General features: G+C 69.4%; 107 protein-coding genes, 2 tRNA genes and 2 pseudogenes (1 of these 111 running past the window's edge). 65 read left to right on the top strand and 46 right to left on the bottom strand.

Going from position 1 to position 111,715, the window contains the following annotated elements; translation table 11 throughout:
• The 3 genes from Q8W67_RS01595 to Q8W67_RS01585 all read left to right on the top strand — a co-directional run.
• Positions 1-1,063, top strand: a 1,063-nt coding sequence (locus Q8W67_RS01595) for a mannose-1-phosphate guanylyltransferase/mannose-6-phosphate isomerase (RefSeq protein ID WP_305539620.1), incomplete at its 5' end; no start/stop codon positions are given.
• Between the two features lie 140 nt (positions 1,064-1,203).
• Complete coding sequence (locus tag Q8W67_RS01590; RefSeq protein ID WP_305539617.1) at positions 1,204-2,217, top strand: SDR family oxidoreductase; 1,014 nt, start codon at positions 1,204-1,206, stop codon at positions 2,215-2,217.
• Positions 2,218-3,129, top strand: a complete 912-nt coding sequence (locus Q8W67_RS01585) for an alpha/beta fold hydrolase (protein WP_305539614.1) — start codon at positions 2,218-2,220, stop codon at positions 3,127-3,129.
• 18 nt (positions 3,130-3,147) lie between these two features.
• Here the strand turns inward: Q8W67_RS01585 and Q8W67_RS01580 are convergent, their stop codons facing one another.
• Positions 3,148-3,411: a hypothetical protein gene (locus tag Q8W67_RS01580; protein WP_305539610.1), complete on the bottom strand. Its 264-nt coding sequence runs from the start codon at positions 3,409-3,411 to the stop codon at positions 3,148-3,150.
• Positions 3,412-3,946: 535 nt separating this feature from the next.
• On the opposite strand from Q8W67_RS01580, the gene Q8W67_RS01575 reads away from it, so the two are divergent.
• From Q8W67_RS01575 to Q8W67_RS01555, 5 genes and pseudogenes are all read left to right on the top strand, one after another.
• Complete coding sequence (locus Q8W67_RS01575; protein ID WP_305539607.1) at positions 3,947-4,390, top strand: hypothetical protein; 444 nt, start codon at positions 3,947-3,949, stop codon at positions 4,388-4,390.
• Between the two features lie 1,507 nt (positions 4,391-5,897).
• Entirely contained in the window at positions 5,898-6,173 is a 276-nt protein-coding gene (locus tag Q8W67_RS01570; RefSeq protein ID WP_305539605.1) for a hypothetical protein, read from the top strand.
• A gap of 338 nt (positions 6,174-6,511) precedes the next feature.
• On the top strand, positions 6,512-6,724 hold the full coding sequence (locus Q8W67_RS01565; RefSeq protein ID WP_305539602.1) for a hypothetical protein: 213 nt from the start codon (positions 6,512-6,514) through the stop codon (positions 6,722-6,724).
• Positions 6,725-6,996: 272 nt separating this feature from the next.
• Positions 6,997-7,263 carry a hypothetical protein gene (locus tag Q8W67_RS01560; RefSeq protein ID WP_305539599.1) on the top strand — a complete coding sequence of 89 codons (267 nt, stop codon included), beginning with the start codon at positions 6,997-6,999 and terminating at the stop codon, positions 7,261-7,263.
• Between the two features lie 103 nt (positions 7,264-7,366).
• A pseudogene (locus Q8W67_RS01555) lies at positions 7,367-8,186 on the top strand (transposase); the annotation flags it as partial.
• A gap of 221 nt (positions 8,187-8,407) precedes the next feature.
• Here Q8W67_RS01555 and Q8W67_RS01550 read toward each other — a convergent pair.
• From Q8W67_RS01550 to Q8W67_RS01525, 6 genes are all read right to left on the bottom strand, one after another.
• A tRNA-Val gene (locus tag Q8W67_RS01550) sits at positions 8,408-8,483 on the bottom strand.
• Between the two features lie 350 nt (positions 8,484-8,833).
• The gene (lon, locus tag Q8W67_RS01545) at positions 8,834-11,260 is read right to left on the bottom strand and encodes an endopeptidase La (RefSeq protein WP_305539596.1); all 2,427 of its coding nucleotides are present in this window, start codon (positions 11,258-11,260) and stop codon (positions 8,834-8,836) included.
• 249 nt (positions 11,261-11,509) lie between these two features.
• Entirely contained in the window at positions 11,510-12,781 is a 1,272-nt protein-coding gene (gene clpX, locus Q8W67_RS01540; protein ID WP_010684321.1) for an ATP-dependent Clp protease ATP-binding subunit ClpX, read from the bottom strand.
• Positions 12,782-12,965: 184 nt separating this feature from the next.
• Positions 12,966-13,592: an ATP-dependent Clp protease proteolytic subunit gene (locus tag Q8W67_RS01535; protein ID WP_007567155.1), complete on the bottom strand. Its 627-nt coding sequence runs from the start codon at positions 13,590-13,592 to the stop codon at positions 12,966-12,968.
• A 126-nt stretch (positions 13,593-13,718) separates the two neighbouring features.
• A complete protein-coding gene (gene tig, locus Q8W67_RS01530; RefSeq protein ID WP_305539589.1) occupies positions 13,719-15,116 on the bottom strand; it encodes a trigger factor in 1,398 nt (465 codons plus the stop codon).
• 141 nt (positions 15,117-15,257) lie between these two features.
• Positions 15,258-15,342: transfer RNA gene (locus tag Q8W67_RS01525), tRNA-Leu, on the bottom strand.
• Positions 15,343-15,500: 158 nt separating this feature from the next.
• On the opposite strand from Q8W67_RS01525, the gene Q8W67_RS01520 reads away from it, so the two are divergent.
• Positions 15,501-16,988, top strand: coding sequence for a multicopper oxidase family protein (locus Q8W67_RS01520; RefSeq protein WP_305539586.1), 1,488 nt, complete (start codon positions 15,501-15,503; stop codon positions 16,986-16,988).
• Here the strand turns inward: Q8W67_RS01520 and Q8W67_RS01515 are convergent.
• A complete protein-coding gene (locus tag Q8W67_RS01515; RefSeq protein WP_305539583.1) occupies positions 16,981-18,486 on the bottom strand; it encodes an NAD(P)H-hydrate dehydratase in 1,506 nt (501 codons plus the stop codon). The two genes, Q8W67_RS01520 and Q8W67_RS01515, sit on opposite strands and share 8 nt — an antisense overlap.
• A gap of 195 nt (positions 18,487-18,681) precedes the next feature.
• Here Q8W67_RS01515 and Q8W67_RS01510 point away from each other — a divergent pair, with 195 nt between their 5' ends.
• Together Q8W67_RS01510 and Q8W67_RS01505 are read left to right on the top strand one after the other, a co-directional pair.
• Positions 18,682-19,020, top strand: coding sequence for a P-II family nitrogen regulator (locus tag Q8W67_RS01510; RefSeq protein WP_003600526.1), 339 nt, complete (start codon positions 18,682-18,684; stop codon positions 19,018-19,020).
• A 227-nt stretch (positions 19,021-19,247) separates the two neighbouring features.
• Positions 19,248-19,430 carry a DUF2735 domain-containing protein gene (locus Q8W67_RS01505; protein WP_305539549.1) on the top strand — a complete coding sequence of 61 codons (183 nt, stop codon included), beginning with the start codon at positions 19,248-19,250 and terminating at the stop codon, positions 19,428-19,430.
• 86 nt (positions 19,431-19,516) lie between these two features.
• On the opposite strand, the gene Q8W67_RS01500 is transcribed toward Q8W67_RS01505, so the two are convergent.
• Positions 19,517-20,551, bottom strand: a complete 1,035-nt coding sequence (locus Q8W67_RS01500; RefSeq protein ID WP_305539545.1) for a glutamine synthetase beta-grasp domain-containing protein — start codon at positions 20,549-20,551, stop codon at positions 19,517-19,519.
• Positions 20,552-20,886: 335 nt separating this feature from the next.
• Between Q8W67_RS01500 and glnA the strand changes: the two genes are divergently transcribed.
• Complete coding sequence (gene glnA, locus Q8W67_RS01495; protein WP_305539542.1) at positions 20,887-22,296, top strand: type I glutamate--ammonia ligase; 1,410 nt, start codon at positions 20,887-20,889, stop codon at positions 22,294-22,296.
• Positions 22,297-22,671: 375 nt separating this feature from the next.
• Entirely contained in the window at positions 22,672-23,310 is a 639-nt protein-coding gene (locus Q8W67_RS01490) for a VOC family protein (RefSeq protein WP_305539539.1), read from the top strand.
• A gap of 167 nt (positions 23,311-23,477) precedes the next feature.
• Here the strand turns inward: Q8W67_RS01490 and Q8W67_RS01485 are convergent, their stop codons facing one another.
• Positions 23,478-24,101 (bottom strand): ribonuclease D, encoded by a 624-nt coding sequence (locus Q8W67_RS01485; protein WP_305539536.1) that lies wholly within the window; start codon positions 24,099-24,101, stop codon positions 23,478-23,480.
• A 100-nt stretch (positions 24,102-24,201) separates the two neighbouring features.
• Between Q8W67_RS01485 and Q8W67_RS01480 the strand changes: the two genes are divergently transcribed.
• On the top strand, positions 24,202-24,630 hold the full coding sequence (locus Q8W67_RS01480; RefSeq protein WP_305539533.1) for a cupin domain-containing protein: 429 nt from the start codon (positions 24,202-24,204) through the stop codon (positions 24,628-24,630).
• Here Q8W67_RS01480 and Q8W67_RS01475 read toward each other — a convergent pair.
• Positions 24,627-25,541 (bottom strand): DMT family transporter, encoded by a 915-nt coding sequence (locus Q8W67_RS01475; protein WP_305539530.1) that lies wholly within the window; start codon positions 25,539-25,541, stop codon positions 24,627-24,629. The genes Q8W67_RS01480 and Q8W67_RS01475 overlap by 4 nt on opposite strands.
• A 198-nt stretch (positions 25,542-25,739) precedes the next feature.
• Here Q8W67_RS01475 and Q8W67_RS01470 point away from each other — a divergent pair, with 198 nt between their 5' ends.
• Positions 25,740-26,966, top strand: a complete 1,227-nt coding sequence (locus tag Q8W67_RS01470) for a glycerophosphodiester phosphodiesterase family protein (RefSeq protein ID WP_305539528.1) — start codon at positions 25,740-25,742, stop codon at positions 26,964-26,966.
• A 333-nt stretch (positions 26,967-27,299) separates the two neighbouring features.
• Positions 27,300-27,623 (top strand): hypothetical protein, encoded by a 324-nt coding sequence (locus Q8W67_RS01465; protein ID WP_305539525.1) that lies wholly within the window; start codon positions 27,300-27,302, stop codon positions 27,621-27,623.
• A 380-nt stretch (positions 27,624-28,003) separates the two neighbouring features.
• Here the strand turns inward: Q8W67_RS01465 and phbB are convergent, their stop codons facing one another.
• Together phbB and Q8W67_RS01455 are read right to left on the bottom strand one after the other, a co-directional pair.
• Positions 28,004-28,732, bottom strand: coding sequence for an acetoacetyl-CoA reductase (gene phbB, locus Q8W67_RS01460; protein ID WP_305539522.1), 729 nt, complete (start codon positions 28,730-28,732; stop codon positions 28,004-28,006).
• Between the two features lie 114 nt (positions 28,733-28,846).
• Positions 28,847-30,031, bottom strand: coding sequence for an acetyl-CoA C-acetyltransferase (locus tag Q8W67_RS01455; RefSeq protein WP_305539520.1), 1,185 nt, complete (start codon positions 30,029-30,031; stop codon positions 28,847-28,849).
• 329 nt (positions 30,032-30,360) lie between these two features.
• Here Q8W67_RS01455 and phaR point away from each other — a divergent pair, with 329 nt between their 5' ends.
• Both phaR and Q8W67_RS01445 read left to right on the top strand, forming a co-directional pair.
• A complete protein-coding gene (phaR, locus tag Q8W67_RS01450) occupies positions 30,361-30,951 on the top strand; it encodes a polyhydroxyalkanoate synthesis repressor PhaR (protein ID WP_305539517.1) in 591 nt (196 codons plus the stop codon).
• Positions 30,952-31,221: 270 nt separating this feature from the next.
• Positions 31,222-31,380 carry a hypothetical protein gene (locus Q8W67_RS01445; protein WP_305539514.1) on the top strand — a complete coding sequence of 53 codons (159 nt, stop codon included), beginning with the start codon at positions 31,222-31,224 and terminating at the stop codon, positions 31,378-31,380.
• Between the two features lie 19 nt (positions 31,381-31,399).
• Here the strand turns inward: Q8W67_RS01445 and rpmF are convergent, their stop codons facing one another.
• Positions 31,400-31,588, bottom strand: a complete 189-nt coding sequence (gene rpmF, locus Q8W67_RS01440; RefSeq protein WP_003601373.1) for a 50S ribosomal protein L32 — start codon at positions 31,586-31,588, stop codon at positions 31,400-31,402.
• Between the two features lie 327 nt (positions 31,589-31,915).
• On the opposite strand from rpmF, the gene Q8W67_RS01435 reads away from it, so the two are divergent.
• Positions 31,916-32,275: a helix-hairpin-helix domain-containing protein gene (locus Q8W67_RS01435; protein WP_305539511.1), complete on the top strand. Its 360-nt coding sequence runs from the start codon at positions 31,916-31,918 to the stop codon at positions 32,273-32,275.
• A 14-nt stretch (positions 32,276-32,289) separates the two neighbouring features.
• Here Q8W67_RS01435 and Q8W67_RS01430 read toward each other — a convergent pair whose 3' ends face one another.
• Together Q8W67_RS01430 and Q8W67_RS01425 are read right to left on the bottom strand one after the other, a co-directional pair.
• Positions 32,290-32,967, bottom strand: a complete 678-nt coding sequence (locus Q8W67_RS01430; RefSeq protein ID WP_305539508.1) for a hypothetical protein — start codon at positions 32,965-32,967, stop codon at positions 32,290-32,292.
• On the bottom strand, positions 32,964-33,320 hold the full coding sequence (locus Q8W67_RS01425) for a hypothetical protein (RefSeq protein WP_305539505.1): 357 nt from the start codon (positions 33,318-33,320) through the stop codon (positions 32,964-32,966). The genes Q8W67_RS01430 and Q8W67_RS01425 overlap by 4 nt, the downstream gene beginning before the upstream one ends.
• Positions 33,321-33,397: 77 nt before the next feature.
• Between Q8W67_RS01425 and Q8W67_RS01420 the strand changes: the two genes are divergently transcribed.
• On the top strand, positions 33,398-36,277 hold the full coding sequence (locus Q8W67_RS01420) for a phosphoenolpyruvate carboxylase (protein WP_305539502.1): 2,880 nt from the start codon (positions 33,398-33,400) through the stop codon (positions 36,275-36,277).
• Between the two features lie 142 nt (positions 36,278-36,419).
• Here Q8W67_RS01420 and Q8W67_RS01415 read toward each other — a convergent pair whose 3' ends face one another.
• Positions 36,420-37,166: a glucose 1-dehydrogenase gene (locus tag Q8W67_RS01415; protein ID WP_305539499.1), complete on the bottom strand. Its 747-nt coding sequence runs from the start codon at positions 37,164-37,166 to the stop codon at positions 36,420-36,422.
• A gap of 106 nt (positions 37,167-37,272) precedes the next feature.
• Between Q8W67_RS01415 and Q8W67_RS01410 the strand changes: the two genes are divergently transcribed.
• Entirely contained in the window at positions 37,273-37,617 is a 345-nt protein-coding gene (locus tag Q8W67_RS01410; protein ID WP_305539496.1) for a helix-turn-helix transcriptional regulator, read from the top strand.
• Positions 37,618-37,754: 137 nt separating this feature from the next.
• Here the strand turns inward: Q8W67_RS01410 and Q8W67_RS01405 are convergent, their stop codons facing one another.
• From Q8W67_RS01405 to Q8W67_RS01390, 4 genes are all read right to left on the bottom strand, one after another.
• Positions 37,755-38,213: an NfeD family protein gene (locus Q8W67_RS01405; RefSeq protein ID WP_305539492.1), complete on the bottom strand. Its 459-nt coding sequence runs from the start codon at positions 38,211-38,213 to the stop codon at positions 37,755-37,757.
• Between the two features lie 4 nt (positions 38,214-38,217).
• On the bottom strand, positions 38,218-39,195 hold the full coding sequence (locus Q8W67_RS01400) for an SPFH domain-containing protein (RefSeq protein WP_305539489.1): 978 nt from the start codon (positions 39,193-39,195) through the stop codon (positions 38,218-38,220).
• Positions 39,196-39,247: 52 nt separating this feature from the next.
• A complete protein-coding gene (locus Q8W67_RS01395; protein ID WP_305539486.1) occupies positions 39,248-39,460 on the bottom strand; it encodes a hypothetical protein in 213 nt (70 codons plus the stop codon).
• Positions 39,461-39,539: 79 nt separating this feature from the next.
• Entirely contained in the window at positions 39,540-39,806 is a 267-nt protein-coding gene (locus Q8W67_RS01390) for a hypothetical protein (protein ID WP_305539483.1), read from the bottom strand.
• Positions 39,807-40,072: 266 nt separating this feature from the next.
• Between Q8W67_RS01390 and Q8W67_RS01385 the strand changes: the two genes are divergently transcribed.
• The 3 genes from Q8W67_RS01385 (at position 40,073) to Q8W67_RS01375 (ending at position 43,550) form a co-directional block, all read left to right on the top strand.
• Entirely contained in the window at positions 40,073-41,167 is a 1,095-nt protein-coding gene (locus tag Q8W67_RS01385) for a glycosyltransferase family 4 protein (RefSeq protein ID WP_305539480.1), read from the top strand.
• Positions 41,168-41,412: 245 nt separating this feature from the next.
• The gene (locus Q8W67_RS01380) at positions 41,413-42,510 is read left to right on the top strand and encodes a glycosyltransferase family 2 protein (protein ID WP_305539477.1); all 1,098 of its coding nucleotides are present in this window, start codon (positions 41,413-41,415) and stop codon (positions 42,508-42,510) included.
• Positions 42,507-43,550, top strand: a complete 1,044-nt coding sequence (locus tag Q8W67_RS01375; protein WP_305539474.1) for a glycosyltransferase — start codon at positions 42,507-42,509, stop codon at positions 43,548-43,550. Before Q8W67_RS01380 ends, Q8W67_RS01375 begins: the two co-directional genes overlap by 4 nt.
• Positions 43,551-43,607: 57 nt before the next feature.
• On the opposite strand, the gene Q8W67_RS01370 is transcribed toward Q8W67_RS01375, so the two are convergent.
• The gene (locus Q8W67_RS01370; RefSeq protein WP_305539473.1) at positions 43,608-43,790 is read right to left on the bottom strand and encodes a hypothetical protein; all 183 of its coding nucleotides are present in this window, start codon (positions 43,788-43,790) and stop codon (positions 43,608-43,610) included.
• A gap of 177 nt (positions 43,791-43,967) precedes the next feature.
• Here Q8W67_RS01370 and Q8W67_RS01365 point away from each other — a divergent pair, with 177 nt between their 5' ends.
• The 4 genes from Q8W67_RS01365 to Q8W67_RS01350 all read left to right on the top strand — a co-directional run bounded on the left by Q8W67_RS01365 (position 43,968) and on the right by Q8W67_RS01350 (position 49,636).
• On the top strand, positions 43,968-45,251 hold the full coding sequence (locus Q8W67_RS01365) for an efflux RND transporter periplasmic adaptor subunit (protein ID WP_305539471.1): 1,284 nt from the start codon (positions 43,968-43,970) through the stop codon (positions 45,249-45,251).
• Between the two features lie 22 nt (positions 45,252-45,273).
• Positions 45,274-48,414, top strand: coding sequence for an efflux RND transporter permease subunit (locus Q8W67_RS01360; protein WP_305539468.1), 3,141 nt, complete (start codon positions 45,274-45,276; stop codon positions 48,412-48,414).
• Between the two features lie 85 nt (positions 48,415-48,499).
• Positions 48,500-49,057 carry a DUF4337 domain-containing protein gene (locus Q8W67_RS01355; RefSeq protein WP_305539465.1) on the top strand — a complete coding sequence of 186 codons (558 nt, stop codon included), beginning with the start codon at positions 48,500-48,502 and terminating at the stop codon, positions 49,055-49,057.
• Positions 49,058-49,108: 51 nt separating this feature from the next.
• Positions 49,109-49,636, top strand: a complete 528-nt coding sequence (locus tag Q8W67_RS01350) for a phosphate-starvation-inducible PsiE family protein (RefSeq protein ID WP_305539462.1) — start codon at positions 49,109-49,111, stop codon at positions 49,634-49,636.
• 7 nt (positions 49,637-49,643) lie between these two features.
• Here the strand turns inward: Q8W67_RS01350 and Q8W67_RS01345 are convergent, their stop codons facing one another.
• A complete protein-coding gene (locus Q8W67_RS01345) occupies positions 49,644-50,162 on the bottom strand; it encodes a TspO/MBR family protein (RefSeq protein ID WP_305539459.1) in 519 nt (172 codons plus the stop codon).
• 81 nt (positions 50,163-50,243) lie between these two features.
• Here Q8W67_RS01345 and Q8W67_RS01340 point away from each other — a divergent pair, with 81 nt between their 5' ends.
• From Q8W67_RS01340 to Q8W67_RS01325, 4 genes are all read left to right on the top strand, one after another.
• On the top strand, positions 50,244-51,446 hold the full coding sequence (locus Q8W67_RS01340) for a PLP-dependent aspartate aminotransferase family protein (protein ID WP_305539456.1): 1,203 nt from the start codon (positions 50,244-50,246) through the stop codon (positions 51,444-51,446).
• A 93-nt stretch (positions 51,447-51,539) separates the two neighbouring features.
• Complete coding sequence (locus tag Q8W67_RS01335; RefSeq protein WP_305539454.1) at positions 51,540-52,019, top strand: hypothetical protein; 480 nt, start codon at positions 51,540-51,542, stop codon at positions 52,017-52,019.
• A gap of 101 nt (positions 52,020-52,120) precedes the next feature.
• Positions 52,121-53,050 carry an AEC family transporter gene (locus Q8W67_RS01330; RefSeq protein WP_305539451.1) on the top strand — a complete coding sequence of 310 codons (930 nt, stop codon included), beginning with the start codon at positions 52,121-52,123 and terminating at the stop codon, positions 53,048-53,050.
• A 113-nt stretch (positions 53,051-53,163) separates the two neighbouring features.
• Positions 53,164-54,393 carry an acyl-CoA dehydrogenase gene (locus Q8W67_RS01325; protein ID WP_305539440.1) on the top strand — a complete coding sequence of 410 codons (1,230 nt, stop codon included), beginning with the start codon at positions 53,164-53,166 and terminating at the stop codon, positions 54,391-54,393.
• A 181-nt stretch (positions 54,394-54,574) separates the two neighbouring features.
• On the opposite strand, the gene addB is transcribed toward Q8W67_RS01325, so the two are convergent.
• Positions 54,575-57,739, bottom strand: a complete 3,165-nt coding sequence (gene addB / locus Q8W67_RS01320; RefSeq protein WP_305539439.1) for a double-strand break repair protein AddB — start codon at positions 57,737-57,739, stop codon at positions 54,575-54,577.
• Between the two features lie 105 nt (positions 57,740-57,844).
• A complete protein-coding gene (gene tcuA, locus Q8W67_RS01315) occupies positions 57,845-59,341 on the bottom strand; it encodes an FAD-dependent tricarballylate dehydrogenase TcuA (protein WP_305539437.1) in 1,497 nt (498 codons plus the stop codon).
• Between the two features lie 118 nt (positions 59,342-59,459).
• Here tcuA and Q8W67_RS01310 point away from each other — a divergent pair, with 118 nt between their 5' ends.
• Positions 59,460-60,113, top strand: coding sequence for a GntR family transcriptional regulator (locus tag Q8W67_RS01310; protein ID WP_305539435.1), 654 nt, complete (start codon positions 59,460-59,462; stop codon positions 60,111-60,113).
• 19 nt (positions 60,114-60,132) lie between these two features.
• Here the strand turns inward: Q8W67_RS01310 and Q8W67_RS01305 are convergent, their stop codons facing one another.
• The 6 genes from Q8W67_RS01305 to Q8W67_RS01280 form a co-directional block, all read right to left on the bottom strand.
• Positions 60,133-61,440, bottom strand: coding sequence for an MFS transporter (locus tag Q8W67_RS01305; RefSeq protein WP_305539433.1), 1,308 nt, complete (start codon positions 61,438-61,440; stop codon positions 60,133-60,135).
• Between the two features lie 24 nt (positions 61,441-61,464).
• The gene (locus Q8W67_RS01300; protein WP_305539431.1) at positions 61,465-62,847 is read right to left on the bottom strand and encodes a 2-hydroxycarboxylate transporter family protein; all 1,383 of its coding nucleotides are present in this window, start codon (positions 62,845-62,847) and stop codon (positions 61,465-61,467) included.
• Positions 62,848-63,196: 349 nt separating this feature from the next.
• Positions 63,197-63,886, bottom strand: a complete 690-nt coding sequence (locus Q8W67_RS01295; RefSeq protein ID WP_305539429.1) for a metal ABC transporter permease — start codon at positions 63,884-63,886, stop codon at positions 63,197-63,199.
• 110 nt (positions 63,887-63,996) lie between these two features.
• Positions 63,997-64,329, bottom strand: a complete 333-nt coding sequence (locus tag Q8W67_RS01290; RefSeq protein ID WP_305539427.1) for a winged helix-turn-helix domain-containing protein — start codon at positions 64,327-64,329, stop codon at positions 63,997-63,999.
• 47 nt (positions 64,330-64,376) lie between these two features.
• Positions 64,377-64,985, bottom strand: a complete 609-nt coding sequence (locus tag Q8W67_RS01285; protein WP_305539425.1) for a HupE/UreJ family protein — start codon at positions 64,983-64,985, stop codon at positions 64,377-64,379.
• The gene (locus Q8W67_RS01280) at positions 64,982-65,272 is read right to left on the bottom strand and encodes a hypothetical protein (RefSeq protein ID WP_305539423.1); all 291 of its coding nucleotides are present in this window, start codon (positions 65,270-65,272) and stop codon (positions 64,982-64,984) included. Before Q8W67_RS01280 ends, Q8W67_RS01285 begins: the two co-directional genes overlap by 4 nt.
• Positions 65,273-66,054: 782 nt before the next feature.
• On the opposite strand from Q8W67_RS01280, the pseudogene Q8W67_RS01275 reads away from it, so the two are divergent.
• From Q8W67_RS01275 to Q8W67_RS01210, 14 genes and pseudogenes are all read left to right on the top strand, one after another.
• Positions 66,055-67,929 (top strand): annotated as a pseudogene (locus Q8W67_RS01275) (methanol/ethanol family PQQ-dependent dehydrogenase).
• A gap of 153 nt (positions 67,930-68,082) precedes the next feature.
• Entirely contained in the window at positions 68,083-69,000 is a 918-nt protein-coding gene (gene moxJ / locus Q8W67_RS01270; protein ID WP_305539420.1) for a methanol oxidation system protein MoxJ, read from the top strand.
• Between the two features lie 83 nt (positions 69,001-69,083).
• The gene (gene moxG, locus Q8W67_RS01265) at positions 69,084-69,671 is read left to right on the top strand and encodes a cytochrome c(L), periplasmic (protein ID WP_305539418.1); all 588 of its coding nucleotides are present in this window, start codon (positions 69,084-69,086) and stop codon (positions 69,669-69,671) included.
• An 85-nt stretch (positions 69,672-69,756) separates the two neighbouring features.
• Positions 69,757-70,047 (top strand): methanol dehydrogenase [cytochrome c] subunit, encoded by a 291-nt coding sequence (locus tag Q8W67_RS01260; RefSeq protein WP_305539416.1) that lies wholly within the window; start codon positions 69,757-69,759, stop codon positions 70,045-70,047.
• 104 nt (positions 70,048-70,151) lie between these two features.
• Positions 70,152-71,183 (top strand): MoxR family ATPase, encoded by a 1,032-nt coding sequence (locus Q8W67_RS01255; protein WP_305539414.1) that lies wholly within the window; start codon positions 70,152-70,154, stop codon positions 71,181-71,183.
• The gene (locus tag Q8W67_RS01250; protein ID WP_305539412.1) at positions 71,180-72,034 is read left to right on the top strand and encodes a DUF58 domain-containing protein; all 855 of its coding nucleotides are present in this window, start codon (positions 71,180-71,182) and stop codon (positions 72,032-72,034) included. The genes Q8W67_RS01255 and Q8W67_RS01250 overlap by 4 nt, the downstream gene beginning before the upstream one ends.
• A 2-nt stretch (positions 72,035-72,036) precedes the next feature.
• Positions 72,037-72,963, top strand: coding sequence for a nonribosomal peptide synthetase MxaA (locus Q8W67_RS01245; protein WP_305539410.1), 927 nt, complete (start codon positions 72,037-72,039; stop codon positions 72,961-72,963).
• A 4-nt stretch (positions 72,964-72,967) separates the two neighbouring features.
• Entirely contained in the window at positions 72,968-74,029 is a 1,062-nt protein-coding gene (locus Q8W67_RS01240; protein ID WP_370693791.1) for a vWA domain-containing protein, read from the top strand.
• Positions 74,026-74,658, top strand: coding sequence for an MxaK protein (locus Q8W67_RS01235; protein WP_305539408.1), 633 nt, complete (start codon positions 74,026-74,028; stop codon positions 74,656-74,658). Before Q8W67_RS01240 ends, Q8W67_RS01235 begins: the two co-directional genes overlap by 4 nt.
• Complete coding sequence (locus Q8W67_RS01230) at positions 74,655-75,677, top strand: vWA domain-containing protein (RefSeq protein ID WP_305539406.1); 1,023 nt, start codon at positions 74,655-74,657, stop codon at positions 75,675-75,677. Before Q8W67_RS01235 ends, Q8W67_RS01230 begins: the two co-directional genes overlap by 4 nt.
• A gap of 2 nt (positions 75,678-75,679) precedes the next feature.
• Positions 75,680-76,210 (top strand): SRPBCC family protein, encoded by a 531-nt coding sequence (locus Q8W67_RS01225; protein ID WP_305539685.1) that lies wholly within the window; start codon positions 75,680-75,682, stop codon positions 76,208-76,210.
• 74 nt (positions 76,211-76,284) lie between these two features.
• The gene (locus Q8W67_RS01220) at positions 76,285-77,289 is read left to right on the top strand and encodes a YncE family protein (RefSeq protein WP_370693790.1); all 1,005 of its coding nucleotides are present in this window, start codon (positions 76,285-76,287) and stop codon (positions 77,287-77,289) included.
• The gene (locus Q8W67_RS01215; protein ID WP_305539404.1) at positions 77,286-77,807 is read left to right on the top strand and encodes an MxaH protein; all 522 of its coding nucleotides are present in this window, start codon (positions 77,286-77,288) and stop codon (positions 77,805-77,807) included. The genes Q8W67_RS01220 and Q8W67_RS01215 overlap by 4 nt, the downstream gene beginning before the upstream one ends.
• 62 nt (positions 77,808-77,869) lie before the next feature.
• On the top strand, positions 77,870-78,553 hold the full coding sequence (locus tag Q8W67_RS01210) for a response regulator transcription factor (protein WP_305539681.1): 684 nt from the start codon (positions 77,870-77,872) through the stop codon (positions 78,551-78,553).
• On the opposite strand, the gene Q8W67_RS01205 is transcribed toward Q8W67_RS01210, so the two are convergent.
• On the bottom strand, positions 78,525-78,944 hold the full coding sequence (locus Q8W67_RS01205) for a hypothetical protein (protein ID WP_305539402.1): 420 nt from the start codon (positions 78,942-78,944) through the stop codon (positions 78,525-78,527). The two genes, Q8W67_RS01210 and Q8W67_RS01205, sit on opposite strands and share 29 nt — an antisense overlap.
• Positions 78,945-79,261: 317 nt before the next feature.
• Between Q8W67_RS01205 and Q8W67_RS01200 the strand changes: the two genes are divergently transcribed.
• The gene (locus Q8W67_RS01200) at positions 79,262-80,863 is read left to right on the top strand and encodes a gamma-glutamyltransferase family protein (RefSeq protein ID WP_305539400.1); all 1,602 of its coding nucleotides are present in this window, start codon (positions 79,262-79,264) and stop codon (positions 80,861-80,863) included.
• A gap of 49 nt (positions 80,864-80,912) precedes the next feature.
• Here Q8W67_RS01200 and prfB read toward each other — a convergent pair.
• From prfB to Q8W67_RS01175, 5 genes are all read right to left on the bottom strand, one after another.
• A protein-coding gene (gene prfB, locus Q8W67_RS01195) for a peptide chain release factor 2 (protein WP_305539398.1) occupies positions 80,913-82,041 on the bottom strand; the annotation gives its coding sequence in 2 pieces (ribosomal slippage) (positions 80,913-81,971 and positions 81,973-82,041; 1,128 coding nt in all).
• A 169-nt stretch (positions 82,042-82,210) separates the two neighbouring features.
• Positions 82,211-82,570, bottom strand: coding sequence for a hypothetical protein (locus tag Q8W67_RS01190; RefSeq protein WP_305539396.1), 360 nt, complete (start codon positions 82,568-82,570; stop codon positions 82,211-82,213).
• A gap of 113 nt (positions 82,571-82,683) precedes the next feature.
• On the bottom strand, positions 82,684-82,896 hold the full coding sequence (locus Q8W67_RS01185) for a hypothetical protein (RefSeq protein WP_305539394.1): 213 nt from the start codon (positions 82,894-82,896) through the stop codon (positions 82,684-82,686).
• 167 nt (positions 82,897-83,063) lie between these two features.
• Positions 83,064-84,281, bottom strand: coding sequence for an LL-diaminopimelate aminotransferase (locus Q8W67_RS01180; protein ID WP_305539678.1), 1,218 nt, complete (start codon positions 84,279-84,281; stop codon positions 83,064-83,066).
• 123 nt (positions 84,282-84,404) lie between these two features.
• Positions 84,405-84,797 carry a hypothetical protein gene (locus tag Q8W67_RS01175; protein WP_305539392.1) on the bottom strand — a complete coding sequence of 131 codons (393 nt, stop codon included), beginning with the start codon at positions 84,795-84,797 and terminating at the stop codon, positions 84,405-84,407.
• 234 nt (positions 84,798-85,031) lie between these two features.
• Between Q8W67_RS01175 and phaC the strand changes: the two genes are divergently transcribed.
• Entirely contained in the window at positions 85,032-86,801 is a 1,770-nt protein-coding gene (gene phaC / locus Q8W67_RS01170; RefSeq protein WP_305539676.1) for a class I poly(R)-hydroxyalkanoic acid synthase, read from the top strand.
• 28 nt (positions 86,802-86,829) lie between these two features.
• Here the strand turns inward: phaC and Q8W67_RS01165 are convergent, their stop codons facing one another.
• The gene (locus Q8W67_RS01165) at positions 86,830-88,143 is read right to left on the bottom strand and encodes an OmpP1/FadL family transporter (protein WP_305539390.1); all 1,314 of its coding nucleotides are present in this window, start codon (positions 88,141-88,143) and stop codon (positions 86,830-86,832) included.
• Between the two features lie 415 nt (positions 88,144-88,558).
• On the opposite strand from Q8W67_RS01165, the gene Q8W67_RS01160 reads away from it, so the two are divergent.
• Positions 88,559-89,443 carry a fumarylacetoacetate hydrolase family protein gene (locus Q8W67_RS01160; protein ID WP_305539388.1) on the top strand — a complete coding sequence of 295 codons (885 nt, stop codon included), beginning with the start codon at positions 88,559-88,561 and terminating at the stop codon, positions 89,441-89,443.
• A gap of 184 nt (positions 89,444-89,627) precedes the next feature.
• Positions 89,628-90,629 (top strand): biotin synthase BioB, encoded by a 1,002-nt coding sequence (bioB, locus tag Q8W67_RS01155; protein ID WP_305539386.1) that lies wholly within the window; start codon positions 89,628-89,630, stop codon positions 90,627-90,629.
• A gap of 4 nt (positions 90,630-90,633) precedes the next feature.
• On the opposite strand, the gene Q8W67_RS01150 is transcribed toward bioB, so the two are convergent.
• The 4 genes from Q8W67_RS01150 to mnmA form a co-directional block, all read right to left on the bottom strand.
• Positions 90,634-92,091 carry a HAMP domain-containing sensor histidine kinase gene (locus tag Q8W67_RS01150; RefSeq protein WP_305539384.1) on the bottom strand — a complete coding sequence of 486 codons (1,458 nt, stop codon included), beginning with the start codon at positions 92,089-92,091 and terminating at the stop codon, positions 90,634-90,636.
• A 248-nt stretch (positions 92,092-92,339) separates the two neighbouring features.
• On the bottom strand, positions 92,340-93,122 hold the full coding sequence (locus Q8W67_RS01145) for a TVP38/TMEM64 family protein (RefSeq protein ID WP_305539382.1): 783 nt from the start codon (positions 93,120-93,122) through the stop codon (positions 92,340-92,342).
• Positions 93,119-93,772, bottom strand: coding sequence for a class I SAM-dependent methyltransferase (locus tag Q8W67_RS01140; RefSeq protein WP_305539380.1), 654 nt, complete (start codon positions 93,770-93,772; stop codon positions 93,119-93,121). The genes Q8W67_RS01145 and Q8W67_RS01140 overlap by 4 nt, the downstream gene beginning before the upstream one ends.
• Positions 93,773-93,800: 28 nt before the next feature.
• Complete coding sequence (gene mnmA, locus Q8W67_RS01135) at positions 93,801-94,955, bottom strand: tRNA 2-thiouridine(34) synthase MnmA (RefSeq protein WP_305539378.1); 1,155 nt, start codon at positions 94,953-94,955, stop codon at positions 93,801-93,803.
• A gap of 270 nt (positions 94,956-95,225) precedes the next feature.
• Between mnmA and Q8W67_RS01130 the strand changes: the two genes are divergently transcribed.
• The 8 genes from Q8W67_RS01130 to Q8W67_RS01095 all read left to right on the top strand — a co-directional run bounded on the left by Q8W67_RS01130 (position 95,226) and on the right by Q8W67_RS01095 (position 103,557).
• Positions 95,226-96,872, top strand: a complete 1,647-nt coding sequence (locus tag Q8W67_RS01130; protein ID WP_305539376.1) for a flagellar hook-length control protein FliK — start codon at positions 95,226-95,228, stop codon at positions 96,870-96,872.
• A 264-nt stretch (positions 96,873-97,136) separates the two neighbouring features.
• Positions 97,137-97,829 (top strand): flagellar hook assembly protein FlgD, encoded by a 693-nt coding sequence (locus tag Q8W67_RS01125; RefSeq protein WP_305539374.1) that lies wholly within the window; start codon positions 97,137-97,139, stop codon positions 97,827-97,829.
• Between the two features lie 91 nt (positions 97,830-97,920).
• Positions 97,921-98,196, top strand: a complete 276-nt coding sequence (locus tag Q8W67_RS01120; protein ID WP_007569077.1) for a DUF1153 domain-containing protein — start codon at positions 97,921-97,923, stop codon at positions 98,194-98,196.
• Between the two features lie 235 nt (positions 98,197-98,431).
• On the top strand, positions 98,432-100,054 hold the full coding sequence (fliF, locus tag Q8W67_RS01115; protein ID WP_305539370.1) for a flagellar basal-body MS-ring/collar protein FliF: 1,623 nt from the start codon (positions 98,432-98,434) through the stop codon (positions 100,052-100,054).
• Positions 100,055-100,079: 25 nt separating this feature from the next.
• The gene (locus tag Q8W67_RS01110; RefSeq protein WP_305539368.1) at positions 100,080-101,126 is read left to right on the top strand and encodes a flagellar motor switch protein FliG; all 1,047 of its coding nucleotides are present in this window, start codon (positions 100,080-100,082) and stop codon (positions 101,124-101,126) included.
• Positions 101,123-101,734 (top strand): FliH/SctL family protein, encoded by a 612-nt coding sequence (locus tag Q8W67_RS01105; protein ID WP_305539366.1) that lies wholly within the window; start codon positions 101,123-101,125, stop codon positions 101,732-101,734. The genes Q8W67_RS01110 and Q8W67_RS01105 overlap by 4 nt, the downstream gene beginning before the upstream one ends.
• 10 nt (positions 101,735-101,744) lie before the next feature.
• Positions 101,745-102,077, top strand: coding sequence for a flagellar motor switch protein FliN (gene fliN, locus Q8W67_RS01100; protein WP_305539364.1), 333 nt, complete (start codon positions 101,745-101,747; stop codon positions 102,075-102,077).
• A gap of 118 nt (positions 102,078-102,195) precedes the next feature.
• A complete protein-coding gene (locus Q8W67_RS01095) occupies positions 102,196-103,557 on the top strand; it encodes a sigma-54-dependent Fis family transcriptional regulator (RefSeq protein WP_305539361.1) in 1,362 nt (453 codons plus the stop codon).
• Positions 103,558-103,668: 111 nt separating this feature from the next.
• On the opposite strand, the gene Q8W67_RS01090 is transcribed toward Q8W67_RS01095, so the two are convergent.
• From Q8W67_RS01090 to Q8W67_RS01080, 3 genes are all read right to left on the bottom strand, one after another.
• The gene (locus Q8W67_RS01090; protein ID WP_305539359.1) at positions 103,669-103,908 is read right to left on the bottom strand and encodes a hypothetical protein; all 240 of its coding nucleotides are present in this window, start codon (positions 103,906-103,908) and stop codon (positions 103,669-103,671) included.
• 72 nt (positions 103,909-103,980) lie between these two features.
• The gene (locus Q8W67_RS01085; protein WP_305539357.1) at positions 103,981-104,262 is read right to left on the bottom strand and encodes a hypothetical protein; all 282 of its coding nucleotides are present in this window, start codon (positions 104,260-104,262) and stop codon (positions 103,981-103,983) included.
• 116 nt (positions 104,263-104,378) lie between these two features.
• Positions 104,379-105,692, bottom strand: coding sequence for a capsule biosynthesis protein (locus Q8W67_RS01080; RefSeq protein ID WP_305539355.1), 1,314 nt, complete (start codon positions 105,690-105,692; stop codon positions 104,379-104,381).
• Positions 105,693-105,934: 242 nt separating this feature from the next.
• On the opposite strand from Q8W67_RS01080, the gene Q8W67_RS01075 reads away from it, so the two are divergent.
• From Q8W67_RS01075 to Q8W67_RS01050, 6 genes are all read left to right on the top strand, one after another.
• Entirely contained in the window at positions 105,935-106,342 is a 408-nt protein-coding gene (locus Q8W67_RS01075; protein ID WP_305539353.1) for a hypothetical protein, read from the top strand.
• A 63-nt stretch (positions 106,343-106,405) separates the two neighbouring features.
• Entirely contained in the window at positions 106,406-107,473 is a 1,068-nt protein-coding gene (locus tag Q8W67_RS01070; protein ID WP_305539351.1) for a flippase-like domain-containing protein, read from the top strand.
• Positions 107,474-107,478: 5 nt separating this feature from the next.
• Positions 107,479-108,252, top strand: coding sequence for a flagellar type III secretion system pore protein FliP (gene fliP / locus Q8W67_RS01065; protein WP_305539674.1), 774 nt, complete (start codon positions 107,479-107,481; stop codon positions 108,250-108,252).
• A 75-nt stretch (positions 108,253-108,327) separates the two neighbouring features.
• A complete protein-coding gene (locus Q8W67_RS01060) occupies positions 108,328-108,873 on the top strand; it encodes a TadE/TadG family type IV pilus assembly protein (protein WP_305539349.1) in 546 nt (181 codons plus the stop codon).
• Positions 108,873-109,583 carry a TadE/TadG family type IV pilus assembly protein gene (locus Q8W67_RS01055; protein ID WP_305539347.1) on the top strand — a complete coding sequence of 237 codons (711 nt, stop codon included), beginning with the start codon at positions 108,873-108,875 and terminating at the stop codon, positions 109,581-109,583. Before Q8W67_RS01060 ends, Q8W67_RS01055 begins: the two co-directional genes overlap by 1 nt.
• Positions 109,568-111,019: a TadE/TadG family type IV pilus assembly protein gene (locus Q8W67_RS01050; RefSeq protein WP_305539345.1), complete on the top strand. Its 1,452-nt coding sequence runs from the start codon at positions 109,568-109,570 to the stop codon at positions 111,017-111,019. Before Q8W67_RS01055 ends, Q8W67_RS01050 begins: the two co-directional genes overlap by 16 nt.
• A gap of 537 nt (positions 111,020-111,556) precedes the next feature.
• On the opposite strand, the gene Q8W67_RS01045 is transcribed toward Q8W67_RS01050, so the two are convergent.
• On the bottom strand, positions 111,557-111,715 hold the 3' portion of the coding sequence (locus Q8W67_RS01045; protein ID WP_305539343.1) for a hypothetical protein. Its footprint extends 114 nt past the window's final position; 159 of the gene's 273 nt are visible here — the last part of the coding sequence; its start codon lies beyond the right edge, outside the window; it ends in the stop codon at positions 111,557-111,559.

The raw sequence follows: 111,715 nt of genomic DNA, 5'->3' as shown, positions 1-111,715 counted from the left end.
GCCCGACACGCCGGCCTTCGTGGCGGCCGTGCAGGCCGCCGCGGCCGGCGCGCGGGCGGGCTACACCATGACGCTGGGCATCGAGCCGACCCACCCGGCCAGCGACTACGGCTACATCCGCCGGGGCGCGCCGATCGCCGAGGCGCCGGGCGCCGCCCGGGTGGCGCGGTTCGTGGAGAAGCCCGACCGGGCCGGCGCCGAGGGGCTGATCGCCGAGGGGGCGTTGTGGAACTCGGGCTACTTCCTGTTCCGGGCCGACCTGATGCTGGCCGAGCTGGAGGCGTTCGCCCCCGAGGTGCTCGGGGCCGCGCGCGCGGCGCTGGAGGCGGCGGTGACCGATCTCGACTTCGTGCGGCTGGATGCGGACGCCTTCGCGCAGGCGCCGAAGATCTCGATCGACTACGCGGTGATGGAGCGGACCGAACGGGCCGGGGTTCTGCCGGTGTCGTTCCCGTGGTCGGATGTCGGCACCTGGGACGCGGTCTGGCAGGTGCTGGAGCATGACGAGGCCGGCAACGCGGTGCGGGGCCGCGTGGCGCTGATCGGGACGAAGAACAGCCTGGTGCACAGCCAGGGCGAGGGCCTGACCGCGGTGGTCGGCCTGGAGGACGTGGTGGTGGTCGCCACGCCGGACGCGGTGCTGGTGGCGTCGAAGGCGCGCTCGGGCGAGGTCAAGCAGCTGGTCACCGCGCTGCGGGCGCAAGGCGCGCCGGAGGCGGACGCGCATCTGCGGATGTACCGGCCGTGGGGCTGGTATCAGCGGATCGACCTGGGCGAGCGCTTCCAGGTGAAGCGGATCCAGGTGGTGCCGGGCGGGCGGCTGTCGCTGCAGAAGCACTACCACCGGGCCGAGCACTGGGTGGTGGTGCGCGGCACCGCCGAGGTGACGATCGACGAACGGGTGGTCCTGGTCCACGAGAACGAGGCGGTGTACCTGCCGATCGGCTCGATGCATCGCCTCGCCAACCCCGGCAAGATCCCCCTGGAGCTGATCGAGGTCCAGGTCGGATCCTACACCGGAGAAGACGACATCATCCGAGTCCAGGATATCTACGGACGCTGAGCCTTCGGCGAGCGCCGCCCTGCGACCCGATCACCCGCGGCCGGCCCGGAACCATGCGCCCCTCCGGGCAACTTCCTCTTTGCGTGAACGCGACGGCCCCGCAGGGACGTCGCTGTGATCGCGAATGTTCGGGAGGACCGATGAAGCACAAGCCGCTCAGCGAGCAGGTCGTGGTGATCACCGGCGCGTCGTCGGGAATCGGCCTCGCCACCGCCCGGATGGCGGCCGAGCGTGGTGCCCGGGTCGTGCTGGCGGCGCGCAGCGGCGATGCCCTGGCCCGCGTCGAGGCCGAGATCGAGGGCATCGGGGGCAAGGCGGTCCACGTCGTCGCCGATGTCGGCAGCCGGGCGGACGTGCAGGCGATCGCCGACCGGGCCCTGGCGGTGTTCGGCGGCTTTGACACCTGGGTCAACGTCGCGGGCGGCACGATCTACGGTCGGCTCCGTGAGATCAGCGACGCGGACCATGCGCGCCTGCTCCAGACCAATCTCTGGGGCACGGTATTCGGATCGCTCGTGGCGGTGGAGCAGCTGCGCGCGCACGGAGGCGCTCTGATCAACATGGGCAGCGTGGCCTCGGACCTCGCCTTTCCGTTCCAGGGCATGTACGCGGCGTCGAAGCACGCCGTGAAGGGCTTCACCGACGCCCTGCGGATGGAGCTGGCTCACGAGGGTGCGCCAATCTCCGTGACGTTGATCAAGCCGACCTCGATCGACACGCCCCTGCCGGGCCGGGCACGCAATTACATGGATCGCGAACCGAGCCTGCCGCCGCCGGTCTATCCGCCGACGGAGGTGGCCAACGCCATCCTGCACGCGGCCGTGCACCCGCAGCGCGACATCATCGTCGGCGGCGCCGGCAAGGCGTTCGTGGCCGGCAAGGAATTCGCCCCGGGCGCCTACGACCTTCTCGCCCCGGCGATCATCGCGCTGCAGAAGCGCGGCATCCCGCCGCGCGACCCGGCAGGGGCCCTCCACGCACCGGTGGCAGCCGGCGCGGAACGCGGCGACCAGCCAGGCTACGTGATGCGCACCAGCGCCTATACACGGGCGAGCCTGCATCCGCTGACCACGGCGGCGGGCCTCCTTGGGGTAGGCGCAGTCGCGGCGCTGGCCCTGTTGGCGACCGCACCCGGCCGCGGGAAGCGCCTGTAATTGGCCGTCCTTCCGCACGCCCTGCCCGGGCCGGCCTTTCCGCCGCAGGGTGACCGACGCGATCCACGCATCGTGCCGCGCCGGAACGTGCGCCTGCTGGACGACCGGACGATCGCCTACGCGGAGACGGGGTCTGGCCCCGATCTCGTGGCGATTCACGGTGCGCTGATGTGCCTGGAGGATCTGTGGCTCGGACCGGTACCGGCACTGTCCGAGCATTTCCGGGTCGTCGCCGTCGACCGCCCCGGCCATGGTTTCAGCCTGCGACCGCGCGGGCGCGGGGCCGACATCTGGGATCAGGCCGCGCGCATCCGGGACGCGGTGCGGATCCTCGGCCTGGAGCGGCCGGTGATCCTCGGCCACTCGTTCGGCGGCGCGGTCGCCCTGGCGTACGGGATGCTCTACCCGGACGAGATCGCGGGCATCGTCGCCCTCGCGCCGATCTGCTTCCCGGAGTTGCGACTCGAACAGATGCTGTTCGGGCCGCGGGCGGTGCCGCTCGGCGGCGATCTGCTGTCGAGGCTCCTGAACAGGTCCAGCGATCCGGCCCTGCTGCGGCTGCTCTGGAACGCGATGTTCCTGCCTCAAGCGATGCCGGAGCGCTTCCGCGACGCCTTTCCATTCGATCTGGCCGGACGGGCGGCACAGCTCACCGCGGAAGGCGAGGATGCTGGCTGGCTCTGGCCGGCGCTGACGCGCAGCGCGCAGCGCTATCCGACGCTGCGGGTCCCCACGCACATCCTGTGCGGCAGCGCCGACTTGGTGGTGAACACGTTCGCGCAGGGTTACGCCGCCGCCCGACTGATCCCGGGCGCGCAGTTCACGTCGCTGCACGGCACCGGGCACATGGTCTCGCATTTTCACGCCGAGGCGATTGTGCGGGCGGCGCGGTCGATGGGCCGCCACGCCTGAGCCGTGGCCCGCCGCCGATCAGAGGCTCTCGCGCGGCCCCCTGTCGATGCGAACCGGCCCGATGGATCGGACGGCGACCTCGGCCTCCACCCAGACGCGGGCAGCCTCGGCCGTCGGGTGATCCGCGAAGGCTGCGAATCGCGGCGGCCATTCCGAGCCGGATTGGACGATGTAGCCGCGTGCGCCCTTGGCGATCGGCCCGACATAGCCGAACACTTTGCCGGTCTCGTTCACGAGGTCGCTACAGTGGAGTGGGCCGTCCACCCAGCGCAGATCAGGCATCCGGGCATCCGAAAGCCTGAATTTCCGGAGAATAAACGGCGCGCTGTTCCGGTCTCGTTCGCGTCGCGATGGCAGATGCCCCCTCCGCCGCGGATTGCCCGGGACGTGGATTCCGCTGCGTGACGGGTGACCTTGGTATTGTCCTGGACGGACATGCCGGCGAACCGGCAGAGTGCGAAGTGCTCGGCATCAAACGCCAGTCCCGATCCGATAGGATTGCAGAGGCCTCGCGGGCCCCTAGCCCTGAAGCATTAGACCGTCTCGGCTAGATAGAATTTACGGCTGTTCTGGTTCGGCCCAGCCAACCAAACTAACGCCTCTCTGAACTCTCAGCGACAGACTGCATACTCGGTGAACGGACTTCGGGCATGCACGGGCCTCACTGGCTGCACCCAGATCGGGCCGCTGGCAGCCCTATCCCCTTCGCGGGAGCGTCGCAGGTCCGGAAGCGTCGGAAATTCCTGCCGCGGAGTGAGCGCTCGTGGGAACCGGGCGAGGCACCTCTCGAGCAGAAAGCAAAGCGGGAGATCCGAAAATGAATGACCCATTCGGACGCAGCGCGGGCGGGCTCTGCATTGTTGTCGTGGCTATGCTGCCGGCCCCCGTCTGGGCCCAGAAGATCGTGATCCCCACGGCACCCGCCGTATCCGCCGGCGGCGGAGGGCCACCACAGCCCCTCCTCTGGTATCACCGCCATGAGCCGCTCGCTGGCCTAGTCGTCCCGTTCCTGAAAGGTCTCATGCCCTTCGCCGCGCTAGGAGCTGCCGGATTTGCGGGAGGCACCCCGCCCGGCGGCCTCGCCATCCTCAATAATGGTGGAGTCATGTTCAATCCGAGCCTCACAGGCGGCGCCGGCAACGGCAACGGCAACGGCAACATCGGATCGAACAACGGCAACGGAAACCTCACGAACGGCAACGGTAACTTTGGCGTCGGCGACAACGTCGGGAACGGAGGGGTAGGTCGCGCCGGGGATTGATCAGGTCCTGCAGGCCGTGGAGGTCCCGCTCCCCGTGCCAGCGCCGTCGGCCGGACAGGCTCTCGACCATCCCGCGCAGATCCTCGGGCGAATGGCGACCGTAGACGTCCTCGACGACCCGCTCGGTGGTGCCGAGCGCCGTCGCCACTTTGCCGAACGGCGTCCGGTCCATCACGGCCCCGGCCGCAAAGGTGCGCCGGAAGACGTGCGGTGTGATCTCCTCGCAGAGCCCACCACCCTTCCGCGCCTTCGTCCGACTGCTGCGGAGATTATGTCGGCTCACGACCGGGCCGTCTGGCCGCTGATCGGGCACAGGTCGGCCTCCGTGGCGCGTTCAGCCGCTTCACGCTCTCCAAGGCCGCAGCCCGAGACACGTTCGATGCCGCCAGTGCCTCGGATGATCCAGCGGGCGGCGCGGGCTTTCCAGTAGGGATGTGCATCCCTGGCCGGACGCGACATCGCCTCACCGTCCGCTTGATGTCGCCCAGCGTCGTGTGCAGGCGCCCAAGTATCTCGTATGTCGTCAGCCGATCATGCTCGGCCCCGCGCCGCGAGGCCTTGGCGAATGCGCGGGCGACGATGCCGTGTGCGACCGCGACCTCGGCCGCCACGCTGAGCCACATCATGGTCTCGTCGGCGACCTCGCCGGGCGCGGGGATTCGGGCGCATACTCGCCGCCAGCTCTAGGTCGTAGGCTTCCTGGGCAACAGTTTCGCGTGATCGCGCCATTTGTCGTCACCGACGCGAGCGGGATCTCGCTGCGATAGGTTCGGCGCCTGACGCGCCGCCTCGGACAGCGATCACTGCGCTTTGCCGGGGTCGGATAGCTGCTCCCGGCGCGCCCAGGATCCGGCGTCGCATGGGCGGAAGGCGGCCCCGCCCGGTTCTGGTGATCGCACTGCGCTCATACCGCTACCGCGCCGTCGAGCGCATCGGCCGCAGCGAATACAGTCACAGAAACAAATTCGAAATTAATTGCTCTCTGGATATTCAGATTCCTGGCGCCCGGGAGACAATCAGTGGCCGAAGATCTCAGAAATCAACCGCGAAGCCTCGCCTTGAAGACGGGCCACATATTTTTTGGCGATACGCAAGACGGCTGTGATTGCCTCGTATGGAATATCTGTAGACACGGTGCGCTGATCGAAGTCGAGCGAGAAACCATACCTCCTGAGGAATTTCGATTTATCTTGATGGGCCTGTCCTTAAACCAACTCTGTGAGGTAGTCTGGCGCGATGGACGGAGGGTCGGCGTGAAGTTTAACAGTTGAATACTGCGCTTATCCAAGTCGGACCTCCGACATGGTTGCTCGGGCGGCAAGGTGGCCGGCAAGGCGTTCGGCTTGGTCGATTCCGCCGGCCAGCCACGGTCGCCTCCCGTCGCGAGATCGGTGTCACTCAGGCCGCGTGCGATCGGGCTTCACGACGGCCGGCCCATGTTTTGACGCCGATCAAGGACATCGCTGCTCGGCTTCGGGAAGCTCTGGGCATCCAACTGGAGGGTGCCGTGACCCTGACAGACTTCGTGATCCCGACGGTCGCCGCGGCCATGTTCACGTTCGTGAGCTACGGTATCTTGCGCTCGGAGCACCGGCATTCTGAGACGATCGGGGAGGTACTCTGGGTTGTGTTCTGCATGTGCGCCACCCTGTCCCTGATCGCGATGGCAGGACAGATGGCCGAGCCGGTGACTTCGCGGGGACTCAGAGGAGTCGCGCAGGATTACGCCTCAGACGGCCCGAGCCGCTACAGACGGGCAATAGCGCGCGGCAGCATGGATTGAGGCGTTCATGCCGCCACTCTCGTTGCGAGGGCAGCCTTCAGCGCCTCCTGGGCATCCTCCAGGACCTCATCCTTCAACGTCCGCCGCGGGGCGCGAGGATGATGCCGATCGGCGGCACGCCTCGTCGGCCGGCCAGGGCGTTGGCGGCCGCCGCGATCATCGCGCGCGCAAAGGTGCCGGTCTTGGCCATGGCTGAGCTGCTCTGCGGCGAACAGGGTGATGGGAGCCGCGGCAGGAAGCCCGGGGTAGATCGGGGCAAGTCCATCAATTTGATCGAATCCGTGAAACCGATCGCTTATCGGTCTCATGCTCTGCTTCCTTCCGAGGAGGTCCGAGCCATGACGATCACCACCTCGATCAACACCGTCGGCATCGTGCGTGCGACGGAGATGATTCAATCGGCCCGCACCGCCGCCGCGATGGAGCACCAGCCGGGACCGCGCACGGCTTCGGTCGAGATCTCCCGGTCCGTGGACGCCGAGGCCCAAGGTGAGGAGGTGGACCGACCACTTCCAGCATCGCAGAGGCGCGTGGTCGACGTCCGCGTGTGAAACGGCGCAAGGCCAGACCCGCACATCGGCGATCCCGGAGGCGTGCGCGTCGATCTCGCGGCTGTCCACCCGAGCGCACTCGGCGCCACTTTCGGCGTAGGGGACTGTGCTCATGTGACGGTCCCGCTCGGCGACAATCTTCCGTTCGGATCTCGAACAGCAGACGGTAGAAAATCGCGATGTGGAGACTTATCGCCGACTGTATTTACAATCCTAAATCGGCGGTATATAGACTCCGCGTCCTGGGGAGCGTGTTTGATAAGGAACACGCCATGACTGAAATGATGCCGATCGCGGATGAAGCCGCGACACGCCTGGCCTTCAGCCTCATGCGGAGCGCCTATCTTGACCTCGCGCACACGCTGCGCAGTATCGACGAGGGCCCCGCACGCGATTTGCTGCAAGCTGTAGAATACCGGATTGAATACCGGCTCGGCTCTTCGGCGCAGGACGCTTCGGACGAGAGCCCGCAGGAGAGTGCGATCGCCGTCGCCGCCGGACGCGTCCGGAGCGTGCTGCGCGAGGCATTGGAAAACTGAGACGGGCGCTTGGCTGAACTGGCACATCAGGCAGCCCTCGCTGGCCTATCGCCGGTTTCACCGACACCCGGTTTGGGTGCGATGATGAGACCGGATGTGCAGGATGCGGCGTCGCAAGTTCGGGCGTGCGTTCAAGATCGAGGCGGTTTGGCTGGTCCGAGAACGCGGGGTGAGCGTTGTTCAGGCGGCCCGCGACCTCGACGTGCCCGAAGCGGCGTTGCACCGCTGGGTGAAGCAGGTCGCGGCCGATCCGCAGCACGCGTTCCCAGGTCAGGGGCAGATGCGGCCAGAGCAGGCCGAGATCGGCCGGTCGCGTAAGGAGGTCGGCCGTCCGCTGGCGGAGAGTGATATCTCAAAAAGGCCACCGCCCTTTTCGCGCGAGACGTTCCGTGAGGTTCGCCGTCATCACCAAGCATCGGGACATCTTGCCGGCGGCCTGGTTGTACTCGGAGCTGAATGTCTCTCGCTCTAGCTTCAAGGGCGGGCTCACGGGGCCGCCCAGCCGACGCGCCCGCGATGACTGAAGTGATCCCGGCCAAGGGACGCACGAGCTTTGTGGGCCGAGGGCTGGCTCTATGTGTACGCTTGTCATGGCGATCTGGCGCAGTGGCAAACCCACCGCGTTGCTGCACCGCGCGGATCGAGGCAAACAGGACACGCGCGAGCCGTTCCAGCGGCTGATCACTGAGCGCGGCGCCGTCTGCTCGAGGATCCGGTCTGGCAACGTATGGGACAACGCGGCGATGGAGAGCTTCGTCTTCTCGCTGAAGGCGCAGCAGAAGTCTCGGCGAACCTACCGTACGCGGCACGCGGCGCGGGCGGACGTGTTCGACGTCATCGAGCGTTTCTACGACAGGGCCCAGTTGCAATCGACACTCGGATACCGCGGCCTCCTCGCGTTCGAGAAGGGAGCCAAACTAGCCAGGACGGTGTCCACCAATCCCGCAGCAGGCGAGTCCCGGGGTGTGCCGTGTCCCGCGGCTACGTGAGCTTGGAAATCCTCATGGCCTAGAGCGACGATCCCGTGCTCGGCCTGTCCGTCGTGGCCGCCTGATCAATCCTCGGACCCGAACTGAGGGCCGGTACTCCTGCACCACCCCACGAGACACGACATCCAAACTCTCGGACAAGCCATTGATAACACTGGTGGGCGGTGAGGGACTCGAACCCCCGACCCTCTCCGTGTAAAGGAGACGCTCTACCAACTGAGCTAACCGCCCGGCGGTCGACCGTTACGGCATGGCGTAGGTGCGGTGCAAGGGGCCCGTGTCATGGGGTGGCGCGCTTGTGCGCTGGAGAAGCGTGCGAGGCCGACGCTCTCTCCGGGGCCGGCAGGCAGGTGGCGTCCGGGGGGGCGTCGCCGCCGACCGAGACGGCGAGAATGACCGCCTCCACCGAGCAAAGCAGCGGGCACGGAACCCCCGGCGCGAGGCACCGTGCAACGCGGTAGCTCACGGCCTCGCTCGTGTTCGGGCTGATCAGCAGGATGCGCGCGGCCGGCCACGCCTCCCATGAAAAAGCCCCCGGAGCTAGGCTCCGGGGGATGTCCTCATAGGTTCATCGCCACCCTTCAGTGGGCAATGAAGGCCGCGCCGTCCTCTTCGGTCCGAGCGGACTTGGCCACGGGCAGCGGCTCTTCCCACTCGATCGCGACCGGCTGGCGCACCAGTGCCCGCTCCAGAACCTGATCCATCCGGGCGACGGGCACGATCTCCAGCCCGTTCTTCACGCTGTCGGGCACCTCGGCGATATCCTTGGCGTTCTCCTCGGGGATCAGCACCGTCTTGATGCCGCCGCGGAGCGCGGCGAGCAGCTTCTCCTTCAGGCCGCCGATCGGCAGGACCCGGCCGCGCAGGGTCACCTCCCCTGTCATCGCGATATCGCGGCGCACCGGAATCCCGGTCAGCGTCGAGACGATCGCGGTGGCCATGGCGATGCCTGCCGACGGACCGTCCTTCGGGGTTGCCCCCTCCGGCACGTGGACGTGGATGTCGCGACGCTCGAACAGCGGCGGCTCGATGCCGAAGTCGATGGCCCGCGACCGCACGTAGGATGCGGCCGCCGAGATCGACTCCTTCATCACGTCCTTCAGGTTGCCCGTCACCGTCATCTTGCCCTTGCCGGGCATCATGACGCCCTCGATCGTCAGCAGCTCGCCGCCGACCTCCGTCCAGGCCAGACCCGTGACCACGCCGACCTGATCGTCCGCATCGATCTCGCCGTAGCGGAACTTCGGCGGGCCGAGGAAGACCGGCAGGCTCTCGACGGTCACGGCGACCGACTTGACCTTGGTGATCAGGATCTCCTTCACCGCCTTGCGGATCAGGTTGGACAGCTCGCGCTCCAGGTTACGGACACCGGCCTCCCGCGTGTAGCGGCGGACGAGCATCATCAGACCGTCGTCGTCGATCGACCACTCATGCGTCCCGAGGCCGTGCTTCTTCAGGGCGTTCGGGATCAGGTGCTTGCGCGCGATCTCGACCTTCTCCTCCTCGGTGTAACCGGCGATGCGGATCACCTCCATCCGGTCCATGAGCGGGCCCGGGATGTTGAGGGTGTTGGCCGTCGTCACGAACATCACGTTCGAGAGGTCGTAATCCACCTCCAGGTAGTGGTCGTTGAAGGTGGCATTCTGCTCGGGGTCCAGAACCTCGAGGAGCGCCGCCGACGGATCGCCGCGGAAATCCATGCCCATCTTGTCGATCTCGTCGAGCAGGATGAGCGGGTTCGAGGTCTTGGCCTTGCGCATCGACTGGACGATCTTGCCGGGCATCGAGCCGATATAGGTCCGGCGGTGACCGCGGATCTCGGCCTCGTCACGCACACCGCCCAGCGACATGCGCACGAACTCGCGCCCCGTCGCCTTGGCGATGGACTTGCCGAGCGAGGTCTTGCCGACGCCAGGCGGGCCGACGAGGCAGAGGATCGGACCGGTGAGCTTGTTCGCGCGCTGCTGCACGGCGAGGTACTCGACGATCCGCTCCTTGACCTTGTCCAGACCGAAATGGTCCTCGTCCAGCAGGGTCTGGGCGCCCAGCAGGTCCTTCTTTATCTTCGAGCGCTTGCCCCACGGGATCCCGAGCATCCAGTCGAGGTAGTTGCGGACCACCGTGGCTTCGGCGGACATCGGCGACATCTGCCGGAGCTTCTTCAGCTCGGCGGTGGCCTTGTCGCGCGCCTCCTTGGAGAGCTTGGTCTTCTCGATTTTCTCTTCCAGCTCGGCCAGCTCGTCGCGGCCGTCCTCGGAATCGCCCAGCTCCTTCTGGATCGCCTTCATCTGCTCGTTGAGGTAGTACTCGCGCTGGGTCTTCTCCATCTGCCGCTTGACGCGGGTCCGGATGCGCTTCTCAACCTGCAGCACGGAGATCTCGCTCTCCATCAGCGACAGCACGCGCTCGAGGCGCTGCGCCACCGTGGGCGTCTCCAGGATGCCCTGCTTGTCGGAGATCTTGACCAGCAGGTGCGAGCCGATCGTGTCGGCGAGCTTCGAGGGCTCGTCGATCTGCGTCACGGCCGAGACGACCTCGGGCGAGATCTTCTTGTTCAGCTTGACGTAGTTCTCGAACTCCGAGAGCACCGAGCGCGCGAGCGCCTCGGCCTCGACGCGGTCGCCGAGTTCGTCGTGCAGCGCCTCGGCGGTGGCCTCGTAATACTCGTCGGAGCGGGTGAAGCCCGTCACCTTGGCGCGACCGATACCCTCGACCAACACCTTCACGGTGCCGTCGGGCAGCTTGAGGAGTTGCAGCACGGAGGCGAGGGTGCCGATCTTGTAGATCGCGTCCGTGGCAGGATCGTCGTCGCCCGCGTTGATCTGCGTGGCGAGCAGGATATGCCGGTCGGTGCGCACCGCCTCTTCAAGGGCGCGGATCGACTTCTCGCGGCCCACGAACAGGGGCACGATCATGTGCGGGAAGACGACGATGTCGCGCAGGGGAAGAACGGCGTAGGACCCCGTCGAGCCCGGGACGACCGGCTGGCGCGATTTCGACTGTGTCATGAGGACTTCCTCTCAGGGACGCCCGGCCTCGGTCCCTCCACGCGGGGAGCGAACCTGTAGCCGGGGGCCGACCGGGCCGCGAGGGTCGGGATGTTCAAGAACTTTGCGGCTGGTGACGCGGACCGCACCTCGAAGGAGCGTGCGGCCACCGCGCTGAGCCTGAGGTGGCTGCGGGGCGCAGCGTTTTCAAGATGTTCCCCGCAGCGCGCCCCGCCGGAGCCGGGCGCTTAACGCAACGCCGCCAAGCGCTTACGCGCTCACGCTGGCGGGTGCGTCCTTGTTGCGGTCGCCGTGGATGTAGAGCGGGCGCGACTTACCCTCGACCACCTCGGGACCGATCACGACCTGCTCGACGGATTCAAGGCCTGGCAGATCGTACATCGTGTCGAGCAGGATCGTTTCCAGGATCGACCGCAGGCCGCGGGCACCGGTCTTGCGCTCGATCGCCTTGCGGGCGACCAGCGACAGGGCCTCGTCCTGGAACGTCAGGTCGACGTTCTCCATCTCGAACAAACGCTGGTACTGCTTCACCAGGGCGTTCTTCGGCTCCTGGAGGATCTTCTTCAGCGCGGCCTCGTCGAGATCCTCGAGGGTCGCCAGCACCGGCAGGCGGCCGACGAACTCGGGGATGAGGCCGAACTTCAGCAGATCCTCGGGCTCCACCGAGCGGAAGATTTCGCCGGTGCGGCGGTCGTCGGGGGCCTGCACGGTCGCGCCGAAGCCGATCGAGGTGCCCTTGCCGCGCTGGGAGATGATCCGCTCCAGCCCCGCGAAGGCGCCGCCGCAGATGAACAGGATGTTGGTGGTGTCGACCTGGAGGAATTCCTGCTGCGGATGCTTCCGGCCGCCCTGCGGCGGGACGGAGGCGACCGTGCCCTCCATGATCTTCAGGAGCGCCTGCTGGACGCCCTCGCCCGACACGTCGCGGGTGATCGACGGGTTGTCGGACTTGCGCGAGATCTTGTCGATCTCGTCGATGTAGACGATGCCGCGCTGCGCCCGCTCGACGTTGTAATCCGACGCCTGGAGCAGCTTGAGGATGATGTTCTCCACATCCTCGCCGACATAGCCCGCCTCGGTGAGCGTCGTGGCGTCCGCCATGGTGAAGGGCACATCCAGGATGCGGGCGAGCGTCTGCGCGAGCAGCGTCTTGCCCGAGCCGGTCGGCCCGATCAGCATGATGTTGGACTTGGCCAGCTCGACGTCGTTGTGCTTCGTCGCGTGCGCCAGCCGCTTATAATGGTTGTGCACGGCGACGGAGAGGACCTTCTTGGCGAAGTCCTGGCCGATGACGTAGTCGTCGAGGACGCGGCGGATCTCCTTCGGGGTCGGGACCCCGTCGCGGCTCTTCACCAGCGAGGATTTCGACTCCTCGCGGATGATGTCCATGCACAGCTCGACGCACTCGTCGCAGATGAACACGGTCGGGCCGGCGATCAGCTTGCGGACCTCGTGCTGGCTCTTGCCGCAGAACGAGCAATACAGCGTGCTCTTCGAGTCATTGCCGCCAGTCTTGCTCATATCGGTCTCCGATTCGTCACGTACGCAGCCGGCTAGGGGCGCACGCGCATCGCTTCAACGTAAGGGGGCCCGTTTAAAGAAACAGTGTGCTGCGCGCCTTTGCCCGATGGACCCTTTATCGGATGCAAACACGCTGCCGCGGCGGGATCAAGGCCGCGCCGCGGCGGTCTGGCGACGCAACCGGTCAGGCTGCGGCGGGCTCGGGCCGCTTCTGGATGACCTCGTCGATGAGGCCGAATTCCTTGGCCGCGTCCGCGGTCATGAAATTGTCGCGCTCCAGGGCATTCTCGATCGCCGCATAGTCGCGGCCGGTATGCTTCACGTAGATCTCGTTCAGGCGCCGCTTCAGCGCCTCGATCTCGCGGGCATGGATCAGGATATCCGTCGCCTGCCCCTGGAAGCCGCCCGAGGGCTGGTGGACCATGATCCGGGCATTCGGCAGGGCGAATCGGTGGCCTGGCTCGCCGGCGGTGAGAAGCAGGGAGCCCATCGAGGCGGCCTGGCCGACGCAGAGCGTCGTCACCGGGCAGCGGATGAACTGCATCGTGTCGTAGATCGACAGGCCCGAGGTCACGACGCCGCCGGGCGAGTTGATGTAGAAGGAAATTTCCTTCTTCGGGTTCTCCGCCTCGAGGAACAGCAGCTGCGCCACGATCAGCGACGCGCCGTAATCCTCCACGGGGCCAGTGAGGAAGATGATGCGCTCGCGGAGCAGGCGCGAGTAGATGTCGAAGGCGCGCTCGCCGCGGCTCGATTGCTCGACGACCATCGGCACGAGCGCGTTGTTGTAAACGTCGATCGGATCTCTCATCTCGTCCTGCCCCGGAGTGAGGCCCGGGACTGCCGCGAATCACGACAGCCCGGGCGTATCAGCGAACACCGGCGATGCTTAACCACCGCCTAACCCTATGCCCGCCGTCCTGGGACAGAGCGGGGCTCAGTCGGCCGAAGCCTCGGCCTTGTCTGCCGGCTTCCCGCCGGTCGTGTCGTCGTCATCTTCGTCTGCGAAGAGTGCCTCTTTCGAGACCGGCTCCTCGACGAGTTTGACCTGCCCGAGAACGTGGTCAACCACCTTCTCCTCGAACAGCGGCGCCCGAAGCTCGGCGAGCGCCTGCGGGTTTTTGCGATAGAAGTCCCAGACCTGCTGCTCCTGGCCCGGGAACTGCCGGACCCGGGCGATGAGGGCCTGGTTCACCTCCTCGTCCGAAACCTTGATATCGGCGCTCTCGCCGACCTGCGCAAGCACGAGACCGAGACGGACGCGACGCTCGGCGATCTTCCGGTAATCGGCCTGCGCCTTTTCCTCGGTCGTGTCCTCGTCCGCGAACGTCTTGCCGCGGGTCTTGAGGTCCTGCTCGACCTGGGCCCAGACGCTGGCGAATTCCTGCGCGACCAGGGAGGGCGGCAGCTCGAAGGCGTACTTGCCGTCCAGGGCGTCGAGAAGGTCCTTCTTGAGCCTGCGCCGCGAGGCGGCCTCGAAATCGCTGCCGATCGCCTTGGAGATCGCCTCCCGCAGCTTCTCGAGGGATTCAAGGCCCATCGACTTGGCGAAGTCGTCATCGACCTTCGCATCGCCCGGCGCCTGGATCTTCGTGACCGTCACGTCGAACTCGGCGTCCTTGCCGGCGAGGTGCTCGGCCCCGTAGGCCTCCGGGAAGGTCGCCTTCACGACCTTCTTGTCGCCGACTTTGGCGCCGACGAGCTGCTCCTCGAAGCCCGGGATGAACGAGCCGGAGCCGAGCTCGAGGTCGATCCCCTCGCCCTTGCCACCCTGGAACTCCTCGCCGTCGATGCGGCCGACGAAATCGATGGTGACGCGGTCGCCATTCTGGGCCTCGGCGCCGTCGTCGCGCTCGGTGAACGGACGGCTCTGCCCGGCCATGCGCTCCAGCGCCTCGTCGACCTCGGCGTCGGAGGGCGCGGCCACGAGCTTCTTGAGGCTCACGTCGGACAGGTCGGCGAGCTCGAAGTCCGGCATCACCTCCAGGGCGACCTTGAAGGCGAGGTCGGCCTTGGCGTCGAGGGCCTTCTCCACCTCGGCCTGGTCGGAGGGGAACTCGACCTGCGGCTCGAGCGCGAGCTTCAGGCCGTTATCGGTGACGATCTTGCGGTTGGCCTCGTTGACGGCGTTCTGCACCACTTCGGCCATGACCGAGCGACCGTAGACCTTGCGCAGGTGGGCGACCGGGACCTTGCCGGGGCGGAAGCCCTTAAGCTGGACCTTGTCTTTCATGCCGGACAGCTCGGTCGTCAGGCGCTCCTCGAGTTCCTGGGCGGCCAGCAGAACCTGAAACTCGCGCTTCAGTCCCTGGGCGTTGATCTCGGTCACCTGCATCGTCGTCGTCGCTCTTCAAAGAACCCTGTGGTCGCCGGCCGGGCCGGCGTCGTGCGGCTTGGTCGCGCGGTCCGGGATGCCGAGGTGTCGGATACGGGGATGAGGCGGTCCCAAGGGGGACCGTGCCATCCGGAAGCGTCCTGGTGCGGGCGGAGGGGCTCGAACCCCCACGTCTTGCGACACTGGAACCTAAATCCAGCGCGTCTACCAGTTCCGCCACGCCCGCGCGCCGACACCCCGGCGCGTCGCCGGCCGCCGGAAGCGCGCCCTATAGCATGGGCCGAACGGCTCGCAGCAAAAAACTTGCCCCGGCCGGCGACGGTGGCGCGCGCGCGGGCACGCCGCTATCTAGCCGAGCCCATAGCGCGCCGCCGTCGAGATCTCATGCCCTCATCCCGCCCCGTGCCGCCGACCGATCCGCGTCCCGGCACGCCATCGCGCCGGACCCTGCTCGCCGCCGCGGCCGCTTTCGGGTTGATGCCGGAGTCCGGGCAGGCGCAGGGGTCCGGTCCCGCGCCCGAGGCGGCACCGGCGACACCCGGTCCCGCGGACCTCCCCGCCCTCCGGGCAGCCCCCGGCAAGTCGCGGCTCCGCCCCGAGCCCACCGCCGAGACGCCCGTCTGGTGCTTCGACGGCAAGACCTCCCCCCCGGTGGTGCGGGTCAAGCTCGGGCAGCCGGTGCGGCTGAAGGTCGAGAACCGCACCGACAAGGCGCTGTCGCTGCACTGGCATGGGGTGCGCAACGTCAACGCGATGGATGGAGTCGGCGGCGTGACGCAGGCGCCGATCCCGCCGGGGGGCGACTTCCAGTATCTGTTCACGCCACCGGACGCAGGGACCTTCCTGATCCGGCCCCTCGTCGTCGGCGGGGCGAGCGAACCTTCGGGCCGGGGGCTGGCCGGCATGCTCGTCGTCGAGGAGACGAACCCGCCGGCCGTCGACGCGGATGTCAGCTTGGTGATGCAGGATTGGCGGCTCCAGGACGATGCGAACCTGATGCCGTTCGGGCAGACCATCTTCGCGGCCACGCACGGTCGGCTCGGCAACCTCGTCACGATCAACGGCAAGCCGGTGCCGGACGCGTTCGAGGCGCGGCCGGGTTCCCGTGTCCGCCTGCGTCTCGGCAACGCCTGCAACGCGCGGGCGACGCGCCTCCGTTTCGAGGGCGTGAAGGTCTACGTGGCGGCCGTCGACGGGCAGCCCACCGACACGTTCGAGCCGTTGCGGGCGACCCTGCCGTTCCCGCCCGGCACCCGCTACGACCTGCTGGTGGACTTGCCGGAGGAGGAAGGCGCCACCTGCTCGATCATCGCCCTGGTCGGCCAGGGCCTGACCCTGGCGAGCGTGACGACGAAGGGCGCCAAGATCACCGACAAACGGGCGCCGATCGGGCCGATCGGCGAGAACAAGCGCCTGCCGGCGGAGATCAAGCTCCAGAACGCGCTGCGGCGCGACGTGGTGATCACCGGGGGCGCCTTCGTGCCCAAGGAGGCCAAGGACGCCGGCAAGGACAAGCCGGTGCCCGATCCCGTCTATACGGGCGACCCGCAGAAGATCTGGGCGGTGAACGGGACCAGCGCGGCTGCGGGTCTCCAGCCGATCCTCTCGGTGAAGCGCGGACAGGTGGTGGTGCTGGCCCTGCGCAACGAGACCGGCTTCCCCCAGGCGCTGCACCTGCACGGCCACTGCTTCCGCCTGCTCCACCCCCTGGATGACGGCTGGGAACCCTATTGGCTCGACACCTTCCAGTTGCTGGAAGGGCGGACGGCGCGAATCGGCTTCCTGGCCGACAATCCGGGCCGCTGGCTGATCAGCGCCACGGTTCTGGAGCGGTTCGATACCGGCCTCTGGACGGTGTTCGAAGTCACCTGAGCGCCGCTTCGGAGAGATCTCTCAGCACGGCGGGCATCAACTCGGGAATGTCCTCCGCGATCAGGCCGGGCCCGTGGCGCAGGCCGGCATCCCCGTGGAGCCACACGCCGGCGGCGGCAGCCTCGAAGGGCGGCATGCCCTGGGCGAGCAGCCCGGCGATCAGGCCGCCGAGCACGTCGCCGGAGCCGGCGGTCCCCAGGTAGGGGCTGCCGTGGTCGTTGATCGCCGCGCGCCCGTCGGGGCTCGCGATCACCGTATCGGCCCCCTTCAGCACCACGACGGCGCCGGCCAGCGCGGCCGCCGCGCGGGTGCGGGCGACCTTGTCGGCCTCTTCGGCGGCAGCCTCAGTCCCGCTGAAGAGCCGCGCGAACTCACCGGCATGCGGGGTGAGCACTGCGCGCGCCTGCCCGTCGGCGATATGTGCGGCGAGAAGCGGCGCCTGTCCGGCGAAGCTCGTCAGGGCATCGGCATCGAGGACGAGGCCTCGGCCTGCGGCAGCTGCCACCGCGACGCGCTCGCGCGTGGCCTCGCCGGTGCCGAGGCCGGGGCCGGCCAGGACGACGTTGAGGCGCTCGTCGGTGAGCAGGTCGTCGAGGTCGTCCGCGGTCTCACTGGGACGCAGCATGATCGCCGTGAGGTGGGCGGCGTTCTCGGCCAGAGCCGAGTCCGGTGACGCGACCGTGACCAGGCCGGCACCGGCCCGCAGGGCGCCGCGCGCGGCGAGCCGGGCCGCACCGGTCTTCGTGGCGGGCCCCGACAGCACCAGGGCGTGCCCCCGGGTGTACTTGTGGCTCTCGCCGGTCAGGCGGGGGAAGGTGTGCGCCCAAAGGGTCGGCCCGTTCCGGTAGAGCGGCGGCGTGCAGGCAGCGAGGCCGGCCTCCAGCGCCGCATCCCCCGCCCCGATGTCGGCCAGATGCAGGTGGCCGCAGAGGCCGCGCCCGGGCTGCAGCACATGCCCCGGCTTGAACGCCACGAAGGTCACGGTCTCCACGGCGCGGATCGCGACGCCGCGCACGGCACCGGTATCGCCGTCGAGCCCGCTCGGCACGTCGACGGCGAGCACCGGACGGCCGCTCGCATTCACGGCTTCGACCAGGGCCCGGGCCGGGCCGTCGAGGTCGCGAGACAGGCCCGCCCCGAACAGGGCGTCGATCACGAGGTCGCAGGGCGGGAGCGCAGCGTGCCCGGCCCCCTGGACCGGGCCTGTCCAGGCTCGTGCCGCCAGGGCGGCGTCGCCCTTGAGCGCAACACGGTCCCCGAGCAGGAAAAGGTCGACCGCGTAGCCACGCTCCGTCAGCTTGCGGGCAGCCACGAATCCGTCGCCTCCGTTGTTGCCCGGTCCGCACAGGACGACTACCCGTCCGCCTTCGGGCAGCCGCGCCGCGGCGCGCGCGGCAACCGCGGCACCGGCGGCCTCCATGAGGGTCAGACCCGAGATTCCGCCGTTGATCGCCGTCTCATCGACCCGCCGCATCGCCGCAACCGTCAGCAACCGCATGCTCATCTCCGCCTCTGCCCGTGCACCGACCACGCACTGATTAAAAATGCGCCACAATTTCACTGAAAGCCCGAAGGATGTGCGTAGATTGCGCGCCGAATGGGCAGTAACCTGGGGCCCGCCGAGAAAACGGCGTGGCGGAGGCTTCACGGGGATGTTAGAAATATCTGGCAGTGTAGCGCAGGCCCGAGCGGCATGAAGAAGATCGAAGCGATCATCAAGCCTTTCAAGCTCGACGAGGTGAAGGAGGCGCTCCAGGAGGTCGGCCTCCAGGGCATCACCGTGATCGAGGCTAAGGGCTTCGGCCGCCAGAAGGGCCACACCGAGCTCTATCGCGGGGCCGAGTACGTGGTCGACTTCCTGCCGAAGGTGAAGCTGGAAATCGTGCTGTCCGACGCCCTGGTCGAGGGAGCGGTGGAGGCGATCCGCAAGTCGGCCCAGACCGGCCGCATCGGCGACGGCAAGATCTTCGTATCGACGATCGAGGAAGCGATCCGCATCCGCACCGGCGAGACCGGCACCGACGCGATCTGACGGCCGATCCGCGCGGCTCCGGGCCCGCGGACTGGGCGTCCTCCCCCGAAAAAGGCCCGCATTCTCGCGCGAATTTCCCGCTTTTCGTCCGTGCTGCCCAAGAATGCGCGCTGCACGAATGTCCGGCATCTGCGCCTCCGGCCATGGAGCGTCACGTTCGGCACCCCACATCCTCTGGAACGGACGGCCGGAACGGCCGCTTCGATCTCACGCTGGAGGAATGTGCGATGGCCGATATCGACGTGCGCGAGACCGCCAAGATCTACGATCTGTCCGCCTTCCGGCGCCCGCGCATCGCGCCCCGGGCGATCGAGGAGGCCAAGCCGCTGCGCGCAGCACCGAGCTTGGGCGGCGGCGCCTGGTACCACGAGGCCGCGATCCGCGAGGACGAGCGCCCGCGTCGCCCGTGAGCGGCCCCGCCATCCCGCAAACGGCGAAGCCGGGCACGAGGACCCGGCTTCTCGGTCTTCGATGGGGGAAGCCTGGGCTCCACGCTTCAGGCGGCGGCGGCGGCCTCGGTCGGCACTGACGAGATCGTCTTCAGCACCTGCGAGGCGATCTGGTAGGGGTCGCCCTGAGAGTTCGGGCGGCGATCCTCGAGATAGCCCTTGTAGCCGTTGTTCACGAAGGAATGCGGCACGCGGATCGAGGCGCCGCGGTCGGCAACGCCGTACGAGAACTCGTGGATCGAGGCGGTCTCGTGCTTGCCGGTCAGGCGCATGTGGTTGTCAGGACCGTAGACGGCGATGTGCTCCTCGCGGGCGTTCTTGAACGCGTCCATGAGCTTCTCGAAATACGCCTTGCCGCCATGCTCGCGCATGAACGCGGTCGAGAAGTTGCAGTGCATGCCCGAGCCGTTCCAGTCGGTGTCGCCGAGCGGCTTGCAGTGGTACTCGACGTCGATGCCGTAGGTCTCGCAGAGGCGCTGCAGGAGGTAGCGGGCCATCCACATCTCGTCGGCGGCCTTCTTGGAGCCCTTGCCGAAGATCTGGAATTCCCACTGGCCCTTGGCCACCTCGGCGTTGATGCCCTCGTGGTTGATGCCGGCCTCGAGGCAGAGGTCGAGGTGTTCCTCGACGATCTTGCGGGCGACGTCGCCGACGTTCGAATAGCCGACGCCGGTGTAGTACGGCCCCTGCGGGGCGGGATATCCGCTGGCCGGGAAGCCGAGCGGGCGGCCGTCCTTATACAGAAAGTACTCCTGCTCGAAGCCGAACCAGGCGCCCGCATCGTCCAGGATGGTCGCGCGCTTGTTCGACTCGTGCGGGGTCTTGCCGTCCGGCATCATCACTTCGCACAGGACCAGGACGCCGTTCTTGCGGGCCGGGTCAGGGAAATGGCGCACGGGCTTGAGCATGCAGTCGGAGCTGCCGCCCTCGGCCTGCTTCGTTGACGAGCCGTCGAAGCCCCACATCGGGAGCTGCTCGAGGGTCGGGAAGCTGTCGAATTCCTTGATCTGCGTCTTACCGCGGAGATTCGGGGTCGGCGTGTACCCGTCGAGCCATATGTACTCGAGCTTATATTTCGTCATTCCGGTTCTCTCGTCCGTTGTAGATGCGCGACCTGGTCAATCCCCGGGCGACGCGAACGGCTTGCCGCCGTCTCGACGGCCGCTGCCGCTTTTGCATGGAGCATGCCAGGAGCGCTCCCAAATCCGGCCGTGCCGGCCGTCGGGCCCCATTTTTGCGATCACGGAACCGAGAGCGGGCGGCAATGGACGCCGATCGTCCCGTCCGACGGGTGAATCGGGCGGCGCGCGGGTGGCAAGGCGACCCAGCGACGGATATCAAGCGGCGCGGCCGACGTGGCCGGACGGTGCGACCGCGTCGAGCGAATTTCCCGAAGAGATCCTGGAGGATGCCCACCATGACGACTGCGGCCGAGGTGCTTAAGACGATCCGGGACAACGACGTGCGCTACGTGGACTTCCGGTTCACCGACCCGCGCGGCAAGTGGCAGCACGTCACGTTCGACGTGTCGCTCATCGATGACGAGATCTTCGCCGAAGGCACGATGTTCGACGGGTCGTCGATCGCCGGCTGGAAGGCGATCAACGAGTCCGACATGCTGCTGATGCCGGACCCCTCCACGGCCTGTCTGGACCCGTTCTTCTCCGCCGCGACCATGTCGATCGTGTGCGACGTGCTGGAGCCCGCCACCGGCGAGCCCTATTCCCGCGACCCCCGCGGCACCGCCAAGCGCGCCGAGGCCTACCTGCAGCAGACCGGGATCGGCGACACGATCTATGTCGGCCCCGAGGCCGAGTTCTTCGTGTTCGACGACGTGAAGTTCGCCGCCGATCCGTACCGCACCGGCTTCGAGCTGGATTCAACCGAGCTGCCGACCAACGGCTTCACCGATTACGAGGGCGGCAACCTCGGCCACCGGGTCCAGACCAAGGGCGGCTACTTCCCGGTCCCGCCGCAGGATTCGGCCCAGGACATGCGCGGTGAGATGCTCGCGGCCATGCAGTCGATGGGCGTGAAGGTCGAGAAGCACCACCACGAGGTGGCCTCGGCCCAGCACGAGCTCGGCATGAAGTTCGACGTGCTGACCAAGCTCGCCGACCACATGCAGATTTACAAGTATTGCATCCACAACGTCGCGCAGAGCTACGGCAAGTCGGCGACTTTCATGCCCAAGCCCGTCTACGGCGACAACGGCTCGGGGATGCACGTGCATCAGTCGATCTGGAAGGACGGCAAGCCGGTCTTCGCCGGCGACAAGTATGCCGGGCTCTCTCAGGAATGCCTCTGGTACATCGGCGGCATCATCCGGCACGCCAAGGCGCTCAACGCCTTCACCAACCCGTCGACCAACTCCTACAAGCGGCTGGTGCCGGGTTACGAGGCGCCGGTGCTGCTCGCCTACTCGGCGCGCAACCGCTCGGCCTCCTGCCGGATCCCGTGGACCAAGAGCCCGAACGCCAAGCGCGTCGAGGTCCGCTTCCCCGATCCGATGGCGAACCCGTACCTGGCCTTCTCGGCCCTGCTGATGGCCGGCCTCGACGGCATCCGCAACAAGATTGATCCGGGTCCGGCCATGGACAAGGATCTCTACGAGCTGCCGCCGCGGGAGCTGAAGAAGATCCCGACCGTGTGCGGCTCACTCCGCGAGGCGCTGACCAGCCTCGACAAGGACCGCACCTTCCTCAAGGAGGGCGGCGTGTTCACGGACGACCAGATCGACTCGTTCATCGAGCTGAAGATGACCGAGGTGCTGCGCTACGAGATGACCCCGCACCCGATCGAGTTCGTGCAGTACTATTCGCTGTGATGTGAGCGGGGCCGAGCATTCCGTTCGGCACCGCACTCCTAAGGCCGGGGCCTCTCGCGGGGCTTCGGCCGTTTTGTCGCCCGCCGTACCGGATTTTCGTTTTCGCCGGACGCGGCGGTGATCGGGAAGCCCCCGCCCTACACCCGGACAAGTCCGCCTGGCCCCGGGACCTGCCACACGCTCCCTCATCCTGAGGCGCCGCAGCGAAGCGGAGGCCTCGACGAAGGACTCCAGGGAACGGGAAGACTTCTGGAGGGCTCCTTTGAGGCTGCTGCGCAGCACCTCAGGATGAAGGAGCGTGTGGGAGATGCGTCCGTCTTCGAACGTCGGCTCACCGAGATCGTCAGCTCGAATGGACCCTTGGAGCCCGCCCGCATGCTGACCCTCGACCACCTCGTCGTCGTCGCGCCCGATCTCGCGGAGGGCGTGGCGCATGTCCGGGACTGCCTCGGCCTCGACATGCCGGAGGGCGGGCGCCATCCCGAGATGGGCACCCGCAACCACCTGCTCCGCCTCGGCGAGGCCGTGTTCCTGGAGGTGATCGCCGTGGATCCCGAGGCGCCCGTCCCGCCCCGCGCCCGCTGGTTCGGCCTCGGCGACCCGGCACGGGTACGGGCGGACTGGGAGGCGGGCCGGCGTCTGCGCGGGTTCGTGGCCCGCACGGACGATCTCGACGGCGTGCTCGCCGCCCAGCGCGACCTGCTCGGCGAGGCTGCCACGATGACCCGTGGCGCCCTGTCCTGGCGCTTCGGCCTGCGATCCGACGGGGCGTGGCCGGCGGACGGGGCCGCGCCCTGCGTGATGGATTGGGGACCGAGCGGCAATCCCGCCCGAACGATACCGGATCTGGGTGCCCGCCTTGAGGAGGTGGACCTGACGCATCCGGATCCGGATGGCGTGGTCGCGCTCCATGTGGGACTCGGCCTCGTCGACCCGCCGCGTCTCGTACGGGGTGCCCTCCCCCGCTACTCGGCCCGGATCACGACGCCGTCCGGCCTGCGGACGCTGACCTGAGCGCTCGACGGACCCTCCTCGCCGGCCTGATCGGGTGGGTGACCGGTGAGGAGGGCCTAGCCGGGACTCGGAGGCCCCGGCGCGGAAAACCTAGCAGCCGCGTAGCGCGATGCGGTGACCGGAAAGTCTCACTCCGCACAGGAATCGCGTACGGCCGCACCGTCCGCTCAAGTGTGCGCGAAGATGTCGGTCTCGGGCCAGCCGTCGAGGTCCAGGCGGGCGCGGGTCGGCAGGAAGGCGAAGCAGGACGCGGCTAGATCGGCGCGGCCCTCGCGGGCCAGCATCGCGTCGAGCCGCTCCCGGGCCGCGTGTAGGTGGAGCACGTCGGACGCCGCGTAGTCGAGCTGCGCCTGGGACAGGGTCTGGGCGCCCCAATCGGAGGATTGCTGCTGCTTGGACAGGTCCACGCCCACGAGTTCGCGGACCACATCCTTGAGGCCGTGGCGGTCGGTGTAGGTCCGGGCGAGCTTCGAGGCGATCTTGGTGCAATAGACCGGCACCGGCATCACCCCGAGGGCCTTGTACAGGACCGCCACGTCGAACCGGGCGAAATGGAAGATCTTCAGCACCCCGGGATCCGCCAGGACGCGCTTCAGCACCACCGGCTCCGGGGCGCCGCGCGGGATCTGGACCACGTCGGCGGTGCCGTCGCCGGTGGAGAGCTGCACCACGCAGAGACGGTCCCGGTGCGGGTTGAGGCCCAGCGTCTCGGTGTCGATGGCCACCGCCGGACCGGCCTCGTAATCGGCAGGCAGGTCGCCACGGTGGAAGCGTACGATCGGGGTCGCCATTTTTTCGGACCTTGAGGGTTTTCGGCCGGTACCATCAGCGCCAAGTGCCGGCAAGCCGCGGGCAGGATGCCCCGGTGCCGGCGTGCGGAGAGGCGGAACCATGAAGGCGGCCGAGGTGATCGCGACCCTGGGGCTGAAGCCGCATCCGGAGGGCGGCCATTACCGCGAGACGTTTCGCGATCCCCGCATGGTGGACGGTCGCTCGGTCGGCACCGCGATCTACTTCCTGCTCGATCTCGGCGAGGTCTCGGCGTGGCACCGGGTCGACGCCACCGAGATCTGGCACTGGCATGCCGGCGCGCCCCTGGTGATCACCACGAGCCCGAACGGGCACGATGCCACCGCCCAGCATCTCGGGCCGAACCTCGCTGCCGGGCAGCGCCCGCAATGCGTGGTGCCGGCCGGCCATTGGCAGACCGCCACCAGCCTCGGCGCCTGGACGCTGGTCGGCTGCACGGTGTCGCCGGGCTTCGAGTTCTCGGGTTTCGAGATGGCACCGCCCGACTGGAGGCCGACGCCGCGAGGCTAGGCCTGGGCCGGAGCGGCGCGCGAGGCCCGCACGGCCGTGAGGGCACCGGCCACGATCAGCAGGCAGGCGAGCGCGAGCGCCGGGCCCGGGCTGGCATAGCCGGTCACCACCAGGATCAACGTCGACAGCACCGGCGCCGCATAGGCGGTGACGCCGAGAAGGCGGACGTCGCCGCGCTTGCACCCGATATCCCAGAGATAGAAGGCGGCCCCCACCGGCCCGAGGCCGAGGAGCAGCACCGCGCCCCATTGCACGGAATCGGTGGGCCAAACCGTCGACTCGAAGGCGAGATGGCAGGCGAGGCTCAGCGCCGCCGTGAACAAGCAGAATCCGGCGACCGTGTCGGTCGGCACTTGGCCGACCCGGGCCGAGAGCACGGAATAGCCGGCCCACACGAAGGCCGCCGCGAAGGAGGCCGCGTAGCCCGGCAGGGCGCCCGCGGCGAAATCGAGCTCGCCCCGGCCGACGAACAGGGCGGCGACACCGGCGAGACCCAGTGCCGCCCCCGCGATGTGGCCTGCGCGCAACCCGCCCGATCCCGGGAGCCGGGCGGAGAACAGGACGATCAGCAGGGGCCAGAGATAGTTGATCAACCCCGCCTCGGCCGGCGGCGCGAGGCGCAGCGCGCTGAAATAGAGCGCGTGGTAGCCGAACAGGCCGCCGACTCCGAGTAGCCAGACCGGCCAGGGCTGGAGCAGAGCCCGGGCGCGGGCCGGCCGGGCGATCCAGGTCGCGCAGCCGCAGAGGCCGCCGAGCAAAAAGGTCATCGCGGCGAGCTGGAACGGCGGCACCGCCCCGGACGCCGCGGTGAACAGGGCGAGCAGCGACCACAGCAGGATCGCCCCGAAGCCCGCGAGCGTGGCGGCCGAGCGCGACGTGGTGCGGACAGAGGACGGCGCGGAGAGGCTCATGAAGCGCAGCTATCATGCAGTCTCCGAGTCGGCGAGGCGCGTTCACGCCTCTGTCACCGTCACGCGCCACAGCGTGCCGCTGCTTCACGGTACCGGCAGCACGCCCCAGAGCATTGCCATCGCATGGTGTTTTCAAAAACCCGGTTTCCATCGTTCCGCACCATGCTCTGGCGGCGACGCGAACCCCGGGGCCCTTCAATGCGCGCGATCATGATGGTGCTGGCTTTGGCGCTGGCGGGTGCCCCGGCCCAAGCCGGAGAGACGGCCCAGCTCGGGCCCCGGCCGTTCTATCTCGTCGACCAGTTGAAGCCCGGTCCCCTGAAGGATCGCCTCGCCGCCTGCGGCATCGACCGGACCTACACGCCGAGGGCCTTCTCGATCTCGCACCGGGGGGCGCCCCTGATGTTCCCGGAGCACACCCGCGAGGGCCTGCTCGCCGCCTATCGCATGGGGGCCGGGATCATCGAGTGCGACGTGGCCTTCACCAAGGACCGACAGCTCGTGTGCCGCCACAGCCAGTGCGACCTGCACACGACCACCGACATCCTGGCCCGGCCGCAACTCGCGGCGAAATGCACGCAGGGGTTCGAGCCGGCCGACCGGGCCACGGGGCGCAAGGCCTCGGCCAAGTGCTGCACCAGCGACCTGACGCTGGACGAGTTCAAGTCGCTCAACGGCAAGATGGATGCGGCCGATCCGGACGCCACCACGGTCTCCGCCTACATGAACGCGACGCCGCGCTGGCGCACCGACCTCTACGCCACCACCGGGACGCTGATGGCACACAAGGAGTACATCGCCCTGGTAAAGGGGATGGGGCGCAAGTTCACCCCGGAGCTGAAGGCACCGCAGGTCCCGATGCCGTTCGAGGGCAGCTACACACAGGACATGTATGCCCAGCAGCTGATCGACGAATACAAGCAAGCCGGCATCCCGGCCTCCGATGTCTATCCGCAGAGCTTCCAACTTCGGGATATCTCGTACTGGCTGGAGAAGGCCCCGGATTTCGGCCGTCAGGCGATCCTTCTCGACGACCGCGATGAGACCGCCGAGGGGTTCGACCCGGAAAAGCCTGAGACCTGGAAGCCCGGAATGGCCGAGCTGGCCGACAGGGGCGTCCGGATCCTGGCGCCGCCGCTCTGGATGCTGGTCCGTCCGGGAGCGGACGGCGCCATCGAGCCCTCGACCTATGCCCGGGAGGCGAAGGCGGCCGGGCTCGACCTGATCGCGTGGTCACTGGAGCGCTCAGGCCCGCTGAAGGACGGGGGCGGCTATTATTATCAGTCGATCAAGCCGGTGGTGACCGGCGACGGTGACATCCTCCGCCTGCTCGACGTGCTGCACGGCCAGATCGGCGTGATCGGCGTCTTCTCCGACTGGCCGGCGACCACGACCTTCTACGCCGACTGCGTCGGCGCGCCGTAGCACCGGGTTCTCCCTCGGCCCACACGGCGACCAGCGAGAACAGGACGGTGCAGCCGATTACGGCCGAGAAGAACGAACTTGCATCGTCCATGAGGATCCCGATCGCGACGGCGACCAGCGCGGTGGCGATGAAGATGATCCTGCTTGGATTGCGAGGACCGCGCGTGATGGTGTCCGACATCGTCGGCCTCCCCCAGGCTCGGGGCAGCGGGCGCGGCAGTTCGGGCTGTACCAAGTCATGGTCCGGCGATCCATGCTGCCTTCGTACGCGGCCCCGCAGACGGGAGAGCACGGGTCGCCGCTGCGCTGGAGGCTCATCGACCTGTCGAGGTCGTGCTGCGCGCCGCGGATGGACTGCGCGACGGCGCGCTGCTGGTGCAGGTCCATCATGCATCGGGCAAAGCCGTCGATCCCGGGCTCGAACCCGAGTTCGTTGCATTGCCCCTGGTCGATCGCGTGCCGCTTCTGGGGCATGACGCAAGCCGCGAGGCCGAGCGCGCAGGCGGCGGCGAAGCCGAGCTTGGCGAAGGCGGACAAGCCACGGCGCTGCCGGCGGGCGGCACCCTGATCATTCACGTTCCTGCCGGCGTCGAGGACTTCGATTGCGGGGCTCGCGCCGGATGCGTTGTTTATGGTGCTGGGGCCTTGGTTTCTTGATGGCGCGAACATCCACGCGGCGCCGAAACGAGACCTATACTGGACAGCTCAAATCATTCGCGCCTCAGAGCGCGTGCGGGATTCCGCTCGTCACGTCCCACGATGCTCGCATCCCCGTGCGCACCCGGCGGAACTGTGTCGCGGAAGGGAATTGGTCAGGACCGCGTGCCGCGCAAAAATCCTGGCGCTCGCCGGCCATCGCCGTTCGGGCGACGCCATCGTCGATGCCGAACCTGGGGCTCGCGCTTACGGTGCGGCACCCAGGTGGGCGGCGGAGGCCGGGGCGGCTCGAGAAACGGCAGCGCCGCGCTGCCCGGCAGGACGACGCGGCGCGATTCCTCGCGGGCGCGCCGGCCCGAGCCGGGCGCGCCCGAACGCGGTCAGACGAAGTGCTGGCCGCCGTTGATGGTCAGCGTCGAGCCGTTGACGAAGCCGGCCTCGTCGCTCGCCAGGTACTCGACGGCGTGGGCGATCTCCTCGACCTTGCCGAGGCGGCCGGTCGGGATCGTGGAGATGATCTTGTTGCGGATCTCCTCCGGGACCGCCATCACCATGTCGGTGGCGATGTAGCCCGGCGCGATCACGTTCACCGTGATGCCCTTCGCCGCGCTCTCCTGCGCCAGCGCCTTGGCGAAGCCGATCACGCCGGCCTTGGCGGCCGAGTAATTGGTCTGGCCGGCCTGGCCCTTCTGGCCGTTGATCGACGAGATGATGATGATCCGGCCGAAGCCGCGATTGCGCATGCCCTCGATCAGCGGACGAGTGCAGGTGAACATCGAGTCGAGGTTGGTCCGGACGACGTCCTGCCACTTGTCGAAGGTCATCTTGTGGAAGGCGCCGTCGCGCGTGATGCCGGCGTTGTTGACCAGCACCTCGATCGGCCCGAGTTCGGCCTCGACCGCCTTGATGCCGGCCTCGCAGCTCGCGAGATCACCCACGTCGAATTTGAAGACCGGGATGCCGGTCTCGGCCTTGAAGGCGTTGGCCGCCTCGTCGTTGCCGCCATAGTTGGCGGCGACGCAATAGCCCTTCGCCTTGAGTCCCTTCGAAATTGCCGCGCCGATGCCGCGGGTGCCGCCCGTCACGAGGGCGACGCGTCCTTGAGCCATGTGTTTCCTCCTGTTCGCATCATGTGATGCCGCGTGCGGATGGCGTCCGCACGCGATTTTTTCTGAGTTCGGCCTTAAGTCTAAATTGTCGATCGGCCCGACGTTACAAAACGATCAGGGCCGCTCGATGCACATCGCGACACCCATGCCGCCGCCGATGCAGAGCGTGGCGAGGCCCTTCTTGGCATCGCGGCGCTTCATCTCGTGCAGCAGCGTGACCAGGACGCGGGCGCCCGAGGCGCCGATCGGGTGACCGATGGCGATGGCGCCGCCATTGACGTTCACCTTCGCGTCGTCCCAGCCCATGTCCTTGTTCACCGCCAGCGCCTGGGCCGCGAAGGCTTCGTTCGCCTCGATCAGGTCGAGGTCGGAGGGCTTCCAGCCGGCCTTCTCCAGGGCCTTGCGGGAGGCCGGGATCGGGCCGGTGCCCATCACCTTCGGGTCGACGCCCGCCGTCGCCCACGACTTGATCTTGGCGAGCGGCGTCAGCCCGCGCTTCTCGGCCTCGGAGGCCGACATCAGCACGAGCGCCGCGGCACCGTCGTTCAGCCCCGAGGCGTTGGCGGCCGTGACCGTCCCGTCCTTCGCGAAGGCCGGCTTCAGCTTGGCCATCGCCTCCACGGTGGCGCCGTCGCGGATGTACTCGTCGGTGTCGACGACGGTGTCGCCCTTCTTTCCGGGGATCGTGACGGGCACGATCTCGTCCTTGAAGCGGCCCTCGTTGCGGGCGGCCTCGGCCTTGTTCTGCGAACGGGTGGCGAAGTGATCCTGTTGCTCGCGGGTGAGCTGGAAGGCCTGGGCCACGTTCTCGGCGGTCTGGCCCATATGGTAGCCGTTGAAGGCGTCCCAGAGCCCATCCTTGATCATCGTGTCGACGAGCTTGATGTCGCCCATCTTCTGGCCGCCGCGCAGGTATTGCGCGTGCGGCGAGAGGGACATCGATTCCTGACCGCCGGCCACGATGATCGTGGCGTCGCCGTTGGCGATCTGCTGCATGCCGATGGCCACCGTGCGCAGCCCCGAGCCGCAGACCTGGTTGAGGCCCCAGGCCGTGGCCTTCTCGGGGATGCCGGCCTTGATAGCCGCCTGCCGGGCGGGGTTCTGGCCGGCGCCCGCCGTCAGCACCTGCCCGAAGATCACCTCGTCCACCTCCTCGGGCGACACCTTGGCACGCTCGAGGGCGGCCTTGATCGCGATGGCGCCGAGTTCATGAGCCGGCACCGCCCCGAAGGCGCCGCCAAACGAGCCGACCGGCGTGCGCGCGGCCCCGACGATGACGATCTCTTCGCTGCCTGCCATGTGAACGTTCTCCTCTCGCGGGCCGGCGCGCCTTCCTCTGTCTGGGCGCGCTCTGAAGCCGGTCACGGGATGAAGGGCTTGGGATCGACGAAGTCAAGGACGGGCACTGGAGACCGAAAACGCTCGGATGTATCGCTCAAGGCACTGAAAAGGCGTGAGCCTGCCCGAACGGGGTGCATTATTCTGCGTTGAAGAGGCGCAATTTGCTGTTTTCTGCGCCCGTGGAAGGCTTTAAGGATCGTGTTGCGGGCGCGAAGACGATCTCTTCCAGGCCGCGTCGCGCGTGCCTGCAACGCCCCCGAGTCCCGAGTCCAGAAAGGCCGTTCCCGATGGCGGATACCGTCAAGGCCACCCAGACCGTCATCAAGAAATACGCCAACCGGCGCCTCTACCACACCGGTACCTCGACCTACGTGACGCTGGAGGACCTCGCAACGATGGTCCAGAACGGCGAGGACTTCATCGTATACGACGCGCGCGCGGGCGACGACATCACCCGGTCGGTGCTGACGCAGATCATCTTCGAGCAGGAGAACAAGGCCGGGGCGGAGAACCTGCTGCCGGTGGCCTTCCTGCGCCAGCTGATCCGCTTCTACGGCGACAGCATGCGCACGATGGTGCCGAGCTTCCTGGAATTCTCGATGGCGAACTTCGCCAAGGATCAGGACGGGCTGCGCGAGAAGTTCGCCCACAGCTTCGGGCCGGCCGCGTTCCAGAACGCGATCGAGCAGCAGGTGCGCACCAACATGAACTTCTTCGGTGATGCCATGAAGATGTTCACGGGCTTCGCGCCGCCTGCCGCCGGGACGCAGCCGTCCGTGCCGCAGCCGCCCGCCTCCTATGCCGGCGGCGAACTCGACGAACTCAAGCGGCAGATGCTGGAGATGCAGCAGCGCCTGGAGGCGCTTGCCAAGAAGTGACGGTCCGAAAACCGGTCACACCCGGCTTTCTACGCAGCTACGAGAGGTTGACGAACCGTTAACATCGGCACCACGTTTGCAACACGGACACGGAAACGTGCGAAGGATGTTGCAATGGCGCGGATCGGGACAGTCGGTCGTCTCGGCACGGGATGGGGCAGGCCCGCGCAGACCGAACGGGCCGCTCCAGAGCCGGCCTCTTCGGAAGGCGAGCCCCCCCCGGTCCGGGCGCTGGTCGTCCTGGAAGGGGGGAGGAGCGACGCGCGCCGGATGGCCGCGTCGGCGGATCGTTTCGGTACGGGTCGTCCCAGCGCTTGCTTCGTCGCGCAGCTGCTGATCGCCCAGGACCCGACCTTGCGGCCGTCGCGGCAGGAACGAACCCGGATCGCCGCGGCTCTCTACGCCGAAACCGCGCGGCGCCTCGCCTGAGGCGCCGCGATCACGAGGCTTAGGCCTCGGCGGACTTCACCTTGAGCACCTGCCGGCCGCGGTACATGCCGGTCTTCAGGTCTATGTGGTGCGGCCGGCGCAACTCACCCGAATCCTTGTCCTCGACGTAGGTCGGCGCCTTGAGGGCGTCGGCCGAGCGGCGCATGCCGCGACGGGAGGGGGAAGTCTTTCGCTTCGGAACGGCCATGGCTGAGTCCTTCGTGACGCCGCGGGCAAAGCGGCGCGCGGGCGTCTCCTCGACCAAGGATCGCCTCACACACCGCGGGATACGGATGAGCGCGCGCTTATAGCGTCGGCGCCCGCCTGTGGCTAGGGCATGTTGCGGAAAAGTGGAACCCGGCTTTCCGAGACCATGACGCGGCACCGACAACCCGGTGCTTTCTGCTGTTTCCGACTGATCAAGCACGTGTCGGGGGCGACGAAACACCACTGTTAAGCCCGGGTTCAAGTCGCCAGGACCACATCTGGCATGACGGTACCGCGGTGCGGGCCGTGCCCCCTCGGGAGAACCGCCATGGCTTCCTCCAAAAAGACCCTCGCCCTTTTCGCCCTGCTCTCGACCCTGATGGCGGCGCCCGCGCTCGCGCAGACACCGCAGATGTCGAGCCCCGCGACTCCGACGGCCCCCGCCAAGCCGACGGCGCCGAGCGCCCCGGTCGCCGGGCCACCGAACGCCGCCAAGGGCGCGCTGATCGACCTCAACAGCGCCAGCCCCGCCGAACTCGACGCGCTGCCCGGCATCGGCTCGGCCCGCGCCGCCGCGATCGTCAAGGGCCGCCCCTATCGCGGCAAGGACGAGCTGGTCTCGAAGAAGATCATCCCGCAGAGCGTCTACGACGGGATCAAGGACAAGATCATCGCCAAGCAGAAGTAGCGCGCTCGTACCGCCTACTCGGCGATGGCGCCCTGGGGCATGGAGAAGCCCGGGGGCGTCTTCTGGGCTGCGGCCTTGGGCGCTGCGCTCCGGGCCGGGGCCTTCTTCTTCCGGGCCTCGGGCTTCGGCGCGGCCTTGACGGCGGGCGGCGCCTCGCAGGCGCGGAAGGAGAGTTGCGCCAGGATGGCGCCCTCCTCGGTGACGATGGCGATCGGGTCTGGGAGCGTCGGCAGGGCGGGCTGCCAGCGAATCGGCCCGCCGAGCATCGCCTCGATGGTCGCGGGGGCCGTCCCGCGCCGAAGGGTCATGAAGTCGGGCCCGTAGGCGGTCGCGACCTTGCCGGCGATCACCACCTGCAGAACCTCGTTCACCTCGGGCGTCAATGGCCGAAGCGGATTCTCGGTCCGCACCTGACCGGCCCGCGTGACCACGATGTTGAACCCCTTGCCGCTCTCGTAGCGCGCAGCACGGGCACCGCAGGGCTGCTCGATCGCAGGCTCGGCGGCGGGCGTAGCGTCCTGCGCCGGCGTGGCGGGCGCCTGCGCGGCCCCCCCCTGGACCGGCGAACCCTGGACCGGCGGCGGCGCGACAGCGGGCTGCTGGACCGGCGCCGCCCGGCCGGCACTCGCCCCGGCCTGGACGGCCAGGGCGGTGAGCAGAAGGCGGGTTGCGCTGCGGGCAATCGGCCTCATCGTGCGGCGCCCGGCAGGCTGCGCCGCGGCGGCTCGATCCGGTCCGCCTTCTCGGGCGCTGCGATCGGTTCCAGGTCGGTCGGGACCGGATCGGTCGGGCCAAGGTCGAGCATGCGCGGGTCGAGCACCTGTGCCGTACGGTCGATCGGACTGCGGAGCGGCCCGAGCGCGCCGATGAGAAGGTGCTCGTCCTCCGCGTCGAGTTCCGCGCCCATGCGCAGGGGCTCGCGCCGGCTGCGGGCCGACATCGCGATGACGGCGACCCCGGCCACGACGCAGGCCAGCACGGCCACGATGATCAGCAGGCGCTCCATAAGGCCCGAAGCTGTAGCCGCGCACGGGGGCGCCGTCACCCCTTCCCGCGCGGAACACTCCTTGCGTGTCCGGACAGGCCGGGTAGACGCGGACAGACCGGAGCCGGGACCGATCGATGCAGCATGAGCCGAGCCGCGAGCCCGAGGAGTTGGAAAGCCACCTCCTCGGCCTGATCGAGATGGCCCGGCAGCAGGCCCGGGAGGACCCGTTCCGCAACCCCGTCCTGGCCGTGACCCTGGCGATCACCCGCCGGTTCGACCGGAACGAGATATCCGTGGGCGATCTCGACAACCTGTTCGTGCGGCTGCGCGCGGCCGCCCTGGCGGCGCGGGCGGACCGGCTGCGGGGCTATGTCGGCCTCGAGGCCGACCCTGTCGATCCCGATGCGGCGGTCCCCGCCCGCCTCGTGGCCTCGGTGCCCGACCATTCCGAGAGCTTCGAGGCCTTCGCGTCGTTTATCAACCGCACCGCCTTCGCGGTTGTCTTCACCGCCCATCCGACCTTCGGCATGCCCAAGGCCGTGGCGACGCTGCTGGCGCAGGCCGCGAGCCTGCCCGACGCGGCGGCCCGCGCCGGCCTGATCGCGCGCGCGGCCGCGCGGTCCACCCGCCCGGACGCGCCGATCACCCTGGATGCCGAGTTCGAGCAGGCCTGCGCGGCGGCCAATAACGGCCGGCTGGCCCTCGACGCGTTCAACGGCGCGCTGCTCGACGCTGCCCGCGCCCGCTGGCCCGGGCGCTGGACCGAGCTGACGCCCCGCCCCTTCGCGATCGCCAGCTGGGTCGGCTGCGACACCGACGGACGCACCGATATCGGCTGGTGGGACACCCTGCGCTACCGGCTGATCTCGAAGCGGATGCAGTTCGACCGGGTGATGCGCGAGCTGCCCGACAGCGCGGCCTGCCGGGAGGTCCGCGCCCTCGCCGAAGGCGCCCTGGCGGCGGTGAACCGCCAGCTCGCGGTCGCCCCTCGCCTCGGCGACAAGCCCTCCCTCGAAGCGGTCCACCGGTTCGCGCTGGCCCTGATCATCGAGCGAGAGCGGGCACAGACCGACGCGGGCGGCCTCGTGGCCGGGCTCACCGCGGCCCTGGAAGCGGCCGAGGACGAGGCCGACAAGCGGACGCTCGCGATCCTGCGCGCGGGGGTCGCCACCCATGGCCTGTCGAACGCCCTGCCGCATTTCCGGCTGAACGCCAGCCAGATCCACAACGCGGTTCGCCGGGTTGTCGACCGGGAGGGCGAGCCGACCGATGCGGCGCAGCGCCGCTCGCATCTCGCGACGGTGCACGCGCTGTTGAACGACGTCCGTCCGGTCGCGGTGGATTTCGGGGCGCTCGCCGCCGAGCGGGCCTCGGCGGCCCGCCTGATGATGACGATCGCCCAGATCCTCAAGCACGTGGACGGCACCCATCCGGTGCGCTTCCTGATCGCCGAGACCGAGACCGGCTACACCCTGCTCGCCGCCCTCTGGCTGGCGCGCCACTACGGCATCGCCGACAAGCTCGAGATCACGCCGCTGTTCGAGACCGCGAGCGCGCTGGAGCAGGGCATCCGGGTGCTGGACGACGCCCTGCGCAATCCGCACTGGCGCCAGTACCTCAAGCGCATCGGACGGCTCACCGTACAATTCGGCTACTCGGATTCCGGCCGCTATGTCGGCCAGCTGGCCGCGACCTTCTGGATCGAGCGGCTGCGGCTGCGCATCACCGAGATGCTGGTCCAGAACGGCCTCGCCGACGTGGAACTCGCGATCTTCGACACGCACGGCGAATCGATCGGGCGCGGCGCCCACCCGACCTCACTGCGCGACCGCCTCGCCTATCTGGCGCCCGAGGATGCGCGGGACCGCGCCCGCAAGGCCGGCCTCAAGGTCCGGCTCGAATCGAGCTTCCAGGGGACCGACGGCTACCTGCTCTACGGCACGGAGGCTCTGGCGGCGGCGAGCGTCGCCCGCATCGCCGAGCATGTCTACGCCCTCGACATCGCGGAGGACGACACCTTCTCAGACTACGCCCTGAACGACCCCGACGTGGGCGCCGACGCCGCAGACGACCCGATCTATTCGGAGCCCGATTTCGCCCTGGAGTTCTTCACCGCCGCCCGCCAGGACATGGAGGCGCTCACCGAAGATCCGGGCTACGCCGCCCTGCTCGGCACCTTCGGCCCGAGCCTGATCGACCGCACCGGCTCGCGTCCGGTGGCGCGCCAGACCGACACCGGCGGCCCGGCGCGCATCACCCATCCACGCCAGATGCGGGCGATCCCCAACAACGCGATCCTGCACCAGCTCGGCTTCCTGGCGAACTCGCTCCACGGGATCGGCCGCGCCGCCCAGCGCGGCCCCGACCTGTTCCGCGACATGCGCCGGGACTCGGTGCGCTTCTCCCGGGCTTTCCGGCTGGTGCAGCACGCCGCCGCGGTGGGCGACCTCGACGTGCTGCGCGCCTATATCGACACCCTCGATCCGGCCGTGTGGCTGGAGCGGGCGCGGCGCACGCAGAAGGATTTCCGCCGGGAGGAGCTGGTGGTGATCGCGGGCGCGCTGGAGCGCCTCGACCTCGCGTCCTCCCTGCGCAGCCTGTTCGGCCGGCTGACCCGCGACTGGCTCGCGCTGACCACGGCCGCCCCGGACCTGCAGGGCATGTCCGCCCGGCTGACGCTGCTCCACGCCCTGCGGCTCGCGCTGATCCACCGGATCTGGTTCCTGGCGGTGCACATCCCGGGCTTCCGGCCGCAGGCGGGCATCTCCCGGGAGCAGCTCCTGGAGCGCTTCCTGCGCCTCGACATCGACGGCTGCCTGACGCTGCTGGACGAGATCTTCCCGATCACCCCGGACCCGACGCTCGGCCTCAACTTCGGCGAGCCGGCGGGGCCGCGCGATGTCGGCACCTACGAGGCCGAGCACACCAACCTGTTCCAGCCGATCCGCCGGATGTTCGACCAGGTGCGGGAGATTTCCGGGATGATCCAGCACGAGGTCGGGGCGTTCGGGTAGACGCGCGAGGGCGGAGAGGGAAGGAGCGGGCATTCAGCGGCCAGCATCGATCGGCTGAACGCGGCCTGACTGCGGCCATCTCGGGCCTCGTCCCTACGCGTGCTTCCGTTGTGGGAGCGCGCGCAGGCCTAGATGGCGCCTGTCAGCGAATACCACCGCTGGCGGTGATCTCCTCGCCGGTCAACCAGCGGGCATCGTCGGACGCGAGGAACGCGACGACCCCGGCGATGTCGTCCGGTTGGCCGGCACGGCCGAGCGGCGTCTGCGCGACAAGGCCGGCCTCCATATCCGAGCCGACGACGCCGGCCGAATGCGTGCCCTCGGTCACCACGAAGCCTGGGCTGACCACATTGACCCGGATCCTGCGTGGAGCCAGCTCGTTGGCGAGGACTCCCGAGATCGCATTCAGGGCTCCCTTGGTCCCTGCATAGGCCGCCGCGGTCGGCGTGTGCACATGGGTGATCGCCGACGAGATGTTGATGATGCTCCCGCCTTCGCCGAGATGCTTTGCAGCCGCCTGGGTCGCCAGCAAGACGCCCAGCACGTTGACATCGAAGAGACGGCGATAATGCTCCTCGGTGACCTCTTCGATCGCTGCGAATTCGTAGATGCCGGAATTGTTGACCAGCACGTCGAGCCGGCCGAACTGATGCACCGCCGATTCGATCAATCTCTGCGCCTGTGCGGCTTTGGAGACGTCCCCCTGGACCGCGATGGCCCTGCCACCGGCCTCGGTGATGGCCCCGACGACGGCGTCCGCTCCCGCCTTGCTCGAAGCGTAGTTGACCACGACCGCTGCGCCGTCCTTCGCCAAGGCCTTGGCAATCGCGGCACCGATCCCCTTCGATGCGCCGGTCACCACGGCGACCTTTCCGTCAAGCTTTGACATGTGTGCTACCTTTCGGCCTGGGCCAGCTCCAGAGCGGTCGTCTAGTCCCATAGTTCGGGATTTCGGAACTAACGGAGCGCGGATCAAGCCCCCACATGAAGAAAACATGAGGCCGCTGTTTCACCCCGCGATGGAGGACGTTCAACCGGAGGCGATCCTGCACGCCCTGTCCGATCCGAGCCGTGCGGCGATCTTCGCCAAGATCATGAGCGCAGGCTGCGTGGAAGCCTGCGCGGCCGTCTCCGCGATGGGCGATCGGGTCATCCCGAAATCGTCGTTGTCCAACCACTTCAAGGTGCTACGCGAGGCCGGCTTGATCCGTAGCGAGCGTCACGGCGTGGAGATGCGGAACCATTCGCGTTGGGCGGAGGTGGACGCGCGCTTTCCAGGTCTGCTGTCTGCGATCATCAACGCCTACGCGTCAGAGGGGGGCAATGGACCGCGCGGGTAGCGCGTAACCGCGAGAGCAACGACGCCGGGAACGTCCGCCTGCGATGGCGGCGTAGAGCCCGTGCTCCGGCGTATCCGGGTCCAAGGCTGCCCATCGGCGATCGGCCGTAGCCGCCAGCGTCTGATCATCGGCACGCTCTACGCCGCCTCCACCCGAAGCACCGTCCCCGAGAGGCCGATCACCCGCACCCGGCCGCCTGCCGGCAGGTCGGGCCCTTTGATCCGCCACAGGGTGTCGTCGAAGCGGATGCGGCCCGCGCCGTGCACGATCGGTTCGTCGAGCACGCCCACGCGCCCGATCAGGCCGCGGTCGGCGCGGTTGAGGGCCGCCCGGCGGGGTCGGCCGCTGCGCCGGTGCAGGCGCGTGGCGATCCCGACCAGGGCGACGGCCAGGGCCGCGAACAGAAGGGTTTGGCCCTGCCAGGGCATGGGGATCAGGGCGGCAGCGAGCCCGGTTGCGAGCGCCGCCAGGCCGAGCCAGATCAGGAACACGCCCGGCGCCGCGATCTCGGCGCCCGCCAGCACGAGGCCGGCGATCACCCAGCTCCAGGCCGGCCCGAGGGCCTCGAGGATGTCGAGAATGGAGGCACCGGTCACGGCATCAGGTCCGCGGCGCGGCGACGTTGGGCGGCGGCCCCGCGCGGCGCGGCGGCGCGGCCTCGCCGAAGACCGCGCGGGTGAGTTCGCCGATGCCACCCAGCGTGCCGGCCAGCGCCGCGGCCTCGATCGGCACCACGACGACCCGCTGGTTGGGCGCGGTGGCCAACGCCCGCACCGCGTCGACGTATTTCTCGGCCACCAGGAAATTCGCCGCCGCGATGTCGCCCTCGGCGATTGCCCGGCTGACCATGCCGGTCGCACGCGCCTCGGCCTCGGCGGATCGTTCTCGCGCCTCCGCGTCCCGGAACGCGGCCTCGCGGCGGCCCTCCGCCTCCAGGATCGCCGATTGCTTGCGCCCTTCCGCCCGCAGGATCTCGGCGGCACGCTGACCCTCGGCCTCCAGGATCGAGGCGCGCTTCTCGCGCTCGGCCTTCATCTGCCGGGCCATGGCGCCCGCGAGGTCGGCCGGGGGGACGATGTCCTTGATCTCGATGCGGTTCATCTTCACGCCCCAGGGCGAGGCCGCGGCGTCCATCACTCGCAACAGGCGCTCGTTGATCTCGTCGCGGTGCGCGAGGAGCTGGTCGAGATCCATCGAGCCGACCACGGTGCGGATGTTGGTCATGGTCAGGGTCGTCATGGCGAGGTCGAGGTTCGAGACCTCGTAGGAGGCCCGCGCCGCGTCGAGCACCTGGTAGAAGACCACCGCGTCGATGGTCACGCCCGCGTTGTCGCGGGTGAACGCCTGCTGGCTCGGCACGTCGATGACCTGCTCCATCACGTTCACCCGCCGGCCGATGCGGTCGATGAACGGGATGATCAGGCCGAGGCCGGATTCGAGGGTGCGGGCGTACCGACCGAACCGCTCGACCGTGTAGACGTAGCCCTGGGGGATCATCTTCACGCCGGCCGCGAGGGTGACCACCGCGAGCGCCGCGGCGCCGACCGCGAACACGCTCAGCCCGACCGGAAGATCCATCGACGCCCCCTCCACCGCCGTGCCGAGGCCGGGGCGCGGCTCAGATTGCAGCCTACCAGCTGAAGCCGAGGCCGGCGACCATGTCGCCGCGGCCGTGCGCGGTGCCGTCGACCCGGTCCACAACCTCGATGCGCGCGCGGTATTTCCACGCCTTGTCGCCGGGCTTCCGCACGACCCGGAGGCGCAGCGGGGCGCCGCCGTGCATGCCGTAGGCCAGGATGGTCTGCGGCTGCCGGGCGTCGAACGGTCGTGGCTGTCCCTGCAAGGGTCGACGGTGCGGATCACCCCGTAGCGCGCCGCCGTCCGCATCTCGACGGCAGCGAGAAGTCGAGCCAGCAGGACGATCAGGTCGGCGAACTTCTGCAGCGCGTTGAAACGGCCGGCGGCGCGCCGCCCCTCGGGCGCAGGTGCAACCGGATCTCGGTCCCCAGCACCCGCAGCCGGATGTCGCCCGAATCGGGCCGGAGCCGCCGCGGACGCCCGCTCAGGACGGCAAGCATAAGGTAGGGGGCGCCGTTCGGGACGAAGATCCAGGCCGGCGCAACGTTCGCCCCGGCCTCGCCCCAGGACAGCTTCGGCAGGTCCAGAAGGTTCGCGGCGCCGCTGATCATCGGCGCGACGGGCGCTGCCGTACCGGTCCCATGCGGCGGGCACATCCGGCTGAACGGCCGACCCGTCGTCTTGATCATCATCGGTTCAGGCCGCCCGGCTTACGAAGGCAGGAATGCGCCGCTTCCGTCGTCGCTTCCGGCGCCGATGGGGCAACGCTTGCTGAAGAAAAGACCGGCATGATACCCGCCACGCTCGCCGCGGACAAAAGTCCTCTCGCCTCTCTGCGGTCGGCAAAGATCCCCCCACAACCGGATTCGGTGCGCGCGTGAAGATCGCTGTCCTCGCACATCTGAAGTACCCGATCGGCCAGCCCTATGCCGGCGGTCTGGAGATGCACACCCACCTCCTCACGGTGGCCCTGAAGCAGCGTGGGCACGATGTGACGCTGTTCGCCAGCCGCGGTTCGGACCCGGCGCTCGATCCGGTCATGCTCTGCGACCCGACCGGCGATGCCCTCTCGGACCCGGAGCGTGAGGAGGCGATCGACCGCGCCGAGTTCGACGCCTACCGCCGGATGATGGAGATGGTCGCGGCCGGCGGGTTCGACATCGTCCACAACAATGCCCTCCACGCGCTGCCCTTGCGCGAGAGTTCCAGGCTCGGTCTGCCCTGGGTCACGGTGCTGCACACACCGCCGTTCGAATCCCTCGTCGGGGGCGTCTCGGAGGCCGATCCGGACATGGCCTACCTCGCGGTCTCGCCATCGCTGGCCCAGGAATGGTCGTCGCTCGTACCGGGCGCGCAGGTGGTCGACAACGGGGTCGATCTCTCGACCTTCGCCTTCTCCGATACGCCCGACGCTCCGCCCTTCGTCTTCTGGTCGGGCCGGATCGTGCCCGAGAAGGGGCTTCACCTCGCCATCGACGCCGCGCGGGCGGCCGGATTGCCGCTGACCTTCGCGGGACCGAAGCTCAACCCCGCCTACTGGGCGGCCGAGATCGCCCCGAGGCTCGGCCCGGACCTGACGCATCTCGGCCATCTCTCGCACAGCGACCTCGCCCGCCATCTCGGCCGGGCCAGGGTGGCGATCGTGTCGCCGCGCTGGGAGGAGCCGTTCGGCCTCGTGGTCGCGGAGGCGCTCGCCTGCGGCACGCCGGTGGCGGCCTTCCGCCGGGGCGCCATGCCCGACATCCTCGACGCGGCTTGCGGGCGCTTGGCGCGTCCGGACGATTCGCAGGACCTCTCGGTGGCGATCCGGGAGGCGGCTGGCCTCTCGCGCCGCGCCTGCCGCGACCGGGCCGAGGCGCTCTACGACGCCACCGCCATGACCGCGCGCTATCTCGAGACCTACGAGGCCGTGATGGCGCGCTGCGCGGAGCGGGCGCGGCCGACGCTGCGCGTCGCCGGGAGGCGGGGATGAGGCGATCCTGAGGTCTCCCCGATGGATCCGTTCGGCACGGCGGCTCCCTCTCCCGCGCGGTCTACGGTAGTCCCACCTCCGGTTCCGGATCGTCCCGGAATGGAAAGGACGTAGACTCAAGAGAGGACGCGTTCTCTTCCTACGCCGCAGAGGGGGGAGGGACACCGCACCCACACCAGAAGCCGGACCGCTTACCGCTTCGAGCGTTTCGTCCGGCAGGGACGATGAGGTTGGGGACAACCGACATGACCACCGGCACGGCTACCGCGATCGCCCGGCTCTGCGTCGTCTGCATTCCGGCCCGGAATGAGGCAGAGCGCCTGCCGCGGCTGCTCGCCTCCCTGGCCGGGCAAGAGGGCTTCTCGGCGCGGGCGCCGCTGCGGGTCGTGGTGCTCGCCAACAACTGCACCGACGGCACGGCGGCGGCGGTCCGCGCCCTGGACGCTTCGGGGGCGCTCGCGACTCTCGCCCTGCGGATGATCGAGGCTGAGCTTGTCGGCGCGGACGCGCATGTCGGCACCGCCCGGCGGATGGCGCTCGATGCTGGCGCCGACTGGCTCGAGGCCGACGGAGGAGGCATGGACGGCATCCTCCTCACCACCGACGCGGATGCGCGGCTGCCGGCCGACTGGGTCGCGGCGAACCTGCGGGCTCTGCACGCGTCGGATGTGGTCGGCGGACGGCTGGTGATCGACGACGACGGGACCGCGGACCCGAGGCTCACGGAATTGCACGCCCGGATCGAGCGCTACTGGTCCGGCGTGCGGCGCCTGGAGGACATCCTCGACCCGCCACCGCACGATCCTGCCCCGCGCCACGGCGACCATACCGGGGCGAGCCTCGCCTTCCCGGTGACGTTCTATCGCCAAGTCGGCGGCCTGCCGCCGCTGCCCTGCGGCGAGGACAATGCCCTGGTCGGGCTTCTGCGCGAGGGCGGCGCCCGCCTGCGCCACTGTCCGGACGTGCGCGTGATGGTCTCGTCCCGCCACCAGGGTCGGGTCTCGGGCGGTATGGCCACCGAGATGGTGCGCCGGGCGCGCGTCCTCGAGGGGGAAGCCTATCTGCTGCCCGAGGCTTCGCATTGGCAGGCGCTGATCCTGCGCCGCGCGGCCCTGCGCCGGGCGTTCCACCTCCCGTTGCCGGCACGGGCCGAGGCCTGCACGCGGCTCGGGCTCGGCGCGGACGAACACGCCGCCCTGGGCGACTGCCCCAACGCCATCGCCTTCGTGGAGCGGGCCGACCGGATCCTGGAGTCGCGCAGCGCGCCGGCGCGGGAATGCCCCCTCGACCGGGCGCTCGCCGACCTCGACGCCCTCGCCCTGTCCCTGCGGGCCGCCGCGTGACCCGCGGGATCGGCTGGTACGTCCACCACCAGGGCGCCGGGCATTTCCAGCGCGCCCGCGCTGTGGCGGCCGCCCTGCCCCGGCCCTGCACGCTGATCGGCACCCTGGCGGGGTTCGACACGCGCGGACTCGACGTGCTCGACCTGCCCGACGACCGCCCGCTCGGCGGATCGGAATTCGACGGCCGGGACGGCGAAGCGGAGCGACCGGAGGCGCTGCACTACGCGCCGCTGAACCATCCGGGCGTGCGGGCCCGGATGGCGCGCATCGCCGAATGGGTGGGGCGGACCGACCCCGCGCTGATCGTCGTCGACGTCTCGGTGGAGATCGCGCTCCTGGCGCGCCTCCTGTCGGTTCCGACCCTGGTGGTGCGGCTCGCCGGCACCCGGACCGACAGGCCGCATCTCGACGCGTTCCGAAGCGCGACGCGGCTGCTCGCGCCGTTCCCCGAGGCGCTCGATGGCGCGGGCGTCCCGGCCTGGATCCGCGCGAAGACGCACTACGCCGGTTTCCTCGGCGCGCCGGCGCAGCCCGCGGCGCCTCCCGGCGACGACATTGTCGTGGTGTTCGGCCGCGGCGGCGCAGGCGGCGACCTCACGGCCCTCGCAGCGGCGGCGGGGGCCGTGCCCGACCGGCACTGGCACGTGCTCGGATCCGTGTCCGGCTCCGGCGAGACGCCCGACAACCTGCATCTGCACGGCTGGGTCGACGACGTCGAGGCCCGGGTCGCGCAGGCCGCAGTACTGGTCGGCGGGGGTGGCGACGGTCTCGTGGCGCTGGCCGCCGGACAGGCAAAGCGTCTCATCTGTCTGCCGGAGGAACGCGCCTACGGCGAGCAGACCGAGAAGGCTGCGGCCCTGGAAACACTCGGCGCCGCAGTGGTCCATCACGGTTGGCCCAAGGCGTCTGCGTGGCCCGGCCTCGTCCAAGCCGGATTGGACCTCGACCCGTCCGTCATCGCCAACTTGTACAGGTCTAGAGCGATTCGCGACTGCGCCGCACAGATCGAGGCGCTGGCCCGGCAGATCGACCACGCATGAATGAGGCGCCCGCCATGGCGGCGGACGCCTCATTCAACGCGTCATAGTAGGCCAGGCTTAGGAAATCAGGTCCAGCTTGGCCGCTTCGATCCCGTCGGCGCGGATCGTGTCCGGCAGGGACGAGAAGTCGCGGTATCCAGCCTCGCGGGCCATCGCGTCGAGCGCCGTCTGCTCGCTGTCGGCAGCTCCGGTCCAAAGCACAGCACCGCTCTTCTTCTGCTTGATTTGAAAAATGCTCATCTACCCCTCCCCGATCGCGCGAAAACCATCACTTTAATAACGTGGACTTGTTCGGTCGGTTGCAGCGCAAGGACCCTAAACTGCGACACGTTCCACCGGTGACTGACCTGCGGCCCGGAGCCCGAGGACGGAACCCCGCGAAGTCGCTATGCTCACCTCATCGAGGGTATCCGCGCCATGAAAACGCCGACCTGCACAGCGACGGAGGCGCAGGACCAGGACAGCGCCGCCAGCGAGGCCTCCGTTTTGCAGATCTTCCGTGGGCGCGCGTCCCGCTTCCGCTACCTGTGCGGTCTCGCGATTCTCGCCGCAGCGCCGGCCCACGCCGTCGAGACGGCCGCCGTCCCAGATGCCGCCATTATCGCTCCGGCCGTCACGGTCGTCACGGCCGAGCGCCGCGAGATCGTGGAGCGGGCCGTGGTCACCGGTACCCTGGTCCCCCGGGACGAGATCCTGGTCTCCCCGGAGATCGAGGGCCTGCGCATCACCGACTGGCTCGTGGAGGAGGGCGACCGCGTCACAAAGGGCCAAGTGCTCGCGACGCTGTCGCAGGAGATGATCGTCACCCAGGAGGCCTCGAACGCGGCGGCGATCGCCCGGGCCGAGGCGGCCATCGTCCAAGCCCAGAGCCAGATCGTCCAGGCGGAGGCCGCCAACCTGGAGGCAAAGCAGTCGCTGGAGCGCGCCCAGTCCCTGGCCAAGACCGGCAACGCCACCGCGGCCGTGCTGGAGCAGCGCGTCTCGGCCGCGCAGGGGGCCGAGGGCCGCCTCGCCGCGGCCCGGGGCGGCCTGAAATCCGCCCAGGCGGATCTCGCCACGGCCCGGGCAGCCGGCGCCGAGATCGCCCTGCGGCGCGCCCGCACCGATATCCGCGCGCCGGAGGCCGGCATCGTCAACCGGCGCACGGCCCGGATCGGCGCCACCGCCACCTCGGCGGGCGAGCCCCTGTTCCGGCTGATCGCCCGGGGCGAGATCGAACTCGAGGGCGAGGTGCCGGAGACGTCGCTGGCGCGCATCCAGGTCGGAGACCCGGCGAGCCTCGACCTCGACGACGGTCGCCACCTGCAGGGCGAGGTGCGCCGGGTCTACCCGGAGGTCGACCGCGCCACCCGCCTCGGAAAGGTCCGCGTCCGCCTCACCGACGATCCTGCGCTCCGCATCGGCGCCTTCGCCCGCGGCACCGTGGAGGTGGCGCGCCGCGACGGCATCGCGGTCCCGGTATCCAGCCTGCTCTATGCGGCGGACGGCCGCGCCAGCGTCCTGGTGGTCAAGGACGGGCGCGTCGAGGCGCGCGCGGTCGATACGGGCCTCTCCGCCGAGAGCTTCACGGAGATCCGCTCAGGCGTCGCGGCCGGCGAGAGCGTCGTGGCCCGGGCGGGCAGCTTCCTGCGCGACGGCGACCGGGTGCGGGCCGTGCCGTCGCCGGCCGGCAAGCCCATGGCCGACGCGGCTGCGCGGTAGGACGAAGGCAAAGGATCCGGCCATGCGCCTCAACGTCTCCGCCTGGGCGATCCGGAAGCCCCTGCCCTCGGTGGTTCTGTTCCTGGTCCTGATGATCCTCGGACTGGTGAGCTTCCGTGCCCTGCCGATCACCCGATTCCCCAACATCGACATCCCGATCGTCTCGGTGACGATCACACAGTCCGGCGCTGCGCCCGCCGAGCTGCAGACCCAGGTCACGAAATGGGTCGAGGATTCGGTCGCCGGGGTGAAGGGCGTCAAGCACATCCTGTCGACCATCACCGAGGGCATCTCGACGACCACGATCGAGTTCCGCCTCGAGGTGAACCAGGACCGGGCGACCAACGACGTCAAGGACGCCATCGCCAAGATCCGCCAGAACCTGCCGCGCACCATTGACGAGCCGATCGTCTCCCGGGTCGAGATCGCCGGCCTGCCGATCATGATCTACGGCGCCTCCGCGCCGGCGATGACGCCCGAGGACCTGTCATGGTTCGTGGATGACGTGGTCGCCCGCGGTCTCCAGAGCGTGAAGGGCGTCGGCGGCGTCGAGCGCCTGGGCGGCGTCGCCCGGGAGATCCGCGTCACGCTGAAGCCCGACCGGCTGCTGGCGCTCGGCATCACCGCGGCGGATGTGAACCGGCAGCTGCGCCTGACCTCCGCCGACATGGCCGGCGGCCGGGGCGAGGTCGGCGGCCAAGAGCAGTCGATCCGGACGCTGGCCGCCTCGGCGAGCCTCGACACCCTGGCCAAGACCTCGATCGTCGTTCCCGGCAACCGCAAGGTCCGGCTCGACGAGCTGGCGATCCTTTCGGATACAGCCGAGGAGCCGCGCACCTTCGCGCGCTTCAACGGCGAGCCTGTGGTGGCCTTCGCGGTCTCCCGGGCCAGCGGCGCCAGCGATGCCGACGTCTCGGTTGGGGTCGCCAAGAAGATCGCCGCGCTCCACGCGGCCAATCCGGACGTGCGCTTCGACCTGATCGACACCAGCGTCGTCAACACGATCGGCAATTACCATTCGGCCATGATGGGCCTGATCGAGGGGGCCGCGCTCGCGGTCGTCGTCGTGCTGCTGTTCCTGCGCGACTGGCGCGCCACGCTGATCGCCGCTGTGGCGCTGCCGCTCTCGGTGCTGCCGACCTTCTGGGTGATGAGCGCCTTGGGCTTCTCGCTCAACGCCGTCAGCCTGCTGGCGATCACGCTCGTCACCGGCATCCTGGTGGACGATGCCATCGTGGAGATCGAGAACATCGTCCGGCACATGCGGATGGGGAAGTCGCCCTATCGCGCGTCCCTGGAGGCGGCCGACGAGATCGGGCTCGCGGTCATCGCCATCACGGCCACGATCATGGCGATCTTCTCGCCGGTCTCGTTCATGGGCGGCATCGCCGGCCAGTACTTCAAGCAGTTCGGCCTCACGATCGCCGCGGCCGTATTCATGTCGCTGCTGGTCGCGCGCCTGATCACCCCGCTGCTCGCCGCCTATTTCCTGCGCGACCACGGCCCCGACCACACGCGGGACGGGTTCGTGATGCGCGGCTACACGCGTCTCGTGGCGTGGTCCGTGCGGCACAAGTTCGTGACGCTGATCCTCGGCATCGCGTGCTTCGCGGCATCCATCCTGTCGACGCAGCTGCTGCCCGCGGGCTTCCTGCCCGCGGAGGACCAGGCGCGCACGCTGTTCGTGCTGGAACTGCCGCCGGGTGCCCGGCTCCCGGACACGGTCCAGCTCACCGACCGGATCGAGGAGAAGATCCGGGCGCTGCCCGAGGTGAAGAGCGTGTTCGTGGATGGCGGCCGGCAATTGCCGGCCAAGAAGGAGGTGCGGCTCGCCAGCCTGACCATCAATCTGACCCCGAAGAACACCCGTGCCCGCACCCAGAAGCAGGTCGACGCGGAGGTCTCCGCGATCCTGCGCGAGGAGCCGGACATCCGCTTCTGGGCCCTGCGCGAGAGCGGGCAGCGCGACCTCGCGCTGATCATCGCGGGCCCCGACAAGGCGGTGGTGGCGGATGTGGCGGCCAGGCTCCAGCGCGAGGCCGCCAAGGTCCCGCACCTCGTCAACGTCATGTCGACCGCGCCCCTCGACCGGACGGAAATCCGCATCCGGCCCAAGCCCGGGGTGGCGGCGGATCTCGGCGTCAGCACCGATACCATCGCCGAGACCGTGCGGGTCGGAACGATTGGCGACATCGGCATGAACCTCGCCAAGTTTAACGCCCCTGACCGGCAGATACCGATCCGGGTGCAGCTGCCCGAGAGCCTGCGCGGCCGGCTCTCGGAGCTGGAGACCCTGAAGGTGCCGGTGAAGGGCGGCGCCGCCGTGCCGCTCGCCACCGTGGCCGATATCAGCCTCGGCCAGGGCCCCACGGGAATCGACCGCTACGACCGCGCCGTGCGCGTCGCCATCGAGGGCGACATGCAGGGGACCGACGCCCTGGCCGAGTTGATCGGCCGGGTGATGGACCTGCCCACCGCCAAGAACCTGCCGCCTGGGGTCACGATCAGCCAGACCGGCGACGCCGAGGTGATGGGCGAGGTGTTCGAGGGCTTCGCGCTCGCCATGGGCGCCGGCCTGATGATGGTGTTCGGCGTGCTGATCCTGCTGTTCGGCAACTTCCTCCAGCCGCTCACCATCCTGTTCTCTCTGCCGCTCTCCATCGGCGGCGCGATCCTCGCGCTGCTGATCTGCCACATGCCGATCTCGATGCCGGTGGTGATCGGCATCCTGATGCTGATGGGCGTGGTGACCAAGAACGCGATCATGCTGGTGGACTTCGCCGTCGAGCAGATCCACGCCGGCGTCGACCGGGACACCGCCATCGTGGATGCCGGCCGCAAGCGCGCGCGGCCGATCGTGATGACCACCATCGCCATGGCGGCCGGCATGGTGCCCTCCGCGTTGGCGCTCGGGATCGGCGGCGAGTTCCGCGCGCCGATGGCCGTGGCGGTGATCGGCGGCCTGATCGTCTCCACTGTGCTGTCGCTGGTCTTCGTACCGGCGATCTTCGTCCTGATGGACGATCTCTCGCGCCTGCTCGGACGGCTGTTCGGCCGCTTCGTGGGTGAGCGTGACGACCCGGAGGATGAGCCGGCCTACGGCCAACCGGGGCATCCGGCCAATGACGGCCGCCCGCTGCCGCCGCGGGTCGCCGCGGAATAGACCCCGGGCGGCAACTCCGCATTGCGCGCCGCGCCGCGATGGGCTGTGAGTCGCCCCCGACGAATCAACGGGGAATCGGGAAGCGATGTCGGGTGGTCACGGGGCGATCGAAGGCTCGAACAAGCGCGTCGCGCTGCTGATTTCGGTGCTGGCGCTGTTCCTCGCGTTCAGCGAGACTCTGGGCAAGGCGGCTCAGACGGACTCGATCGGTTCCAACGTGGAGGCCGCCAACCAGTGGGCCTATTTCCAGGCGCGCACGATCCGCTCGACCGTGCTCAAGACCGCCGACGAGGCCCTGGCACTGCTCCCGCCGGGGCCGAGCCAGGACGCGATCGCGGCCAAGCGCGCGGAATGGGCCAAGACCCTGGCGCGCTGGGAATCCGAGCCCGCCACCGGCGAGGGGCGCAAGGAGCTGACCGAGAAGGCCCGGGCTTCCGAGGCGCGCCGCGACCTGTCGCTGCTGCGCTACCACCATTACGAACTGGCCTCGGCGGCCTTCCAGATCGGCATCGTGCTGGCGTCGGCGGAGGTGATCACCGGCATCACGCTCCTGGTCTTCGCCGGCGGATTCCTCGGACTGGCCGGGGCGGTCCTGCTTGGATTCGGCTACCTGGCACCGCACGCGCTGCCGTTCTTCCACTGACCCGGCCGCCAGCCGGTCCGCTTCCGCCACAAACCCGGGGACTCTTGCGCGATGGCCGACGAGGGCGAAGAACAGGGGCGCCTGACGCGGGTCGCCAGTGCGATCTTCCTGCACACCGAGCACACGATCTACGCGGCGCTGGGCCTGCTGCTGGCGCTCACGGCGCTCGTGGCGCTGATCGAAGCCACCGGATTGACCTGGCAGGCCCTCCGGGAACTCGGAGGACCCGAGCGGATCCTGGAGGTGATCGACCGGCTGCTGTTCCTGCTGATGCTGATCGAGATCCTGCACACGGTGCGGGTCTCGATGCGGTCGGGCACGCTGACCTGCGAGCCGTTCCTGATCGTGGGGCTGATCGCCTCGATCCGGCGGGTGCTGGTGATCACCCTGCAATCCTCGGAGATCACCCACGCCAAGGATTGGTCGCCGGAGAAGCAGGCGTTGTTCCAGGCTTCCATGATCGAACTCGGCGTGCTGGCCGGGCTGATCCTGACGATGGTCTTCGCGATCTTCCTGCTGCACCGTGCCCGCGAAGACGGGAAGCCCGCGGGTACGGAATCCGCGAGCAGCGGGCACTGACGGACGCTCAGTTCATCCGCAGGATCGCGGCGTTGAGCAGCGTCGCGAAGGCGACCCAGGCGGCGTAGGGCACCAGGAGCCAGGCCGCGATCCGGTCGAACCGCCACGACAACCGGATCGTCCACAGCACCATCACGAGCAGCACCGCCACAACGATCAGACCGGCGCCCATCGCATGGGCGGTGAAGAACACCGGCGTCCACACGGCGTTCACGGCGATCTGCACCAGGAAGGCGGCGAGCGCGAGCCGCCAGCCCGCGCGGGCGGGCCCCGTGCGCGGCGCCGCGCCGAGCAACCGCCAGAGCGAGGCGGCGATCATCATGTCGAGCACCGTCCAGGCCACCGGGAACACCCAGTCCGGCGGGTTGAACGGCGGCTTGTTCAGGCCTGCGTACCAGCCCGGAATCTCAGCTCGGGTCGCCATCGAGCCGATCACCGCGGTCGCCATCACGGGTGCGATCGCGGCGGCCAGGCGCAACCAGGGCGGCAGGGCCGAGCCCACGGGGATTTGAGTCGCGGCGGTCATCGTCGTTCGTCTCCGCGGGTGCGGGTTGCAGGGGGCCGCACGCCATGGCACGCGCCTGTCTCTATCCGCCGGATTCGCCAGATGTCACAGCCTAACGCGCCGCAGGGGCCGACGGATACCGGGATCGACAGGGCGTCGGGCTTCACACGCCGCAGCCTCGCCGCTCAGGCGATGGGCCGGATCGAGCCCGAGACCCGCGCGGTGGTGATGCCGCTCCACGTCTCCACCACCTTCATCCGCGATCCCGACAACGGCTACTCCTCGGGCTACTGCTACGCGCGGCCCGACAACGCCACGGTCCGCGAGGCCGAGGCCGTCCTGGCGATGCTGGAGGGTGCGCAAGCCGGCGCCCTGCTGTTCGGCTCCGGGATGGCGGCGGCCACGGCGGTGTTCGGCGCGTTGGAGCCCGGCGACCACGTGATCGCTGGCACCGTCATGTATTGGGCGCTCAAGCGCTGGCTGCGCGCGGAGGCGCCCCGGCGCGGGCTGGCGCTGACCTTCGTGGACACCGACGACACCGACGCCCTGCGGGCGGCGATCCAGCCGGGCCGGACCAAGCTCCTGTGGATCGAGACGCCCGGCAACCCACTCTGGACGGTCACCGACATCGCCGCCGCCGCGGAGATCGCCCACGCCGCCGGGGCGCGCCTCGCGGTCGATTCGACCGCCGCCTCGCCGGTGCACACCCGTCCCCTCGAACTCGGCGCCGACATCGTGATGCACTCGGGCACCAAGATCCTGAACGGCCATTCCGACGTGGTGGCGGGCGTGCTCGCGGGCGCGACGGTAGACCCGTTCTGGGAGCGGATCCGCGACATCCGCGCGGGCAGCGGCGGCATCCTCGGCCCGTTCGAGGCCTATCTCCTGATGCGCTCCCTGCGGACCCTTCACCTGCGGGCGGCGGCGCAGTCGGCGGCCGCCCTGAAGCTCGCCCGGGGCCTGAGCGCCCACCCCCACGTGACCCGCGTTCTCTATCCGGGCCTGCCGGACGATCCCGGGCACGCGGTCGCGCTCCGGCAGATGCGCGACGGCTTCGGCTTCATGCTGTCGATCCGCGTGGCGGCCGGCGAGGCCGGCGCGATCGCCACCGCGGCCCGGGTGCGGCTGTGGAAGCGGGCGACCTCGCTCGGCGGCGTCGAGAGCCTGATCGAGCACCGGGCCTCGGTGGAGGGCCCGGACAGCCCCTGCCCGCCGGATCTGCTGCGCCTGTCCACCGGCATCGAGGACCCCGACGACCTGTTCGGCGACCTCGACCGGGCGTTGTGTGATGCGCACGAAGCCTGATTGCCTCGGGCGCGTGGTGCCGAAGGCCACCCTGGCGCGTTGTGCCGGCAATTCCGCAGGCGACCACCGCCACAGACCGCGAGTCTCACGTCCATGTCCGCTCACTCCCGCGCACGCTTGCCCGGCACGCTGGCGCTTCTCGCCCTGGTCCTCGGGACCGGATCAGCCCGCGCCGACGCAGTGCCGCATCTCGACGTCGAGAAGACCTGCCAGTCGGCACAGGTCGCCAACACGTCCATCAGCGATAAGGCCAATTACGACGGTTGCCTCCGCTCGGAGCGGGAGGCCAAGCGCGAGGCCGAGAGCCACTGGAGCGGCTACACCGCCTCCGCGAAACGGCAATGCGAGGACCAGTTCAAGGCGGGCGGCTATCCGTCCTACGTCGAGATGGTGACGTGCCTGGAGCTGGCCTCAGGCACCGTGCCGACCCAGTCCAACGACGGCGGCAGGGCGGTGGGCGGCCCCGGCTCGCCCAAGGACGTCAAGGTGCAGCGGGAGGGCGGCGCCAACCTCACGAAGGAACCGCCCGCTAGCCAGCGCACGAACCCGATCGAGGTTCTGGAGAACAAGTAGCCCGGCGACCCCGCCTCGGAAAAAATCGGACGGCGCGCAAAAAGGAGGTGCGCCGGCATGCTATGCGCCGGCATCCTCCGCGCAGCCCCCCGACCGGCCCCGTGAACGCCCTCGCCATCATCGCCCCGATCTTCGGGATCGTCCTGATCGGGTGGGCGGCGGCGCTCGCGGGACTGCTGTCCGACCGGGTGAGCGACGGCCTTTCCGAATACGTCTTCGCGGTCGCGGTCCCGGCGCTGATCATCGCCACGCTGACCAGGCCGGGGATGAGCGGCGAGGTCGCGTGGTCCTACTGGGTCTCGTATTTCGGCGGCGCCAGCCTGTCGTGGCTGGTGGGGACGTTGATCGCCCGGCGGCGCCCCGGGATCGAGCGCCGGGGGACGATCCTGCACGGCTTCGCGGCGAGCCAGTCGAACACCGTGTTCGTCGGCGTGCCGATGATCCTCCAGGCCTATGGCGAGGACGGCGCGTTCCCGCTGTTCATGCTGCTCGCCGTCCACCTGCCGCTGATGATGGGCAGCGCCACCTTCCTGATCGAATCCGATTCCGGCCTGCCGGTGCTGGCCCGCATCCGCGGCCTCGCCCTGGTGCTGCTCAGGAACCCGATCTTCGTGGCCCTGCTCATCGGCATGGCGATGAAGAGCCTCGATGTCGCCCCGGCGGGGATCGTCCGCTCCCTGATCGACGCCTTCGCCGGCACCGCCTCCACCTGCGCACTGGTGGCGCTCGGGGCCGGCCTCAAGCGCTACCGGGTGCTGTTCGACCTCAAGGGCGCACTGGTGATCGCGGTCCTGAAGAACATCCTGCATCCGCTGGCGGTCTGGATCCTCGCTTTTCACGTGTTCGCGATGCCGACCGCCTACGCCGGCGTCGCGACCCTGTTCGCCGCCATGCCGGTGGGGATCAACGCCTATCTGCTGGCAGCGCGCTACAAGACCGAGACCGGGATGGTCGCGGCCTCGGTGCTGGTCTCGACCCTGCTGGCGCCCCTGACGACCTTGGCCTGGCTCACCCTCCTCGGCCGGGCGTGACGCCGGAGCCCCAGCGTCACCGGGCGCGTTGGACGGCAGGCCGCGCCGGTCTAGGGTAGGCCCAAGCGCGCGGGCCCTGAAGCCCGCCAGACCCCTGCAGGCGAGGAATTTCGATGAACGCTCCGATGCGCCCCCCGGGCAGCGCCTCCCCGTCAGTCGCGGCCTCGGCCCGCTTCGTCTGGGAGGATCCCTTCCTCCTGGAGGACCAGCTTACCGAGGACGAGCGGGCGATCCGCGACGTGGCCCAGAGCTTTGCGCAGGAGAAGCTCCTGCCCGGGATCGTCGAGGCCTACGCCACCGAGAAGTCCGATCCCGGCCTGTTCCGCCAGATGGGTGAGCTGGGCCTGCTCGGCGTGACCCTACCGGAGGAATACGGCTGCGCGGGCGCCTCCTACGTCGCCTACGGCCTCGTGGCGCGGGCCGTGGAGGCGGTGGATTCCGGCTACCGATCGATGATGAGCGTCCAGTCCTCGCTCGTCATGTACCCGATCCACGCCTACGGCTCCGAGGAGCAGCGGAAGAAATTCCTACCAAAGCTCGCCTCCGGCGAATGGATCGGCTGCTTCGGCCTGACCGAGCCCGATGCCGGCTCTGACCCCGCCGGGATGAAGACCAAGGCCGAGAAGATCGACGGCGGCTACCGGATCTCGGGGGCTAAGATGTGGATCTCGAACGCCCCCTTCGCGGACGTGTTCGTGGTCTGGGCGAAGTCCGAGGCGCATGAGGGGGCGATCCGCGGCTTCGTCCTCGAGAAGGGCATGAAGGGCCTCTCCGCGCCGATCCTGAAGGGCAAGCTCAGCTTGCGCGCCTCCACCACCGGCGAGATCGTCATGGAGGGCGTCGAGGTCGGCGAGGATGCGCTTCTGCCCAACGTCTCGGGGCTCAAGGGTCCGTTCGGCTGCCTCAACCGGGCACGCTACGGCATCTCCTGGGGGGCGATGGGTGCCGCCGAGGATTGCTGGCACCGGGCGCGCAACTACACCCTGGAGCGCAAGCAGTTCGGACGGCCGCTGGCTCAGACCCAGCTCGTCCAGAAAAAGCTCGCCGACATGCAGACCGAGATCGCCCTGGGTCTCCAGGCCTCGCTCCGGGTCGGGCGGCTGATGGACGAGGGCAAGATGGCCCCGGAGATGATCTCGCTGGTCAAGCGCAACAATTGCGGCAAGGCCCTCGACATCGCCCGCACCGCCCGGGACATGCATGGCGGCAACGGCATCATGGGCGAGTACCACGTGATGCGCCACGCCCAGAACCTCGAGACGGTCAACACCTACGAGGGCACCCACGACGTCCACGCGCTGATCCTGGGCCGGGCCCAGACGGGGTTGCAGGCGTTCTTCTGAGTCTTTTCCAGACCGCGCCTGTCCCACCAAACTCCGTCTTCCTGAGGTGGCGTCGCCCAACGGCGCCCTCGAAGGAATCCTCCAGGCGGGCCACCGATCCGCGGAGGCCTCTTTCGAGGCCCGCTGGAGCAGGCACCTCAGGATGACAGCGCGGACGGGAAGAACCGAGCGGGCGCGGGGCTCACTCCCCGCTCTCCTCACCCGCGAGCGACCATTCCAGCACCCGGGCGAGGTGGTCGTAGGCCCCGTACTGGCTGGCATATTGCGGGTAGGGCCGCGCCGTGTAGGCCGCCTCGCCGGTCATGAAGCGGGCCACCAGACCTTTCAGGCGCGTGGCGTGCTCGGACACGATCGCCTCGACGACGCGCTCCTCGCCCCGCGGCGGCTTCACCGGAGCCGGGACGAACGGCTTCCGCCCACCCGAAGCGTGGACATAGAGCAGGTCGGGGGTCGCCTTGACGGCCGGCAGGCCGTCGAAAGCGCCGTGCATCAGCATCGCCGCCTCAAGGGTGAGCTGCGGCGAGAAGCCCGAAAAAATCATCTTCGCCGAGGGCGGCGTGCCGGTCTTGTAATCGACGATGCAGGCGCTGCCGTCCGGGCGCAGCTCGATCCGGTCGGCCCGGGCGCGCAGGGTGAAGCTCTCGCGTCCCATGGGGATCACCCAGCGCCCGGAGACTTCCGCGTGGATGCGCTTCAGGCCCGGCCGGCGCTGCGCCTCCCAGTCGAGATAGGCGGCGGCCATGCGCGCGTAGCGCGGCCACCATTCTGCGTAGAGTTCCGGATAGGTGTCGGCGATCTCGCCGAAGGCATTGGCGGCGATGGCGAGGAGATGCTCCTCGGGCCGCCCGGGCAGACCCACCGGATGGGCGCGGGCGAATTCGGAAAAGATGTCGTGCACCAGGGAGCCGCGGGTGGCCACGCTCGGCACCGCCGCCAGCGGCTCCAGGGGATCGAGCCCGAGCACGTGGCGGGCGAAGATGCTGTAGGGGTCGCGCACCAGCGTCTCGATCTCGGTGACGCTGAGAGAGCGCGGGAACAGGGCCGGGTCCGGCCGCGGCGCGGGGCGTTTCAGCCGTTTCTCGGGCGGGGCGGCGTCGAGGCGGGCGGCGAGGCCGCTGAACCGGCGCCCCGCCCCCAGCACTGCCTCCCAGCTTGCATCGCCGGAGAGCGCGCGCAGGCGCTGGATCAGCCGTGACGGCACGGTCGGCGAACCCTCGCGCTTGAGCGCCCGGGTGATCACCGCGTCCCGGCAGCCCAGGGCCTGCACGAAGTCGTGCGCCATCTGGCCGATGCGGCGCTCGGGCGGGTTGAGGCCGACCCGCTCGCGCATCGGCCGGTTGAGGAAGGCGTCGGTCAGCGTCCGCACCGGCCAGACGCCCTCGTCGAGCCCGCCGAGCACCACCCGGTCCACCGACAGCAGGCGCGCCTCCAGCAGGCCGAGGATGCGCAGCCGCGGGTGCGGCGCCTCACCGGAGCAGGCCACGACGCGCTCCCGGGTCAGCGCGGTGAAGAAGGTCGCGTAGTCGTCGAAGCGGCCCGGCATCAGGTCGGGCTCGGCCATCTCCAGGTCGTCGAACAGGGCATCGAGGCAGGACAGGGAACCGTCCGCCTCCTCGTCCGGAGCGTCCGCCGGCCCGGCGAGCAGGAGGTCGCAGGCGGCGCGGTGCCGGGCGGCCGCGGCGACGAGATCGCACTCCCCGACCCCATCGGGGCCCGGGAAGTCGGCGAAGACCAGGGCCAGCCGGTCGAGGAGCGCGGCGGCCAGGTCCCAGTCGACGTCCTTGAGCCGGCGCTTGGCTCGCGGCCGGTGCTCCGGCGGGCCGGCGCGCTCGGCCGCGAGCGCCGCGCGCAGGCTGTCGAAGCCCGGGGCCGGGACCGGCCCGCGCAACAGCCCGATCTCCAGGGCCGCGGCGCCGCGCACCACCTCGGGACGCGGCAGGCCGAGGCGGACCATCGGGTGAGAGAGCAGCGCGATCAGCCGCGCCGGGATCGCGTCGGCTTGATTGCGGGCGAGGTCGGCGGCGAGTTCGGCGGTGAGGCGGGCGAGCCGTCCGGCCGGGCTCCCCGCCAGCGCCAGCCCGGCCGAATCCTCGGCCACGATGCCCCAGCGCAGGAGTTCCACCGCGACCCGGCCCGCGAGCCCCCGGTCTGGCGTGACCAGGGCTGCGGTGGCCCCGGGGGTCTGGAGCGTCTCGCGCAGCGCCAGGGCGGCGACCAAAGCTTCCTCCCGCTCGTCGGCGGCCTCGGCGAGCGCCAGCCCGTCGAGGCCGAGCCAGGCCATCGCGTCCCGTTCGTCCGGGTCGAGTTCGGCCCAGGCGTCGGTGGTGTCGGCCGGCCGCAACGCCTGCGACAGGAGGGAAGCCCGGGCTTTCTGGCCTGCGTCGGGTTGCCCCAGCGCCGCTACCTCGGCGCGCGACAGGTTGAGATTGTCCGGTCCGAGCAGCCGGTGCAGCACCGCCTGCGGATGCCCGTGCGCGATCGTGCGCGAGAAGCCTTCGCCGGTGTCGATGCCGGCCCAGCCGGCCTCGTCGAGGTCGAGGTCGAGCCCCGGCAGCACTACGGCGCCCAGGGGCAGCTTCGCCACCGCCGCGATCAGCCGCGCCGTGGCGGGCACGGAGCCCAGCGATCCGGCGACGATCACGGGATCCTGGGACACGGTTCGCGACAGGCGCCGCCCTTCGGCGAGCACGAGGCCGCGGGCGCGGGCGACGGGATCGGCGAGGCCGCGCTCGGCGAGGAGCCTCGGCCAGTTCTCGGCGGCGATCTTCACGAAGTCGAGGGTCAGGCCGAAATAACGGGAATACTCGGCCTCCACGGCGGCGCCGATCTCCGACCAGGGCAGCCCCTCTACGGTCAGCGCATCCATCAGCCGCTCGAGGTCGCCCGCGAGCCCGACCGCGTCTGCGGGCGAGGACGGCACCAGGAACGGCACCTCCGCGTCGAGGGGCAGCAAGGTGCGGTCCACGGTCTTCGCCCAGGCCTGGACGAGGCGGGCGAGAATCAGCCGACGCTCCAGCGGCGGCATCGGCGTGCTCAGCGGGTCGGCATTGGCTTCGAGCAGCGGCTCGGCGGCGAGATCGAGTTCCGCCTCGTCGGCCTCGCCCAGGGGCACCATCCGCGGCAGCAGGGTCGCGTATCCAGGCGTCCCGCGCCCGAGCTGGTCGGCCAGGATCGCGCCGAGCGCCCGCGCGGCCCGGCGGGTCGGCAGGTAGACGGTGACGGCGGCCAGCGCCAGCGGATCGTCCGCCACCGGCCCGACGAGCTGCCCGGAGAGGAGCGCCTCGACGAGCGTCGGCAGGAACGGGACGCCGCGGGCGATGGTGAAGACGGCCTGTCGGGCTGGCATGCCGGAGCTTCTACGCGCGCGCTCGGGGCCGGACCAGGGGTCGATGCGAGCGGACACGGGCAGCGTGTGGTTCAGGCGCGGCGCTCCCTCCCCCGCAGGCTTCGCTCAGCCGCGGGAAGCCGCCGCGGCGCCGTAGCCGGCGCGGCGGCCGAAGACGACGCCGGAGGTCAGGCCCGAGCCGCCCGGATAGCCGTTGAAGAACACGCCGCCGACCATCTCGCCGCAGGCGTAGAGACCGGGAATCGCGCTGCCGTCGGTACGCTTCACGCCGCCGTCGTCCCCGACCTCGACGCCGCCATACGTGAAGGTGATGCCGCCGGTGACCGGGTAGGCCTTGAATGGCCCGGCCTCGATCGTCTGGGCCCAGTTCGATTTCGGCAGCGCGAGCCCCTTGGTGCCGCGGCCGTCCTTCACGGTGGGATCGAACGGCACGCTCTCGTCCACGGCGGCGTTGAAATCCGCGATGGTCCGCTTGGCCGCCGCGCGGTCGATGCCGTCGAGCGTGTCGAGGAGCCCGTCCAGGGTGTCGGCCTCGACGAAGTGGGCGTCGTGGAACCGGTACTCGCTGTAGAGCAGGTGATCGACCTTGGCGTCGAAGATCTGCCACGCCACGTGTCCGGGCTGCTCCATGATCGAGCGGCCGAACTGCGCATAGGTGTAGTTGCGGAAGTTCTTCCCTTCGTCAACGAAGCGTTGTCCGTCGGCGTTGAGCATCACGCCCAGGAAATAGCAGATCTTGCGGTAATGCTTGCGCTCGCCATGCGGCAGGTCGAGGTTGCCGTATTCGGGCGTATGCAGGTCCATCGGCGTGGCGTGGCAGCCGCCGTAGAATCCGTGCGGCTTCGCGCCGAGCGCCAGCGCCATCTCCAGCCCGTCGCCGCGGTTGTGCGGCGTGCCGCGCACCCGGGCCTTGTCCCAGCCCTCCCCGATGAAGCGGGTGCGCAACGCGGCGTTGGACTCGAAGCCGCCGCAGGCCAGGACCACGGCGTTCGCCCGGAACGCGCCCTGGGGCGTCGCGACGCCGACCACGCGCCCGTCCTCGACGATCAGCCCTGTGGCCGGGCAGCCGTAACGGATCGCGCCCCCGGCCTTCGTAAAGGCCTCCAGCTCGGCCCGGGCGAGCCCAAAACCCTCGTCGTGGGTGGCAAGCGTCAGGCCGCCCCAGAACACGAAGCGCCCATCCTTCTCGAAGGATTGGCGGGAATAGATCGGCTCGAACTTCACACCCTGGGTCGAGAGCCAGCGCAGGGCCGAACCGCTCTCGTCGATCAGGATGCGCTGCTCGCGCGACAGCGGCCGCCCGTCGTTGAAGCCGAGCAGGTCGTCTTCGAAGGTCTTCGCGGTGTAGGCGCCGAAATCGGTGCGCGGCAGCCGCGGATCATCCGGATCGGCGAGCAGCGGGATCAGGTCGTCCTTGCACCCGTAGACGAACCGCATGGCGCCGGCCGTGTAGGCGGTATTGCCGCCGGCCAGGTCCTCCTCGGCCTTCTCGATCATCAGGACCGAGGCGCCGCGCTCCAGGGCGGCCAAGCCGGCGCTCATGGCGGCGTTGCCGGACCCGACCACCACGACATCCCACTGCGCTTCGCCCTGGCCTTGCATCCGCGCCTCCCCGCCCGTTCTCACTGTACCAGTCATTGTATACATTCGCATGCAATCTGCCGCAAGCGTTCCGGCCGCCGGCGATTCGGGGTAAGGCCGCATTCGAGGAGAGGCGGGCATGAAGGCGAGCGAGTCGGAGCGCTCCAGCGGAGCCGGCGCCTACGACCGGCTACTGCGGGCGATCGAGGAGGGCGAACTCGCCCCCGGCAGCCGCCTGCGCGAGGCGGAGCTGGCGGAACGGTTCCAGATCAGCCGAACGCCGGTGCGGGAAGCGCTCGGGCGCCTGGAGGCGCAGGGCCTCGTCGCGCACGAGCCGCATCGCGGCGCCAGCGTCGCCCAGCTCGATTACGGGCAGGTGAGCGAACTCTACGACCTGCGGGAGGTTCTGGAGGGGACAGCGGCCCGGCTCGCGGCGGTGCATGCCAGCGCGGTGGAGACCGAGATCCTGGAGGAGATGGTGGCCCGCGACCGGGCGCTGGCGGCGGACGCAGCCGCGCTCGCGCGCAGCAACCGGCTGTTCCACCGGCAGATTCATGCGGCGGCGCGCAACCGCTTCCTCCAGGGAACCCTCGAGACCATGCGCCTGTCGCTCGTGCTGCTGCCGGGCGCCACCACGCTCGCCGCCCCGGAGCGCGCCGCCGAATCGCTCACTGAGCACGCCGCCATCGTGGCGGCGATCCGGGCCCATGATGGGGACGGCGCGGAGGCGGCGGCCCGGGCTCATATCCGGGCCGCGTACAAGGCGCGGATCCGGATCTGGCAGGGCACGTGACCGCGCGGGCGCCACGCCGTCAGGCGTGGGCGGTGACACGCGCGGCTTTCGAGCCGCCCCCGAACAGCGCGAGCGTCGCGACGATCCCGCAGGCCGCCGCCGCCATCAGCCAGTAGCTCGGCGCCGCCCGGTCGCCGGTCCGCTCGATCAGGTAGGTCGAGACCAGAGGGGTGGCCGTGCCGAACAGGGCCGTGGCGAGGCTGTAGGCCAGCGAGAACCCGCTGGCGCGCACATGGGCCGGCACGACCTCCGACAGCGCGACGATCATCGCGCCGTTGTAGACGCCGAAGAAGAACGAGAACCACAGCTCGACGCCGAGCATCTTGGCGAAGGTCGGATCGGCGACCAGCCAATGAAGCGCCGGATAGGTCGTCAGCAGCGACAGGGTCGAGATCGTGAGCAGCACCGGCTTGCGCCCGAGGGCGTCCGAGGCCGCGCCGCCGATGGGCAACCAGATGAAGTTGGTGATCGCCACGCAGAGCGTCACGATCAGGCTGTCGGTCTCGGTGAGCTTCAGGACGTTCCTGCCGAACGTCGGGGTGTAGACGGTGATCATGTAGAAGGTCACCGTGGTCATCGTGGTCAGCATCATGCCGAGCAGCACGATCCGCCAATTGGCGGCGACCGTGCCCAGGATCTCCCGGGTACTGGGATGGTGGGTCCGCCGGGCGAAATCCTGCGTCTCCCGGAGCGAGCGCCGGACGAGAAAGATGAACGGTACGATAAGGCAGCCGATGAAGAACGGGATGCGCCAGCCGAAATCCCCAATCTGCTGCTTGGTCAGGGTGGCGTTGAGCCCATAGCCGATCAGGGCGGCGAAAAGGATCGCCACCTGCTGGCTGGCCGACTGGAACGACGTGTAGAAGCCGCGGCGCCCGGGCGTGGCGATCTCGAACAGGTAGATCGAGACGCCGCCGATCTCGACGCCCGCCGAGAAGCCCTGCAGCAGGCGTCCGGCGAGCACGATCAGGGGCGCCGCGATGCCGATCGTCCCGTAGCTCGGGCAAAAGGCGATGAGAACGGTGCCGCTCGCCATGATCGCCAGGGTGACGATGAGGCCCTTCCGGCGGCCGATCCGGTCGATATAGGCGCCCAGCACGATCGCCCCGAGGGGCCGCATCATCGCGCCGAGCCAGAACGTGCCGAAGGTCAGCAGCAGCTCGGTGGTCTCGTTCCCCGAGGGGAAGAACGCCCGCGATATGGAGCTGGCATAGAAGCCGAACAGGAAGAAGTCGAACATCTCGAGGAAATTGCCGCTCGTCGAGCGGAGGATCGCCCCGATCCTGGACTTCAGGGTCGCCTCGACGGCCCCCGGATCACTCACCATGACGCAACGCTCCCGGCAGCCCGTTCAAACGCCGATCCATCGCATCGCCAGGATCGTCCCCGTCACCGTGAGCGCACCGCCGATCCGGGTAGCGATCTGGGCGAACGGCATCAGTGCCATCCGGTTGGCCGCCGTGAGGATCGCCACGTCGCCGGTGCCGCCCTGGCCGCTGTGGCAGGCGTTCACGATCGCGGTCTCGATCGGGTACATCCCGAGCCAGCGCCCGACGAAGAACCCCGTGGTCATGAGCGTGGCCACGGTCGACACGATGGTGATGAGATTGACCAGGGTGAAGGCGGCCATCAGCTCGTTCCAGGGCGTGAGCGCCACGCCGATGGCGAAGAGCAGCGGGTAGGTCATCGAGACCTGAACGAACTTGTAGACCACGAAGCCGCCGGCCTGGAGTCGGGGCGACACGGCGCTGCCGAGCTTGGCGAACACCGCCAGGAACAGCATCGCCACCGGCGCCGGCAACCCGACGAGGTGGTGGGCGATGACGCCGAGCAGGTAGAGGGTGATCGCCGTCAGCCCCGCCGCGCCGATCGTGGCGGCATCGATCTGGCCCCGCGCCGCCTCGGATCGCGCCTGCGCGTCGCTGGACGCCTGGCCTTCCGCGCCGGGCTGGAGCCGCCCCTCGCCGGTGAGACGGGGATAGCGCTTGCCGACCGCATTGAGGGTGCCGGCGAAGATGATCGCTGTGAGCGAGCCCAGCATCACCGGCGGCAGCACCTGCGCGAACACGTCGCCCCATTGCTGACCCAGGGTCGCCGCGTAGCCGATCGAGAGCGGGATCGCGCCCTCGCCGACGCCGCCGGCCATGATCGGCACGACGATGAAGAAGAACGCCTTGTAGGGACCGAGTCCCAGCGCCGTGCCGACCAGCGTTCCGACGAAGGCCGCGACCGCCGAACCGATCCCGAGGGGTGCGAAGATCTTGAAGAAGCCCTTGATCAGGACCTCGCGGTCCATGCCCAGGATCGAGCCGACGATGATCGTCGCGATGTAGATGTAGAGGAAGTTGGTGAACTTGGTGAAATCTACGATCGCCTTCTCCATCTGCGGCGGGATCAGCTTGTAATAGACAAGCGCCGACGGGATGAAGGTCGCGAAGATCGCGCCGGCACCGATGTTCCGCAGGATCGGGATGCGCTTGCCGATCTCCGCGCAGGTGAAGCCGCCCATGACCAGGACGGCGATCATGTTCGGACCGTCCGACCTGATCTCACCCTCATGGACGAGAACCGCGAGCAGGATCGCCACGACGACGTAAACCGGCAGCGGAATGATGCCGATCCGGGTATCGACCAGGCGCCACCAGCCCTCCGGCCAGAACCGGGTGACGCGATGCTCGGCGCTACGGCCGTCTGCGGGGGATGAGGCGGGGGTCGTCGAGGCGGTGCTGGTCATCGGCTTCCTCCAGACTCCCGGCCACAATGTGGACCGTTCCGGCCTTCGCCGCGCCGAGCACGACAATCGCCGCGCCCCGCCGCATCCCGCGCGGCCGGCGGCGTCAAAGTCACGCTCGGCGTATCAGCGGCTGCGGAGGGCGGCAACGCGATCCACGGAACAAAGCGCGCGACCTGTCCGGCGGACCGGGATGAGGCGCCCGCACGGTGCCGCCGCCGGCGCCCGTCATCACGGGCGCCCAAAGAAAGGGGCCCGGCCGAGGGCCGGGCCTCGACGTCCATGGAGCACGGGGACCGATACCGCAGGCCGATATCCTGTCTGCGGGCGCTCCGGTAGCCGGTACCGCGCCTCACATCGGAGGCGTGAGGCCGTCCTTGCCGACCGCGACCCGGCGGGCCGTGATCGTGCCGTCATCCGCGCGGGCGGCGACCACGAAAGCCTTCGCGCCCGCGGAAATCGCACCTGTGTCGGCGGCCTCGAAGGTGACGACCGGGGCCTGCGGGGGAACCAGGATCTGGATGGACTGGCCCTTGCCGTAATCCACCGTCAGCGTCCGCTCCGCCCCGCTCCCGCTGGACGTCACGGTACCGTTCGTCATCGCGCTCCTCACCCGGGGGGCGTCCGGCGCGGTGGAGGGCTGCTCGGTCGTCACGGTGCCGTTGGTCATCGCGCTCTTCACCCGGGAGCCGCCTGCGGTGCGATCGGGGATCGCGTCCCAGTCGTAATGTCCCTCGCCGGTGCCGCGCATCGCCTCGGGGAACAGCACCACTTCCAGCGCGACCGGCGGCTCGCCCTTCGTGGCGGTCCCGATGAACACGCCGTCCTTGATCTGGTCGAGCTGGGCCGGAACGACCCACGAGATCTTCGCGTCGGGGGCGAGCGCCACCCGCTCGGTCTTTCCGTCGAGGGTCTTGAGTGTGAAGCCACCGCCCTCGACCGCCTCGATCGTGCCGCGCAGGCGCTCGACCTGGGGGGCGGCCTGCGCCCCCGCAACGAAGGTCAGCAGGCTCGCCAGGGCGAGTGTCGGGATTCTTGACATGGACCGGTCCTCACGCCGCCGGGAAGGGCGCGGCGGCCCTGAACCTGGGGCTCGGCGCGGCCGCGTCAGCCCCGGCCGGCCTGTGGCATCGCAACCGCGCCGGCCAGCGGTCAACCGGTTCGCAGCAGCCGCGCCAGGAACGGGGCGGCCGCCGCCTCCGCGGCCGCCTCGACGGCCCGGTACTGGGCGACAATGTCGGCACCGAACGCCGACAGCCGGGCGCCGCCGCCGGCCCTGCCGCCGATCTGGGCCTCGACCACGGGACGGCCGAAGCCGGTGTTCATCGCTTCCACCAGCAGCCATGCCCGCCGGTAGGACATCCCCAGAGCCCGGCCGGCGCCGGAGATCGAGCCGTGCGCGGCGATCATCTCCAGGAGCCGCACCTTGCCCGGGCCGAGGCGGTGGCCGGGCCCGAGGTCGATCCGGATGCTGAGGCGGGGCACGTCGACCGGATCCGGCAGGTGCCCCGCCGCGGGATCGGTGGCGACGCTCAGGCCGGAAGCACCAGCAGCGCGAAGCCCGCCGCCGCGACGCCGGCACCGAGCGCCGGCGCGGCCCGGGTGGCGCCGATCCGCGCCATGGCGAGGCCCAGGCCGAGCCCGGCGGCATGCAGGAGCGCGGTGGCCGCCAGGAAGCCGATCCCGAAGGACAAGCCCGAGGCGGTCTCCGGCATCTCGGAGCCGTGGGCGTGCCCATGGAATACGGCGAAGATCCCGACCAGGGCCGCGAGGAGCGCCACCGGCGCCCGCAGGCCGACCATCGCGGCAAGACCGAACACCACGATGGACAGCGCGATCCCGGTCTCGGCATAGGGCAGCGCCGCGCCCGCCATGCCGAGCCCGGCGCCCGCGCTCATCAGCGCCAGGAAGGACAGGGGCAGCGCCCAGAGCGCCCGTCCCCCGCGCAGGGTGGCCAGCAGGCCGACCGCAACCATCGCGAGCACGTGGTCGGCACCCATCAGCGGATGCAGGAAGCCCGCCTCGGCACCGGTCGCGGCGCCGTGGCCGGGATGGGCCAGCGCCGCCTGCGGCAGCAGCGCGAGCACGGCGGGAAGTGCGGCAGCGGAAGCTGAAAGGGGAGCGGCGAGCAGGCGCTTCATCGGGGATCCTTCGCGATTCTCGCTCCGATGTAGCGCCGTTCCTTCGGCGCTGCGAGCGCCTCGATGCTCGGACGCTCCATCAACGTCGCGACATGCTGGCGGCCGATGTCGATCCCGTCCTCATGCGGGCGATCCCCGGCATCCGGCTTCCTGCAAAAGGGCGTTCGCGATGCCGCTCGTCCAGGTGCGCCGGCCGTTTCCGAGCGCCTTGATCCGCCGGGCGACGGGAAGGGCATGGCGGCGATCGATGATCGCTTCGCGCGCAGCAGACCGGCCTTGCCGGCCACGCCGGACAAACATCGTCGGCCAGCGTCCAGGCGCCGATCTTACGGTGCAGCGACTTCAGGTCGACGGCCGGTATCGCCGGCCGCGGCGCGGTTCCGATCCCCGCGTCACGAAGCTGAGCTTTCCAGGCCTTGAGCCCGCTTGGGCCGAACATCGCGGATGCCAGGCGGTATCGGCCAGGTTCTTCCCGCCCTGAAGGGCGCCCGAAGCCACCTTCGCCGCGAAGGCAGGACGGCGCTCCCGCCGGGCGCCCTTGCCCATCGTCGATCCTGAACCGCCGCCCTCAGCAGCAACGCCGCTCGACCCCGCTGCCGGGCGTCACCGGATTTGCTCCTGCAACAGATCACGCAATCGGCCCTCGATCAGAAGCGCGGAGCCGTAAGGGAACTCGATATCGAAGGTATGCCGATCAGCCACGCCGCCGCCCCATGCTGGCCTCCCCGAGGCATCCCGTCCCGGATCCCGGCCTCCGCCCCGGTCCAAATCTGAGACGCGCCGCGAGGACGGGCCAAGCTCCATGTGCAGGTACCAGATTGATGTCTGCCGTTGCCGGATCCTCCCGGAAAAAACGCGTCAAGTCCTAAAGACACGTCCCGCACATCGTGCAAGGATTGATAGGCGCGATTATGATAATAAGTCTTTCATAAGTCAAAGCAATACTTATTCTAAGGCGGGATTTCGCGAACATAAGACGGATCAACGCTCGGCCATCGCGCCCTTGAAGAAACGATATCACGACGATTGCGAGGCCTAGAGGCGCGGCAGTCCGGAGAGGAGACGCAGGATGATCAGGCTACGGAATTCGGTGTCGGCGCTGGCGATCTTGGCGCTCGCGCCGTCGGTCTCGGCTATGGCCAACGACAAGCTCATCGCGCAGTCGAAGAGCGACGCGAATTGGGTGATGCCCGGCAAGAACTACGACTCGAACAACTATAGCGATCTGAATCAGATCAATAAAAACAACGTCAAGCAGCTCCGGCCGGCCTGGACATTCTCGACCGGCCTGCTCAACGGCCACGAGGGGGCGCCGCTCGTCGTCGACGGCAAAATGTACATCCACACCTCGTTCCCCAACAACACGTTCGCGCTGGGCCTCGACGACCCGGGCAAGATCCTGTGGCAGGACAAGCCCAAGCAGAACCCGGCTGCGCGCTCGGTGGCCTGCTGCGACCTCGTCAACCGCGGCCTCGCCTACTGGCCGGGCGACGGCAAGACGCCGCCGCTGATCCTCAAGACCCAGCTCGACGGCAACGTCGCCGCCCTCGACGCCAACACCGGCGAGACGGTGTGGAAGGTCGAGAACTCCGACATCAAGGTCGGCTCGACCCTCACCATCGCCCCCTATGTGGTAAAGGACAAAGTGATCGTCGGGTCGTCGGGTGCCGAACTCGGCGTGCGCGGCTACCTCACCGCCTACGACGTCAAGACCGGAGCGCAGGTCTGGCGGGCCTACGCCACGGGTCCGGACGAAGACCTGCTTCTCGCCAAGGACTTCAACATCCACAACGCCCATTACGGCCAGAAGGGGCTCGGCACCTCGACCTGGGAGGGCGACGCCTGGAAGATCGGCGGCGGCACCAACTGGGGCTGATATGCCTACGACCCGGGAACCAACCTGATCTACTTCGGCACCGGCAATCCCGCGCCCTGGAACGAGACCATGCGTCCGGGCGACAACAAATGGACGATGACGATCTTCGGCCGCGATGCCGATACCGGCGAGGCCAAGTTCGGCTATCAGAAGACGCCCCACGACGAGTGGGATTACGCCGGCGTCAACGTGATGATGTTGTCCGAGCAGAAGGACAAGGACGGGAAGATGAGGAAGCTCCTCACCCACCCGGACCGCAACGGCATCGTCTACACCCTCGACCGGACCGACGGCACGCTGGTCTCGGCCAACAAGATCGACGAGACGGTCAACGTGTTCAAGTCGGTGGATCTAAAGGCGGGTACGCCGGTCCGCGATCCGGAATACGGCACCCGGATGGATCACCTCGCGAAGGACATCTGCCCCTCGGCGATGGGCTACCACAACCAGGGCCACGATTCGTACGATCCGAGGCGTCAGGCCTTCTACATGGGCATCAACCACATCTGCATGGACTGGGAGCCGTTCATGCTGCCCTATCGGGCGGGCCAATTCTTCGTCGGTGCGACGCTGAACATGTATCCGGGTCCGAAGGGCGATCGTCAGAACTACGAGGGACTCGGCCAGATCAAGAGCTACAACGCGATCACCGGCAAGTTCAATTGGGAGAAGATGGAGCGCTTCGCGGTCTGGGGCGGCACCACCGCCACCGCCGGCGATCTGGTCTTCTACGGAACGCTCGACGGCTTCATCAAGGCTCGGGACGCCGACAACGGCGACCTCCTCTGGAAGTTCAAGCTGCCGTCGGGGGCCATCGGCTACCCGATCACCTACACGCACAAGGGCGTGCAGTACGTCGCCATCAACTACGGCGTCGGCGGCTGGCCCGGTGTGGGCCTGGTGTTCGATCTTGCGGATCCCACTGCCGGTCTCGGTGCGGTCGGCGCCTTCAAGAAGCTCGCCAACTACACCCAGATGGGTGGCGGCGTGATCGTGTTCTCCCTCGACGGCAAGGGGCCGTACGACGATCCGAACGTCGGAGAATACGAGCAGCACGCGGCCAAGTAAGCCGCCGAGGCGGACTGCCGAACGATGGATCCCGTCGGCCGTGTGGGCCGGCGGGGAATCCGCCGGGGCAAGAGGAGGCCGGGACACGCAATGTCCCGGCCGACCCGCCCCGCGAACCAACATGAAGCGCATCGACTGCAGGGACAAACGCCCATGTCGCGCACGCGCGCACGCACACGCGCCTCCGGATCCGCCGCGGTCGCAACCGTTCTGGCGCTGGCCGTCCTGACCGCCGGACAGGCGCCGGGTCAGGAATCGGAGGCGCAGGCCATTCAGTCGGATCGGGGCAAGCCTGCGGCGGCACCGCCCGCCGACCCTACGACCCTGCGCATCTGCGCCTCCGAGAAGCAGCCGCCGCTCTCGATGCGGGACGGCTCCGGATTGGAGAACCGGGTGGCGGTTGCGGTGGCGGAGGCGATGGGGCGCAAGCCCGTCTTCGTCTGGCTCCCGAAGCCGGCGATCTACCTCGTGCGCGACGGCCTGGAGAAGCGGATCTGCGACGTGGTCGTCGGCCTCGATAGCGACGACTCGCGGGTGCTGACCACGAAGCCCTACTATCGAAGCGGCTACGTCTTCATCACCCGCGCCGACAAGGACCTCGACGTGAAGTCCTGGTCCGACCCCCGCCTGAAGAGGCTCGACCACATGGTGGTGCCGTTCGGCTCACCCGGGGAGGCGATGCTCAAGGACATCGGCCGGTACGAGGAGGACATGGCCTACCTCTACTCGCTGGTGAATTTCCGCTCGCCGCGCAACCAATACACCCAGATCGACCCGGCACGCATCGTCAGCGAGGTCGCCACCGACAAGGCCGGCGTGGGCGTCGCCTTCGCCCCGGACGTGGCCCGCTACGTCAAGGACTCGGCCGTGCCCCTGCGCATGACGCTGGTGCCGGACGACACGATCGGCAGCGACGGCCGCAAGGTGCCGCAACTCTTCGATCAGTCGATGGGCGTGCGCAAGGACGACGAGATCCTGCGCAGGGCGCTGGATGCCGGGATCGAGGGTGCGCGGCCCGCGATCGCGGCGATCCTCGAGCAGGACGGGGTACCCGTCGCCGCCTCGAACTGAGGGCCCTCTTCCGCCGCCGCACTCGCCCGGCCCAGCCTTGTGCGACCGGGCCGCCGATTTAAACGTTCAGAACCCCGTCGAAGATGCTCACCACTCGTTCGTTCGGCATTGCGTTCCTCTTCCTCGCCGCTGCGACCACCACCGCCGCGCTGTCACAGCCTCAGGCCGGTTCACGATCCGGCATCGTCTTCCACAACACCATCACCGGCGAGGCGATGGACACGGCCGAGGGCAAGCCCGGGGGGCGGGACACCCCGGCAGTCAAGACCTTCTTCCAGACCGGCAAGAACATCTACAGCGGCGACAAGTCCTGCCTGCGCAATGGCGAGAGCCTGTTCTCGACCTCGTGCTCGGGCTGCCACGGTCACCTCGGCGAGGGCAAGGTCGGGCCCGGCCTGAACGACAATTACTGGACCTACCCGGCCAATACCGAGGATATCGGTTTGTTCGCGACCCTCTGGGGCGGCGCAAACGGGATGATGGGGCCGCACAACGAGGACCTCAATCCGGACGAGATGCTGCAAGTGATCGCCTGGATCCGCCATCTCTATACCGGCCCGGCGAAAGATGCCGCTTGGCTCGACGACGAGCAGAAAAGGACTTTCAAGCCCTTCCAGGAGGGCGAAACCTTCGCCAAGGACGAGCCCGGCCAGTGCAAGCCTCTGGACTGAGCGTTCTCGGCAAGTCGCGCCCCGCGGAGACGGCGCGAGCAAACGGCCCGATCGGCCGAGCCTAGAAGAGACGGAGGAATCGACGATGCGTGGATTGATCACGGCAGCGATGCTGATCGCGGGAGCGACCTTCGCGGTGCCGGCGCTGGCCTATGACGGGCAGTCCTGCAAGGCACCCGGCAATTGCTGGCAGCCCAAGCCCGGCTTCCCCGAGAAGGTCGCCGGCTCGAAGTACGATCCCAAGCACGACCCGAAGGAGGTCAGCAAGCAGGCGGAGTCCATCAAGCAGATGGAGGAGCGCAACAGGAAGCGCATCGAGAACGCGAAGAAGACCAGCAAGTTCGAGTACGACGTCGCCAAGATCTCGGCGAACTGAACTCTTTTAATTCAGACCCGGGCCGGGTCCGCGCAGCTGTGCCGGATCCGGTCTCCGTCCGTTCCGGGCCACGAGCCCCGGCCACCGCGTGGAGGCCCCATGACATGAACGACCTCGGTCCCGGCGACAGGGTGCTCACCGACTGGCGGGCCGCGGCCGCGCGCTTCGAGGCGGAGGTCGCTAAGGCGATCGTCGGCCAGGAGCGTGCGATCCGCCTCGTGACGATCGCGGTCTTCGCGCGGGGGCACGTGATGCTCGAAGGCGATGTCGGCGTCGGCAAGACCACGCTGCTGCGGGCCGTGGCTCGGGCGCTGGGCGGCGGCTACGAGCGCGTCGAGGGCACGGTCGACATGATGCCGACCGACCTGATCTACCACACCGATCTCGGTCCGGACGGGCGCCCGCGGATCGATCCCGGCCCGGTGCTGGCCCGGGCCGAGGACCTCTCGGTCTTCTTCTTCAACGAGATCAACCGGGCCCGCCCGCAGGTCCACGCCCTGCTCCTGCGCCTGATGGCCGAGCGCAGCGTCCAGGCCTTCGGCCGGACCTACGCGTTCCCGAACCTCCAGGTTTTCGCCGACCGCAACCGCGTCGAGCGGGAGGAGACCTTCGAGCTGCCGGCCGCCGCCCGCGACCGCTTCCTCATGGAGATCGGGCTCGATGCCCCCCGGGATCCGACCGTGCGCCGGGCCCTCGTGTTCGATCCGCGCTTCCACGACACCGATCGGCTCGTCGCCGAGGTCGCCGAGGGCGTCCTCGACCATCACCGGATCGGCGGGATCGCCGGCATGATCCAGCACGCGGTCCGGGCCGAGCCGGCGATCGAGGCCTATGTCGTCGCCCTCTGGGAGGCGCTGGTGCGGCCCGCCGAGGCGGGAATCCGGCTCCCCGGCCTCGACACCGCAGCGCTCGTGCAAGGCGGTGCCTCGCCGCGCGGCGTCGCGTTTCTGGTGCGCGCGGCCCGGGTGCGGGCTTGGCTGGAGGGCCGCGACTGGCTGGGGCCGGAGGACGTCCGGGCCGTCTTCCCCGAGGTCATGGCGCACCGGGTGTTCCTGGAGCCCGTGCACGAGATGCGGCGCGACGAAATCGTGCCGGCGCTCTGCCGGGCAGTCTTTGAGACGGTGCCGGCCCCGTGAGCGACGAGCGCACGACCGAGATCATCTACGTGCCACGCAGGCGGCCCCGCGGCAGCCGGGCCGGGATCCACCGGGGACGGGACGCGGGCGGATCGGGCACTTTCCGCGATCAGGTCCCATTCCTGCGCCTGCCGGATGCGCGCCGCATCGACGTGCGCGCCACGCTGCGCGACCCGTTCGAGGGCGTGCACGTGCGCCGATTCGAGGCGCGCGCCGCCGTCGAGATCTGGATCCTGGTCGACCTCTCCGCCTCGATGAGCTTTTGCGGCACCGCGAGCCGGATGCGGCTCGTAGGCGATCTTTGCCGGGCGCTGGCCGTCTCGGCCACGCGGGTCGGCGACGGTTTCGGCCTGATCGGCTGCGACTCGGCCCTGCGCGCCGACCTGTACCTGCCCGCGACCCGCCATCGGTCGGCGGCGCTCGCCGTTGCCGAGCGCGTCGAGGGGGCGACCTGCACGGGACGGAGCGCCGGCGGGATGCTCGATGCCGCGCGGCAGATCGCCGGCCGCCCGAAGCTCGTGTTCGTGGCCTCGGATTTTCGCTGGCCCGACGCGTTGATCGGCCGGGTTTTCGCGGCGCTCGCGCCGCACGACACCATCCCGATCCTGCTCGCCGACCCGGCCGAGGCCGAGGATCTGCCCGCCTTCGGGCTGGTCGAGCTCGACGACCTCGAAGGGGCCGGGCGCCGCGTTGTCTTCCTGCGTCCGAGCCTGCGCCGGTCCTGGATCGCGCGGGAGCGCGCCCGGGTCGAGGCGCTGGAGCGCGCCGCCGCGCCCTTCGCCCGGCGCCCCTTCCGCCTCGCGGACCGGTTCGACGCGCCGGCGCTCACCCGCCACCTGATGACCACCTGACCATGCGCACGCGCGCCCTCCCCCCGTCGCTCGCGCTCCTATTCCTGTCCGCCGGACTCGCCGACGCACAGTTGCGCTCCGTCGAGGTGCGCAGTCCCCGGCCCTTCGGCGTATTCCTCGGGGATCTGGTCGAGGCGCAGGTCGACATCCTGGCCGATCCCGGCTTCAGCCTGCAGCGCGCCTCGCTGCCTCAACCGGGACCGGTGACCTACTGGCTCGACCTGCGCACGATCGCGTTGGACGAGACCGCTTCGGGCGCGGTCCGGCGCGTGCGCCTGCGCCTCACCTATCAGGCGTTCTACGCCGCCCTCGACGCGCGCACCCTGGAGGTGCCGGGCTTCGCCGTGACGCTGGCGAGCCCGTCGGCCGGAGGCGTGAGCACCGCCACCGTCCAGGTCCCGGGCTGGAGCCTCGGCGTCTCGCCCCTGCGCGAAGTGCAGCCCCAGCGGCGCGAGGACCCGGCGGAGTACCTGCGCCCGGACGGCCGCGGGGAGCGCATCGCGTCCCGCCCGCTTTTCGCCGGCGCGGCAGGTCTCGGTGCCCTCGCCATCGTGGCGGCGCTGGCGACGGCGCACGACCGGGCCTGGGGGCCGTTCCGTCGGCGTCGGGGCCGACCCTTTGCCGCCGCCCTGCGAGCGCTGCGGCGGCAGCGGGCGCCGGATCCGGATCAAGCCTACCGCGGGGCGCTGCTGGCGCTCCACCGCGGTCTCGACCAAGCCGACGGCCGGCGGGTGCTGGCCGAGGATCTCGGCGCCTTCCTCGACCGCCACGCCGCCTTCCGAGAGCAGGCTGCCGGCCTCAGGCGCTTCTTCGAGGCCTCGCGCCTCGCCTTCTTCGGGGGCCGTATCGCCGAGGCCCGCGCGACGTGGCCCCGCGCCGAGGCCGAGGCCGTGCTGACACGTCTCGCCGCCGCCGAACGGAGGGCGTGAGGCCGTGAGCGACCTCTCTGCCCGCCTCGGTGCCACTGCCCCCTGGATGCTGTGGCTCCTGCCCCTGGCACTCCTGCCGCTGATGCTCTCCGCACAGCGCCGCGCGGGCGTACCCGCCAGCGCCGCCGCACCTGCGGACCCGCTCTCGACCGCGATCGGCCGGACGATCAGGTTTGCCGGCTTCCTCGCCCTGGCCGGCCTGATCGCGGCGCTCTCCGGGCCCTACCGCACGGGGGCGCGGATCACCCGCATCGGGATCGGCGCGCAGGTCTCCCTGCTGATCGACCGGTCCGGGAGCATGAACGAGACTTTCGCCGGGCGGCAGCCCTCCGGCGCGGAGGAATCGAAGGCGGCGGCCTCGCGGCGCATCCTCGGCGACTTCGTCGGCGCCCGCCCCCACGACCTCTTCGCGGTCACCGCCTTTTCCACCGCGCCGATGCTGGTGATGCCGATGACCGACCGGCACGGAGCGGTGCGCGCGGCGATCGCGGCGATCGACCGGCCCGGCCTCGACTACACCAATATCGGCCGCGGCCTCGGCATGGCCCTGGCGCAGTTCGGGAGCGATGTCGGCGCCTCGCGGGCGCTCGTCCTCGTCTCCGACGGGGCTGCGGTGATCGACCCGCGCATCCAGGACCAGCTGCGCGCGGCGGTCAGCCGGATCCGGCCCAACCTGTACTGGCTGTTCCTGCGGACCAAGGGATCCCCCGGAATCGGTGATCGGCCGGCCGGCGAGGACACGCCGCAGGCCGCGCCCGAGCGCCATCTCGACCTGTTCTTCCGCGGCCTCGGCGTGCCCTACCGGGTCTTCGAGGCGGAGGGCGCCGAGGCGGTCGCGGCAGCGGTCCGACAGATCGAGGCGCTGGAGCGCGACCCGATCCCCTTCGTCGAGGAGCGTCCCTGGCGCGATCTGACCGGGCTCGCCTACGCGCTCGCCGCGCTGGGCCTCGCGGTGCTCGCTCTCGCCAAGCTCGCCGAAGCCGACTTCGCCTCCGCGCCACCGGCCGACCGGAGCCGGGACGGCGCCGAGGCCGCATCACGGCCGATACGAGAGGAGGCCGCATGAGCCTGGTCTCCGCCCGCGACATCCGCGCGCGGCGGCGTTTCGCGGTCCTGCATCGCGATGGCGCCGCGGCCGCATGGCGCCGCCTCCGCCCCGGTCTCTTGGTCGCCCTGCCCCTCGCGCTCACCGGAACCGCGCTCTCGTTGGCGATCGCGGGCTGGTCCGCCAGGCGCGACGACGGACGGATCGCCGCCCTCGAATTCGGGCGCGACGTGTCCGTATCCCCCGAGGCCAGGACGGCCTTGCTCTTGGCCCGGATCCGCTTCCTCGCCGCCCGCGATCGCCTCGGCGAGACCGAACCCTTGATCGACGCCCTGGACCGGGCGGGTGCCGCACCGGAAGCGGCCCGCGCCCGCTATGCCGTCGGCAATTCCCGGATGCGGCAGGCCTTCGCCCTGATCGGCCGGGGGGACCTCGACAGGGCCGCGCCCATGGTGACGCTGGCGCGCCAGGATTACCGCCGTGCGCTCCGGGCGCGGCCGGATTTCTGGGACGCCAAGTACAACCTCGACGTCGCCTCGCGCCTCGTGCGCGACTATCCGGAATTCGACCGCGCGTCCGGCGACGAGCTGCGGGCCGAGCCGAAGAAGATCTGGACCGATATCCCCGGCCAGCCGCGGGGCGGCCCGTGAACCTGGGGCCGTCCATCCTGCCCGTCGTGGCGCGCAACCTGCGGGATGGGCGGTTCCGCGCGCTGGCCTGTGCCCTCATCCTCGCCCTCGCGGCGCACGTCGCACCACCCCTGTCGATCACGCGCACGGGCGTGGCGGTGCTCGCCGTCGTGGACATCACCGGCAGCATGAGCGTGCGCGACTACCCCGCCGCCGCCGGCCCGGCGAGCCGCATCGAGACGGCGAAGGCAGCGCTTCGGGCGCTGCTGCCCGACCTGCCCTGCGGCTCGCGGGTGGCGCTTGGCCTGTTCACCGACCGCAGGCCGTTTCTGCTGTTCACGCCCGTGGAGGTCTGCGCCGACTTCGCGCCCCTCGACGGCGCCCTCGCGGCCCTCGATCCGCGCATGGCCTGGGAGGGCGACAGCCGGATCGCGGCGGGTCTGTTCCGGTCGGTCGCCATGGCCCAGGAGATCGATGCGGACCTCCTGTTCGTCTCGGACGGTCAGGAGACGCCGCCGCTCCCGGCCTCGGGCGGCCCTACCTTCGACGGCAAGCCTGGGGCGGTGCGCGGCCTGATCGTGGGCACGGGGGGCTACGGCCTCTCGCCGATCCCGCGCTTCGACGACCGCGGCCGCGAGACGGGTTTCCTGAGCGAGACGGACGTCCAGCAGGAGAACCGTTCCGGGCCGCCGCCCGCCGACGCGGAATCCCGCGAGGGCTACAACCCACGCAACGCGCCCTTCGGGGCGCGCGCCGCCCCCGGCACCGAGCACCTCGCCTCGGTGCGTGAGCCCTACCTGAAGCGCCTCGCCGCGGAGACCGGGCTCGCCTACGCCCATCTCGACGGACCGGGCGGCCTCGCCGGGCCGCTTCTGGCCGCCGCGACGCCGCGCCCGCTGCCGGGCCAGTTCGATCCGCGGCCCGCCCTCGGGGCGACCGCCCTCGCCCTCACGCTCCTCGCCTACCTCGCCGGCCCGCTGCAAAGGCGCCATCGACGCGTCGGCCCCAACGTCCAACGAGCAGGACCGATCAGCACATGACCATGCGATTGCCCATCAGCCTCTCTCTGATCTGCCTCGCCACCGTCGCCCTCGCGCACGGGCCGACCCCTCAGAAGATCGACCAGTCGATCACCATCCCGGCACCTCCCGAGGCCGTCTGGAAGGTGGCCGGCGAATTCGGCGGCATCGCCCGCTGGCATCCCGACGTGGCCAAGGCCGAGGCCAGCGGCGGCAATGTCGAGGGCACGACCCGCACGGTGACGCTGAAGGGCGGCGGCACGCTCGTCGAGGGCCTCGACGAGTGGCTGGGCGACGGCCGGACCTATTCCTACCGGATGTCGGACCCGGACCTGAAGGCGCTCCCGGTCTCGTCCTACTCCGCGACGCTGACCGTCACGCCGGACGGGACGGGCTCCAGGGTGTCCTGGATCGGCCGGTTCTACCGGGGAGATACGGGCAACGAGCCGCCGGACGGCCTGAGCGACGAGGCGGGGCGCACGGCGATGAACCGCTACTTTGCGGACGGTCTCAAAGGGCTGAAGGCGACCGTCGAGGGCCGGGCGACCCCATGATCCAGCGCGAGCGCTCGTCGTCGAAGAGGCAGCCGGTTCGGCGAAGTGCCCGTCGGCACGAGGATTTGGAAGCCGTGTCCGCTCCATCGGAACGGCGACAGGGTTCGCACATTCTGCCGCTGCTGCTCCTCCTGCTCGCCGCCACCCCGGCCCTGTCCGATCCGGTCTGGGTGGTGAGCCAGAAGGGGGCCGAACTCGCGCGGATCGAGGCCGTGCAAGTGGCGGATCGAACCCCCGTCGACCAGGCGCCGATCACGGCGGCGGCCGACCGCGCCGGGCGGCTCTACCTCACGCACCCGGACGGACGGGCGGTGACGGTGATCGAACCCGGCAAGCCGCCACGCCGGGTCCCGGTCCCCGCCCAGGCCTTCGGCCTCGCGGCGAGCCCGGACGGGGCGAGCCTCTTCGTCGGCGACTGGTCGGGGGACCGGATCCTGCGGGTCTCCTGCGTGGACGGGGCCGTGGAGGGCACTGTCGCGGTCGGCCACGTGCCGGCCCACCTCGTCCTCGACCGGCGCGGACGGCTTTACGTCGCCGATCGCGAGAGCCGGCAGGTGAGTGTCGTCGACACCGGGACGATGACGCGGATCGCCGTGGTCCCGACTGGCGACGCGCCGTTCGCGCTGGCCCTCGACCCGGACGAGACCCGGCTCTACGTCGCCAACGTGCGCAGCGGTGACCTGACGGTTATCGACACGGACACGCTGCGGGCCCGCGCCACGGTCGCCGCCGGCCGGATGCCCTATGGGGTCGCCGTCACCGCGGACGGCGCCCGGATCCTCGTCACAAACCAGCACGCGGCCGCCGTCACGGTGATCGATGCGGCAGGGCTCGGGATCGTCGCGACCGTGGCCGTCGGCCCCTATCCCGAAGGCGTCGCAGTGGCGGGCAGCCGGGCCTACGTGGCGAACTGGTTCTCGGACGACGTGTCGGTGATCGATCTCTCCACCCTGCGGGAGACCGCGCGCCTCCCGGTGGCGGAGGGCCCCCGCGGCGTCCTCGCGGCGAGGCCGGGCGGCGAGCCGTCGCGGGCTGCGGCGGTCGATCTGCGGGCGAATGGAGGCGTGAGGCCCCGATGAGCCGGATCGGTCCCGGCCAGGCCGTATCCTACGCGCTCCTGCTCGCGCTGGTCGCCTGCGACCGGGGCTCGGACGATCGCGCCGACGCGGAGGGCGCGGTGGTCGCCAACACCGCGGAGAGCAGCCTGCCGTCCTGGCTCTCGCCCACGAACGGGACGGATCCGGCGCGCTGGCTGGCGGGGCGGGAGGCCGGGCACGCCCTGGCCGCGGACGAGACCCGCGTTCGCGCGATGGGCGCCGCCGTCGCCCGCGCCCGCGACGGCTTCATCGAGGATCCGCGCATGATCGCCAACCGCACCGTCCAGCTCGGCCGGATGCTTGCGGAAGCCGGCATCCGAGAGGATTACCGCGCGATCCTCGACGGGCTCGGCGGGATCGCGGCCGAGCGCGGACGCCGGAAGAGCCTCTACGGAGAGATGTGCCAGCACTATTACAATGCCCGCAGCCAGGGTGCCGACCACGCGGGCGCGCTGGTGCGGCTGGCCGCGCCCCGCCCGGTCCTGGGGACCGAGCCGTGAGCACGGACCTGACCCTGTGCCACCGTCCCGCGGTGCGGGTCGTACCGCGCACCCGCGCCGAGATGTTGATCGTCGACGATCACCCTGTCGTCCTCAGCGGCCTGCGTCGCCTGGCCGAGGATGCGGGCGTCGGGACCGTCTACGAGGCGTCGGACATTGTGTCCGGCTACCGAACGTTCCACCGGTACCGTCCCGGCCTCGTCGTGACCGACCTCAGCTTCCGGGACCAGGGGCTCTCCGGCCTCTCGCTGATCCGCCGGGTGCGGGCACTCGAGCCGGCGACCCGGATCCTCGCCTTCAGCATGCACGACGATCCGGTGATCGTCGCGCGGGCCATCGAGTGTGGGGCGCATGGCTTCGTCCTGAAGGACACCGCGGTGGCGCGTTTCCATGAGGCGTTGGAGGCGGTGGGGGCCGGGCACAGTTTCCTGTCCCACGATCTCGCGATGCGGATCGCCGTGCTGAACGGGGGCCCGAAGTCTTCGCCCCTCTCGCGCCTGACGGCGCGCGAGCTGCAGATCCTGTCGCTTCTGGGATCAGGCAAGACGAACGCAGCGATCGCCAACAGCCTGTCGATGAGCCGCCGGAATGTGTCGACCATCGTGTCGGGCATGAAGCAGAAGCTGGGGGCCAGCAGTCTCGCCCACCTCCTGCATATCGCGGTCACCCGGGATGGGGCAGCCCCGTCAAGGCCGGGGGCCGAATCCCCGGTCGGGTCTACCGGGGAACGACCATGCCGGGGATGATCGAACCCGCAGGTCCGAACATTGCCTCGGCCTTTCGACAGCTTGCCGGGACATCCCGTCGGTACGCCTCGATATAGGCGTTCGCCGCCAGAAGGAGTTCGCCCTGCTCCAGGTTCGCGGCGTCCACGCCCATCGCCTCGACGGATTGCTTGAGGCGGGCCGGATCGCTGCGCAGGCCCGGGCACTCGAGGTTCACGAAACCCGCGAGCCCCGCGAGCTTCGCGGCTTGGTTGCGTCTTGGATCGCCCGGCGCATGGTCTTGAGCGGAGACGGGCATCGGGCCCAGGATCACACTGCAGGCAGCAGCGGCTGCGAGAATAACCAAGCGCATCGATTTTTCTGCCGTTCCTGACGATACACGCTGATTATGTCGGAAAAATATTTCGATCAAGCGCTGACCTGTACTGGAATCTTACGGTCTGCGCCGCCTCATCATTGCTTAGACAGGCATGACTTGTCCTGCCGGCTCGGCGGATGCCGCGCACCGGATGGCGGCCGACGCGGCTTGGCTCTATCCACCGGGCAGAGGGTCCGATGAGTTCAATCGCACCGATCGTCCACTTCCCGAGCCCACCGGACCTGCCATTTTGATAAGGTCGAGCCGAAGGTCTTCCGTCTCCCTGTGGGTGGTCCATGACCTGCGGGCCTGCCCGGGGGTCGACCGGGGAGGAGACCCATATGAATCGATCGGACAAGGCAGGTTTTCCCGTGAGAGACTTCTCCGCACCCGGGCGTTCACCGGTCTACGCCGCCAATGCCGCGGTCGCGACCTCGCACCCGCTCTCGACGCTGGCGGCCATCGAGGTCCTGCGCGCAGGCGGCAACGCCGTCGATGCCGGGATCGCGGCCGTGGCCGTGCAATGCGTGGTCGACCCGCTGATGACCGGCATCGGCGGCGACTGCTTCGCGCTCTACGCCCCCGCCGGCGCCTCGGTGCCGATCGCGATCGACGGCTCGGGGCGGGCGCCCGCCGCCGCGACGCCGGACTGGTACGCGGAGCATGGAATCGCCATCACACCGACCTCGCCGCACGCCGTCACCGTGCCGGGCGCGATCGGTGCCTGGGACCTGCTGGTGCGCGAATACGGCACCCGCTCTTTCGGCGAGCTGCTCCAGCCGGCGATCCGCTACGCCGAGGACGGGTTCGTGATCCAGCAGCGGGTCGGCTGGGACTGGCAGCGCTGCGTGCCCCGGGTCGCCGGCGACCCCTACGCCGCCGTAACCTACCTGCCCGGCGGCCAAGCCCCGGCGATCGGCAGCGTCTTCCGCCTGCCGAAGCTCGCAGCGACGCTCCGGCGAATCGCGGAAGCGGGCCCGCGCGGCTTCTACGCGGGGCCGGTGGCCGAAGACATCGTCGGCCGCCTCACCGCACTCGGCGGCCTGCACACCCTCGACGACTTCGCGGCCGCGCGGCCCGACGTGGTCGTGCCGGTCTCGACCCGCTACCGCGGCTACGACGTCTACGAGTGCCCGCCCGCCGGCCAGGGGCTCGCCGCGCTGATGATGTTCAACGTGCTCTCCCACTACGATGTGGGCGCGCTGTCGGACCTCGACCGGCTTCACCTCTTCGCCGAGACCTGCAAGCAGGCCTATCACCACCGCGACGTCCTGTTCGGGGACGCCGCGCTCGCGAAGGTGCCGGTGGAGCATCTGCTCTCGGATGCCTGGAAGGCCGCCGCCCACGGGACGATCGACATGGGCCGGGCAAGGGCGCCGGAGATCTATCCCGAGATCGCCCGGGAGGTCGCGGAAGGGCGCGCGCACAAGGACACGGTCTACCTCTGCGTGGTCGACCGGGACGGCAACGCGCTCTCGCTGATCAACTCGGTGTTCCAGGGCTTCGGTTCGGGCATCCTGGCGCCGGAGAGCGGCGTGCTGCTGCACAACCGCGGCCTGTCGTTCCGCACGGAGGCCGGACACCCGAACAGCGTCGGGCCGGGCAAGCGGCCGATGCACACGATCATCCCAGGCATGCTGATGAAGGACGGCCGGGCCATCGCACCCTTCGGCGTCATGGGCGGCCATTATCAGGCGATGGGCCATGTCGAGCTGCTCACCGGCATCCTGGACCGAAGTCTCGACGTGCAGGAGGCGCTGGATGCCCCCCGCAGCTTCGCCTACGGGGGCAGCCTGGAGCTGGAGGGGGGTATTCCCGATTCCGTGATGGCGGCACTCGCAGAGCGCGGCCACCCGGCCATCCGCGCCCCCCTGCCGCTGGGCGGAGGCCAGATCATCTGGATCGACCGCAAGGCCGGCACGCTGGTGGCGGGATCAGATCCGCGCAAGGACGGGTCGGCGCTGGGATATTGAGGAGGCTGTCCCCTCCCCCGATCTGGGGAGGGGAAGCCCGTCGGCCAACTCAGTCGATGTCCTCGACCGCCTCTCCGCCGCCGTAGACCCGTTGGGCCAGGGAGGCCTCCATGAACGGGTCGAGGGCGCCGTCGAGCACCTCGTCCGGGTCGGTCGACTGGGTGCCGGTGCGCAGGTCCTTCACGAGCTGATAGGGCTGGAGCACGTAGGAGCGGATCTGGTGGCCCCAGCCGATATCGGTCTTGGCCGCGGCCTCCGCGTTGGCCTTCTCCTCGCGCTTCTTCAGCTCGGCCTCGTAGAGCCGGGCGCGCAGCATGTTCCAGGCGGTGGCCCGGTTCTTGTGCTGGGAGCGCTCCTGCTGGCACGCCACCACGATCCCGGTCGGGTTGTGGGTGATGCGCACCGCCGAGTCGGTGGTGTTGACGTGCTGGCCGCCGGCACCCGACGACCGGTAGGTGTCGATCCGGCAATCGGATTCCTTGATCTCGATCTCGATCCTGTCGTCGATCACCGGATAGACCCAGACGCTCGCGAAGCTCGTGTGCCGCCGCGCGCTGGAATCGTAGGGCGAGATCCGCACCAGCCGGTGCACGCCGGACTCCGTCTTGAGCCAGCCGTAGGCGTTGTGGCCCTTGATCAGGAGCGTGGCGCCCTTGATCCCGGCCTCCTCACCATCGGACCACTCGACGATATCGACCTTGTATTTCCGACGCTCGGCCCAGCGCGCATACATGCGCTGGAGCATGTTGGCCCAGTCCTGGCTCTCGGTGCCGCCGGCACCGGCATGGACCTCGAGATAGGTGTCGAAGCCGTCGGCCTCGCCAGACAGCAGGGTCTCGACCTGCCGGCTCGCCGCCTCCTTCTCGACGGCGAGGATCGCGGCCTCGCCCTCGCGGATCGAGGACTCGTCGCCCTCCATCTCGCCGAGTTCGATCAGCGTCGCGCCGTCCTCAAGGTCGCGCTCCAGCTTGCGGATGGCGGACACCGCCTCGTCGAGCTGCTGGCGATCGCGCATGACCTTCTGCGCGGCCTCGGCGTCGTTCCAAAGGTCCGGATTCTCGGACGCCGCGTTCAGCTCCGCGAGGCGTTTATCGACGGTATCCCAGTCAAAGATGCCTCCTCAGCAGCCCTATAGACTGCTTGGCGGCATCCGAGGCTTGCTCGATCTCGGCGCGCATCTGGTTTTTCGGGAATGAGGTGGATGTGTCGGGCCGGGGTGATACCGCCCGGGGGCCGCCCTGTAAACGGCGGGCCGTCGCACCGCCGTATCGAGCGAAGGGCGGCGCGCGATTGAAAGTCGCCGACGCCCCGGCTGCACGGAGCCGCGCGATGACGACGGCGCCGCCCTCAGTAGCGCGGCGGCACGATGTAGGACGGGGCGATCACGTACTCCTTCGGGCGCCTCTGCGCGCCGAAACGACCCTCCGTGAGCTGGTCGTTGTAATAGTCGAACCCGGTGTAGCCGAATCCACCGCCGTTCATCACCTCGGCCACCGGGACCGGCGGCACGGCGAGATCGGGGCGCCCGGGCGGCACGACCGGCTGGTACCCGCCTTCGGTCTGCAGAACCGTCGGGCCGTTGGGGGCGACGAACACGAAGGCGCGCGGCTGGTACCGGGCGGGCGGGTAGACCGCGTCCGCGGCCGACGCGCCCTGTCCGGCGCCGAGGGCGAGCAGTCCGGCGGCGATCAGGGTCTTGGTGCTCACGCGATGCTCCGTAACGGGCCGGGCGAGCCGGCATCAAGCCTTGAGTCTATCCGATCGCGGGCGGCCCGTCCGATGCATGCGGACCGATCGGTGACCGGAAATTCGCGGCCCGGTCAGCCGCGGGCGCGGACGACCGCCTGTGGGGCTACGGGCACGGCCCGGCAATCGGACATGAAGGCGTTGAGCGGCAACGGCTTCGAGTCGCAGCGATAGGCATCCATCGGGCCCGGCGCCGGCACTGGGTCCCGGGCGATGATCGGGTTCGGCGCGCAGGCCGAGATCGCAGCGGCAAGCAGCAGGGCGGCGATGAGGTTGAGGCGGCGCATGCAACACTCGGAACGCGGGAAGACCCCCGCACCTGACCCTGCGCATCGCGATGCGCCCTGACAAGCTCCGGCGCGGGGCGACGGCGCCTTTGACGGAGCCTGTCGCCCGGCGGCAACAATCGAACCGGCCCGGGCTCACCCGAGCCGAGGTCCCTTCCGGACGCGCCTCAGACGGCCCGGGCCATCGGCACGACGTTGTGCAGGGTCTTGTCGCCGCCGTCGAAGAACCGGCGGATGTTGCGCGCGGCCTGCCGGATGCGCTGCTCGTTCTCCACCAGCGCGATGCGCACGTACTCGTCGCCGAACTCGCCGAAGCCGATGCCCGGCGCCACCGCCACGTCGGACTTCTCCAGCAGCAGCTTCGAGAATTCCAGGCTCCCCATCTCCCGGTAGCGCTCCGGGATCGGGACCCAGGCGAACATCGAGGCCGCGGGCGACGGGATGGTCCAGCCGGCCTTGCCGAAGGATTCCACCAGCGCGTCGCGCCGCTTCCGATAGGTGGCGCGCATCTCGTGAATGCAGTCGTCCGGACCGTTGAGGGCGGCGGTCGCAGCGACCTGGATCGGCGTGAAGGCGCCGTAATCCAGATACGACTTCACCCGGGAGAGCGCCGCCAGCAAGCGTTCGTTGCCCACCGCGAAGCCCATGCGCCAGCCGGCCATGGAGTAGGTCTTCGAGAGGGAAGTGAACTCAACCGTGCAGTCGATCGCACCCGGGACCTGCAGGACGGAGGGCGGCGGGTTGCCGTCGAAATAGACTTCCGCGTAGGCGAGGTCCGAGAGCAGGATCAGCTCGTGCTGCTTCGCAAAGGCCACGAGGTCCCGGTAGAAATCCAGATCCGCCACGTAGGCGGTCGGGTTCGACGGGTAGCAGACCACCAGGGCCACGGGCTTCGGGATCGAGTGGCGCATGGCCCGCTCCAGCGCCGGGAACATCGCCGGGGTCGGCTCGGCGGGCACGGAGCGGATCACGCCGCCGGCCATCAGGAAGCCGAAGGCGTGGATCGGGTAGCTCGGGTTCGGCACCAGCACCACGTCGCCCGGCGCGGTGATCGCCTGGGCCATGTTGGCAAAGCCTTCCTTCGAGCCCAGCGTCGCCACCACCTGCGTGTCGGGGTTGAGGCTCACGCCGAAGCGGCGCTGGTAGTAGCCGGCCTGGGCCTTGCGCAGGCCGGCGATGCCCTTGGAGGCCGAGTAGCGGTCGGTGCGGGGGCGTCCGGCCGTCTCGCACAGCTTGGCGATGACGTGCTTGGGGGCGTCGAGGTCGGGGTTGCCCATGCCGAGATCGATGATGTCGGCGCCCTGCGCCCGGGCGGTGGCCTTGATCCGGTTGACCTGCTCGAACACGTAGGGCGGCAGGCGCTTGATGCGGTGGAAGTCGGTCATCGGCGTGTCCATCGGCGCGTCCCGAATCTGGCGTCTCTCGTTCATGCCGGTCGCGCGAAGGAATCGCTCTATCAGAGTTGCGCGCCGCCGCCGACCCACAAAAATCCGGGCCGGACCGGGCGGCTATTGCGCCACCGGGGCCGGCTTGATCGCGGCCGCGGCGCCGCGGCCGGCGCTCTCGGCGGCGCGCCCGCGGGTCTCGTTGCGCCCGCGGGCGCCCTCGAGTTCGGCCTGCAGGGCCTTCTGCTTCTCGATCGACTTGGCGCGGACCGGGCGCTTCGGCGCATCGACGCCCACCGGCATGAAGTCGGGCGTTTCCCGGCCCCGCGATTCGGCCACGAAATTCGGCGCCGCCACGACTCTCGGGCCATAGCCCGCGTCGGTGGCGAGGGTGCGCACCGCGTCGCCCGAACAGGCCGCGAGCGGCACGGCCAGCAGGGCCAGGGCCGTCAGGGCGAGGCCGCGCGCCGGTCCCCAGCCGCCGATCGGCCGATCGGCTGGCGTGACGGTGTTCAAAAAGGCGCGATGCATGAGCGCAGGACCATGAGAAGATCGAGCGGATGTTTCGGCGACATCCGCGATCGGGCTGGCGCAACCTCTCGCTCGCTCCTTAATTTGTCGGAAACGAGGCTCACCGACGGTCGGGCCGATACACCGCACAGGGAGGCACGCGTGACGAGCCCGCAAACGCAGGCGCCGAACCAGGCTGCCGCTCGGAAACCCGTCACGAATGGCGCGATTCCGGACGGCATGGCAGCGCCCCTGCCCGATTTCGAGGCCCTGTCGCGCAATGCCGGCCAATTCGTCGAGGCGCTAGGGCGCAGCGCCGCCCGCCTGCTCAAGCCCGAGGCGCAGCCGGGCGGCCCGGCCGAGGAGGTCAACGAGGCGGTGAAGACCCTCGGCCAGATCGCCGAGGCGTGGCTCTCCGATCCGAAGCGGAGCGCCGAGGCCCAGTCGCGGCTGTCGCAAGCCTTCCTGGCGCTTTGGGGCTCCACCTACCTGCGCCTTCAGGGCCAGCAGACCGATCCCGTGGCGGTTCCCGAGCCCCGGGACGGGCGCTTCAGTCATGCCGAATGGTCGACGAACCCGTATTTCGACTTCATCAAGCAGGGCTACCTGATCGCGTCGCGCTGGGCCGAGAGCCTCGTCGACGAGGCCGAGGGGATCGACGAACGCACGCGCCACAAGGCGCAGTTCTACCTGCGCCAGCTCACCAGCATGCTCTCGCCGTCGAACTTCCTGCCGACTAACCCGGAGCTGATCCGCCACACCCTTCAGGAGAGCGGCGCCAACCTGGTGCGCGGCCTCAAGATGTACGAGGAGGATCTCGAGGCCGGCGGCGGACAGCTGCGGGTGCGCCAGACCGATCCGAGCGGGTTCGAGGTCGGGCGCAACATGGCGGTCACGCCCGGCGAGGTGGTGTTCCGCAACGACCTGATCGAGCTGATCCAGTATGCACCCAGCACCGAGACCGTGCTGCGGCGCCCGTTCCTGATGGTGCCGCCCTGGATCAACAAGTTCTACATCCTCGACCTCAACCCTCAGAAGAGCTTCCTGAAGTGGATGGTCGACCAAGGCCTGACGGTGTTCTGCATCTCGTGGGTGAACCCGGACGCCCGGCACGCCGACAAGGATTTCGAATCCTACATGCGCGATGGGATCGAGGCGGCGATCGACGCGATCGGCGTCGCCACCGGCGAGAGCGAGGTGACGGCAGCGGGCTACTGCGTGGGCGGCACCCTGCTCGCCGTGACGCTGGCCATGCAGGCGGCCACGGGCAACCGCCGGATCAAGAGCGCCACGCTGCTCACCACGCAGGTCGACTTCACCCATGCGGGCGACCTGAAAGTCTTCGCCGACGAGGAGCAGATCCGCCAGATCGAGGCGCGCATGGCCGAGCGCGGGTACCTGGAAGGAGCCCGCATGGCCAACGCCTTCAACATGCTGCGGCCGAACGATCTGATCTGGCCCTACATCGTGAACAACTACATCAAGGGCAAGACGCCCTCGGCTTTCGACCTGCTGTACTGGAACTCCGACGCCACGCGGATGCCGGCCGCGAACCATTCCTTCTACCTGCGCAACTGCTACCTGGAGAACACGCTGGCCCAGGGTAGGATGGTGCTGGGCAACGTCCGGCTCGACCTGAAGAAGGTGCAGGTGCCGATCTTCAATCTCGCCACCCGCGAGGATCACATCGCGCCAGCAATCTCGGTGTTCGAAGGCTCGACGAAGTTCGGCGGCAAGGTCGATTACGTGCTGGCGGGCTCGGGCCACATCGCCGGCGTGATCAACCCGCCGTCGAAGCCGAAATACGGCTACTGGACCGGCGGCCCGGTCAAGGGCACGCTCGAGGACTGGATCTCGGCGGCCGTCGAGACCAAGGGCTCGTGGTGGCCCTACTGGTTCCAGTGGATCGAGGCGCAGGCCCCCGAGCGGGTACCGGCCCGCGCCCCCGGCGGGGGCGCGCTGCCGTCGCTCGGGCCGGCACCCGGGACCTACGTGCGGATGCGCTCCTGAGGCGCAACCGCCGCTGGCGGAAACCGCCTCAGTACTTGCGCACCAGAGGCGCCGGGGCGACCGGGGGTGGCGCGCCGAACACGTAGCGGAAGCCCACCGAGACGATGTCGGCGCTCGAATCGACCACGCCGGCGAAGGCGATGTTGCCGACGTTGTAGTCGCGCCCGATCCCCGCGAGGATGCGGGAGCGGTCCAGGAAGAAATGCGAATAGGCGAGGTTCAGGGTCAGGCGCTCGTTCCAGCGGTAGCTTGCGCCCACCGAGGCGATGTAACGGTCCCCGTCCGGCAGCCGCACCGAGCGGTTCGTGAAGTCGATCGGCGACGATTCGTAGGCGAAGCCGGTCCGCAGCGTCAGGTTGGGCGCGGCGTCGTAATCGGCGCCGATCGAGTAAGTGGACCCGTCCTTGTAGTTCAGCGGCAGGTTGCTCACCGGCAGCCCGAGGCGGTTCGAGACGATACCGATCGTCCCGAGCCTCGACCACTGGTCCCACTCAAAGCCGAGATCGACCCGGGCAACGGGCGAGATCGCCTGGACGAGGCCGACGCTCAGCTTGTCCGAGGTGTTGAGCCTCGAGCGGACCTGCCCGGCCAGCGGGGCGAGCGCCACCAGCGGCACGCCGATCGCCCCCTCGATGTCATGGTGCACCGAGGAACGGTATCCGATGCCCAGCACGGTCCCGTCCCGGGGGGTCAGGGTCGCGCCGGCGGTGAAGCCGACGCCCCAGGATTCGCCCTTCAGGAACGAGCTCGGATAGACGGTCGGCAGGAAGCCGGGGATCGGCAGGGCCTGCCGGAGCGTCAGCCGGAAATACTCGATGTTCGAGCCGGCCGCGAGGGAGAGCCACTCGTTGACCTTGAACCCGATCACCGGGTTAATCGCCAGCGAGAAGATCCGGGACGAGCGCCCGTAGACCTCACCCGCCCAGGCCTGGTTCGGCTTGGTCGCGAGGCCGAAGGGGGCACCGGTGGAGAGGCCGAGCCACAGGCGGTCGTTCAGCTGGTAGGAGCTGGCCCCCGCCGGCACGACGGCGCCCTGGCCGATATCGCCGGATCCGCCCAGCCGGGCGAAGCCGGGATTGGTGCCCGGCGCCGGCCGGATGTCGGACGACAGGCCGACATACGTGAGGTTCTGCTCGGCGACGAAACCCGGGTTCATCGTGATGACCGCGGGATTCCAGAACATCGACGAGACGCCGCCGGAGCCGGCGGCCGCGCCCGCATAGGAGAGACCCTGAGCCTCGGTGCTCTGCTCCCGGATGCCGAAGGCCCCTGCCTGCGCCTCTCCAAGGCCGAGCAACGCCACCGAAGCCGCGAACGCCGCCGCGCGCATTGTCCCACCCATGTGTTTCCCCCGAACAGCTTGTCTTAGCCGAGCGCCCTGATGCGACTTTGCTTACACGTGGGGCGCCATTGGAAGCATGGTGCAGGCTTTCAGTAGTCCATCGCAACGGCGATCTCTCTTCTGGACCGCCCGACGAAATTCTATATATCTGCGGTTACATGTAAAATTCGAGCATAGATACCAATATTGCAATCTTAATCCGCACATCAAATGCCGAATTATTCACGAGCCCATCGAACATAAACAATAACTTCATAGGCGCCAGAATGTGCACTTTGAGCCATCGTGTGGCCAAGGTGCGACACCCTGGCGACGCCATCGCCCCTCACCGCCGCCCTTGCACCGTCGGCGGCGCGCGGCCATGGTCCCGGCCACCGGCGCAGACCGGTATCAGGGAAGGACAAGGAGCGCGGCAATGAAGCTCTTCCGGCATGGCCCGAGCGGCGACGAGAAGCCCGGCCTCGTGGATGCGAAAGGGGGGCTGCGCGATCTCTCGGGGCTGGTGCGCGACATCGCCGGGCAGGCTCTCGCGCCAGACTCCCTGGCGCGTCTCCGCGCCCTCGATCCCGAGTCCCTGCCGAAGCTGTCGCCGGACACGCGCCTCGGCCCCTGCGTCGGCGGCACGCGCAATGTGGTCGCCATCGGCCTCAACTTCGCCGACCACGCCGCCGAAACCGGCTCGCCGATCCCCGCGGAGCCGATCATCTTCAACAAGGCGCCGTCCAGCTTGTGCGGGCCGAACGACACGGTGATCATCCCCAAGGGCTCGGCCAAGACCGACTGGGAGGTGGAACTCGCCGTGGTGATCGGCCGCCGCGCGAGCTACGTCCACGCCAACGAGGCGCTGGACTACGTGGCGGGCGCCTGCATCTGCAACGACGTCTCCGAGCGCGAATGGCAGATGGACCGCGGGCCGACCTGGACCAAGGGCAAGAGTGCGCCGACCTTCGGCCCGCTGGGCCCGTGGCTGGTGACCCTCGACGAGATTCCCGACCTGAAGAACCTCGCCATGAGCCTCGACGTGAACGGCGAGCGCCGGCAGACCGGCTCCACCGCGACGATGATCTTCGACGTGCCCCAACTCGTCGCCTACACCTCCCATTTCATGCTGCTGGAGCCCGGCGACGTGATCACCACCGGGACGCCGCCCGGTGTCGGCCTGGGCATGAAGCCGCCGCGCTACCTGAAGGCCGGCGACGAGATGGTCCTGCGGATCGACCGCCTGGGCGAGCAGCGCCAGAAGGTGATCGCCTTCGACGACTGGACCGCGAAGGTCTCTGCCGGCGAGCCGACGCATTGAGCGCGAGCGTGCCGCTTTTCCACGGCGACAGCGGCACGCTCCAAATCTCTGTTACCGCATCATCTTTTCGGAAACTCGGATCCCGCTTCCCCGTACCCTGCTCGACGGCGGTGTCGCCCCGTTCGGGAAGGTGCGCCGCGCATAGCGCTTGATTTTGTTCGCCGATCCCACTCAAGAAGTGTCCATGAGCCAAACTGCCGACCCGCACGTGCACGACATCCGCCATGACTGGAGCGTGACGGAAATCCGCGCGATCCACGACATGCCGTTGCTCGATCTCGTGCATCGGGCCGCGAGCGTGCATCGGGCGCACAACGACCCCGGCGACGTCCAGCGCGCGAGCCTGCTCTCGATCAAGACAGGGGGCTGCCCGGAGGATTGCGGCTACTGCTCGCAATCGGCCCACCACAAGGAGACCGGCCTGCCGCGCCAGCGTCTGATGCCGGTGGAGACGGTGCTCGCCGAGGCCGCGGCCGCAAAGGCCAATGGTGCGACGCGCTTCTGCATGGGCGCCGCTTGGCGCAGCCCGAAGGACGGCCCGGAATTCGACTCCGTGCTGGCCATGGTGCGGGGCGTGCGCGGGCTCGGGATGGAGGCCTGCGTCACCCTCGGCATGCTGACGACCAGCCAGGCGGAGCGCTTGGCCGAGGCGGGCCTCACTGCCTACAACCATAACCTCGATACCGGACCGGACTACTACGAGAAGATCGTCTCGACCCGGACCTATGAGGATCGCCTGAACACGCTGGAGCGGGTGCGCGAGGCGGGGATCGGTGTCTGCTGCGGCGGCATCATCGGCCTCGGCGAGGGGGTTGGCGACCGCGTCGCGATGCTTCAGGTGCTGGCCAATCACGCGCCGCATCCGGAGAGCGTGCCGATCAACGCGCTCGCCGCCGTCCCCGGCACGCCCCTCGGTGACGCCGCTTCAACGGTGGATCCCTTCGAGATGGTGCGGATGTGCGCCACGGCCCGCATCGTGATGCCCAAGGCCCGCGTGCGCCTCAGTGCCGGGCGCCGGGCTCTCAGCCGGGAGGCCCAGGCCCTGTGCTTTCTCGCCGGAGCCAATTCGATCTTCTACGGCGAGCGCCTGCTGACCACCGCCAACAACGAGGCGGACTCGGATGCCGCCCTGCTGCAGGATCTCGGCATCCGCGTCGCCGAGCCCGTTCTCGCCGCGGCGGAATAGGGCGTCAGCCCTCGGGCAGGACGATCCGGAACCGGGCCCCGCCCTCGCCCGCATCGAGGGTGAGGGTGCCGCCGTTGATCCCGATCAGCTCGGCCGCGATCGGCAGGCCGAGGCCGGTGCCACCCGAGCGCATCGAGCCCTGGAATGGCGAGAACAGGTTCTCGCGCGCCCGCGCCGGCAGGCCGGGACCGTTGTCGGTCACCAGGATGGTCACCCGGCCCGGCTCTTCGCGGACGGCGGCGACCTGCACCTCGGCGCCCGCGACCTTGGCCCCGTCCAGCGCCTGCACGGCGTTGCGCACGAGATTGGCCAGCGCCCGGGCGAGCTGCTCCGGATCGGCCTGCACGCGCAGATCGCTCGCCGCCACCTGGACCGCCACCGGGTGCGCCACCAGCGCGGCGAGATCAGGAAGATCCGAGAGGATCGGCGCGAGCGGCGTGCTGGTCAGGCGCGGCGACCGCTCGGCGACGCGCCCGTAGGCGAGGGTCGCCTCGCAGAAGCGGATCGCCCGGGCGATGGTCGCCACGAGGCGGGGCGCCACGCGCTGGACCATCGGGTCGGCGGTGTCCTCCAGGCGGTCGCCCAGCAATTGGGCCCCGGTGAGGAGGTTGCGCAGCTCATGGCTGATCTTGCTCACGGCCAGCCCCAGCTCGGCGAGCCGCCGCTTCTGGCGGAGCTGCTCGGCGAGGATGCGCTGCATCCGCCCGAGGGCAAGCTCGGCCTGCCCGATCTCGTCGCTCCGGCGGGACGGTGCGATGATCCGGCCGGCATTCTCCGGGTCTTCCGCGAAGGCGGTGATGCTGGTGGCGAGCCGCCGCACCGGGCGCACGATCAGCACCTGCAGCACCACGAAGACCAGGCCGGCCGCGGAGGCGGCGATGATCAGCGAGGAGACCAGCAGCCGCAGCGCATAGTCGATCATCGCGGTGCGGAGCGGCGCTTCGTCGAGCAGGATCTCGACGCGGTCGAAACCGACGCCGCCCTCCCCAATCACCCGGATCGGCTCGCGGACCGGGGCGACCAGGGTGCGCCACGCGCCCCGGATCGTCGACAAGGCGGTGACGTCGCGCAGGTCGACGGTGTCGGCGACCATCTCGGGCATCGGCTCGATGGCGAGCAGGCGCTGGGCACCGCCGCCGCGGACCGCGATCGCTCGCGCGTTGACGCCGGCGAGCAGCCGGGCTTCCAGGGCCTCAGAGACCGGCTCGCCGGTCCGGCCGTCGAGGACGAGGGCGGCGACCTGCGCGGCCGCGACCCGGTCGGCCATCCATTCGATCCGGTAATTGGCCACCGCCGGCACGTAGGTCAGCACCTCGGCCACTACCACGAAGGCGACGGTGACGAGGAACAGCCGCCCGGACAGGCCGAGGCGCGTCGGACGCCGGTCGGGCGTCTCGCGCGCCGCGGCGGAGCCCGGGGTCACCGGAGCCGCGGCCATGTCGGAATCGACGGCCACGCCCATCACGCTCCGCGCAGATATCGCGGACGGAGGACGGCGTGGTGGAGACTGCGATAGCTCGAGCCGCTTCCGGCCTTCGCACAGGACATGTTCGTGACGCCACAAGTTCGGAGGCGGGAATACAGGCTCTTACCCGTCAGCACTATACGGTACCTGAGCCGACGCGGTTGCATGTGCCCCTGAACGCTCCGGAAAACGTCCACCGCCCCGAACCGAGGCCCGCAGAGGCGCCGCCGGCTCGAGAACGACTCTCAGCCGCTCCGCACGCGCCGGCTCAAGAGGATGCTGCCCAAGGCGAACACGGCGAGCATCGCGAGGCCGGCGACCATCTTGGGCGTGACCAGGGCCCGCAGCGTCAGGGCGCTGTCGCAGCCGAGCGCACCCGTCGCCAGGCAGGCGGCCTTGGCGGTCTCGTGAGCTGCGACGACGTCCTCGATCCCCGATCCGGTCGTCGCGTAGACCAGGGCACCCGGCAGGAGGCCCAGGAAGGTAGCAAGGACGAAGACCCGCATCTTCACTCCGAAGGCAGCCGGCGCGAGATTCGTCATCCAGAACGGGAACAACGGCAGCAGGCGCATGACCGCGATATAGCCGAAGGCGTCGCGCCGGAACCCGTCCGCCAGCGCCGGGAGACGTGTCCCGCCCATCCGCTGCAGCAGGTCGGCGCCAGGGCCCCGGCCGATCGCGAACACGAGCGCGGCGCCCGTGGTGGCGGCGCAGACCGCCGTGAGCGCCCCCGGCACGATCCCGAACAGGAAGCCGCAGATCATGGTCAGGATCAGCGTAGCCGGCACCGACACCACCACGGCCCCGACATAGACGAGATAGGCCGCGACCAACGCGCGGGCGAAGCCGGCATCGACGAAGCCGCGCAGCCACGCCCGCGAGGCGAGCAGCCGGTCGAGGCTGAGGAGCTGGGCCACGCCGGAGACCAGCACAATGGCCGAGACGCACAGGAGGAGCGCCAGCGGCAGCCAGCGCCGCAGCCACCGCCAGCGCCCCTCAGGGACGGAAGCTGGACCGGCGTCCCTCACCCGGCCTTGCGCATCCGCAGGATCTTGAAGAAGCCGCCCGGGAATGTGGGTTTCAGCCCCAGGACCTCGACACCGTTGCGCCGCGCCCAGGCCTCGATCCGGGTCGCCTTGAAATCCGACGACCAGCCGATCTTGGTGCAGAGCGGCGCAACGATCTCCTCGACCCGGGCGACGGGGCCGTTGCTCTGGCCGAAATGGTTGGCGAGCACGATGCCGCCGCCGGGCCGGACCACCCTCAGAAACTCGGACAGGGCGGCCTCGGGATCGGGCACCAGGGTGATCAGGAACTGCGCCACCACGGCATCGAAGCTCGCATCGGCGTAGCCCAGATGGCACACATCCATCACCTGCAGGCCGCGGACATGCGACAGGCCCCGGCGCCGGACCTTGGCGCGGGCCCGCTTGAGCATGTCCTCGGAGAGATCGACCCCGCAGACGAAGCTGCTCTTGGGATAGTAGCCGAGGGCGAGCCCGGTGCCGACTCCGGCCTCCAGGATCCGCGGCCCGTGCTGGGCCGCCGCCTCCACTGCGGCACGGGCCGCGGGCTCGGTGAGCTTGTCGTAGACCACGTCGTAGACGGGGGCCCAGCGGGCATAGGCCTTGCGCATCAGGGCCGTGCTCGGCCCGGCCACCTGCGGCTCGCTCAGCATAGGATCTAGACTTTTCCAGAGGTTGAAATCAGGCGGCCTCTCGGGGCCGGGCCGACAACGCATCGACGCGGCGGATGGTGCCGCCGCCGAGCACCCGAGCCCGGGACCCGTCGTCGCTGTAGATCGCGCAGGCCTGGCCGGGCGAGACGCCGTCCTCGGGTTCGGCTAGCACCACCTCGGCCTCCCCGCCCGGCCCGACCGTGAGCGTCGCCGGCCGGGGCGGCCGGGTCGAGCGCACGCGGACCGCAACGGGCATGTCGCGCACGGAAGAGGCCGGCCCCTCGCCGAGCCAGTTCAGGTCCGAGAGGCGGAGGCGGGTCGTCGCCAGGGAATCGCGCGGGCCGACCACCACCCGGGCGGTATCCGGCTCCAGGCGCACGACGTAGAACGGCTCGGACCCCGACAGGCCGAGACCCCGGCGCTGTCCGACCGTGTAGTGAACGATGCCCGCGTGCTGCCCGAGAACCTTCCCGGAGAGGTCGACGATCTCGCCGGGCCGGGCCGCGTCCGGACGCAGGCGCGCGATCACGTCGCTGTAGCGGCCCTGCGGCACGAAACAGATGTCCTGGCTGTCCGGCTTCTCCGCGAGCGAGAGGCCAAGATCCTTCGCAAGCGCGCGGGTCTCGGTCTTGGACATCTCGCCCAGCGGGAAGCGCAGGAAAGCCAGCTGCTCGGCCGTCGTCGCATACAGGAAGTAGCTCTGGTCCCGTGCCGGATCGAGGGCGCGGTGAAGTGCCCGGCCGCCGCCCGGCAGCGCCCGGCTCGCCACGTAATGTCCGGTGGCGAGCGCGTCGGCGTTGAGATCCCGGGCGAGGCCCAGCAGATCCCGGAACTTCACCGTGCGGTTGCACTCGACGCAGGGGATCGGCGTCTCGCCGGCGAGGTAGCTCTCGGCGAATTTCTCGATGACCGCGTCGCGGAACCGATCCTCGTAGTCGAGGACATAATGCGGGATGCCGAGATGCTCGGCCGCGGACCGGGCGTCGTGAATGTCCTGGCCGGCGCAGCAGGCGCCCTTGCGGTGGCTCGCGGCGCCGTGGTCGTAGAGCTGGAGCGTGACGCCGACCACGTCGAAGCCCGCGCGCTTCAGGAGCCCCGCGACCACGGAGGAATCGACGCCGCCGGACATGGCGACGACGACGCGGGTCTCGTGGGCTGGCTTTGGAAGGTCGAGGGCGTTCATCGCACGGGTCCGCAGCCGCAGGCTTGGAAGCGTCTCGGCTGCACCGCCCGTCTATAGCGGGAGTCCGGTCGGCTTTCCAGGGTCGGCGAGTCGCGCGGGGCCGCCGGGAGAGCGGCGCCCGGCAGAACCTGCCGGGCGTGCGGCAGTTTCAAACCCAGGGCGGACACGTCCAGGCTCGATCACTCGATGAAAACCCTTGTTTGACAAGCGCTTATCCGCAAGATCCGATGGCCTGACCCTTGCTCCGGCCTCAGCGAGAGGAGCCCCGATATGGCGAGCGGTGCGGCGGATCGGTTGGATGTCACCACGTGGATTCCGTCCGCGCGGAGTACGTCCGCGTCGCGCTCGAACTGGGACGCGGCCGGCGTCGCCGCCCGGTCCGGCGACTCGTCGCAGGATCGGTTCGGCACCGCGCTGAGCGCCGCACGCGCCCGGGACGATACGGCGGCGGCGCGTGCCCGGGAGACCACACAGCGCGACCAGACCGATGCGGCACGGGCCCGCGCCGCAACCCAGCGCGACCTGGCCGATACGACGCGCGCAGGCTTGGAGCGCGCGCGGGAAGCGGCGTCAGAAGCGCGCGCCGCCGGCCGGCCCGACGACAGGCGGTCGACCGCAGTCGCCGGAACGAGCGCGTCCGCACAGGCCCCGACTGCGCCGCCTGCCCCCGTGCCGACCGCAGCACCCGGAGCGCGCGCAGCGGCGGCTCGGTCGGAATCCGCGACCTCAGGCGCCGCCCGGACGGTGGAGCCCGCCGCGCAGCAGGCTTCCGACGCCACAGGCACGCCCGCGCGGGACACCCGGTCCGACGCGACGGCCACGGGCGACGCGGCCAGCACCAACAACGCCCAGACGGATACGGCACAGACAGACAAGGCCGGGACCGACACCACCCAGGCCCAGCCGGCGCCGAGCGAGGCCGCAATCCAGGCCCCGAATCCGCCTGCGCCCGGCACGCTTCAGGCTCTGCTCGCCGCGCTGGTCAAGGGCGCTCCCGCCCGCGGCGCTGGCACCGCGGCCGACGGGATCGGCGCGGCGGGAGCGATCGGCACCGACGCAGGAGGTCCGGGCACCGCGGCTTCGGAGACGCCCGGCGCGGGTATCGCTTCGGGTGCTTCCGCGGCGCTGGCCGGCGTCACGGGACCCGGCCTCGCCAAAACGACCGCTGCCGGGGCATCGACGGCTCGGGGGGCAGTCGGCGCAGGCGACACCCCGGTCGAAGCGGTGCAGGCCGGAGAGGCAGATCCCGCCGGAGGAGCCGCGGCCCCAGGCGCGGGCGCCGGCAAGGACTTCCTGGCCGCGCTGGCCGATGCCGGCCAGGGGATTGGCCAGGGCGCAGCCGGCAGCCCGCTGGACGGGACACTCCCGGCTCCGGCCCAGGGTGGCCCCGCCGCCGCCATTCCGACGTCGGCGACAGGGATCGCCACAGCCTCGGCGCATGCCGCCACCTCCGCTCCGGTACCGGCCGCGACGCCGCTTCAGACGGACCCGGCTGTTCCGCTCGGCCAGGTACCGATGACCATTGGCCTGCGTTCGCTCGCCGGATCGAGCGAGTTCCAGATCCGGCTCGATCCGGCCGAGCTCGGGCGGATCGACGTCAAGCTGGAGATCGACAAGGCGCGCGGCACGGTGATGACCCACCTGGTGGTCGACCGGCCGGACACCCTGGCCATGCTCCAGCGCGACGCCGGCCAGCTCCAGCAGGCCCTGTCCCAGGCCGGGCTCGACTCGTCGGGGGGTGGCCTCAACCTGTCGCTGCGGAGCGACGGCGGCGCGCAAGGTGATGGAACCGGCGGCCAAGGCGAGGCCCCCCGCGGCGGGGCCACGGCCTGGGCGCGTGAGACGGCGGACGCCCCGCAGGAGACCGCACCGACGCGCTGGCTGCGCGGCTACGGCGGCGTCGACATCAGGATCTAGAGTGATGTCGGGCACGCCGCTGCACCTGATCCGGGATCAACCCGACTCTCGGCCCGGCCCCGCGGAACATCGGCGGTTCGCATTTCGGTGCGCGCGGGGTGTGGCCCGTGAAAACGGCAGCCGCCGAAGGGGTTTCGATCCGGCGCGGACACCCGCGTCGCGGCACGGTTTTAACGCGATGCGCGACGAGCCCGCATCGCAAGACGACACCGAAACATCCCGCGTCCGGGCGCTCGGCCCCGGCGCGGCACGGGAGACAGCGGCATGACATCCGGCATATCCAGCGCCACGACAACGTCGTCCACATCTTCCACAGCGTCCAGCGGCAGCGCGAGCGGCAACGCCACCGAGATCGCGAGCAACTTCACGCAGTTCCTGACGCTGCTCACCACGCAGCTCAAGAACCAGAATCCCCTCGACCCGATGGACACCAACCAGTTCACGCAGCAGTTGGTCCAGTTCGCCGGCGTCGAGCAGCAGCTCAAAACCAACGACCGCCTCGACAGCATCCTGTCCGCGTCGCAATCGGCGAGTTCGGCCTCGGCCACGAGCTACATCGGCAAGACCATCACGGCGGACGGCAGTTCATCCCAGCTCTCCAAGGGCTCGGCCGCCTGGACCCTGGAGCCGGCCCGAGCCGCCTCCAAGGCGGTGATCACGATCCTGGATTCGAAGAACAACGTCGTGGCGACGCAGAGCACGTCGCTGTCCGCAGGCAGCCAGACCTACACCTGGAACGGCAAGACCTCAGCGGGGCTGACCTCGCCGGACGGAACCTACTCCATCAAGGTCTCGGCCTACGACGCCACGGGCGCCAGCGTGGCCGTCGACACCAGCCTGAGCGGCACGGTGGACGAGGTCGATCTCAGCGGCACGACGCCGATCCTGATGATCGGCTCGCAGAAGGTGCCCCTCGGCAGCGTGCAGAGCATAGGGTTGTCCACAAGTGGCACCTAACGAATCACATCCGAGCGACTCGCTTCAACATCTCTTAAGCGGGCACAAGTACCTTCAATGCTCGACAGGTCAGTCGAGTGTAGAGCGTATCATGACCGAACCCAGCCGCCCGAGAGTGAAGTACGTGATCGGGCCCGACGGCAGCCCCCTGACCATCGCGGACCTCCCGCCCCCGAGCACCCGCCGATGGGTGATCCGGCGCAAGGCCGAGGTCGTGGCGGCCGTGCGCGGTGGTCTCCTCAGCCTCGAGGAGGCGTGCAAGCGCTACACCCTGACCACCGAGGAATTCCTGAGCTGGCAGTTCTCGATCGACCAGCATGGCCTGGCCGGCCTGCGCACAACCCGGATCCAGCACTACCGGCACTGATCCGCCTGGAACCGGGCAACGGATCGGAGACGGGACCTTCCCCCGATGCCGGCCAAACCCCGAGACCCTTCGAAGCCGCGTCCGGATCCCCGGGCGCGGCTTCGTTCCGTTCGGAGCCCCGACTTCGTGTCCCTGCGTGCCCCGGCATTAACGCCCCGCTAACCACGGGGTGGGCAATTTCTGCCGGGCGGGCCGCCGGGGTCCGCCCTGCGTTCAGAGTGCGGCGAACCAACCCGTGAAGCCGGTCCTCGATCTCGTCACGAAGCTCGGACCGGCCCGAATCGCCGCCATGGCGGCGGTGACGCTGACGCTGATCGGTTTCTTCGCGTTCATCATCCTGCGAGTCTCACGCCCCGACATGGGCGTGCTGTTCTCGGACCTCTCGATGCAGGATTCCGCCGCCGTGATCCGCGAGCTCGACAGCCGCGGCATTCGCTACGAGACCAAGGGCGAGACCGGCCAGACCATCATGGCGCCCCGCGCCGACCTTCCGCGGCTGCGCATGGATCTGGCCGGCAAGGGTCTGCCGGTGCAGGGCGGCGTCGGCTACGAGATCTTCGACAAGGGCGACGCGTTCTCCTCCACCAACTTCGTGCAGAACGTGAACCATCTGCGTGCCCTCGAGGGGGAACTCGCCCGCTCGGTCCAGGCGATCGGCCGGGTCCAGGCGGCGCGGGTCCATCTCGTCCTGCCCGAGCGCCGCCTGTTCGAGCGCGACCGGGAGAGCCCGAGCGCAGCGATCGTCCTGAAGCTGCGGGGCGACCTCGATGCCGGGCAGGTGCGGGCGATCCGGCACCTGGCGGCCTCCGCGGTGGAGGGCCTGAAGCCCGAGCGGATCTCGATCGTCGACGAGCGCGGCCGGCTGCTCGCCGACGGCGCACGGGGCGCCGATGCCGATGCCGCCAGCGGCTTCGAGGACCGTCAGGTCGGGCTGGAACGACGCCTGCGCGGCCAGATCGAGGACGTCGTGGCGGGCATTGTCGGGCCGGGACGGGCGCGGGTCCAGGTCAATGCCGAGTTCGACCTCAACCGGATCGAGAGCCGCTCCGAGACCTTCGATCCGGAGAGCCGCGTGGTGCGGTCCACTCAGACCCGCACCGAATCAGCCGTCACCGCCAATGCAGACGGGCAGGTCACCGTCGGCAACGAGCTGCCCGGCGCGAACGGCGCCGACAAGACCCCGGCCCCGAAGGACGCGACCAACAAGAACGAGGAGACCACGAACTACGAGATCTCCCGGGTGACCAAGACCGAGATCGCCGAGGGCGGCAGGATCAAGCGCTTGTCGGTCGCCGTGGTGGTCGACGGGACCTACGCGACCGCACCCGACGGCAAGCAGACCTACAGCCCCCGCCCGCCCGCCGAGATCGAGCGGATCACCGCCCTCGTGCGCAGCGCGGTCGGCTTCGACAAGGCCCGTGGCGATCAGATCGAGGTGGTGAATCTGCGCTTCGCGGAAGCGCCGGCCGTGCCCCAGTTCAGCGAGCCCACCCTGATCCAGGCGCTGCTCGCGCCGACCAAGGAGGACGTGCTGCGCATGGCCGAGCTCGCCGTGCTGGCGCTCCTGACGCTGATCGTCCTGCTCACGGTGGTGCGCCCGCTGGTCCGGCAGGTTCTCGCTCCGGTTCCGGGCGCCACGGCCCTGGGGGCGCCCGCCGCCGGGGACTTGTCCGCGGCCGCCGGTCCGGGCGCCACGGTCACGATGATCGAGCGCGACAACCCGACCGCGCGGCTGATGGAGTTCGCCAAGATCAACGGGCAGGTCCAGGCCGAGACGGTGCAGCGGGTGGTCGACATGGTCCGCGCCAGCCCGGCCGAAACCGTCGAGGTGCTCCGCACCTGGATCCAGGAAGAGTGATGCGTAGGGGATCGGGGCAGGGACGATGACGGCAGGTGTGGCAAACTCCCTGGCGACGGCGGGCGGCGATTCCTTCGCGGCCATGCCCGGGCCGCAGCGCGCGGCGGCGCTGCTCCTGATGCTTGGCGAGGCCGAGGGCGCGCCGATCTGGCAGATGCTGGAGGAGGACGAGGTCAAGAAGGTCAGCCACGCGATGGTCCAGCTCGGCACGCTGGAGGTCTCGACCGTCGAGAAGCTGATCATAGAGTTCGTGACGAAACTCGGCAACAGCGGCGGCATCTCGTCGAACTTCGAGCGCACCGAGGCGCTGCTCCTGAAGATCTTCCCGTCCGACCAAGTCTCGCTGATCATGGCTGAGATCAAGGGCGCGTCGGGTAAGCGCGTCTGGGCGTCGATCGCACAGGTCGACCCGGAGATCCTCGCCTCGTTCCTGCGCAACGAGTACCCGCAGACGGTGGCGGTGGTGCTCTCGCGGGTGCGGGCCGACTACGCCGCCAAGGTGCTCACCATCCTCCCCGAGGACTTCGCCATCGACGTCCTCAACCGCATGCTGCGCATGGAGACGGTGCAGAAGGAGGCTCTGCGCCACATCGAGGAGACGCTGCGCGTCGAGTTCGTCTCGACCATCGCCCAGACCCAGCGCCGCGACGCCCACGAGATGATGGCGGACGTGTTCAACGCCTTCGACCGCCAGACCGAAGGCCGCTTCCTCGCCGCCCTCGACCAGGCCAATCGCGGCTCGGCAAAGCGCATCCGCGAGCTGATGTTCACCTTCGAGGACCTGCTGAAGCTCGATCCGGGCAGCGTCCAGACCCTGATGCGGAAGGTCGACAGCGACACGCTGTGCCGGGCGCTCAAGGGCGCCAACGAGCCGACCCGGGCCTTCTTCATGAAGCAGATGTCGACCCGCGCGGCCAAGAACCTCACGGACGAGATGACCTCGCTCGGCCCCGTCCGCCTCAAGGAGGTGGACGAGGCGCAGGCGAAGATGACCGAGATCGCCAAGGATCTCGCCGAGAAGGGCGAGATCATGATCGCCAAGAACAGCGCCGAGGAGGAGCTGGTCTATTGAACGTCTCCTCTCCCCAGGTCGCCAAGCCGTTCCTGTTCGAGACCGACTTCCGCAGCCCGCGCCCGAGCCCGGCCGCCCAGCGCGCCGCCGAGGCGGCCGCCCGTGCGGAGGCCGAAGCGCATGCCCGCGGCGTGCAGGAGGGTCGGGCCCAGGCCGAGGCGCAGATCCAGGGCCGCCTCGCCGACGCCATCAGCCGCCTGGCGCTGGCCGCCGCGGGCCTCATCGCCCAGACCGACGCGCGCGACGCCGCGCGTGAAGCGCAGGCGGTGGAGGTGGCCGTGCTGATCGCCCGGAAGGTCGCGGGCGACGCGCTGGACGCCGCACCGCTCGCGGGCATCGGCGAGGCGGCACGCGCCGCGCTCCAGCACCTGCGCGGCGTGCCCCATCTGGTCGTGCGCGTCCACGACAGCCTCGTGGACGACGCGGAAGCGCTGGTGAAGCGGCTGGCGCGCGAGCGCGGCTACGAGGGGCGCCTCGTCGTGCTGGGCGACCCCGACATGCAGGCGGGCGACGCCCGCATCGAGTGGGCCGATGGCGGCATCGTGCGGGAGCGCGCCCGCATCGAGGCGGCCGTGACGGACGCACTCGGCCTGCCCACCATTCCGTGAAGGAGCCCTGATGTCAGACGATTTCAGCCTGCCCCAGCTCGGCGAGACCGACCCCGACTACGCGGCGGGCTCGATCCGCGACGCCCCCACAACCCCGAAGACCGCCGCCGACCTGGAACAGCTCTTCGACGTGCCCGTGATGGTCTCGGCGGTGCTCGGCTCCGCCCGGATGCCGATCGGCGATCTGCTCCGGCTCGCCCCGGGAGCCGTGCTGGAACTCGACCGGAAGGTCGGCGAGGCAATCGACGTGTTCGTCAACAACCGGCTCGTCGCCCGCGGCGAGGTCGTCCTCGTCGAGGATCGGCTCGGGGTGACGATGACCGAGATCGTCAAGGGTGAGTGATCCCGGCCGCCTGATCCCGGGCGGGTGATTCTGTGTGACCTGCGGCGCCGGAGACGGCCGCCCGCCTGACCATGAGGCGGCGCGCATCCCGCGCCCCCGACGACGAGAGGGACGAACCATGCGGCTCCTGATGATCGGGCGGCTCAACGGCGAGCTGATCACAGCCTCCAAGATCGCGATGCAGCGCGGCGCCTCGGTGACGCAGGCGGACGCCATTCCGCAGGGCCTCAACGTCCTGCGCGCGCGCGGCGCCGACCTGATCATGATCGACGTCTCGCTGGCGGTGCGCGACCTCGTCGACGCCCTGGAGGCAGAGCGCATCCGCACCCCCGTGGTCGCGTGCGGGGTCTCGGCCGATGCGCAGGCCGCGGTCGCGGCGATCCGGGCCGGCGCCAAGGAGTACATCCCTCTTCCGCCAGATCCCGAGCTGATCGCCGCGGTGCTGGAGGCGGTCGCCTCCGACCGCGCCGCCTTCGTCTGGCGCGACCCGTCGATGGAACGGGTGGTGAAACTCGCCGAACAGGTCGCCCGCTCGGAAGCCTCGGTGCTGATCACCGGCGAGAGCGGCACCGGCAAGGAGGTGCTGGCCCGCCACGTCCACCTGAAGTCCAACCGGTCCTCGAAGCCGTTCGTCTCGGTTAATTGCGCGGCGATCCCCGAGGCGCTGCTCGAATCCGAGCTGTTCGGCCACGAGAAGGGGGCCTTCACGGGCGCCGTCGCCCGCCGCATCGGCCGCTTCGAGGAGGCAAACGGCGGCACCCTGCTGCTCGACGAGATCTCCGAGATGGACGTGCGCCTGCAGTCGAAGCTGCTGCGGGCGCTCCAGGAAAGGGTGATCGACCGGGTCGGCGGTACTGCCCCGGTGCGGGTCGACATCCGCGTGCTCGCGACCTCGAACCGTAACCTCGTCGAGGAGGTTCGCAAGGGCACGTTCCGCGAGGACCTGTTCTACCGGCTCAACGTCGTCTCCCTGCGGTTGCCGCCCCTGCGCGAGCGGCCGGCAGACATCCTGGAACTCGCCGCTCATTTCGCCCGGAAATACGCCGAGGTGAACGGTGTGACGGCACGCCCGCTCAGCGCGGACGCGTGCGCGCTGGTGCTGAAGAACCCCTGGCGCGGCAACGTGCGCGAACTCGAGAACACCCTGCACCGGGCGGTGCTGCTGGCCTCCGGTTCCGAGATCGGCACCGACGCGATCCTCTCGCCGGACGGCGAGGCGATCGCCGTCGAGGGTCCGGCGGCTCGCGCCGTGCAGGCCGCGGAAGCCGCCACCCGCGGGCTCGTGGGACGGACCGTGGCGCAGGTCGAGTGCGACCTGATCCTCGACACCCTCGACCATTGCCTCGGCAACCGCACCCACGCGGCCAAGATTCTCGGCATCTCGATCCGGACCCTGCGCAACAAGCTCAACGAGTACGTCTCGGCGGGCCTAGAGGTGGCCGAACCCGGCACCGTCCGGGCAAGCGTAGCCTGCGGGTGAGCCTGGGCCGGCGCACTCGGGCGGAGCCTGGCGCAGCTCCCACGATACAACCGACCAATGCGCAACGGCCGGCGATCGTGTGGCTCCCGGTCGAAGGCCTCGCAGCGGGTTTCACCGTCCTTGCGAGAGCAGCGACGCACCCCAGGGACGCACGCGATCCCCGAACTTGGCATGTCCCGGGTTCGCTCCGCTGCGCTCGCGATGACGGCGCAGGACGATCGGCCGAGCGATCCGACCCGACACCGGATCGCGCGCCTGAAGCAGCCCGAGCTCGCCCCGGCGCCGGGTGCAGGCGCTGCGGCCCGGGAGATAGGCGCAGATCGCCGCGACCTGGATGGGAGCAGCGGCCAACACGGAGTGTTCGATATCAGGCCACCGCTGCGTCCTGAACGCGGAGCAGCCACCCAATCGAGCTGGCTGCCGTCAGCGCCCGTCCCGGGCCGCCTTGTGCGCCTCGGTCTGGGCCGCGAAGGCCGCATCCAGCTTGCGCAGGGACTCGTAGCGGGCCACGTCGCCCTCGACGTCGCGGATAGTCTCCTCGACGAGGTGGCGCTGGAGGGCAACGCGCGGGTCGTCCGGCGGCAGAGCTTCGCGCTCCTGCAATCGGAGCACGGCCTGCCGCACCACGGTATAAACCGCCTCGCGCTCCGCCCGGGTCATCGAGGGCTGGATCGCCTTCGCGACGAGATCGGAGAAATCCGACATGGAGTGTTAGGCTTCGCTCATCGATCGGGGGGCCCGGTCGCCGGGCCGTCTCCCTCTACAGACCGTGCGGCGCAGGATCCAGACCCCGCGCGGCCCCGGAGTGCCAGGCCGCGCCGCTACATCCGCTGGTCGCGGATGCCCGCGATCAGGAGCGAGGACGAGCTCCAGATCACCAGGAAGCAGAAGAACGCCACGATCAGGCTGTGGCCCCGCTCGGGGTAGAGGCTGTCGGTCGGCAGGACCGGCGGCACGAAAGTCGCCAGGAAGATGTGCTGCTTGCTGGCCGAGACGCGGGCGCGGTCGAACAGCATGTTCGCCGATTCCTCGAGCTTCTCGGCGATGGTCCGCTCGACGAGCAGGCCTTCGTACTGGAGCAGCGCCTCGGTCAGGTTCGAGCCGCCGCCGGCGACGGCACCGGCATTGGTCAGCTCGTCCTGGAGCGTCTTCATCTGCTGGTCGACGGCCGCGACGTTGGCGGCCAGAGTCTGGATCGAGCGCGAGCGCTCGTCCAGGTTCGAGCCGCGCAGGACCTGCAGATCGGTCTCGAGCTTGAGCTTCTCCTTGCGCAGGAGCGTCAGGGTGGTGAGCGTCCCCTCGGCCGTCTTGATCGGGTCGATCACGCCCCACTGGTTGCGGAAGCTCTGGAGCGCGAGGTGGGCTTTGCGCAGACGTTCCTGGGCGGTCGCGGCATCGGCCTGAGCCTGGGCGACCATGTCGGCCTGAGCCCGCTTCGAGATGTCGTTGATCAGCGCTTCGGCGCGGGCCACCACCTCACGGGTGATCGTGAGGGCGTCCTCGGGTGTGAAGGCGCGCACCGAAAGGCGGATCACGCCCGAGATCGAGTCGATATGCGCGTCGACGTGCTTGCGCCAGTATTTGGTCAGATCCTCGATCGGATCGGTGGGATCGAACCGCGCCCAGAAGTCGGCCTCGCGCCGGGAAAACATCTTCGAGATGCCGATGCTCTTCTCTAGAGCCTCGACGAGCGTCTGGCTCTCGATGTAGTCGCGGACGATAAAACTGTCCTGGCTGTTATGCTTTTGGATCAGGTTCGTGTACTGGCCGAGCGCAATGTTCTCCATCGGCTCGACATTGCCGCGGACCGCGAACTGGGCCTCGGCGACGTACTGGTTGGAGGCGAAGCCGAACAGATACAGCCCGATCACCAAGGTCGGCAGAAGCACGAACAGGCCGACGCGGCGGATGACCCGGGCGCCGTAGCTCGACGTGTCTTCCCGGCGCGGGCGCAGACCGGGCAGGCGGTTCCAGTCGAGGCGCTCGCGCGCCGCGGCCACCAGCGCCCGGGCGCCGCGCTTCTCCGGCACCGGACGGATCGTCTCGGCGCCGCGGCGCAGCTCCGACATCGTCGGTGCGACGAACGTCACGAGTTCGCCTTCGCGCGTGTCATCCTTGACGTCGTCGAAGCTCATCCGCTCACTGTTCCTGGGTCTGCGCCGGATCCGCTGCTGCGGAGCCGGCCGTAGGACGGCCCGTGCGCAGAGCCGGAATCCCGTTCTTTTAGGCCCTTTTTAAGGCACCCGCCGCTGCACCGCGGCGACGGGCGACGTAGCCCGCACCCCGTATCGCGCCCTACAGTCTCCGGATGATGACATCCCCTCGCGTTGCTCTCGGCCCGGCAGCCCGCCCCGCGGGCCGCTCGGCCGAGACCGAGTTGACCAAGGCCAAGTTGGCCAAGACAAAGCTCACCGAAATCGTGGTGGTGTGCTCCAAATGCGCCAAGCGGCAGGGCCTTCGCCCGCGCGCGGTGCGCGCCCTCCTGAAGGAAGCCGCCAAGCGGGGCGGGAGGCAGACCGTCGAGGACGGGCCGCGCGCTGGGCGGATGAAGCTTCGCATCGTGGAGTCCGGCTGCCTCGGCCCCTGTCCGAAGCGCGCGGTGGCGGTGGCCACGGGCGCGAGCGTGGCGGCCGGCCGCGTCATCCTCCTCGATCCCGCCGCGGGTCCGGAGGAGGCACTCGCCGCCGTGCTCCACCCCGTGCTACCGCTGCGGGCAGTCCCCGAATTCGGCCCCAATACCCCCCTAGCGGCGGTATCAACCGACGAATCGCAGCCGGATTCCTGACTGGCGCAACCTGGAGCGCTCGCCCTTGCCCGCCTCTCGGCGAACAACCTCCTCGCATCGGCCGTGATCGGTGCCCGCGCCCCTCGGACGCGCCGCGCCGCCCTCGCGATCCTGCGCCGACTGCCCCTGATCGGGACTCTGATCGGGCTCAGCCTCGCGGTCTGGCTGGTCGCGACCAACGATCTCTCCGCCGTGGCGGCGGCGTTCGGGCGGATCGGCCTCGCGGGCTTTGCCGGCGTGACGCTGGTGCGTGCCCTCGTGGTCGTGCTGTGCGGCCTCGCCTGGGCGCGCACCCTCGACGGGCTTTCGCCCGCCCCGGCCTCGGCCTGCCTGATCGTCCGCTTCGTGCGCGAGGGCATCAACGTCCTGCTGCCCGTAGCCTCGGTCGGCGGCGACGTCCTGGGCGCGCGCCTCCTGACCTTCTGGGGCGTGGCCGGTTCCCTGGCGGCAGCCTCGGTGCTCGCCGACCTGCTGTTCCAGGTCGGGACGCTCGCCCTGTTCGCCGGCCTGGGCGCCGGCCTGCTGAGCCAGGTCGAGGGGCCGGCCGCCGCCGAACTCGCGCACTGGACGCTGCGGACGCTCACGGTGGCGGGGCTCATCGTGGTGGGGTTCTTCGCGCTCCAGCGCACCGGGATCGTGCGGGTGGTCGAGGATCGTGTCGCGGCCCTCGGCCGGCGCTTCGTGCGGGAGACCGAGCCCCGTCCGGAGCCGACACAGCGGATTCAGGGCGCCCTGGATTCGGTCTGGGAGGCCGGCCGGCGCGGCCATCTCGCCCAGTCCTTCGCCCTGCACGCGCTGGCATGGCTGCTCGGCACGGCCGAGGTCGCGATCGTCCTGACCTGCATCGGCGTCGACGATGTCGGCCTATCGGAGGTCCTGGTGATCGAGGCGCTCAGCCAGGCGATCAAGGCCGCGGCTTTCCTGGTCCCCAGCGGGCTCGGCGTTCAGGAGGGCGGCCTCGTGCTGGTCTGCAGCCTGTTCGGCATCGACGCCGGCACGGCCATCGCCCTCTCCCTCGCCCGCCGCGTGCCCGATGTGGTGCTCGGCCTGCCGGCGCTCCTCGTCTGGCAGAACCTCGAAGCGCGGCGCACGGGCGTGCGTCCTGCCACGCCCACCTGCGACCGCCCGTGACCGCGATGACCGACGCGCCGCCCCGCGAGAATAGCGACCGCCCGACCCGGCGCCTTCGCGCCGTCCGCCTCGCTGGGCTGGCCGGCGTCCTGCTGGCCGCCGGACCGGCCCTCGCCCAGAGCCTCAGCGTCGATCTCGGCGCGGGCGGCACCACCGAGCGCGCGCTCCAGCTGGTCGCGCTGATCACCGTCCTGGCGGTGGCGCCCTCCGTTCTGGTGATGGCCACCGCCTTCACCCGGATCGTCGTCGTGCTGTCGATCCTGCGCTCGGCGCTGGGAACCCAGACGGCGCCCCCGACGGCGGTGATCGTCAGCCTCGCGCTGTTCCTGACCGCCTTCGTGATGGCGCCCACCGGCCGAGCGGCCTACAGCGCCGGGATCGAGCCTCTGATCGCCGGGCGGATCACGCAGGCGCAGGCTTTCGAGCGGGCCTCGGCACCGTTCAAGACGTTCATGTTGAAGAACGTGCGCGAGAAGGACCTGAAGTTGTTCCTCGACCTCGCGAAGGTGCCGGTGCCCAAGGGCCCGGACGAGGTCGGTCTCGAGATCGTCACCCCGGCCTTCATGATCTCGGAACTGCGCCGCGCCTTCGAGATCGGGTTCCTGCTGTTCATCCCGTTCCTGATCATCGACCTCGTGGTCGCGTCGGTGCTTATGGCCGTGGGCATGATGATGGTGCCGCCGGCGACCGTCGCCCTGCCGTTCAAGCTGATCTTCTTCGTACTGGTCGACGGCTGGACCCTGGTCGCCGGATCGCTGGTCCAGAGCTATGGCGGATAGGTCCGTCCGGACTGGCGGATAGAGTTTCGGAGGTTGCTTTAACCGGGGTTTAGCACTCGCTTGCTAGCGTAGCGCATGTTGTCGCTGCGCACCTATGTTCACGACCGTGGAGGGGCGGCAGCCGTCGAATTCGCCTTGGTCGCCGTCCTGGCGATCATGAGCATCTTATTCATCATGACCGTGGCGACGATCCTGTTCCTCAATCAGGCGCTGGATTATGCCACGACCCGCGCAGCCCGGCAGATCCTGACCGGCGCGGCCCAGGGCGGGGCGCTCGATCAGGCCAGCTTCAAGGCCAGCCTGTGCGGCTATCTGCCGGCGGCGCTGAAGTGCAGCAACCTCGTGGTCAACCTCTACGTCGTGACGCCCGGAACGTCCCCCAGCGGTTACTACGCGTATGTGAAATCCGATGTCAGCGGCCTGCTGATCCCGTCGCTGACCCCGAGTTCGGGCCAGTACACGCTCGGCACCCGGGGGCAATACCAGTACCTGCTGGTGATCTATCCGATCACCTTCCTGCCATCCGCATTCGCCTCGATCCTCGGCGGCGGCGCGACCTACAACGGCGCTCCGGCCTACCTGACGATCTCGACGGCGGCGTTCCGCAACGAACTCTTCTGATGGGCGGCGAGACGCCAGTGACGGCGCGGCGCTTCTGCGCGGATGCGCGCGCGGTCTCGGCGGTGGAATTCGCCCTGATCCTGCCGGTCCTGCTGATCCTGATGCTCGGCGGGACCCAGCTGGTCACCTACATCAACGCGACCCGCAAGGTCGAGCTGATCGCTCAGTCGATCAGCCAGATGATCTCCCAGGCCATGCCGCCCGCGGGATCGACGGTGGCCACCGTCAACGCGACGGACCTGCATTTCAGCTTCGATTCGGCCCTCGTCCTGTTCCCGTACCTGATGAAGGACGGCCCCCGACAGGGCTTGCAGTGGTGGCAGGATATCGCGATCACGTATGCCGCCATCGCGTTCACGCAGACCGCGTCGAACTGCACGGGAAGCGACCTCAGCGGCTGCTACGCCGCGAACGTCGTGTGGACCAGTTCGGGGACCAGCGGGGGCAACTATCGGCCCTGCACGGTGCCGCAGCTCGCCGCCGCCGACACCGCACCGCCGAGCCGGTCGACTCTGCCCCGCTCCGTCTTCGGGCCCGGCTCCATCATCGCGGTCGACGTGGTCTTCACCTTCCAGCCGTCCTTCGGCGCGCGGTTCATCCCCGCGGTGCGGATCGCCCGCTCGATGTACGTGCAGCCGCGCTACGCCTCGCTCGTCACCTTCGACACGACGGGCAACGATGGGATCGCCACGAAATGTCCCGGCTACTGACCCGCGCCCGCCGCCTTGTCGCCCAGGCGGCTTCCCTGCCGGGGGCGCGCTCCGGCAATGTGACGATCCTGTTCGCCCTGAGCCTGCTGCCGATGGTCGGACTGATCGGCTACGGCGTCGATTACGGGGTGGCGATCACCGACAAGGCGAAGCTCGATGCCGCCGCAGACACAGCAGCCATCGCGGCAGTCGCGACCGCCAAGGCCTACATCGCCGCCAATCCGAACCAGACCAACGTGACCGCCAATGCGATCGCGGCCGGCATCGCGCAGGCGACCAGCGCCTTCACGGTCAATGCCGGCACCGTGCCGTTCGCGCAGGTCCAGCTCCAGACGCCGCAACTGACGCGCACGAGCCAGACGCTCAACGCGACGGTCGTATACACGGCTACGGTCAAGAACAATTTCGGGCAGATCTTCCGGACGCCGACCACGATCTTCACCAATACGGTCACCGCATCGGTCGATCTAGCCAGCTATCTCGACTTCTATCTGCTGCTCGACGTTTCGGGCTCGATGGGCCTGCCTGCCACGACGAGCGGGATGAGCCAGCTCGCGGCCAACAACCGGGACATGTGGTCGGACTACAAGCAGGGCTGCCAGTTCGCCTGCCACTACCCGGGCTTCAGCGCCTGGACTTACGCCACGACCAACAAAATCCAGCTGCGCTCGGATGCCGTCAACAACGCGGTCTGCGCGCTCATCCAGCGGGCTTCGAGCCCGTCAGTGACGGGCCAGTACCGCGTCGGCCTGTACCCGTTCATCAACCAGATGGGCACGCTTGCCGACGTCAACAGCACCATCTCCACGCTGAACAGCAAGGCCGATTGCGCCTCGTCCTGGCCCCTCGCCCTGAGCAAGCTCCTGGATACAGGTACGACGCAGCTCTTCACCGGCAAAGATCCGAGCACCGGCACGGGCGCCGGCGGCACGCATTTCGAGGTCGTCATGCCGCAGATGAAGACGGAGATCACCAATGCGGGTGGGTTCGGCGACGGCTCCAGCACCAGCGCCCGCAAGCCGTTCGTCTTCCTCGTCACCGACGGCATGCAGAACGGCCAGCACTACTCCATCACCAAGAACAGCAAATATTATTATCCGGGCAACCCGTCGAGTTTCCCGGGCTATGCCGCGGGCAATTTCGACGGCTCCTCGCCGTCGCAGATCGATCCCTCGCTCTGCACCGCGCTGAAGACCGCCGGCGCGACGATCTCGATCCTCTACATCCCCTACAACATCATCAGCTACACGGATTACGGCGGCACCGTCGCCTGGGAAAACGGTAGGGTCAACGGGTTCAGCCCGACGTTGTCGACGCCACTGCAGAGCTGCGCCTCGCCGGGCTTCTTCTACACGGCCAACACACCGGCCGACATAACCGCCTCGCTCAGCGCGATGTTCGACAAGGCGATTCAGGTCGCACGCCTCACGCAATAGGCTGCGGCGAACTCGCCAAGGCAATCGCGTCGAGATGTAGGATTCCCGACAAAAGCCTGAGGGTTCGATCTGCCCCTGGCCGCCGACCTTGTCATCCAGGCTCCGCCGACCCGGAACGACAAGGGGCTTTGTATCGCCGCCCACGCCATCGCGGATCAAAGAATCGAGCCGAGACAGCGCCATACCGATCGGAAAATTCTTCCCTCACGAGATTGCCCCGGCGCAGGCTCGGGACGTCCGGTCTCGGCACCATAGGGCAGGCGGGGCCGAGCGGGTTCAGCTGTTGAGACCGGGCCGCTCGGCCCTTGTCGAAGCGTTGCCCTGGGAAGGATATGCGCTTCGATCCCGCTACGCTGCGGCCGCGCACCGAGGCACGACGTCGGCGACGGGTCTGTCGGGCAACGGTGCCATACGACATCTTTGCGATCGCGCCGTAAAGGCAGCACGAGGCCATTGTCGACAGCTATGTTCGCGCCGACGCCCGGCATCCCGGCACTCTGGCACCCGCGAAACAAGACTTGTTCCGCATCATACTCTTTATTGATCGACTTGCACGCCGCCGACGTTGCTGGCCATCGCATTGTCGATGGCATACGATAGGCCCGCGCGGTGCACCTTTCGGCCATCGATCACTCGCACGTCCGAGAATCCTTCGGAGTCCGTCGGCGGCTCGAGCTGGCGCTCGAAGGACCGTAT

The organism is Methylobacterium sp. NEAU K (assembly GCF_030700285.1).
GTDB lineage: Bacteria > Pseudomonadota > Alphaproteobacteria > Rhizobiales > Beijerinckiaceae > Methylobacterium.
This window is presented reverse-complemented; position numbering and strand designations above follow the sequence as displayed.

Excerpts from the sequence above, each read along its gene's own strand:
- Q8W67_RS01590 (WP_305539617.1), top strand. The coding sequence starts at position 1,204 with ATGAAGCACAAGCCGCTCAGCGAGCAGGTCGTGGTGATCACCGGCGCG.
- Q8W67_RS01580 (WP_305539610.1), bottom strand. The coding sequence starts at position 3,411 with ATGCCTGATCTGCGCTGGGTGGACGGCCCACTCCACTGTAGCGACCTC.
- Q8W67_RS01575 (WP_305539607.1), top strand. The coding sequence starts at position 3,947 with ATGAATGACCCATTCGGACGCAGCGCGGGCGGGCTCTGCATTGTTGTC.
- Q8W67_RS01565 (WP_305539602.1), top strand. The coding sequence starts at position 6,512 with ATGACGATCACCACCTCGATCAACACCGTCGGCATCGTGCGTGCGACG.
- Q8W67_RS01560 (WP_305539599.1), top strand. The coding sequence starts at position 6,997 with ATGACTGAAATGATGCCGATCGCGGATGAAGCCGCGACACGCCTGGCC.
- lon (WP_305539596.1), bottom strand. The coding sequence starts at position 11,260 with ATGACACAGTCGAAATCGCGCCAGCCGGTCGTCCCGGGCTCGACGGGG.
- clpX (WP_010684321.1), bottom strand. The coding sequence starts at position 12,781 with ATGAGCAAGACTGGCGGCAATGACTCGAAGAGCACGCTGTATTGCTCG.
- Q8W67_RS01535 (WP_007567155.1), bottom strand. The coding sequence starts at position 13,592 with ATGAGAGATCCGATCGACGTTTACAACAACGCGCTCGTGCCGATGGTC.
- tig (WP_305539589.1), bottom strand. The coding sequence starts at position 15,116 with ATGCAGGTGACCGAGATCAACGCCCAGGGACTGAAGCGCGAGTTTCAG.
- Q8W67_RS01520 (WP_305539586.1), top strand. The coding sequence starts at position 15,501 with ATGCCCTCATCCCGCCCCGTGCCGCCGACCGATCCGCGTCCCGGCACG.
- Q8W67_RS01515 (WP_305539583.1), bottom strand. The coding sequence starts at position 18,486 with ATGCGGTTGCTGACGGTTGCGGCGATGCGGCGGGTCGATGAGACGGCG.
- Q8W67_RS01510 (WP_003600526.1), top strand. The coding sequence starts at position 18,682 with ATGAAGAAGATCGAAGCGATCATCAAGCCTTTCAAGCTCGACGAGGTG.
- Q8W67_RS01505 (WP_305539549.1), top strand. The coding sequence starts at position 19,248 with ATGGCCGATATCGACGTGCGCGAGACCGCCAAGATCTACGATCTGTCC.
- Q8W67_RS01500 (WP_305539545.1), bottom strand. The coding sequence starts at position 20,551 with ATGACGAAATATAAGCTCGAGTACATATGGCTCGACGGGTACACGCCG.
- glnA (WP_305539542.1), top strand. The coding sequence starts at position 20,887 with ATGACGACTGCGGCCGAGGTGCTTAAGACGATCCGGGACAACGACGTG.
- Q8W67_RS01490 (WP_305539539.1), top strand. The coding sequence starts at position 22,672 with ATGCTGACCCTCGACCACCTCGTCGTCGTCGCGCCCGATCTCGCGGAG.
- Q8W67_RS01485 (WP_305539536.1), bottom strand. The coding sequence starts at position 24,101 with ATGGCGACCCCGATCGTACGCTTCCACCGTGGCGACCTGCCTGCCGAT.
- Q8W67_RS01480 (WP_305539533.1), top strand. The coding sequence starts at position 24,202 with ATGAAGGCGGCCGAGGTGATCGCGACCCTGGGGCTGAAGCCGCATCCG.
- Q8W67_RS01475 (WP_305539530.1), bottom strand. The coding sequence starts at position 25,541 with ATGAGCCTCTCCGCGCCGTCCTCTGTCCGCACCACGTCGCGCTCGGCC.
- Q8W67_RS01470 (WP_305539528.1), top strand. The coding sequence starts at position 25,740 with ATGCGCGCGATCATGATGGTGCTGGCTTTGGCGCTGGCGGGTGCCCCG.
- phbB (WP_305539522.1), bottom strand. The coding sequence starts at position 28,732 with ATGGCTCAAGGACGCGTCGCCCTCGTGACGGGCGGCACCCGCGGCATC.
- Q8W67_RS01455 (WP_305539520.1), bottom strand. The coding sequence starts at position 30,031 with ATGGCAGGCAGCGAAGAGATCGTCATCGTCGGGGCCGCGCGCACGCCG.
- phaR (WP_305539517.1), top strand. The coding sequence starts at position 30,361 with ATGGCGGATACCGTCAAGGCCACCCAGACCGTCATCAAGAAATACGCC.
- Q8W67_RS01445 (WP_305539514.1), top strand. The coding sequence starts at position 31,222 with ATGGCCGCGTCGGCGGATCGTTTCGGTACGGGTCGTCCCAGCGCTTGC.
- rpmF (WP_003601373.1), bottom strand. The coding sequence starts at position 31,588 with ATGGCCGTTCCGAAGCGAAAGACTTCCCCCTCCCGTCGCGGCATGCGC.
- Q8W67_RS01435 (WP_305539511.1), top strand. The coding sequence starts at position 31,916 with ATGGCTTCCTCCAAAAAGACCCTCGCCCTTTTCGCCCTGCTCTCGACC.
- Q8W67_RS01430 (WP_305539508.1), bottom strand. The coding sequence starts at position 32,967 with ATGAGGCCGATTGCCCGCAGCGCAACCCGCCTTCTGCTCACCGCCCTG.
- Q8W67_RS01420 (WP_305539502.1), top strand. The coding sequence starts at position 33,398 with ATGCAGCATGAGCCGAGCCGCGAGCCCGAGGAGTTGGAAAGCCACCTC.
- Q8W67_RS01415 (WP_305539499.1), bottom strand. The coding sequence starts at position 37,166 with ATGTCAAAGCTTGACGGAAAGGTCGCCGTGGTGACCGGCGCATCGAAG.
- Q8W67_RS01410 (WP_305539496.1), top strand. The coding sequence starts at position 37,273 with ATGAGGCCGCTGTTTCACCCCGCGATGGAGGACGTTCAACCGGAGGCG.
- Q8W67_RS01400 (WP_305539489.1), bottom strand. The coding sequence starts at position 39,195 with ATGGATCTTCCGGTCGGGCTGAGCGTGTTCGCGGTCGGCGCCGCGGCG.
- Q8W67_RS01390 (WP_305539483.1), bottom strand. The coding sequence starts at position 39,806 with ATGATCAGCGGCGCCGCGAACCTTCTGGACCTGCCGAAGCTGTCCTGG.
- Q8W67_RS01380 (WP_305539477.1), top strand. The coding sequence starts at position 41,413 with ATGACCACCGGCACGGCTACCGCGATCGCCCGGCTCTGCGTCGTCTGC.
- Q8W67_RS01370 (WP_305539473.1), bottom strand. The coding sequence starts at position 43,790 with ATGAGCATTTTTCAAATCAAGCAGAAGAAGAGCGGTGCTGTGCTTTGG.
- Q8W67_RS01365 (WP_305539471.1), top strand. The coding sequence starts at position 43,968 with ATGAAAACGCCGACCTGCACAGCGACGGAGGCGCAGGACCAGGACAGC.
- Q8W67_RS01360 (WP_305539468.1), top strand. The coding sequence starts at position 45,274 with ATGCGCCTCAACGTCTCCGCCTGGGCGATCCGGAAGCCCCTGCCCTCG.
- Q8W67_RS01355 (WP_305539465.1), top strand. The coding sequence starts at position 48,500 with ATGTCGGGTGGTCACGGGGCGATCGAAGGCTCGAACAAGCGCGTCGCG.
- Q8W67_RS01350 (WP_305539462.1), top strand. The coding sequence starts at position 49,109 with ATGGCCGACGAGGGCGAAGAACAGGGGCGCCTGACGCGGGTCGCCAGT.
- Q8W67_RS01345 (WP_305539459.1), bottom strand. The coding sequence starts at position 50,162 with ATGACCGCCGCGACTCAAATCCCCGTGGGCTCGGCCCTGCCGCCCTGG.
- Q8W67_RS01340 (WP_305539456.1), top strand. The coding sequence starts at position 50,244 with ATGTCACAGCCTAACGCGCCGCAGGGGCCGACGGATACCGGGATCGAC.
- Q8W67_RS01335 (WP_305539454.1), top strand. The coding sequence starts at position 51,540 with ATGTCCGCTCACTCCCGCGCACGCTTGCCCGGCACGCTGGCGCTTCTC.
- Q8W67_RS01325 (WP_305539440.1), top strand. The coding sequence starts at position 53,164 with ATGAACGCTCCGATGCGCCCCCCGGGCAGCGCCTCCCCGTCAGTCGCG.
- addB (WP_305539439.1), bottom strand. The coding sequence starts at position 57,739 with ATGCCAGCCCGACAGGCCGTCTTCACCATCGCCCGCGGCGTCCCGTTC.
- tcuA (WP_305539437.1), bottom strand. The coding sequence starts at position 59,341 with ATGCAAGGCCAGGGCGAAGCGCAGTGGGATGTCGTGGTGGTCGGGTCC.
- Q8W67_RS01310 (WP_305539435.1), top strand. The coding sequence starts at position 59,460 with ATGAAGGCGAGCGAGTCGGAGCGCTCCAGCGGAGCCGGCGCCTACGAC.
- Q8W67_RS01305 (WP_305539433.1), bottom strand. The coding sequence starts at position 61,440 with ATGGTGAGTGATCCGGGGGCCGTCGAGGCGACCCTGAAGTCCAGGATC.
- Q8W67_RS01300 (WP_305539431.1), bottom strand. The coding sequence starts at position 62,847 with ATGACCAGCACCGCCTCGACGACCCCCGCCTCATCCCCCGCAGACGGC.
- Q8W67_RS01295 (WP_305539429.1), bottom strand. The coding sequence starts at position 63,886 with ATGTCAAGAATCCCGACACTCGCCCTGGCGAGCCTGCTGACCTTCGTT.
- Q8W67_RS01285 (WP_305539425.1), bottom strand. The coding sequence starts at position 64,985 with ATGAAGCGCCTGCTCGCCGCTCCCCTTTCAGCTTCCGCTGCCGCACTT.
- moxJ (WP_305539420.1), top strand. The coding sequence starts at position 68,083 with ATGTCGCGCACGCGCGCACGCACACGCGCCTCCGGATCCGCCGCGGTC.
- moxG (WP_305539418.1), top strand. The coding sequence starts at position 69,084 with ATGCTCACCACTCGTTCGTTCGGCATTGCGTTCCTCTTCCTCGCCGCT.
- Q8W67_RS01260 (WP_305539416.1), top strand. The coding sequence starts at position 69,757 with ATGCGTGGATTGATCACGGCAGCGATGCTGATCGCGGGAGCGACCTTC.
- Q8W67_RS01255 (WP_305539414.1), top strand. The coding sequence starts at position 70,152 with ATGAACGACCTCGGTCCCGGCGACAGGGTGCTCACCGACTGGCGGGCC.
- Q8W67_RS01245 (WP_305539410.1), top strand. The coding sequence starts at position 72,037 with ATGCGCACGCGCGCCCTCCCCCCGTCGCTCGCGCTCCTATTCCTGTCC.
- Q8W67_RS01235 (WP_305539408.1), top strand. The coding sequence starts at position 74,026 with ATGAGCCTGGTCTCCGCCCGCGACATCCGCGCGCGGCGGCGTTTCGCG.
- Q8W67_RS01225 (WP_305539685.1), top strand. The coding sequence starts at position 75,680 with ATGCGATTGCCCATCAGCCTCTCTCTGATCTGCCTCGCCACCGTCGCC.
- Q8W67_RS01215 (WP_305539404.1), top strand. The coding sequence starts at position 77,286 with ATGAGCCGGATCGGTCCCGGCCAGGCCGTATCCTACGCGCTCCTGCTC.
- Q8W67_RS01210 (WP_305539681.1), top strand. The coding sequence starts at position 77,870 with ATGTTGATCGTCGACGATCACCCTGTCGTCCTCAGCGGCCTGCGTCGC.
- Q8W67_RS01185 (WP_305539394.1), bottom strand. The coding sequence starts at position 82,896 with ATGCGCCGCCTCAACCTCATCGCCGCCCTGCTGCTTGCCGCTGCGATC.
- Q8W67_RS01180 (WP_305539678.1), bottom strand. The coding sequence starts at position 84,281 with ATGACCGACTTCCACCGCATCAAGCGCCTGCCGCCCTACGTGTTCGAG.
- phaC (WP_305539676.1), top strand. The coding sequence starts at position 85,032 with ATGGCAGCGCCCCTGCCCGATTTCGAGGCCCTGTCGCGCAATGCCGGC.
- Q8W67_RS01165 (WP_305539390.1), bottom strand. The coding sequence starts at position 88,143 with ATGGGTGGGACAATGCGCGCGGCGGCGTTCGCGGCTTCGGTGGCGTTG.
- Q8W67_RS01160 (WP_305539388.1), top strand. The coding sequence starts at position 88,559 with ATGAAGCTCTTCCGGCATGGCCCGAGCGGCGACGAGAAGCCCGGCCTC.
- bioB (WP_305539386.1), top strand. The coding sequence starts at position 89,628 with ATGAGCCAAACTGCCGACCCGCACGTGCACGACATCCGCCATGACTGG.
- Q8W67_RS01150 (WP_305539384.1), bottom strand. The coding sequence starts at position 92,091 with ATGGGCGTGGCCGTCGATTCCGACATGGCCGCGGCTCCGGTGACCCCG.
- Q8W67_RS01140 (WP_305539380.1), bottom strand. The coding sequence starts at position 93,772 with ATGCTGAGCGAGCCGCAGGTGGCCGGGCCGAGCACGGCCCTGATGCGC.
- mnmA (WP_305539378.1), bottom strand. The coding sequence starts at position 94,955 with ATGAACGCCCTCGACCTTCCAAAGCCAGCCCACGAGACCCGCGTCGTC.
- Q8W67_RS01130 (WP_305539376.1), top strand. The coding sequence starts at position 95,226 with ATGGCGAGCGGTGCGGCGGATCGGTTGGATGTCACCACGTGGATTCCG.
- Q8W67_RS01125 (WP_305539374.1), top strand. The coding sequence starts at position 97,137 with ATGACATCCGGCATATCCAGCGCCACGACAACGTCGTCCACATCTTCC.
- Q8W67_RS01120 (WP_007569077.1), top strand. The coding sequence starts at position 97,921 with ATGACCGAACCCAGCCGCCCGAGAGTGAAGTACGTGATCGGGCCCGAC.
- Q8W67_RS01110 (WP_305539368.1), top strand. The coding sequence starts at position 100,080 with ATGACGGCAGGTGTGGCAAACTCCCTGGCGACGGCGGGCGGCGATTCC.
- fliN (WP_305539364.1), top strand. The coding sequence starts at position 101,745 with ATGTCAGACGATTTCAGCCTGCCCCAGCTCGGCGAGACCGACCCCGAC.
- Q8W67_RS01095 (WP_305539361.1), top strand. The coding sequence starts at position 102,196 with ATGCGGCTCCTGATGATCGGGCGGCTCAACGGCGAGCTGATCACAGCC.
- Q8W67_RS01085 (WP_305539357.1), bottom strand. The coding sequence starts at position 104,262 with ATGTCGGATTTCTCCGATCTCGTCGCGAAGGCGATCCAGCCCTCGATG.
- Q8W67_RS01080 (WP_305539355.1), bottom strand. The coding sequence starts at position 105,692 with ATGAGCTTCGACGACGTCAAGGATGACACGCGCGAAGGCGAACTCGTG.
- fliP (WP_305539674.1), top strand. The coding sequence starts at position 107,479 with ATGACCGACGCGCCGCCCCGCGAGAATAGCGACCGCCCGACCCGGCGC.
- Q8W67_RS01060 (WP_305539349.1), top strand. The coding sequence starts at position 108,328 with ATGTTGTCGCTGCGCACCTATGTTCACGACCGTGGAGGGGCGGCAGCC.
- Q8W67_RS01055 (WP_305539347.1), top strand. The coding sequence starts at position 108,873 with ATGGGCGGCGAGACGCCAGTGACGGCGCGGCGCTTCTGCGCGGATGCG.
- Q8W67_RS01050 (WP_305539345.1), top strand. The coding sequence starts at position 109,568 with ATGTCCCGGCTACTGACCCGCGCCCGCCGCCTTGTCGCCCAGGCGGCT.